The sequence below is a fragment of the Leptospira sarikeiensis genome (genome assembly GCF_004769615.1).
GTDB classification, from domain to species: Bacteria; Spirochaetota; Leptospiria; order Leptospirales; family Leptospiraceae; genus Leptospira_B; species Leptospira_B sarikeiensis.
This window is the reverse complement of the sequence record NZ_RQGF01000007.1, coordinates 57672-173014: the sequence shown is the minus strand read 5'-3', so window position 1 is coordinate 173014 and position 115343 is coordinate 57672. Positions and strand designations below refer to the sequence as shown.

General features: G+C 41.4%; 88 protein-coding genes and 2 pseudogenes (2 of these 90 cut by a window edge). 74 read left to right on the top strand and 16 right to left on the bottom strand.

Annotated features, from left to right (window positions below):
• Nucleotides 1-1224, top strand: partial view of a carbamoyl-phosphate synthase large subunit gene (gene carB, locus EHQ64_RS01840; protein ID WP_135647806.1) — the end only. It extends 2085 nt beyond the left edge of the window; 1224 of the gene's 3309 nt are visible here — the last part of the coding sequence; its start codon lies off the left edge, out of view; the stop codon is at nt 1222-1224.
• Nucleotides 1225-1241: 17 nt separating this feature from the next.
• Here the strand turns inward: carB and EHQ64_RS01835 are convergent, their stop codons facing one another.
• Both EHQ64_RS01835 and EHQ64_RS01830 read right to left on the bottom strand, forming a co-directional pair.
• On the bottom strand, nt 1242-1640 hold the full coding sequence (locus tag EHQ64_RS01835) for a hypothetical protein (RefSeq protein WP_135647805.1): 399 nt from the start codon (nt 1638-1640) through the stop codon (nt 1242-1244).
• 444 nt (nt 1641-2084) lie between these two features.
• Nucleotides 2085-2753, bottom strand: a complete 669-nt coding sequence (locus tag EHQ64_RS01830; protein WP_135647804.1) for a protein-S-isoprenylcysteine O-methyltransferase — start codon at nt 2751-2753, stop codon at nt 2085-2087.
• Between the two features lie 107 nt (nt 2754-2860).
• Between EHQ64_RS01830 and EHQ64_RS01825 the strand changes: the two genes are divergently transcribed.
• From EHQ64_RS01825 to EHQ64_RS01790, 8 genes are all read left to right on the top strand, one after another.
• A complete protein-coding gene (locus EHQ64_RS01825; RefSeq protein WP_135647803.1) occupies nt 2861-3058 on the top strand; it encodes a hypothetical protein in 198 nt (65 codons plus the stop codon).
• 337 nt (nt 3059-3395) lie between these two features.
• Entirely contained in the window at nt 3396-4949 is a 1554-nt protein-coding gene (locus EHQ64_RS01820; protein ID WP_135647802.1) for a catalase, read from the top strand.
• A gap of 57 nt (nt 4950-5006) precedes the next feature.
• Entirely contained in the window at nt 5007-5579 is a 573-nt protein-coding gene (locus EHQ64_RS01815) for an ankyrin repeat domain-containing protein (protein ID WP_135647801.1), read from the top strand.
• 133 nt (nt 5580-5712) lie between these two features.
• Nucleotides 5713-7191 carry a flagellar hook-length control protein FliK gene (locus EHQ64_RS01810; RefSeq protein ID WP_135647800.1) on the top strand — a complete coding sequence of 493 codons (1479 nt, stop codon included), beginning with the start codon at nt 5713-5715 and terminating at the stop codon, nt 7189-7191.
• Between the two features lie 10 nt (nt 7192-7201).
• A complete protein-coding gene (locus EHQ64_RS01805) occupies nt 7202-7900 on the top strand; it encodes a flagellar hook capping FlgD N-terminal domain-containing protein (protein ID WP_135647799.1) in 699 nt (232 codons plus the stop codon).
• A gap of 30 nt (nt 7901-7930) precedes the next feature.
• On the top strand, nt 7931-9325 hold the full coding sequence (flgE, locus tag EHQ64_RS01800) for a flagellar hook protein FlgE (protein ID WP_135647798.1): 1395 nt from the start codon (nt 7931-7933) through the stop codon (nt 9323-9325).
• 244 nt (nt 9326-9569) lie between these two features.
• Nucleotides 9570-11924, top strand: coding sequence for a patatin-like phospholipase family protein (locus EHQ64_RS01795; protein ID WP_135647797.1), 2355 nt, complete (start codon nt 9570-9572; stop codon nt 11922-11924).
• A gap of 217 nt (nt 11925-12141) precedes the next feature.
• Nucleotides 12142-14124 carry an HD family phosphohydrolase gene (locus tag EHQ64_RS01790; protein WP_135647796.1) on the top strand — a complete coding sequence of 661 codons (1983 nt, stop codon included), beginning with the start codon at nt 12142-12144 and terminating at the stop codon, nt 14122-14124.
• On the opposite strand, the gene murD is transcribed toward EHQ64_RS01790, so the two are convergent.
• Nucleotides 14125-15474, bottom strand: a complete 1350-nt coding sequence (murD, locus tag EHQ64_RS01785; RefSeq protein WP_135647795.1) for a UDP-N-acetylmuramoyl-L-alanine--D-glutamate ligase — start codon at nt 15472-15474, stop codon at nt 14125-14127. It lies immediately after the preceding gene.
• A 74-nt stretch (nt 15475-15548) separates the two neighbouring features.
• Between murD and EHQ64_RS01780 the strand changes: the two genes are divergently transcribed.
• From EHQ64_RS01780 to EHQ64_RS01740, 9 genes are all read left to right on the top strand, one after another.
• Nucleotides 15549-15887 carry an STAS domain-containing protein gene (locus EHQ64_RS01780; RefSeq protein ID WP_135647794.1) on the top strand — a complete coding sequence of 113 codons (339 nt, stop codon included), beginning with the start codon at nt 15549-15551 and terminating at the stop codon, nt 15885-15887.
• 3 nt (nt 15888-15890) lie between these two features.
• Nucleotides 15891-16640 (top strand): beta/alpha barrel domain-containing protein, encoded by a 750-nt coding sequence (locus EHQ64_RS01775; RefSeq protein WP_135647793.1) that lies wholly within the window; start codon nt 15891-15893, stop codon nt 16638-16640.
• A 1090-nt stretch (nt 16641-17730) separates the two neighbouring features.
• A complete protein-coding gene (locus tag EHQ64_RS01770; RefSeq protein ID WP_135647792.1) occupies nt 17731-18801 on the top strand; it encodes a TMEM43 family protein in 1071 nt (356 codons plus the stop codon).
• 411 nt (nt 18802-19212) lie between these two features.
• Nucleotides 19213-23709 (top strand): LIC12048 family lipoprotein, encoded by a 4497-nt coding sequence (locus EHQ64_RS01765; RefSeq protein ID WP_342775322.1) that lies wholly within the window; start codon nt 19213-19215, stop codon nt 23707-23709.
• A gap of 10 nt (nt 23710-23719) precedes the next feature.
• Complete coding sequence (locus EHQ64_RS01760) at nt 23720-28195, top strand: LIC12048 family lipoprotein (protein WP_135647790.1); 4476 nt, start codon at nt 23720-23722, stop codon at nt 28193-28195.
• Between the two features lie 36 nt (nt 28196-28231).
• On the top strand, nt 28232-35758 hold the full coding sequence (locus tag EHQ64_RS01755) for a SpvB/TcaC N-terminal domain-containing protein (protein WP_135647789.1): 7527 nt from the start codon (nt 28232-28234) through the stop codon (nt 35756-35758).
• A gap of 643 nt (nt 35759-36401) precedes the next feature.
• The gene (locus EHQ64_RS01750) at nt 36402-40004 is read left to right on the top strand and encodes a hypothetical protein (RefSeq protein WP_210410797.1); all 3603 of its coding nucleotides are present in this window, start codon (nt 36402-36404) and stop codon (nt 40002-40004) included.
• Nucleotides 40005-40036: 32 nt separating this feature from the next.
• A complete protein-coding gene (locus EHQ64_RS01745) occupies nt 40037-43135 on the top strand; it encodes an Ig-like domain-containing domain (protein ID WP_135647787.1) in 3099 nt (1032 codons plus the stop codon).
• 217 nt (nt 43136-43352) lie between these two features.
• The gene (locus tag EHQ64_RS01740; protein ID WP_135647786.1) at nt 43353-46496 is read left to right on the top strand and encodes an Ig-like domain-containing domain; all 3144 of its coding nucleotides are present in this window, start codon (nt 43353-43355) and stop codon (nt 46494-46496) included.
• A gap of 63 nt (nt 46497-46559) precedes the next feature.
• On the opposite strand, the gene EHQ64_RS01735 is transcribed toward EHQ64_RS01740, so the two are convergent.
• Nucleotides 46560-47294 (bottom strand): FecR family protein, encoded by a 735-nt coding sequence (locus tag EHQ64_RS01735; RefSeq protein WP_135647785.1) that lies wholly within the window; start codon nt 47292-47294, stop codon nt 46560-46562.
• A gap of 10 nt (nt 47295-47304) precedes the next feature.
• Nucleotides 47305-48699, bottom strand: a complete 1395-nt coding sequence (locus tag EHQ64_RS01730) for a hypothetical protein (RefSeq protein ID WP_210410801.1) — start codon at nt 48697-48699, stop codon at nt 47305-47307.
• Nucleotides 48700-49054: 355 nt separating this feature from the next.
• Here EHQ64_RS01730 and EHQ64_RS01720 point away from each other — a divergent pair, with 355 nt between their 5' ends.
• A complete protein-coding gene (locus tag EHQ64_RS01720; protein WP_135647907.1) occupies nt 49055-50026 on the top strand; it encodes a sensor histidine kinase in 972 nt (323 codons plus the stop codon).
• Complete coding sequence (locus tag EHQ64_RS01715; protein WP_135647783.1) at nt 50023-50763, top strand: LytR/AlgR family response regulator transcription factor; 741 nt, start codon at nt 50023-50025, stop codon at nt 50761-50763. Before EHQ64_RS01720 ends, EHQ64_RS01715 begins: the two co-directional genes overlap by 4 nt.
• 194 nt (nt 50764-50957) lie before the next feature.
• On the opposite strand, the gene EHQ64_RS01710 is transcribed toward EHQ64_RS01715, so the two are convergent.
• The 5 genes from EHQ64_RS01710 to EHQ64_RS01690 all read right to left on the bottom strand — a co-directional run bounded on the left by EHQ64_RS01710 (nt 50958) and on the right by EHQ64_RS01690 (nt 55348).
• Nucleotides 50958-51923: a lipin/Ned1/Smp2 family protein gene (locus EHQ64_RS01710; RefSeq protein WP_135647782.1), complete on the bottom strand. Its 966-nt coding sequence runs from the start codon at nt 51921-51923 to the stop codon at nt 50958-50960.
• A gap of 315 nt (nt 51924-52238) precedes the next feature.
• Nucleotides 52239-52934 carry an SDR family oxidoreductase gene (locus EHQ64_RS01705; RefSeq protein ID WP_135647781.1) on the bottom strand — a complete coding sequence of 232 codons (696 nt, stop codon included), beginning with the start codon at nt 52932-52934 and terminating at the stop codon, nt 52239-52241.
• A gap of 10 nt (nt 52935-52944) precedes the next feature.
• Nucleotides 52945-53940: a magnesium/cobalt transporter CorA gene (corA, locus tag EHQ64_RS01700; protein WP_135647780.1), complete on the bottom strand. Its 996-nt coding sequence runs from the start codon at nt 53938-53940 to the stop codon at nt 52945-52947.
• A gap of 49 nt (nt 53941-53989) precedes the next feature.
• Nucleotides 53990-54541, bottom strand: a complete 552-nt coding sequence (locus EHQ64_RS01695) for a TetR/AcrR family transcriptional regulator (RefSeq protein ID WP_135647779.1) — start codon at nt 54539-54541, stop codon at nt 53990-53992.
• A 3-nt stretch (nt 54542-54544) separates the two neighbouring features.
• A complete protein-coding gene (locus EHQ64_RS01690; protein WP_135647778.1) occupies nt 54545-55348 on the bottom strand; it encodes an aldolase/citrate lyase family protein in 804 nt (267 codons plus the stop codon).
• 276 nt (nt 55349-55624) lie between these two features.
• On the opposite strand from EHQ64_RS01690, the gene lepB reads away from it, so the two are divergent.
• The 12 genes from lepB (at nt 55625) to EHQ64_RS01625 (ending at nt 69174) form a co-directional block, all read left to right on the top strand.
• Nucleotides 55625-56620 (top strand): signal peptidase I, encoded by a 996-nt coding sequence (gene lepB, locus EHQ64_RS01685; RefSeq protein ID WP_246048507.1) that lies wholly within the window; start codon nt 55625-55627, stop codon nt 56618-56620.
• 2 nt (nt 56621-56622) lie between these two features.
• The gene (locus tag EHQ64_RS01680) at nt 56623-56856 is read left to right on the top strand and encodes an AtpZ/AtpI family protein (RefSeq protein ID WP_135647777.1); all 234 of its coding nucleotides are present in this window, start codon (nt 56623-56625) and stop codon (nt 56854-56856) included.
• A 474-nt stretch (nt 56857-57330) separates the two neighbouring features.
• Entirely contained in the window at nt 57331-58383 is a 1053-nt protein-coding gene (gene atpB, locus EHQ64_RS01670; protein ID WP_135647775.1) for a F0F1 ATP synthase subunit A, read from the top strand.
• Between the two features lie 46 nt (nt 58384-58429).
• Entirely contained in the window at nt 58430-58720 is a 291-nt protein-coding gene (atpE, locus tag EHQ64_RS01665) for an ATP synthase F0 subunit C (RefSeq protein WP_008595212.1), read from the top strand.
• A 2-nt stretch (nt 58721-58722) separates the two neighbouring features.
• Nucleotides 58723-59250, top strand: a complete 528-nt coding sequence (locus tag EHQ64_RS01660) for a F0F1 ATP synthase subunit B (protein WP_135647774.1) — start codon at nt 58723-58725, stop codon at nt 59248-59250.
• Between the two features lie 6 nt (nt 59251-59256).
• The gene (gene atpH / locus EHQ64_RS01655; RefSeq protein WP_135647773.1) at nt 59257-59817 is read left to right on the top strand and encodes an ATP synthase F1 subunit delta; all 561 of its coding nucleotides are present in this window, start codon (nt 59257-59259) and stop codon (nt 59815-59817) included.
• Nucleotides 59807-61321 (top strand): F0F1 ATP synthase subunit alpha, encoded by a 1515-nt coding sequence (gene atpA, locus EHQ64_RS01650; RefSeq protein WP_135647772.1) that lies wholly within the window; start codon nt 59807-59809, stop codon nt 61319-61321. Before atpH ends, atpA begins: the two co-directional genes overlap by 11 nt.
• Before the next feature lie 13 nt (nt 61322-61334).
• Complete coding sequence (atpG, locus tag EHQ64_RS01645) at nt 61335-62195, top strand: ATP synthase F1 subunit gamma (protein ID WP_135647771.1); 861 nt, start codon at nt 61335-61337, stop codon at nt 62193-62195.
• 22 nt (nt 62196-62217) lie between these two features.
• Entirely contained in the window at nt 62218-63621 is a 1404-nt protein-coding gene (atpD, locus tag EHQ64_RS01640) for a F0F1 ATP synthase subunit beta (RefSeq protein ID WP_100722948.1), read from the top strand.
• A gap of 3 nt (nt 63622-63624) precedes the next feature.
• Nucleotides 63625-64005 carry an ATP synthase F1 subunit epsilon gene (atpC, locus tag EHQ64_RS01635; protein WP_135647770.1) on the top strand — a complete coding sequence of 127 codons (381 nt, stop codon included), beginning with the start codon at nt 63625-63627 and terminating at the stop codon, nt 64003-64005.
• A gap of 193 nt (nt 64006-64198) precedes the next feature.
• Nucleotides 64199-66940: a hypothetical protein gene (locus tag EHQ64_RS01630; protein ID WP_135647769.1), complete on the top strand. Its 2742-nt coding sequence runs from the start codon at nt 64199-64201 to the stop codon at nt 66938-66940.
• Nucleotides 66941-66942: 2 nt separating this feature from the next.
• Nucleotides 66943-69174 (top strand): GAF domain-containing protein, encoded by a 2232-nt coding sequence (locus EHQ64_RS01625; protein WP_135647768.1) that lies wholly within the window; start codon nt 66943-66945, stop codon nt 69172-69174.
• 144 nt (nt 69175-69318) lie between these two features.
• On the opposite strand, the gene EHQ64_RS01620 is transcribed toward EHQ64_RS01625, so the two are convergent.
• Together EHQ64_RS01620 and carA are read right to left on the bottom strand one after the other, a co-directional pair.
• Nucleotides 69319-69894: a TFIIB-type zinc ribbon-containing protein gene (locus tag EHQ64_RS01620; protein ID WP_135647767.1), complete on the bottom strand. Its 576-nt coding sequence runs from the start codon at nt 69892-69894 to the stop codon at nt 69319-69321.
• A gap of 308 nt (nt 69895-70202) precedes the next feature.
• Nucleotides 70203-71291: a glutamine-hydrolyzing carbamoyl-phosphate synthase small subunit gene (gene carA, locus EHQ64_RS01615; protein ID WP_135647766.1), complete on the bottom strand. Its 1089-nt coding sequence runs from the start codon at nt 71289-71291 to the stop codon at nt 70203-70205.
• Between the two features lie 336 nt (nt 71292-71627).
• On the opposite strand from carA, the gene thrS reads away from it, so the two are divergent.
• The 30 genes and pseudogenes from thrS to EHQ64_RS01470 all read left to right on the top strand — a co-directional run bounded on the left by thrS (nt 71628) and on the right by EHQ64_RS01470 (nt 98028).
• Nucleotides 71628-73601, top strand: coding sequence for a threonine--tRNA ligase (thrS, locus tag EHQ64_RS01610; RefSeq protein WP_135647765.1), 1974 nt, complete (start codon nt 71628-71630; stop codon nt 73599-73601).
• A gap of 231 nt (nt 73602-73832) precedes the next feature.
• Nucleotides 73833-74378, top strand: a complete 546-nt coding sequence (gene infC, locus EHQ64_RS01605) for a translation initiation factor IF-3 (protein ID WP_135647764.1) — start codon at nt 73833-73835, stop codon at nt 74376-74378.
• A 42-nt stretch (nt 74379-74420) separates the two neighbouring features.
• Entirely contained in the window at nt 74421-74624 is a 204-nt protein-coding gene (gene rpmI, locus EHQ64_RS01600) for a 50S ribosomal protein L35 (RefSeq protein WP_010514334.1), read from the top strand.
• Complete coding sequence (rplT, locus tag EHQ64_RS01595) at nt 74624-74977, top strand: 50S ribosomal protein L20 (protein WP_008595819.1); 354 nt, start codon at nt 74624-74626, stop codon at nt 74975-74977. Before rpmI ends, rplT begins: the two co-directional genes overlap by 1 nt.
• 229 nt (nt 74978-75206) lie before the next feature.
• Entirely contained in the window at nt 75207-75887 is a 681-nt protein-coding gene (locus EHQ64_RS01590; RefSeq protein WP_135647763.1) for a hypothetical protein, read from the top strand.
• A gap of 3 nt (nt 75888-75890) precedes the next feature.
• Entirely contained in the window at nt 75891-76190 is a 300-nt protein-coding gene (locus EHQ64_RS01585; RefSeq protein WP_135647762.1) for a cell division protein ZapA, read from the top strand.
• Nucleotides 76162-76779: a 5-formyltetrahydrofolate cyclo-ligase gene (locus EHQ64_RS01580; protein ID WP_342775321.1), complete on the top strand. Its 618-nt coding sequence runs from the start codon at nt 76162-76164 to the stop codon at nt 76777-76779. Before EHQ64_RS01585 ends, EHQ64_RS01580 begins: the two co-directional genes overlap by 29 nt.
• A gap of 104 nt (nt 76780-76883) precedes the next feature.
• Nucleotides 76884-77378 (top strand): chemotaxis protein CheW, encoded by a 495-nt coding sequence (locus EHQ64_RS01575; RefSeq protein ID WP_135647760.1) that lies wholly within the window; start codon nt 76884-76886, stop codon nt 77376-77378.
• Nucleotides 77379-77769, top strand: a pseudogene (locus EHQ64_RS20505) (Hpt domain-containing protein); the annotation flags it as partial. It lies immediately after the preceding gene.
• Nucleotides 77770-77864: 95 nt separating this feature from the next.
• Nucleotides 77865-80540 (top strand): annotated as a pseudogene (locus EHQ64_RS01570) (chemotaxis protein CheW); the annotation flags it as partial.
• A gap of 25 nt (nt 80541-80565) precedes the next feature.
• Nucleotides 80566-81639: a protein-glutamate methylesterase/protein-glutamine glutaminase gene (locus EHQ64_RS01565; protein ID WP_425460383.1), complete on the top strand. Its 1074-nt coding sequence runs from the start codon at nt 80566-80568 to the stop codon at nt 81637-81639.
• Nucleotides 81640-81641: 2 nt separating this feature from the next.
• Nucleotides 81642-82004 carry a response regulator gene (locus tag EHQ64_RS01560; protein ID WP_008594408.1) on the top strand — a complete coding sequence of 121 codons (363 nt, stop codon included), beginning with the start codon at nt 81642-81644 and terminating at the stop codon, nt 82002-82004.
• A gap of 7 nt (nt 82005-82011) precedes the next feature.
• Complete coding sequence (locus EHQ64_RS01555; protein ID WP_135647757.1) at nt 82012-82788, top strand: segregation and condensation protein A; 777 nt, start codon at nt 82012-82014, stop codon at nt 82786-82788.
• Between the two features lie 5 nt (nt 82789-82793).
• The gene (gene scpB, locus EHQ64_RS01550) at nt 82794-83333 is read left to right on the top strand and encodes an SMC-Scp complex subunit ScpB (RefSeq protein ID WP_425460382.1); all 540 of its coding nucleotides are present in this window, start codon (nt 82794-82796) and stop codon (nt 83331-83333) included.
• The gene (gene pheA / locus EHQ64_RS01545; RefSeq protein ID WP_135647755.1) at nt 83320-84411 is read left to right on the top strand and encodes a prephenate dehydratase; all 1092 of its coding nucleotides are present in this window, start codon (nt 83320-83322) and stop codon (nt 84409-84411) included. The genes scpB and pheA overlap by 14 nt, the downstream gene beginning before the upstream one ends.
• The gene (locus EHQ64_RS01540) at nt 84408-85325 is read left to right on the top strand and encodes a prephenate dehydrogenase (RefSeq protein ID WP_135647754.1); all 918 of its coding nucleotides are present in this window, start codon (nt 84408-84410) and stop codon (nt 85323-85325) included. Before pheA ends, EHQ64_RS01540 begins: the two co-directional genes overlap by 4 nt.
• Nucleotides 85306-86622, top strand: a complete 1317-nt coding sequence (gene aroA / locus EHQ64_RS01535; protein WP_135647753.1) for a 3-phosphoshikimate 1-carboxyvinyltransferase — start codon at nt 85306-85308, stop codon at nt 86620-86622. The genes EHQ64_RS01540 and aroA overlap by 20 nt, the downstream gene beginning before the upstream one ends.
• A complete protein-coding gene (cmk, locus tag EHQ64_RS01530) occupies nt 86619-87332 on the top strand; it encodes a (d)CMP kinase (RefSeq protein WP_135647752.1) in 714 nt (237 codons plus the stop codon). The genes aroA and cmk overlap by 4 nt, the downstream gene beginning before the upstream one ends.
• Nucleotides 87333-87365: 33 nt before the next feature.
• On the top strand, nt 87366-89042 hold the full coding sequence (locus tag EHQ64_RS01525; RefSeq protein ID WP_135647751.1) for a 30S ribosomal protein S1: 1677 nt from the start codon (nt 87366-87368) through the stop codon (nt 89040-89042).
• Nucleotides 89043-89063: 21 nt separating this feature from the next.
• Nucleotides 89064-89801 carry a tetratricopeptide repeat protein gene (locus tag EHQ64_RS01520; RefSeq protein WP_135647750.1) on the top strand — a complete coding sequence of 246 codons (738 nt, stop codon included), beginning with the start codon at nt 89064-89066 and terminating at the stop codon, nt 89799-89801.
• Nucleotides 89801-90418 carry an ATP phosphoribosyltransferase gene (hisG, locus tag EHQ64_RS01515; protein ID WP_135647749.1) on the top strand — a complete coding sequence of 206 codons (618 nt, stop codon included), beginning with the start codon at nt 89801-89803 and terminating at the stop codon, nt 90416-90418. Before EHQ64_RS01520 ends, hisG begins: the two co-directional genes overlap by 1 nt.
• Nucleotides 90419-90487: 69 nt before the next feature.
• Entirely contained in the window at nt 90488-90688 is a 201-nt protein-coding gene (gene rpmF / locus EHQ64_RS01510) for a 50S ribosomal protein L32 (RefSeq protein WP_135647748.1), read from the top strand.
• Between the two features lie 5 nt (nt 90689-90693).
• Nucleotides 90694-91698 carry a phosphate acyltransferase PlsX gene (gene plsX, locus EHQ64_RS01505; RefSeq protein WP_135647747.1) on the top strand — a complete coding sequence of 335 codons (1005 nt, stop codon included), beginning with the start codon at nt 90694-90696 and terminating at the stop codon, nt 91696-91698.
• 176 nt (nt 91699-91874) lie between these two features.
• On the top strand, nt 91875-92639 hold the full coding sequence (fabG, locus tag EHQ64_RS01500; RefSeq protein WP_135647746.1) for a 3-oxoacyl-ACP reductase FabG: 765 nt from the start codon (nt 91875-91877) through the stop codon (nt 92637-92639).
• 605 nt (nt 92640-93244) lie between these two features.
• A complete protein-coding gene (acpP, locus tag EHQ64_RS01495) occupies nt 93245-93478 on the top strand; it encodes an acyl carrier protein (protein ID WP_008594933.1) in 234 nt (77 codons plus the stop codon).
• A 64-nt stretch (nt 93479-93542) separates the two neighbouring features.
• Nucleotides 93543-94277 carry a ribonuclease III gene (gene rnc, locus EHQ64_RS01490; protein ID WP_135647745.1) on the top strand — a complete coding sequence of 245 codons (735 nt, stop codon included), beginning with the start codon at nt 93543-93545 and terminating at the stop codon, nt 94275-94277.
• 9 nt (nt 94278-94286) lie between these two features.
• A complete protein-coding gene (locus EHQ64_RS01485; protein WP_135647744.1) occupies nt 94287-94748 on the top strand; it encodes an NUDIX domain-containing protein in 462 nt (153 codons plus the stop codon).
• On the top strand, nt 94745-95839 hold the full coding sequence (gene aroB, locus EHQ64_RS01480) for a 3-dehydroquinate synthase (protein WP_135647743.1): 1095 nt from the start codon (nt 94745-94747) through the stop codon (nt 95837-95839). Before EHQ64_RS01485 ends, aroB begins: the two co-directional genes overlap by 4 nt.
• A 182-nt stretch (nt 95840-96021) precedes the next feature.
• Nucleotides 96022-96891: a mechanosensitive ion channel family protein gene (locus tag EHQ64_RS01475; RefSeq protein ID WP_135647742.1), complete on the top strand. Its 870-nt coding sequence runs from the start codon at nt 96022-96024 to the stop codon at nt 96889-96891.
• A 48-nt stretch (nt 96892-96939) separates the two neighbouring features.
• On the top strand, nt 96940-98028 hold the full coding sequence (locus tag EHQ64_RS01470; RefSeq protein ID WP_167882333.1) for a tetratricopeptide repeat protein: 1089 nt from the start codon (nt 96940-96942) through the stop codon (nt 98026-98028).
• Nucleotides 98029-98032: 4 nt separating this feature from the next.
• Here EHQ64_RS01470 and pyk read toward each other — a convergent pair whose 3' ends face one another.
• Complete coding sequence (pyk, locus tag EHQ64_RS01465; RefSeq protein WP_135647740.1) at nt 98033-99457, bottom strand: pyruvate kinase; 1425 nt, start codon at nt 99455-99457, stop codon at nt 98033-98035.
• Between the two features lie 101 nt (nt 99458-99558).
• On the opposite strand from pyk, the gene EHQ64_RS01460 reads away from it, so the two are divergent.
• The 3 genes from EHQ64_RS01460 to EHQ64_RS01450 are packed head-to-tail and all read left to right on the top strand — an operon-like array spanning nt 99559 to nt 102391.
• Complete coding sequence (locus tag EHQ64_RS01460; protein WP_210410800.1) at nt 99559-100467, top strand: histone deacetylase family protein; 909 nt, start codon at nt 99559-99561, stop codon at nt 100465-100467.
• A gap of 4 nt (nt 100468-100471) precedes the next feature.
• Nucleotides 100472-101287 carry a hypothetical protein gene (locus EHQ64_RS01455; RefSeq protein WP_135647738.1) on the top strand — a complete coding sequence of 272 codons (816 nt, stop codon included), beginning with the start codon at nt 100472-100474 and terminating at the stop codon, nt 101285-101287.
• On the top strand, nt 101288-102391 hold the full coding sequence (locus EHQ64_RS01450) for a SpoIIE family protein phosphatase (RefSeq protein ID WP_135647737.1): 1104 nt from the start codon (nt 101288-101290) through the stop codon (nt 102389-102391).
• Here the strand turns inward: EHQ64_RS01450 and EHQ64_RS01445 are convergent.
• The 3 genes from EHQ64_RS01445 to EHQ64_RS01435 all read right to left on the bottom strand — a co-directional run bounded on the left by EHQ64_RS01445 (nt 102374) and on the right by EHQ64_RS01435 (nt 106716).
• Nucleotides 102374-104131, bottom strand: coding sequence for a hypothetical protein (locus tag EHQ64_RS01445; RefSeq protein WP_246048503.1), 1758 nt, complete (start codon nt 104129-104131; stop codon nt 102374-102376). The genes EHQ64_RS01450 and EHQ64_RS01445 overlap by 18 nt on opposite strands.
• Before the next feature lie 109 nt (nt 104132-104240).
• Entirely contained in the window at nt 104241-104705 is a 465-nt protein-coding gene (locus tag EHQ64_RS01440) for a putative lipoprotein (protein ID WP_135647735.1), read from the bottom strand.
• Between the two features lie 85 nt (nt 104706-104790).
• On the bottom strand, nt 104791-106716 hold the full coding sequence (locus tag EHQ64_RS01435; RefSeq protein WP_135647734.1) for a glycoside hydrolase family 36 protein: 1926 nt from the start codon (nt 106714-106716) through the stop codon (nt 104791-104793).
• A gap of 108 nt (nt 106717-106824) precedes the next feature.
• Between EHQ64_RS01435 and EHQ64_RS01430 the strand changes: the two genes are divergently transcribed.
• The 9 genes from EHQ64_RS01430 to greA form a co-directional block, all read left to right on the top strand.
• Nucleotides 106825-107463 carry a ribonuclease D gene (locus EHQ64_RS01430; RefSeq protein WP_135647733.1) on the top strand — a complete coding sequence of 213 codons (639 nt, stop codon included), beginning with the start codon at nt 106825-106827 and terminating at the stop codon, nt 107461-107463.
• Nucleotides 107460-108827 (top strand): DNA repair protein RadA, encoded by a 1368-nt coding sequence (radA, locus tag EHQ64_RS01425; RefSeq protein WP_135647732.1) that lies wholly within the window; start codon nt 107460-107462, stop codon nt 108825-108827. The genes EHQ64_RS01430 and radA overlap by 4 nt, the downstream gene beginning before the upstream one ends.
• Before the next feature lie 5 nt (nt 108828-108832).
• Nucleotides 108833-109930, top strand: a complete 1098-nt coding sequence (locus EHQ64_RS01420; protein WP_425460381.1) for an LIC10775 family protein — start codon at nt 108833-108835, stop codon at nt 109928-109930.
• A gap of 6 nt (nt 109931-109936) precedes the next feature.
• Entirely contained in the window at nt 109937-110740 is an 804-nt protein-coding gene (locus EHQ64_RS01415; RefSeq protein WP_135647730.1) for a hypothetical protein, read from the top strand.
• A gap of 88 nt (nt 110741-110828) precedes the next feature.
• Nucleotides 110829-111305: a DUF6790 family protein gene (locus EHQ64_RS01410; protein ID WP_135647729.1), complete on the top strand. Its 477-nt coding sequence runs from the start codon at nt 110829-110831 to the stop codon at nt 111303-111305.
• 765 nt (nt 111306-112070) lie between these two features.
• Nucleotides 112071-112307, top strand: coding sequence for a DNA-binding protein (locus EHQ64_RS01405; protein WP_135647728.1), 237 nt, complete (start codon nt 112071-112073; stop codon nt 112305-112307).
• 35 nt (nt 112308-112342) lie between these two features.
• Entirely contained in the window at nt 112343-113059 is a 717-nt protein-coding gene (gene flaA2, locus EHQ64_RS01400; protein WP_135647727.1) for a flagellar filament outer layer protein FlaA2, read from the top strand.
• A 21-nt stretch (nt 113060-113080) separates the two neighbouring features.
• Nucleotides 113081-114022 carry a flagellar filament outer layer protein FlaA1 gene (flaA1, locus tag EHQ64_RS01395; protein ID WP_135647726.1) on the top strand — a complete coding sequence of 314 codons (942 nt, stop codon included), beginning with the start codon at nt 113081-113083 and terminating at the stop codon, nt 114020-114022.
• 363 nt (nt 114023-114385) lie between these two features.
• On the top strand, nt 114386-115343 hold the 5' portion of the coding sequence (gene greA, locus EHQ64_RS01390; protein WP_135647725.1) for a transcription elongation factor GreA. The gene runs 1820 nt beyond the window's last position; 958 of the gene's 2778 nt are visible here — the first part of the coding sequence; it begins with the start codon at nt 114386-114388; its stop codon lies beyond the right edge, outside the window.

The window sequence follows — 115343 nt, the reverse complement described above, 5'->3', positions numbered from 1 at the left end:
TCAATAGACAGAGCGGAAGATAGAAAACGTTTCGCTGAAGTATTAGAAAAACTGAAATTAATTTCTCCTAAGAATGGGATCGCTACTTCTACGGAAGAAGCTCGTAAGATCGCAAATTCCATCACTTATCCGGTACTCGTTCGCCCGAGTTATGTTTTGGGTGGAAGAGCAATGCTTATCATCACCGAAGAAAAAGACCTTGATAAGTATATGGAGAAGGCGGAAGAAATCTCCGAGGACAGACCTCTTCTTATAGATTCATTCTTAGAAGACGCAGTAGAAGTGGATGTGGATGCACTTTGCGACGGTAAAGACGTATTCATCGCAGGGATCATGGAGCATATCGAAGAAGCAGGGATCCACTCAGGAGACTCTGCATGTGTTCTTCCTCCTCAATCCTTATCTAAGAACGTGTTGGAAGAGATCAGAAGAGCGACAAGAGCTCTAGCCCTGGAATTACAAGTCAAAGGGCTCATTAATATCCAATACGCTGTCAAAGACGAAGTAGTCTATGTGATCGAAGTAAATCCAAGAGCTTCCAGGACCGTTCCTTTCGTTTCTAAAGCGCTTGGACATCCGATTGTAAAATACGCAACTCGTATCATGATGGGAGAGACCTTGGGTCAACTTCCTCTTCCCAAAGAGATGGCGTTCCCAACTGTAAACGTAAAAGAAGCAGTATTACCTTTTAATAAATTTCCAGGTGTAGATACAATTCTAGGACCTGAGATGAGATCCACAGGTGAGGTGATGGGAATCGCCGACACTGCAGGAGAGGCTTTCTTAAAATCCCAGTACATGGCCGGAGAGGAACTTCCATCTCAAGGAACCGTGTTCGTATCCGTAAACGATAAGGATAAGAAAGATCTACTGAAGTATATCAAGGACCTTTCCGATCTGGGATTCATTTTGATCGCTACAGAAGGGACCCATAAGTTCTTATCCGAAAACGGAATACTTTCTTCTAAGATCAATAAGGTATATGACAATCAATTCCCTACTGCTTTAGATTATATTAGAGAGAACAAGATCCATCTTATACTGAATACTCCTCTTAGTAGAGTTACAAGAGACGATAGTTTTGCGATCCGCCAGGCAGCGATCCGTTATAAGATCCCTTGTTTGACTACTGCGAGTGCTGCCAAAGCGCTTATCAAAGGAATGATGGAGATGACCGACAAAGGATTTACGATCCGTTCTCTCCAAGAGATCCATTCTAAGTAAAAATTTTACTTAGATAATTACTGCAAACTTCCTCCAAGGCTCGAACAATCTGCGGATGCAGAGCTAAGATCCCATGGAGTGGTCCCTGTGTTTAGATAAATCTTTTTTATATCCGGTCCTTTCACGTAACAGGTCGCAACTCTTGTATTCGGGCATGAATTGATCGTATTAGAGTCCGGAAAATATAAAGGGCATAATTTATTTACCGAACCTTCAACAGAACCGTCTACTTGCAGTTCATTACAGATAGAAGAGTCCGGAGTATCGCAATAGGCGTATTCATAAGAAAAACTAAATAAAGATTGGTTCGTGCAACAACCAGGCGAGTCGTTCGGAAAAGGTGCCGATAAATAAATTCCGACGATCGATAGAAATCCTAAAGTGAAAGGTACACCTGGAAGAAGTTTTGTTTTCATAAATTAGAATAAACTCCTTTTAATTGATTCTGGCAATGATCCGTAGCGGAGGAGCCATTCCAGGAACTATCATAATAATATTTGGATCTAAAGATTCCGGTTTGTTGCAATAGAGAACATTTCGATTGTTTTCCAGTTAAATCGCATTGAATATTCGATTTATAAATTCCTCCCCGGTAATTACAAATATTTGCATGGACCGATTCGAATGTAGCATCTTTGAAATCTATACAATCGTTTTGTAATGTGCAAGATCCGGAGAATGGAGGCGTAGGAGGGAAGAGTAGAAAAAATACGGCTTGGGCATAAGCTCCGGGGAGAGTTCGACACGGATCTCCTTCACAACTGCATTGGTCGAGAGAAAACACGAGCGTTAAGAGTATTATAAATTTAGAAAATTTTTTATAAAATAAAATCATGGAGACTTAAAGACCTTATCCTGCATCAACCGAATTTCGGCCAAATTTTTCCGGTCCGATTTCTATATTCTTCGTATTCGGAGCCGAATTCGGTTTTCATCATCTCTTCTTCTTTTGGAACTCGCAAAAAATACATGAACGCGAATGCAAGTATAACGCTAACGCCGCCGATCCAATTTTGAATCAAAAGGGATTGAGAAATTACCCCCAACCAAATAGAAGAATACATTGGATGACGGATTTTAGAATAGATTCCGTTCGTTACAAGAGTATGTCCGTTTCGAATTTCTAAACCGGGAGACCAGTTTTTTCCAAGATCATAATGAGATCTCCAGAAAAGATAAAGATACAAAATCTGCAGAACGATTCCTAAATAAGTCGCCCATTCCGGCAGATTATAATTCGCGAAGTAAAAACAATTCGTGGCGAGATGCAACAAAGGCAAAACGCTCATGCTCAAAAACATCCCGATCAGTAATAATTTTTCAGAACCGTCATGTCTGCTTGTGGAGTTCGTATTCTCTTGGTTTCTTTTTGCATGAGGTGCACGGATAAAAAATGTAATTAAGAAACCGGTCAACCAAATCCAATTCGACCATGGTAAAGAGAACAATCTCCAAAGAGTTCCTATAAAAAGTAGAATGGTTAGAAATAAGAAGATGATTCCTGTTTTGTCTTGGTGAAGATTTTTCATGGCGATTCCTTCTGAAAGGGGTGAAATTTATTCGATTATATGATATTGAGACTTAAAATCATTTGACAATCAATATCCGAAACCAAATATATAAAAAGAGGAATTGTATGGAAGAATACTGCCGCCCGATTCGGATTTCGGAAAGAGAATATTTTATCGTGGATCTATGCGCCAATTGCGGGCATGTTCATTTGCATTTTGAAAACGGCTCTCTCAAAATGGATCTTCATAAATTAGAGGATCTATATAAGACAGTCCAAGACGCTCACTCTTGGATCCTGGAAGAATACGCCGGATATAATTGAGAGTAGGAACTCCTACATACTGGATTCGCTCCAGGCAGTGATAATCTATAAATGAATAAACGTTCCAAAATCACCCGGAATCTAAGTTCTACTTGCGTTGCCATTTTCCCTGTCTCCTTTCTGCCTAGTTCGCTCTACTAGGCGGAGTTTTTCCCTTTTTATTCTAGATAAAAACTTTCGTAAGTTGGGATGTAGTTCCTTCCATTCTAAAAAAAATATAAATAATCTGTCTATTTGTCATCTTTGTTTTAGAATCATTCTAAAATTTTCATATTTCTAAATTTTTTGAATTGCTCTAGATTTAGAACTATTCTAAAATAAAAGTAGAGGTATAAATATGAAAGTAGAGATCATCAGCGGACTTCTATTTCTCGGGCTTATTTTCTCCCATTCCATTCAGGGAGAAACTTTGACTAGAGAAAATGGAGCTCCTGTAGGGGATAATCAAAACTCGCAAACTGCAGGAGAGACTGGGCCAGTGTTACTCCAGGATTCTCATTTGATCGAAAAACTAGCTCGTTTCGATCGGGAAAGAATTCCGGAGAGAGTTGTGCATGCACGAGGAACTGGTGCTTACGGAACATTCACAAGTTATGGGGATCAGAATGAACTTACCAAGGCGGTCTTATTTTCTAAGAAAGGAAAACAAACCAAGGTATTCGTTCGCTTCTCATCCGTAGTTCATCCAAGCGGTTCTCCTGAAACCTTAAGAGATCCGAGAGGATTTGCTACTAAGTTTTATACTGAGCAAGGGAACTGGGATCTAGTTGGGAATAATCTTCCGGTATTCTTCATCAGAGACTCGATGAAATTCCCGGACATGGTGCATTCTCTAAAACCTTCTCCGGTTACTAACTTGCAGGATCCGAATCGATTCTTCGATTTTTTCTCACATGTTCCTGAAAGCACGAATATGCTAACTTACTTATATTCCGATTTGGGAACCCCTGCGACGTATAGAGAAATGGACGGGAACGGAGTTCATGCATTCAAATTCGTGAATTCTTCCGGAAAAGTTTCTTATGTGAAGTTCCATTGGAAAAGTTTGCAAGGGATCAAGACCTTAAACTTGGAAGAATCTGCGAAGATCCAATCACAAGAATTCAATCATATGACAAAAGATTTATATGATTCCATCAAAAAAGGAAGTTATCCTTCCTGGGAATTGGAAGCTCAGATCTTGGATCCAGAAAAATTGAACGATTTCGAGTTCAACCCTTTGGATCCGACTAAGGAATGGATCCGTATTCCGAATTTGAAAGTTATTACATTAGGAAAAATGACGCTAAACCAAGTACCGGAGAATTTTTTCGAACATACGGAACAATCCGGTTTCGCTCCTTCTAATCTGGTTCCAGGTATAGAACCATCCGAGGACAGACTTCTGCAAGGAAGACTATTCTCTTATGCGGATACCCAAAGATACAGATTGGGAGTCAACGGGATACAACTACCTGTGAATCGTCCGATCAGTACGGTTTCTTCCCATGGCCAAGACGGCGCCTTAAAATATTCGGAAGGAAAAGGAAATATCAACTACCAACCGAATTCCTACCAGGGAGGACAATCCAGGTCCGGAGGGATATACTCGGAAGAACCAAGTTATAAGTTTTCGAACTTTAAACTCAGCGGCGCTACTCAACAGGCGATGATCAGAAAAACATTAAACTTCAAACAAGCGGGAGAATTGTATAGAAGTTATAGTGAGAAGGAAAGATCCGCTTTGATCAGGAACTTCTCCGGAGATTTGAAAGCTGTTCAGAATCCTAAGATCAAAACTAAGATCCTGGCTCATACATACTCAGCTGATCCCGAATACGGAGAAAGGTTGGCTAAAGAAGTAGGGATCGATCTAAAAGAAGTGAGAAAAGTCGCAAGCGAATTGGAATAAATTTCACCGAAAAAACGAGAACAATGCGGCCCGGATAGGGCCGCAGGGAAGGGGATTATGAAATTATTTTATTTTTTTCTAATATATTTTGTATGCGGGATCTTTTATTTTTTATTGGCCCAGGAAGAAGGATATAAGGCGATCCAAGACGAAAATGGTAAGTTTTACGATTCCGCCAAAGTCGGGGATGTCATTTCTCTCGGAAAATTTTTGGACTCTGGGATCAATATAGAATCTAAGGACTCCAAGGGATATACCGCTTTGATTTATGCAGCATATTACGGCCAAGAAGATGCGGTGGAGTTCCTACTTTCTAAAGGCGCAGATCCTTGTTCCAAGGATAATCGAGGAAATACTGCGCTTATGGGTGCCGTTTTTAAAGGTCATCTTGGGATCGTAAAAAGACTGTTCCAGGCAAAATGTGTGGTGGATCAAAAGAATGTTTCAGGGCAGACGGCTCTTATGTATGCGGCCCTTTTTGGAAGAGTGGAAATTTTCAAAACTCTTATCGGTTACGGAGCAGACCCGAATTTAAGCGATGATTTGGGAAATACTGTGCTTTCTTTAGCGGAAGGGCAGGGCCATACCGAAATTTTGGATCTTCTTATGGCAGGAACTCCAGCCCATTGATCTAAAATTCATGCCGGATCCTCGGAGAGGCCAGTTCTAATGTGACATAGTCAAATAAAGGAAGAAGATAATCTTATAAATCGATCAAGGAATTTCCGGATCTTTCGATCCTTAATACTGCAAGGGGCGAACTATGCAGATCAGAACGGAAGGACCTACAAGAGAAGAAGGATATTCTATTTCGGCAGAACCGAAACTTTCCGTTCTTTCGGAAAAAACATCTGCGCCCTCTGTGAGCTTTATGGACCTGATGAAGTCCATCCAACTTCGATCCCAAAAAGTTTTAGAAGAAGGGCAAAGAGGATCCGAGGTTCGAGAAGAAAAACCGAGCGAAGTAGAAGAACCTAAAGAACCCGAATTATTTTCCAAATCAGAAGAGAGTGAAACAGAAGAGATCGGATCAGACGAAGAAGAGTCCGAGAAACTGGTTCGTCTATCCGAGAAAAAGATCCAAAAAGCGGATCTCTCAGAAATGGAATCGGAAGAGGATTTGGATTCTGAATTGGAACTGGAAACGGAAGAATTGGATTCTCCGTTTATTACTCAGATGAGTGCATTTTTAGCCGGTCTCGAGGCAAAAAAAGAAAAAGAAGTCATACACGCAGCAAATCAAGAAGAGTCTGTCTCTCTTAAAAAAGTCCAGAAACATACGAAGGAAGAAACTCCTAAAGCGGAACAAAAAGAAGAGAACGTATCTTCTTCTAAACCTTTGAAGGATGAAGAAAAACGTACTGTAAAAGACATTAAAAAATCCCAGGAAAAAGAAAGTCTGGACGAAGGTTTGAAAAATTTGGAAGAAGCGCGCAAATTCTCCAAACCGGCAAACGAAGAAAAAGTCCTTACAGTATTAAAAGAAGCTCATAAAGAAAATCTAATACCAGATTCAGAGAATTGGAAGATCACAAGAGAGAAAAAACAAGAAACTCTCTCTATGGTTACTAAAAGCCAAACTGCAAAGGTCGCTCAAGCGGAAGAGGCGAGTTCTAAGGATTCTTCCGGAAAAGGATCTCAAAACCAAGATTTCTCCCAAAGAAACGGAAATGAAACCACGTTTACCTTATTAAAAGCAGGTCTTGGTGTCGTAGAAAAGAACCAAGAAGTTTCCGGGCAAAATACAAAATCATCTAAAACGAATTCGACTGCTACGATGGATCGTTCTCAAATGAAAGAGAATTTTCAGAGACTTGTTCAATCTGCAAGATTGAATATAGTAGAGAACGGAAGATCGGAAGCTACACTCAGATTAAATCCGAGAGAGTTAGGAAGAGTATCCTTGCAGATCAGCGTGGAAGATAATAAAGTCCAAGGAAAGATCTTAGTAGAATCCGATCAGGTCCTCAAATTATTCACGGGTGATCTGGAACAATTACGCAAAGATTTTAAAGAACAAGGTTTGGATTTACAATCCTTGATCATAGAACTAGAAGATTCATTTCAGATGAGTTATGACGGACAGGACTCTTCTCGTTTTAAAGAAGAGGGAGATCTAGGATTCGAAACTTCAAATTTTTCGAATTCTTCCGATTTGGAAGAAGTTTCTGAAATGGACTCTATAGAAAATCCGGAATTCGCCGAAAAGAATACTGATAAACGCTTAAACATATTAGTTTAAGGAGACACTAATGCCAGACGTAAACGCAGTTTCTAACGAAGCTACCCGTAGCCGCTATCTCGAAGGAGACAGAAGTTACGATTTAAGGAAGCATTTCGACAAATTGGAGAAAGAAGAAAAAGGTGGACTCCAAGGGATCGAAGTACGCTCCACTGCGAAAGCATTAGGAAAAGATGATTTTCTGAAATTATTGATCACTCAACTTTCTTCTCAAGATCCTACAAATCCTGTAAAAGACCAGGACTTCATCGCTCAGATGGCGCAGTTCTCTTCCTTGGAACAGATGAACAATATCTCCCAAGGGATCGGAAAAATGAGTAACCGTCAAAGTTTCTCTCTTGTGGGTAAAATTGTATCCGGTCCTGATTTCGTGACCGGAGAGAACGTAGTAGGAACTGCAGGTGCATTGTTCTTTGATGGAGACGGAAAAACATTCGTAAGAGTGAACGGAAGAACTGTGGAAGTGGATGCGATCACTTTGATCACTGATCCGGCTCTTCTGAACCAACAAGAAGGACAGCCTGCACAAGCCCCTAAAGCCGCGGCTCCTATGGGAACTCCTACAAACCAAGTAGGACAACAACCAGCATTACAAAATCAGAATGTTTTGGGTTCTCAATCGAGTGCTCAAGATACAGGTTTCGAAGAAACCAATTCCGGAGCTCCAGGTTGGAGTTTTCCGGGAAAACCAAGCGACAGTAATTATTAATAAGATAGAAAATTTCGAGGTATAAGCGCCATGATGAGATCCCTTTATTCAGGAGTTTCCGGTCTAAAAAACCACCAAGTGCGGATGGATGTGATCGGTAACAATATTTCCAACGTTAACACTCACGGTTTTAAAACGGAACGTGTTACTTTTCAAGATATGATTTCCCAGGAATTAAGAGGCGCTTCTGAGCCTAAGGAAAACATAGGAGGGGTCAACCCTCAACAAGTCGGTCTGGGATCACTCATCGCAGCGATCGATAAGATCATGACCCAAGGTGCTTTACAAACTACCGGAAAGAACACAGACGTTGCGATTTCCGGAGAAGGTTTTTTCATCGTAAAAGACGGTGACAAACAATTCTACACCAGAGCAGGCGCGTTCAACCTGGATAAGAATGGTTATTATGTAAACCCTGCAAACGGATTAAAAGTGCAAGGTTGGAATTCCCGCTTAGACGAAAAGGGAAATAAATACATCAATTCTTCCGCTTCTATCGAAGACATTATCATTCCGGTATATTCTAAAGAGCCTGCGAAAGCGACTTCTAAAGTGGATTTCAGATCCAACTTGAATTCTTCCGTGCAAGCCGTTCCACCCGATGCAACTCAGGAAGAGATCACTGCTATGATCAATGATCCGGATCCGAAAGCAAGAAGAGGACATGTCACTACGATCAAAGTTTTTGATGATCAAGGTGCAGAAAGAGAATTCAAAATGGAATTCTATAAAGTTCGCGAAAACACCTGGAAAGCAAGAGTGTCTTTGACTGATTCTACTCAACTTTCCGTGGATGTGGCTGCTACCGGCGGACAAAACACTCAAATGCCTGGACTTACTGAGCTTGAGTTCGGATTCACTCCTGATGGAAAGATCGTATATGTTTCCGACGGAACAGACGTGATGAACACAGGGAAATTGAACGCGAAAGTTTCTTTCAAACTTCCTGGAAATCCTCAGACCCAAAGTTTTGATCTTTCTTTAGGCGAAACTGGAATGGTAGACGGGATCACTCAGTTCTCTTCCGACTTCACTACTAAGGCAGTGAAACAAGACGGATACACTATGGGATATCTGGAATCATTCTCTATCGATAATTCGGGAACGGTAACCGGAGTTTATTCCAACGGTATTAAACAACCTCTCGCAAGAATTGCAACTGCAGTCTTCAATAACCCTGCAGGTTTGGACAAGGCTGGAGATACGATGTTCGCATTCTCCAATAACTCCGGAGATCCTATGATCGGCGAGGCAGGAGTTGCGGGTAGAGGTAAGATCAACGCAGGTCTATTAGAAATGTCGAATGTGGATCTTTCCGATCAGTTTACGGATATGATCGTTACCCAAAGAGGTTTCCAAGCAAACTCAAGAACGATCACAACCACAGACCAAATGTTACAGGAAGTCCTGGGTCTAAAACGTTAATAGTTACTTAGATCTCCTATTCATTTTGTTTGCGCCCGTTGGATTTTCCACGGGCGTTTTTCTTTTATGTTTCACGCGGAGCTCACAGAGTTTTTTCTCCGTGCTCTCTGTGAGCTCAGTGCGAAATTATCTTGCGGTCTTTCAAACATTCTTAACGTTTTATGATAAAAATGGAAGTATTTCCGTATGCAGGCCTTATACTTTTCTCTAGTTTGTTTTTTAATTCATACCCGAGTCCAAAATAGTGAAAAAGAAAAAGAGAAGTAGTTCTGAAAAGATCGGATCCAAAGAAAGAGACGGATGGTTCGGATTCGTATTTTTATCCAACCGGGAAATGTTCCGAGATTGGAGCCAAGAAGAAACGGAATCGTTTACAAAACTTTTTGAATATAAATCGGTTTCTTCCGGGGCAGTCATTGTTCCGCCTGAAAAAAATTCGGATTGGTTTTACTTCCTTTTAGAAGGTAAATGTGAAGAGTTCACGGAAGCTTCCTCCGGTGAGGAACTTTTAATTCGAAGTTTGCAACCAGGAACACATTTCGGAGAAGCTGGTTTCTTTCGTTGGTCCGAAGGAAAGCTAGGAGTAAAAGCAGAAACAGACGCCAAGGTCTTACGAATTCATTCCAAAGATTGGAAACATTGGGAATCGGATCACCTCAAAACAGCGGAGATCCTGAGGGAAAAATTAGAGACTAAACGTTTCTTCAGAACCGCTTCTTATCAGCCGAATCATAAGGAAATTCTAGGGTTCATTTCCAATTTAGAATTATTGTTTCATGTAGACCGCAAGAAGATCGGCGATCTGACCCCTTATTTAAAATGGTTACATGTTCCGGGTGGAGAAAGATTGATGCTCCAAGGAGAACCTGGAAATTCACTTTTCGTAATATTATCCGGTCGTTTTAGATACTCAGTTTCGGATGATCATGGGAATATTACAGGAGAAGGTGAGTTCGGAAAAGGGGATATTATCGGAGAGATGTCCTTATTGACCGGTGAGCCTCGTTCAGCTTCCGTATATGCTGTCCGTTCCTCTCAAGTGATCCAAATTTCTAGAAACGGTTTTAGAAAATTTATCTCTGAATCTCCGGAAGCACTTTTTCATGTGACTGAAACGATTGCTCGTAGGCTTGGAGAAAGAAATAAAGAAGCCTATAGGATCGGAAGAAAAGTCCATACGATCGCCCTCGTTCCTGTTACGGAGGGATTTCCTGTCCGAGAATTTGCAAACGATCTTTCCAAATCTTTGAAGGCTTTCGGCTCCACTCTCGCGGTAAACGAGGATAAACTTTCTAAATTTCTAAAAGAGAAAAAAATACATAAGAAAAATGGAATTCGTTACGGGATCCCCGATCTTCTTTCCTGGTTTGCAGGTTTAGAAAAAGAATATGATAATGTAGTTTTCGAAGTGGAACCGGGAGGAGATTCACTTTGGATAGAGACTAGTTTAAGGCAGGCGGACCGGATCCTTCTTTTGGCGGAGACAGGGCGTCCTATTTTAGAAGATTCTTATTCATGGAATTTGATCCAGGGCGGAAGTCTTGCGGAAACCGCAAAAGAATCCGTGATCTATTTGGAAGATTCTTATTCTCGTTGGGATCAATTGGAGAATACTCTTCATGAACTTCCTGGCCAAAAATTTATACTTAGAAAGAATCGGCCGGGAGAATTCGATCGGATCGCAAGAAGATTAGAAAGTAAATCAGTCGGTATCGCTCTTTCCGGAGGAGGAGCAAAAGGTTTCGCTCATTTAGGATTATTACGATCCTTAACCGAAGCAGGTATTCCGATTGATCTCGTAGGAGGAACAAGCTCCGGTTCCATTATGGCGGGACTATTTGCGATGGGTTACGATTTCGAAGAAAGTTTAAGACTCATTAAAGAGGTTTGGATAGAAGCGAAACTTACCAGAGATTATACATTACCTTTCGTATCTATCTTAAATGGAGCTAGATATTCCAGAGCGATCAAAGAGTTTTTCGGAACTAGAAAAATAGAAACATTATGGGTCCCATTCCTTGCAGTAGCTTGCGATCTTACAAATTCTAAACCGAAAGTATTCGAACAAGGAGAAGTTTGGAAAGCGATCCGTGCTAGTACTTCTATTCCTGGGATCTTTCCTCCTTTTTTTAATGAAGGAGCATTGTATGTAGATGGAGGACTTTGGGATAATCTTCCCGGTTCTTTGGTAAGAAAAAAAGGCGCGGACGTTCTCATCTCCGTGGATCTAGGAGCAGGTTCTCAACCGAATAAGGATCAGACATATGGAGAACTAGTAGAGTCTAGATTTCCGGGAGAAGGCCCTTCTCCTTTATTACTTTTAGGAAATCAATTCATGAAAAAGGAGTATCGATATTCATTCCCTCATATAGGGGAGTTGTTTATGAGGTCCATGCTATTATCCAGTCGCAATAATCTTCTAAAAACAAAAGATACTTCGGATATATTTGTGGAACTTCCTGTTCGGGATTTTTCTACTTTTGATTGGGATGAATACAAACGTTTATATGAGATTGGATACGAACATTCCCAGAAACATGTGAAGGACTGGGTAAAGGTAGTTAAAGAAAAAGTATATTCGGAAAAGAAGAAAAATTAGGCGGACGGGGCTATTGCATAATTCGTAAATTAAGATAAATCCATATGATAAAATTCGAGTTTAGGATCGTCTTATGGAGGAAAATAGGATCCGAACCTAGTTCGGCAATATTTTAAGTGAAACCAAACGGTCGTTTTTCGGTCAAAGCCTAGGTTTTAGACCCGAAAAAACTCCTTTTCATGATTTGGAAAGGAGCTTAGTATGGATGATAATCAGAATGGAATCCAAGTTTAAGCAATATATCGTAACGGATTCCGTGGCTCTGGCGGGAAGGCTTTCGATCCTTCACAGTAAGATCCAATACGAACTCATAGACCTTCGGAGCTTTTTTGAGTCTTCCGAGATCATCGATACTCCTCAATTCGTAAATGTTCTTTTATATTTAACCTCTTCCAGTTTGGAATCGGAACATAGTAAGATCAGGGATCAGCTTAGAAATAATCCTCTCATATTAGCAAGGTTCATTCTGAATGCGGATCTTGGTTACGAAGGATATAAGAATACTGAAATAGAAGATGATCTGATCTTTGGGATCTTGCCTGAGATCACTTCGGACCTGCATCTATCTAAAACATTCGCAAATGCATTTTTGCATTTGCATATGATCACGGATCAATTCGATCTTCTTCATAAGATCAATACTGCAAAGTATGAGATCAACCGATTGACCCGTATAGGTATCAGTCTTGCAAATGAAAAAGACTTCGATAAACTATTAAGGGAGATCCTTTATAGCGCGAGAGAGATTTGTAATGCAGACTCAGGCTCCTTATATCTGGTGGAACAAGACGATATCGGTTTTGTTAGGAATTTAAGATTCAAAATTTCCGCGCTGAGTATAGATACGGAAGAATTCATTCTTCCGATCAATAAATCCAGTATCGCAGGTTACGTCGCAGAGACGGGAAAAGTACTGAATATACAGGATGTTTACGATCTTCCAGAAGATGCTGAATTCTCTTTTAATCGTAACTTCGATATATTATCGAATTATCATACAAAATCTATGCTCGTAGTCCCAATGAAAGGTCATAGGGGAGACGTAGTAGGGGTTTTACAGCTCATCAATCGTAAACGTAACTTCAGCCAAAAGCTTACGGTCGAACAAATGAAAGGAGAGGAGATCCAACCTTTCGACGATTATTCCGCGCAACTTGTTTTGGGAGTGGCCGGACAAGCAGCCGTCGCAATCCAAAATAATTATTTATTAAGAGAGATCGAAACATTATTCGAAGGATTTGTGACTGCCTCCGTAAACGCGATCGAAGCAAGGGACCCTACCACAAGCGGTCACTCTTTCCGAGTAGCTGTTCTGACAGTGGGACTTGCGGAAACTCTGGACAGAACCGATTTTGGAAAGTATAAGGATACTAAATTCTCCAAAGAGCAGATCAAAGAGATCCGATACGCTTCCTTACTTCATGACTTCGGAAAAGTAGGGGTACGAGAAAAGGTTTTGGTTAAGGCCAAAAAATTAGAAGATCTGGAGATCGGGCTTATCGATTGGAGATTCAGATATCTAAGAAAGGATTTCGAGTCTAAATTAAACTTAAGAAAAGTTGAATATTTAAAAAAACACGGACATACAGGATATTTAGACTTTGAAAAGTCGATCGATTTCGAATTTCAAGAAGAATGCAAACGTTTACATTCTATGTTCCAGATCATCGCTCAGAGTAACGAACCTTCCATTTTGGAAGAGGCGAATTCCCAATTCTTGGAAGAGATCGCAAAAATGCAGTATATAACCACGGAAGGGGAAAACGTGGATCTGATCTCCGCTTACGAGTTTGGCTTTCTAACCATAAGAAAAGGGTCTCTGGATTTTGAAGAAAGAAAAGAGATCGAATCCCATGTGGAGCATACATTCCAATTCCTAAGTAAAATTCCGTGGACAAGCGATCTAAAAATGGTGCCGACAATCGCTCATGCCCATCATGAAAAATTAAACGGAACAGGATATCCTAGAGGATTATCCGGAGAAGATATCCCTGTCCAATCCAGGATCATGACGATTGCGGATATATTCGACGCTCTTACGGATCAAGATCGACCTTATAAAAAAGCAGTACCTGTAGATAGGGCCTTGGACATTTTAGAAATGGAAGCCAAGGAAAATCATTTGGACGGAGACTTGCTGAAAGTATTCGTAGAGTCCAAGGTCTGGGAAAAATTAAATCACCAGGGACATCTGAAATAATTAAGGTTCTTCCTTAGACCAGTCGGAGACTAGTCTTAAAAAATGTTCTCCCCTTTCCTCGAAGTTCTTATATAGATCGAAGCTCGCGCATGCAGGAGAAAAAATCACGGAGGAAACTCTTGCTCTTCCGGATCGAACTGCGGTTTTGATCTCCGCAAATCCTTCTTCCAAATTATTCGCCGTGATTAAATGAGATCCTAATATAGGAGAGATTATCGATTCCCAGGTAGCTCTTGCTTCTCCGATCAATAATACCCAACCAATCCCTGAATTTAGGAAATCCCTTAGAGGCTCTAAAGGTTCTGCCTTAGGTCTTCCTCCTAAGATCAGGAAGGTTCCCTTCTTATCTTTCCAGGTGTTTAAACCTGCAAGCATACTATGTAGGTTTGTGGATTTAGAATCGTTGATGAATGAAATTCCTGCCGCCTTACCCGCATTTTGGAAGCGATGAGGAAGTCCTTTAAAAGTCCCAAGCAAGGTTTGGATATTCTCCGGTTTTGCGCCGATCGCTTCCGCAGCCAAAATGGAAGCGGCAAGATTATCCAAATTATGGCCTCCCGGAAGAGGAAAGTTTTTTGCGTCGTAAACTGATTTTGCAGTTTTGATCGTTCTATCTTCTTCCGAAATAAATGCGTCGTTCCCGACTTCTCTTCCGAAGACTAAAATTTTGCAGGACCATCCAAGTTTTTGGATCCTTTCCCGATACAATTTGGAACTGGTTACAAGAGTATGCTGAGAATTGGAACTGTCTACTATCCTGGTCTTCGCAGCAAAATAATTATCCAAATTCTTATGCCTTTCCAAATGGTCCGAGGCAAGATTTAATATTACAGATACATTAAGTTCTAATGGACCGGAGTCTTCCAACTGATAACTAGAAAGCTCTAGTACCGCTAATGGGATTGGCTTAAGACAAAAATCACTGAAGGCCAATCCGATATTTCCGCCAGCTGTCGCGCCTGGAAAATCGGAAGAAACCAAATGAGTGGAGAGAGAAGTTGTAGTGGATTTTCCGTCGGTTCCGGTGACTCCGATCAATTTTCCGGAATAGAACGCCCTTGCTAATTCTACTTCGGAAACTACTGGAATTGCAAGAGAAGAAGCTTGGGACAAAACGGAATGAGAAGGAGAAATTCCAGGACTTTTTACGATTAGAGCAATAGGAAGGAGATCTGCTAGAATTACGTCTTCGCCTACGAAAGGAACGTCGGAATCGGGAACTGGTTGTGAATTACAAAGAACAGCATTCGCTTGTCTTTCTTTTAAAAGTCGGAGAGCAGCCGTGCCGGAAACTCCCCCGCCGAGAACTACTACTCTTTGGCCTAATAAGGAGGTCGGAAAATTCTTCATCTTGGGGAACTTGGTTGACAGGCTATTTTTCGCACCGAGAATTGTCTCTAATTTATCGCTAAGGGTAGGTTCCTTTGCTGGATCACAAGGTACAGGACGCAGTTCTCATAGTTTACCTCAAGGGACGTTTGGACGTCTCGATCGCTAACGAGGTGGAAGAAAATTTGAACGATCTAATCGATAACCAAGGACATACTAAGGTTATTTTAAACATGCAGGATGTAGATTATATGTCTTCGTCCGGATTTAGAGCGTGCATTTCCACTCTCAGAAAATTGAACGCCAAAGAAGGCGGACTAAAGATCTGCGGGATCAAACCTGCAGTAAAAAGAATTTTCGATGTGATCGAACTTACCTCTCTCTTTGATATCCGAGAAACGGAAGAAGAGGCACTTCGAAGTTTCCGCGCCTGATCGATGGCATTACATCGGGTTCTTCAAGAAATCGTAGAGGAAAAAAAAAGGGAAATCGAAATCATTCCCGAATACAAACCCGCTCCTTACCAAGGAGTGGGTTTATGGCAATCTCTCCGCTCTCGCAAATTTTCCATTATTTCCGAATGTAAAAAAATGAGCCCTTCTTCCGGGATCATCCGGGAGAGTTACGATCCTTTAGTGATCGCAAAAACTTATTCAGAATGCGGCGCCTCGGCGATCTCCGTGCTCACGGATAAAAAATACTTCGGAGGATCTCTCGAAGATCTAAAAAATGTATCTTCTCAGGTGAATCTACCTATATTAAGAAAAGATTTTATACTCGAAACAAAACAAGTTGCTGAGGCGAGAGAATTCGGTGCCGCAGCGATCCTGCTCATCGTTCGTATTCTTACTCCCGAAAAACTCACCGAGCTGATCAAAGAAGCTAAAAAATATAATATGGATGTTCTGACAGAGATCCATACGGAAGAGGAAGCTTTGATCGCGAGTAAGGCGGGTGCGAATATTGTCGGGATCAATACAAGAGATCTGGATGATTTTACCATTCACCAGGATCTGGTTCCGAAGGTAGCAGGCAAACTTTCTCCGAATATAGTCAAAGTTGGAGAATCCGGGGTAAAGAGTAAGGCGGATCTGGACGATTTTCGTCCCCATGTGGATGCTGCTCTTATTGGGACCTACTTCATGAAAAAGACGGATATCCGCCAAGCCTGGCTGGAATTGTTTTAATAAAAGTTAATATGTTTGGGCGGCCCTCCCGTCAAGCGGGAGTCGCGCTGCTACGTGCTCCGCTATCGCTTCGGTCACTTTGTGACTTCCACTTCGCATCGCTGCCGCGTAAATCCAACCTAAGACAGGTCCCACGCTGAGACGCTAAGTCACAGAGAACCTATATATCCAAATTTTCTTTTCTCCGCGCCTTCGCGACTCTGCGTGAAAACTACTCAGAGTCTCTCGCAATCTCTGTTTCTCAATTTGAAACCAAATAGAATTTCGCACAGAGGCCACCGAGTTCACAGAGATAAGAATTTTAGCACGCTAAGACGCGAAGATTCATTCTTTAAAAGTAAGGATCCTTCTTTCCTTAGCGGCTTTGCGTGAGCTTTGAGCAGAATTTTTTGTATGTTGGAGCTCCTACTGAAGATGAAGATTGCCCCCGCCCCTTCGCAGTGACCCATAGGGAATGAGAAGACGACTGCATAGCAAGTCGGTGACCGCAAGGTCAAACGAGTCGGTTCCTTGAATTTACACACTAACCTTGAGCGAATGTATTTTTGTAAAATCGGTCCCCGTCCGATCTTGCGCCGCATAGGAAGCAAGATTCCCGAAGGGTACAGAGCAGAAGCCATAGTCTGCGCAAAATTTTTTGTATGTTGGAGCTCCTACTGAAGATGGAAATTGCCCCCGCCCGAGTTAGGGTGGAGGGGAGTGGCTTGTGGGAGAGCAAATTCTCTATATCAGAGAATCGGTTCCGTGACAAGGATGAATTTTGTATTCAGTTTTGTAGGAACTGCCATAATTCACAGGAACTTTACACCCAAGAAATTACTTGCATATCTTGGTTTTTGAATTTGTCGGGGCGGAGACATTGGATCTCAGGGAATTTATATATCATATTTCTTTTCTCCGCGCCTTTGCGACTCTGCGTGAAAATCACTTCGCGGTTTCTATTCCTTAGCGGCTTAGTCTGAATTTTCCAAAACGTTCGTTTGAGGAAAGAATCAACGATAATTTCTATTGGAAAAAAGATATTGCCTGCATGATTATGTGGAATGTAAAATGCCCTTTCGTCTTTTTTAAGGCCAGTCGGAGGTTTTACATGGCGTTTGAAGATTCAGGGGAAAGCACAAGCATATTCGGTTCGATCGGAGATTCGATCAAAGGAATGCTTACCGGAGTGGTATTATTCCCACTTTCCTTATTTTTTATATATCAAGTAGAGACTTGTGAGCAAGCGAGTGCGGCTTTAAAGGGAGCGCTACCTGCGGCTCAAGCAAAAGCCGGAGTTGCTTCCTATGTAACCGGGAAATTAAGCGCTGATCCTCTCGGAGGAGAATTCGTAAAATCTGGAAAATATATCTCTTACTCACAATCTTCGGAAGTATATGCTTGGGAAGAAACTAGTAAAGAGGATTCGAATACAAAGAAGAAAACGTATGATTGTAAGTTGGATTGGACCTCTTCTCCCAAAAGTCCAAGAAATTTCAAAGATCCAGCATGTAAGAACAAAACGTTTTACCAGGCTACAGTAGATGATCGCAAATTGGTTGCATCCGATGCAAAACTGAAAAGTGAGGAAGGGAAAACTTTCAGTGTAAACTTAAGTCAAGTAGACATCACTTCCGCAGTTCCATCCCATACTCCCGAGGCGGGAGATCTAACTAAGGGAATTGCAGAGGGGGATTATATCTATCTATCCGAAAAATGTGCAAAGGAAGAACTGGAAGGATGCGAACGGGTCAGTGTATCTGTAACTCCTATCCCTGATGAGAATATGACCTTTGTCGGATCAGTAAGTGGGAGTTCCATCGTTCAATTCACAAGCAAAGAAGGGAATAAATTCTTAAATGCTTCAGTAGGGGATTTTCAATCTACTATGAAGGATATAGAGAGTGACGATAATGTTGCAAAATGGCTTATGAGAGCAGGTTGCTTCATCGCGATGTGGGTAAGTTTTAATCTTCTCGCAGGACCATTACTTTCTCTATTAAGTTTTGTTCCACTTGTAGGGGATTTGGGAAAAACGGCACTTTCACTCGTTTTCGGGATCGTTGCTTTTTTGATTACCGGGGTTACCATTCTACTCGTAAAATTCTGGTATATCTGGCTGATCCTGGGACTTGCCGCGATCAGTTACGCGATCTACAAGAAGAAAGCAGCAACTGCTTAAGAATAAAATTAGATCAAATTAATGAAAAGGCCAAGAGAAATCTTGGCCTTTTTTGTATCCAGAAAAGGATATTCCTTCTTCATTCTCTTTTATCCTAATTATTTTTAGAATATATTTCTGATTATATATTATTTATATTAAATAATTATAATATAAATAATCATACAATTTATCCCAATTTGGATAGCTTCAATAATTAGTTTTGAAAAATTTTATAAATTATTAAAAATTAATAGACAGCAGTTGATATATTTCTTCATTCTCGGCATCGTCGGATTTTGTCTTTAGTTGGATTTGCAATGTTCTTTATTGAACATGAAGATGATAGCCAAAATATATAATGCGATAGATTGGTTTTAATATCATAAAAGTATAATTCGTTTTAGATCACGATATAGTTTGGAGATTTGGATGTTTGTTATGTGTTTTTTGAGAAGATTCTATATTTTTTTTATTATGACATTTTTGATCTCCACCTGTTCGAACCCTTTTGACTGGGAAAAACGAGCGAATGTCGATCTCAGTAAGGCAACTTGGCTAATGGCGCGGAATGTGCCGCTTATTACTGATAAAGGCGGCAGTCCTGGTGGAACTTCTCCTGTCGTCCAAGTCGATGAATTATTTAATTCTCCTCCTGGAGCAAAAGTGAAAATTTCCAGTCTAGGTGGAGCAATCGACCCCACCGGAACAAGTATCACCAACGATTTCGACGGAGACGGGATTCTTAATTCTGATGAGACTACTACAAACGTATGGGTGTCTGATTATCCAAAAGTTGAAACGATTATAGCGCCACCTATTACGATGAAGGTTACTGTAGAAAAAGAAAGCGGTACGGTTACTGAAGATTTAACGAACGAAATTAATTCGGATGATTTCGAATCAGGAAAAAGTCAGGGTTCGGAAAAAATTCACCAAAGCGAGATGAACCTTAAGACTGTACAATTCCAAGATCAGTATAGTTCATTCTCTCAAAATGCAGGTTCTTATGACACAACTACTTCTGTTGGATATAACGGAGGAATTGGGCCTGTCCAGGCTGGAATGAACTATAGCGCGAGTGTGAATTCTAGTTGGGATAATAAAAATTCTTTATCAACTGTTACGACAAAATGGGCTGACAAGCCGTTTAAAAATAATATCGATTCGGATGCCTTGAACTTAAAGGCAAACTCTTCTAGTCAGAAAGCAAGAAAATATAGATCGGATCGATCTCAGAAAACAGAGACAAATTTTACTACGAAACCGGATGGAGGATACGTCCGAGCAGCTTTGTATATCAAAAATGATTCCGTTAACATGCCAGTTAAGCTTAGTAATATTCTTTGCTCGTTAATGTTTGAGACATCAAATGGTGATCTTATTCCTGTCAGAAGTTTTGAACTTTTAAAAGCAGATGGGAGTAACTTCGAAATTGAAGTTTACGGAGGAACAGAGTTTGGTCCGTACGTAGTAGAGAATATCGGCCTAAATGCATACGAAGTAGAAAGGGCAATTGCCTTTGGCTACAATCCTAAAATCTTCATCGTAGATTATAAAATGACTCACGTTAAGGATTCTAATTATAAATCTACTTTATTGAACTTTACCGGAAATAATCTTAAAATTATCGAAGAGAACTCAAAAGGGAGAACCTCTTTGATAAAAGCCATCGGCCCGAATTTCAGAGAAATGTATAGGGTGGCTGCATTTGAAGCGGAAGGTGCTAACAATGAAAATGATATTTGTAAAGTTACGAATGCTACTTCTCTTTCTCCCGGAATTACTTTAGAGAAGGCGTTAAGGCGTCTTAAATGCTCGGGATTGGAAATTGAATTCGAAAATTATGTATTAGATTTTTCAGATATAGCTCCATCTCTGGGGGAATCGAAACTTCATTTACGAGGAATAAAATCTTTTGCAGGTATTTCATCTACTGTTCCTTGCGAAATGCAGACCAACGTAGTTGGTTCGGATGGGCAGTCTAGAACTGCATGTGTTCAGAAGCCGTATGAACAATGGTCAGAAAATGATAAAAATAATGCGGGTGTTTGGGTCGTTTACTCAAAAGGGAAATATTATTCTCCTACTGCATATTATATGGATGGAAGTGGTTCAAGCGCCGAACCTAGAAAATTTAACGGAAGTGAAACAAATCCAACCTTTATGGTTAAGGGGGTTGAATCTACGATATGGGCAGGGGATACTTATGACATCGTTTTCATTTCATTAAAAGACTTGATTCAAAAGCAAAAACAATTCGGTACAAATCCTTTGGAAACCGGAAGTCAGTATAGAGTAAATACTACTTGGGATCTTGATTCTCTTGGAGAAGATCTATATTATCCTAATAAAAAATCTTTGTTTTTAGGAGATGCAGGATTTGGAGAGAAAGTTCAATTACAGATTAAGTTAGACAGTACTAAATACCTAACCCCTAACTTCGGAATTCCGGATGGAGCGGGTTTATTTCAATACTTCACGAATTTTACTTATAATCAACAACAGATCCTGGATCAGAAATTCAAATGGTGGGAGGCAATGGATTTTGAGGTCAGTTTGGGTTTTGGTGGTACTAAAACTGAATGGTTGCATGTGATCCGAGATGTAGGTAATGGCACAAACGATCCAGGACAGGAATTTAAACTCCAAAATTGTGGTCGAACATTAGACTTCAATACTCAAAACTTTTTTCTTTGTTTAGTTTTGCCTAAAAAACATCCGTTTGTAGATGCTAGTGTTAGCCTTATTAAACTTTATATAAGGCCTTCTTTAAATAATGCTTATAGACGTACAATCTGGCCTTTACGTTTTTCTGAAGTTAGAAAAATACGCGGGGAATTGTATGCCCCTGCTTTAGAGGGAGCAACAACTTTACTCGTTGATAATTCTAGTATCGTTTCGGACGGAGGAACTGCATTTTTAGCGAACGATCAGCTTCGAATTTTTGGAAGTTCAGCCGTATATACAATTAATAATGTCGAAGATCATTCATGTGATCTTGCCCATCCTGAGAATCCATCTGTTTGCAAAATTATAACTTTAACAACTCCCATATCGACTACAATACCTAAGACTAGTACGGTTTTTGTTTATGCTGGTCTTACTGCTCCCGCAATGAGACTTACTGTCGAAAACGGATTCTTTGATGATTGGAATTTACAATATGCGAACATTCCGTATGGGCAATGGATAACTCCTCAACTAGTTCCTCTTGTTCCTACGAACGGGAATGCAAATTGCGCAAATGCGAGTTCTTATTTCTACCCGAGCTGCTTAGGTTTTAATGCTGATCCAATCGCAATGAATTGGATGGGAAGTTATAATTTGGGAGTGGCGCATTGGAATTCTTGGGCGGATGCGAATAAACTGAATACATTCATGTCGAATGGAGGTTTGAATCTTCAGACGAATACTGGTAGAATTTTTCAGTTAGACACTCCTAAGTCTGATTTTTCTTTTATGAAGAATTCACAGACGCTTATTCCTTCGGCAACATCCGAGCCTATGACCATTACGAATCAGGATGGGCAATCTCTTAATATTTGGAAAAGTGGAACATCATTGGTGGGTAGGGTCTATAATATGAAGACCAAAACCTTTGGTCCTTATACCACGATTACTTTGACCGCTCCATCTAAGAGCATATTGAAACAAACTTTGGATGGAAATATATTCTTAATTTACGATACAAGTACATCCGTTTCTTTAACTAAGTTTACAATCGCTCCTGATAATACATTTAGTTTTCAGTCTAACACAATCACGACAACGAGAGCCTTGGCTGCTGGTTCTACTTCATATTTCGATATTGCGGCTGCAGGAACATATTCTTTGGTAGTTTGGAATCATTCGACTACGACTTCCGGGAGTACTACTTATTTACTAAAGGGACGATTAATTAATTCCGCAGGAGCCCCTGTCAATGCCGCCGATATAACGATAGCAACTAACACTGGAATTACCGCTACATCGAATCCACAGATGATGGTAGTGGCGGAAGCGATTACAAATTCTAAGGTGCTGGTTTCTTATGCAGTGACTATCGCAACTGCGACTCCAACGTATGCAATCAGTAGTATTAATTGCGACGATATCGCTACACCTGGATCTACGAATTCTGCGCCAACTTTCAATACAGTGAGAGCAGTTGTTGCAAGTGGGACGTCCGGAACAGTCTCTGCTTTATCAGTAGTCGGTGCAAGTACAGCTACTAACTCTGTGTATCGTGGAATGGTTGTATGGCAGGATGGGGCAGGCGCAATTTCTGGCCGTAGTGTGAATTTAGATACAGGAAGTGCCGGAGCATTAATTGGTGCTAGTAATACCGTTTTGGTAGATACAACCGGGGGTGTTAATTCTAATTTAAAAACGGCTTTTTCTCCAATATATAATTCAGCTTTAATTACATATACCAAGTCAAATGGGGTCTTTGCGAGATCCGTAAGTATCGCAACGAGTTCGGTGAACGGAAATGCTATTGCATTAAGTCCATCTACAACTTCAGCTTCTTTGCGTAAACCGGTGAATGCATCTATAATTTATGCAGACACGGCGACTCCAAAATTTGCAGTTACTTGGGAGAATACGGATTCGATCTTAAATAAAAAATCCATTCGAGCAAGAGTTGGAACTCTCCAAAGCGGAATTGCGACCGCTGATGGTACTTCAGAAATATTTGTTAGTGCAATCAATGATGTCGATCAAACCGCGCCTTCAATAGCAGGGCTTCGCTGGACTGATGTGAATAGTGTAGCTCAAAATAAGATACTTTTTACGTGGTTATATAATAGTCCGAGTTTTGCAGAAGTGAAAGGATATCTATTGGATTTGAACTATAATCCTACAATTCCATACGGTTCGAATAATTTCTTCATCTCCCCTTTGATAGAACGTGAGTATCTTTTGAAAGCTCAGTTGGTTTTTTGAGGTATAGGTCATGAGAAATTATATTATAAATTTAAATAAATTAGAAGTATTGAATATGTTTTCACTTGTAACCTTCTTGCAAAAAAAACGCGGTTGTTATGTTAAAAAATTTAGATCAAATAGTTTAAATATAATAGTTATTTCAATTCTTTGCACAATCTCATCTATTTCCTGCTCAGGTGAATGGTTATGGGGAAAGGGTGATGTAAATTTATCAAAGGCGACTTGGCTAGCTGCAAGAGAAATCCCTTTAATAACGGATAAAGGAGGGATTCCAGGTGGAGGTCCGACCGTCACTCCGGTGGATAATCTTTTCAAGTTGGCTCCGGGTACTAAGGTAAATGTTGCCGCCTTAGGCGGTACTATAGATCCGACGGGAACGAATATTGTGAACGATTTCGACGGCGATGGTATTTTGAATGTAAACGAAACTACAACTAATGTTTGGGTCGCTGATTTTCCTCAGGTTGAGTCAGTAATTGCCACCCCAATCACTATGCAGGTCGCTGTTGAAATGACAGATCATTCTAGCGAATCTGAAATTAGTAGTGAAATCAATTCGAATGATATTAGCTCAGGAAAAACAGAAGGTTCTGAAAAGATCCATCAAAATGAATTGGCATTAAAAACTGTTCAGTTCCAAGACCAATACAGTGTGAGTACTGAGAATTCCGGATCCTTGGGAGTTTCATTCTCCATGGGGCAGAATGCAGGAGTATCTGATTCAAAAGAAGGGGATAGTCATGGAGGTTCAAATCCAAGTCTGGCTTCTGCCGGATTCAATTATGGGGTTAGTGTAAGTGGGAGTTGGGACAATAAACATTCCTTGTCCACAACGACTACAAAGTGGGCAGATCGACCATTTAAGAATAATATTGACTCTGCTGCTCAAAATTTGAAGGCAAACTCTGCGAGCCAAAAGGCTAGACAATTCCGCACTGAAAAGGCCACTAAGTCTGAACAAGGCCTAAAGACTAAATCGAATGGTGGATATGTCAGAGCTGCTCTGTATATAAAGAACAACTCGGTCAACATGCCGGTTAAATTAAGTCATATACTTTGCTCTTTAATGTTCGAGGCACCTAACGGAGATTTGATCCCCGTAAGAAGTTTCGAATTGTATAAAGCAGACGGAAGTAATTTCGAAGTCGAGGTATATGGAGGAACTGAATTTGGTCCTTATGTAGTTGAAAATATTGGCTTAAACGGTTTTGAAGTAGAGAGAGCGATTGCATCAGGATATAATCCAAAAATTTATATCGTGGATTATGTAATGACTCATGTTGCAGATTCTAACTATAAATCTTCTTTGCTTAATTTCTCGGGAGATAATCTCAAAATTATTGAAGAGAATTCGAAGGGAAGAACCGCACTCGTAAAAATTATTGGACCAAGCATTCGGGATATGCATAGGGTAGCTGCATTCGATGCAATCGGAGAAAATAATACAGATCCTTGCGATCTCAATATAGCAACCCAGATGTCTCCAGGGATATCCCTAGAGAATGCACTAAAAAGGATCGGCTGTTCTGGAACGGAGATTGAATTCGGTAATTATGTCCTCGATTTCTCTGAAATTGCCCCTACATTAAATGAACCTAAACTTTTTATGAGAGGAATTAAATCCATTGGGGGAATTAGGAATACTATTCCCTGTGTAGATACACCTAGTGTAGGATCAGATGGTCAGTTAAGAACTGCTTGCGTTCAAAAGCCGATCTCGCAGTGGACTGAGGCTGAGTTTAATACTGCAGGAGTTTGGGCAGTATATTCCAAAGGAAAATACTATTCTCCTTTATCTTTCTATATGGATGGGACTGGATCCACTGCGACTCAGAGAAAATTTAATTCTGATTCTAGCTTACCTGCATTTATGGTATTGGGGGTCGATGCGAATATTTGGGCGGGCGACATATATGATATCGTTTATATTTCCGCTAAGGATCTTCTTCTGAAGCAAAAACAATTTGGAACAAATCCTTTAGAAACTTTAGCAACATATAAGGTTAATACAAGTTGGGATAGTGAAACTACTGGGAAAAATCCGTATTATCCGGAAACCCAATCTTTATTCTTAGGTGATGCGGGATTTGGCGAAAAAATCCAACTTAAGATAAAGTTAGATAAAACAAGATACTTGAATCCGAATTTCGGAACTTCTCAAACTGTAGGCAATCAGCAGTATTTTACGAACTTCACATATAATAATCAATTAGTGAATAAGAAGTTTGAATACAATCAATTCCCTGATTTTGAAATAAGTCTCGGCTTTGGAGGTGAGAGGACCGACTGGTTGCATATAGTCAAAGATCTTGGTACTTCCGCAGAGGATATGAAGCCCAAAAATTGCGGAACCAGTATAGATTTTGACAATCAAGTCTATAATGCATGTATAGAATTACCTAAAACACATCCTTATGTGGATCCAAATGTGGGGATTATAAAAGTATATATTCGTCCTGCTTTAAACACTGCATATCGGCGAGTTGCTTGGCCGTTAAGAGCTTTGGATGTAAGAAAGGTCCAAGGTCCTTTATTTAGCCAGGCCGTAGAAGGAGATCAAAGTATTCTAATCTCTAAAGATTATACTGTTAAAGAAGGTTTTGCTGGATTTGATACAAACGATACGATCAAAATTTTTGGAGATCCTAATTCTTATGTAGTATCTTCCGCAGTAGAGCAGTTATGCGAACTTGGGACAGTAAATCTTTCAGTTTGTTATAAATTGAATTTAACTACTCCTATTAAGATTGTAAGTAATCGTTTTAATTATGTTTATTCGATGGTAGGGATAAATAATCCATCCATGAGATTTGTAGTAGAATCCGGCTTTTACACAGATTGGAATTCTCAGTATGGAACATATCCTTCTTATGCGGATTGGGATTTATCTAAGAAAGTATCTCTTTTAAATGGAAATGGAACAGTGAATTGTAGTTCCAATTTATTTCATCCAACCTGTTTAGGGATCAATACAGACTTTACTCCCGTGAATTGGATCGGTGCTTATAATCAAGGAGTAGCCAAATGGAATTCTTGGGCAGACGCAGGTTATTTTTCTAAATTTCTTGATAATGGGGTACCTAAACAAACAAGCCAATCTGGAAAGTCTTTTGGTTTAGAAGTTGCTAATACACCTTTTCAAATTTCTACTTTTTATTCGAGTAATGTCCCACAGGTTGTATCATATGGAGATGTAGCCCTTGCTGTTTGGAACCAAACTGAAGAAGGAGTATTTTATACCATATATGGACAATATTTTAATTTATCTACTGGACTACCCTTACAGAATAAATTCATTATAAATACCTCCCCAAACCCTGATATTCCGAAAGTGAAAATAAAGGGGAGTAAGGCCGTTATAGCTTGGACGAATGGAGATCGAAATACCGGCTATATAAGAGCTTACAATTTAATTACTAAAGCAGCAGAGACTTCGGAAATTTCATTTCCAATTCCTAGACCATTTCCTTGCGACCAGTTCTGCACTTTATTATTTGTGTCTACACATTTAGAAATTGTTGGAAATCGTATTTTATTCTTTTACGCCAGAAACTGGAATTTGTCAGGTGCCCCAACAAGTGATATGAAATACAGGATTACTGGTACTTCGGTGAGGCTCGACACTTGGCAAGTTGAATCGAATGATTTTCTAGTAATGCAATCATACTTCGGTACCGGTTCCGGGACGATTACTGCAACTGAAGGAAATCGGATCCTACTTTCTTCCGTGATCCAATATCCAGGCGGAGGTAGCACTGGAAAAGCAATCAATTACGGGCTTTTCTCTACTGATTCTTTGGGATTAGTTGCATCCGGAGATTTACAAGAAGGGAATGTATTACCAACCTACGTTGCATTTGCAAATGGTAAGGGGATCATAACGTATTCGGCTGGAATTGCAGGAAATAAGCTTCAAACTTTAAATGCAGAAACTGGCGCATTATTGTCGAATTCAAGTATTCCAAAACTTCCATATTATGCCAATTGTGCTCGTATCAATAACTCATTAGCTTGTACGGATTCTACGGACAATATTTCAAATGTGAAGCTGATCGACTTGGAAACCGGGCAATATTTAAATAAAAATTATATACTGCTCGATAATTCTGGTGCTTTTAGCGGAAGTTTTTCTCCTCCCGTTCTGTTGAATGATGGGGTCGTATTATTCATCTCGAACGAATACATTCCTGCCGCAGGTAAATATTTTATAACGGGAAGAAGAGTTAATATTCCTTTGGAAACAGTTATCGACAAAGTGTCCTTCAGACTATACGAAGGAACTATCTCGATCGATGCTCTCAATTCATACGTCACTTATGGACCAATGGGTTTTTGGGTTGGTGGCGATTTCGATAATCATTCTATCGTTGGTTTATATCTGAACATAAACACTCCGAATCGCCCTCGCTTTGGTTTAAACAACTTCTTTATCGCTCCCTTGATTGATAGGGACTACACAATACAGGCTCAGATCTCGTTTTAGTTTGGAGGAATTTATCGAGGAATAAGGGCAATACAGATGAGATTTAGTTTCTTTGGAAAATTTGCTATTTGCATCTTATTCCTTTTCTCTTCCTGTACTGGAGGAGGAAATTTTCTATCCAGATTGTTTCCGGGAGCGTTTGCACCTCATACAAGTTTATTATCTCCGGGATCAGCTCCTGCTCCGGAAGGAAGTGATCTTTTTTCGATCTCAACGAATTATAGTGAAGCGATTGATGATCCGGAAACTAAAGCGGACCCTTTATCCGGATCAATTCTAATTTCTCCACCTGAACCAAATCATTTTGGAGCGGTTAGTTTTAGTTATCCGTTCGATATTCCAGAGGGACGGGCAGGAATGAGCCCTACACTTGGGCTTTCTTATTCAAGTTCGGGTGGAGATGGATGGGTCGGTATAGGTTGGAGTCTGGGTCTAGGTGCCATCACTCGAACACCAGAGTTTGGGGCTATATTCTATGATTCCAGGGACACTTTCTCATGGAATGGACAGAAATTAATTAAAATTTCAGGACCAACTGGATCTGAAAACGGGACTTACAGGCCGGAGATTGCGGACTCGGATTTTTCTACATTAAAACTCACTAATGTAGAATCCGGAGGAGTTTGGGAAGTTTTAGACTCGTCGGGAAAGAAGTCCATTTATGGGGATAGTGCTTCCAATCGGGTTTACGATCCGAATAGGATAAATCGCACATACAGCTGGTATCTTTGCAAAGAAGAAGATTTGAACGGAAATTATCTACAGGTGATTTACGATACTTCGAATTATTCCGAAAATCGTTCTTTATATATCCAAGAGATAAGATATACAGGAAATACTCGAAGTGGAAGTAGTCCCAAACAATACATAAAATTTTTTACTAAAAATAGAACAAATCCTTATCTTTCTAAGGCTCCCGGATTTCTGACTAAAATGGATCGCCTTTTGGATTCGATGGAAATCGGATGGAATGGAGGAAAATTATGGAAGTATAATTTTGTATACGATACTTCCTTCGATTCCGGAAGGCCTATACTTAAAACGGTAGAATCTGACCGGCATACTACTAAACCCGAATTCAATTATACGAATTCCGAAAGAAAGCTAGTTTGGAAAAATATTCAAAACGGGGCCTCCAATGAGCCCGAACCTTCTCCAAATCAGACTGAATATTTTGAAGGTGATTTTAACGGTGATGGCCTTTCCGATATTGTTTTCTTTAATCCGGAAAATGGAAATTGGAAAGCTGCTGAAGGTAAAAAAGAAGGCGGTTATAGCTTTAAACTTTATGGAAATAAATACCAAGGTTATAAAGGCGCTTCGAAAATACTTTTTTTTAAGGGAAATGTAAGCGGGGACTATAACGGGGACGGTAGATCTGATATAGCTTTTTATCTTCCTGAAACCGGAGATTTTATTGTAGCCGAACATACGGGGCAAGTATTCCAATTTCGTAATTATGGAAAATTAACTAACGGCATTCCGGACATTTTTAGAATGGAATGGTTTCCCGGAGATTATGATGGAAATGGTCTATCGGATTCTGTTCTTTTTGACGAGCCGACTGGACAGTGGATACTGATGTTGAATAAAGGAGGTCGATTTGAGTTCCTAAAGTTCGCAAAGAAGTTCCAAAACTTATTTAAAAACGATTATAATCCGAATTCGAATTTGGACAGTGCATCGACTTCCGATGAGTCAATAGAAGGAAAAGACAGAAGTAAAATTTTCTTTCTAAATGGCGATTACAATGGAGATGGAAGGACAGATATTTCCTTTTACGATTCCAGAAATGGTAAATGGTTTGTAGGAGAAAATCATAGGACCGAAGATAAATCAGATCCTATTTATTTCAAGATCCAATGGAAATTATATAAAACTTTCTCTGCTCCTGAACAGGCTCTTTTCACAAATGATAAATTTTCCGGAGATTTTAACGGGGACGGATTTTCGGATTTTCTAATATTCGATCGAGCCTCTGGTGATTGGATTTTAGGGGAGACAGGGGACGGAACGATCAGCTTTCGTGTTTGGTCAAAAGCTCCTCAATTCAAAGAAATTACTCGATGGGTACAAGGAGATTTTAATGGAGATGGCAAATCTGATATAGGATTTTTTTCCGTAACGGACGGAAAGTTTTGGATTGGTGAATCCACTTTGAATGGATTTCGTTATAAGGCCTATAGTGATATGCAATATGGTCCGGATCAGGAAAGGGTAATGAAAACACCTCTTCCGAAAGACGAGGTAAAAATTTCTAACCAATCCGTATCTGTTTCATTTTTAAATAATACTAAAACTCTTTTGCTCGATTATCAATATGATGCAAATCCGAATACAAATAGGGGAGAGTTAGTATTTCCCGGTTGCTTTACTGCGAATGATTGTAGCTCTTCTCCTGAACTTTTGATCTATGATCGTAAATCCGCCGCTTTTGATTTTAAACAAGGAAGCAATTTTACAGAAAGAGTGTTGTTGGATTTTAATCCTGAATCTTCTGAAATTACTCTTCCATTCGGTGGTAAAGCGGATCGTTATTCTCAAAATGCAAAGGATGAGATACTTTATTATCAAAAATCGGGAAATGTAAATAAATTCAGGATTATAAAACAAACCGGAACAAACGTATTCGATTTGGCTGATTTTATAAATGTAACAGACTCACAGGTTACGAATTTTCATCCGAAGGAAAGTGCATATGTAGCCGATCATTTTGAATCAACTACATATAGATCTATTTTGATTTTAGATGATCAGAATGGAGCGGATATGGGAAGATTCGTTCTTGCTGGTCCAGGGGGAGTCAAGTTTTTAACTCCAGACGGGACCGCTGTTACTTCAAACTATCTCGGAAATCTTTTCCAAAACGGGACTTCAAAAAATAGGCAAGACCGAAAAAGTTTCAGTTTCTTCTCCGGGAACTTTACTTCTTCCAATTCACTTGCTCAAATTCTTTTAGTAGATAGAAGTAATCCTACGCACAAATGGTATTTAGGTACAATAGATATATCTAATTCGAAGATTACTTTTATCGCATTAAATGGAAATGTAAATTTATCTTTTAATGCTTCTGAATTTGATTCAGCGTCTCCTGCTGGGATTTTGTATTCATTGAGGTCAGAAGGAGTTGGGCAAGGCGCTTCTATTGTATTTGGAGATAAAAGTGATTCTGGATACGTATTTTATAAAATAAAAATCGCAGGTAATACAGTATCTTACGTAACTTATTCTCTGAATCAGATCTCATTTAACAATTTATTCGATACGAATGGGAATCCGATCGTATCGATCGGAGAAGATACGAAATTATACGATTTATCTCAAGGAAAAATGATTTCGTTGCCAGCAAACGTGATACCTAAAACTATTACTCGCCCAGATTTGATCGCTCAGGTCTATGTATTCCAATGGATCCAAGGGGATTATAACGGGGACGGGTTGACTGATATAGGGATCATACATCTTAAAGAGCCAAATTGGTATTTTGCTCTATCTTCTGGGACAGTTCCGGATATCATTGAAAGTGTAAAGAATGGAATAGGAGGGATTTATAAATTTGAATATGAAGATTCTGTAAAATTCGATAATACCGGAGGGGATGGAATACCGGATTTACCGAATTCATATCGGGTTTGTACGAAAATTAGCTTAGATGACGGATTAGGAAATATTATCCCAAAAACATATGATTATGAAGGCGGAGTATATTTTTCTTCCTTTATAAATGATAAATTGGAAACGGACTATTTCGGCTTTGGTAAGTTTACTGTTCAGGACGCTTACGGTTCTCGAACGGTTCATACTTACAACATCCAGCCTTTTGTAAATTTTTTAGATAATAGAGCATTGGCCGGTGCAGAAAAGGAAATGCATATAATCGGTGCCGATAATCAAGATTATGGTTCGGTGCAATACTCGTATGAAATCAAACATATCGAAACTTTGCCTGGAATTATAAGTTATCTCAGAAATATAACTAAATCAGAAAAAAGTCAAAAAGGGACGCCTACTCAAACAATCGCAAATTCAATCATTTTGGACGGATATTCGATTACAAAAAGAATCGAGACTATTACGGATAAATATTCGGATTCTGCACATCCTGTTCAAATTACGATCCAGGCTACAGATTTTGAGACCAATTCGACTACGAATCAAACCAGACCGAAAAAAGTTGTAATGTATCAAGGGGCTGCAAATGAACTTACGAATACATTCACTTACGATACTTGGGGAAATTTAACTCGCGCAGTAACCAGCTATACTGGGAGTGGATTACCTTCAGTATCTGCAAAGATAACGGAAAACGAATATGATACGTATGGAAATAAGATCCAAGTAAAAGATTCGAGTTCAAGTCCGAATAGAGGAACGAATTTCGAATTCGATAATGAACTTCATCAATTCATAACTAAAAGGACGGATTTTGGAGGATCAGTTCAGCTCATAAATCGTTTTAGCATAAATTATGAGAAAGCCTTTGGACTTCCGGATGATTCTACAGATCCGAATGGTAACAAAAGTTATTTCGAATATGATAATTTCGGAAGATTAATCGAATCCAGCGCGGACACAGAGAATGGAGTCAAAACCTTAGCTAATTATGAGTATAACTCGAATTTTCCTTTAAGATCAAAAACTACTTTTCCATCCGGAACAGGAGATCCGGATTTTATCCTGAGTTCTTATAAGGATGGAATGGGTAGAATCATTCATACTATTAAAACAGGATCGAGCGGACAATATGTAAGGTCCGGAAAAATCATTTACGACGGAAATGGACAAGTTTCCCGATTGGGGCAACCTGATTGGGCTAGTGCAAGCGAATTGGATTCTTTTGCTTTGAATGCAAACGAAAAAAATCCTAGCAAATTCCAGTATGATCCGGTTGGTAGGATCAAGAAAACAATTCTTCCTGTTGCAGCAGGAGAAACGGAAGAAACAACCATAACTATTACCTATAATGATCCTTTCGAAGTTGTCGAAACCCATAGTGGAGGTACTAGTAAAAGAACAATAAAAGATTCAAGCGGCAGGATTCTTTATATAGAAGATTTTGGTTCGGATGGGACTCAGGCTAAGATCGGCTTCTGCTTTGATCTTGCGGGAAAAATGCTCAAGAAGTCGGACCTGAATGATGGCGGGGCCTTATCCTGTGATACAAACGGGATCAATATAAAAGATACGTCAGGGAAAAACCAAGCATATTGGTTGTATGATGCATTTGGGAGATTGAAGAAGAATAGTGATCCCGATTTTGGGGTAAGCACGGCTGTCTATAACGCATTCGGTGATCGAACCCAAATTGTAGACGCTAGAGGTATTCTTACAAATCTCACTTATGATTCTATCGGGAGAATGAGCACAAAAGATACTCCGGAAGGAACCACTTATTTCGATTATGATAGCGGCTCCGGATCAGAGAACACAGTTGGAAAATTAGTAAAAGTAGAAGACTCGATTCAAAAGAAAACGTTTAGTTACGATAAATTAGGTCGTACTAAGAAAGAGACCAGAAATATTAAAAATCTGACAATCGATCTTGCAGACGGACCTTACATTACGGAATACAAATATGATTTACTAGGTCGAGTCTCGTCTATCGATTATCCTGAACATCCAGTAAGTCATACTCGAATGAAAGCCTGTTATACCTATGGAACTGCAGGCTATATTTCCGGGATTTCGGTTCAGGTCAATACGAACGGTGTGCTTCCAGGCTACTGTAGCAAGGCGATAGTTGAAAATATAACCTATAATGAATTCGGGCAGACTGCCGGATTTGGTCTTGGAAATGGAGTTCAAACGAATTATACATACGATACAAAACAGAGATTAGTACGGATCAATTCGACTGGTGAAGTAGGAGGAAATACAAAGACCCTGCAAGACGCAGTTTATGCATTTAATAGCCGAAATAATATTACATCTATTACTAATTCATCTTCGGAATATACGACTTCATACAACTATGACTACGACGGATTGAATCGACTTGTAACCGCAAATGGCCAGTACCAAGAATCTGCAGATAATTATACCAAAACGTTCCGCCAAAGTTTTTCTTATGCAAAAAACGGGAATCTTCTCTCGAAACGAAATCATAATTTTAACGATAATACCCTTGTAGATGAATGGAATTACCAATATTCCAACCACCAAGTCACTCATATAGATTCTACTCAAAGTGGAAATGATCGCTTGGTCATGAGCTACGATGCCTCCGGAAATATGACCTATCAAAGGGATAATTTCAAGGATCTGACCAAGACGATTACAGTAGATTCCCAAAATAGAATTACTCAAGTCCAAGACGCACTGAATACGGCGATCGGAAATTATTGGTATGACGAAGGTGGGTTTAGAGTTAGAAAGAAGGGAGTTATTCCAAACGGAGCCACAGTTAAGAATCAGGAAATTCTATATCCAAGTAAATTCTACGGACTCGAATATTCAGAAGAAACGAATATTCTAAGTTCGATCAATAACGTTTATCTAAATGGAGTTCGGATTGCAGCACTGAATGAAGATGGGATTACAGCTTACTTCCTAACGGATCAAGTGGATTCTGTGTCACATGTTTTGGATGAAGCAGGACAGACTCTCAGTCGTATTCAATACGAGCCATATGGGGAGACCTTAGTTCAGAGAGGAACATTAGATTTTTCTCCTAAGTATAATTCTCAGGAATTAGACCAGGAGACTAATTTCTATTTTTATAATGCACGCTATTATGATCCTCAGATTGCTAGGTTTACAAGTGCAGACATTGTGATTGATGGAGCTCGCAATACACAAGGTTGGAATAGATTCTCTTACGTTGCTGGAAATCCAATTAGATATCGGGATCCGACTGGGCATTGGTCGACTATGGATATTGGCTATACTAGATTTAGCCGTTCGGAAGTTAAATTCGTTCGCAATGTCTTATTCGAACCAGTACATCAAATGGCAGTAGAAAATGTTCTAAGTTCAGAATTTTCTAAAGAGGAAATTAAACTATTGCAGGAAAGACAAGTTGAAATGGACAAGAAGCAAGGAGCTAACGTTCAACACACACATGCTCTGTCTGACTCGGGAGCAGGAAGTTATTCGTATTTTTCATATAATGGGTATACTTTACCTTTCCTGAATTTCGAAAGTTGGCAAAACAAAAAAGAAATACACATTGATTTGGCGGAAAAATTCATGAAAGACCGGATGACTTCTGCTTTAAAATTGAAGAAAAATCATCGCGGAAAGTCCATTGAGGCATTGGGGGATGCGATTCATACTGCTCAAGATGCCACTTCTCCGTCACACAAACCATTCCAAGATTGGAAGAAACAGCTTCCAGGTATAAAACACGTTCTCGGAGAAAATTGGTATCCAAGAGCAGGTACTATTGAGAGAAGCATGCTTGAGGGAGTTACCAGATGGTTGGCCGACATTTACTTAGGAAAAGCCAAAATGCCGGAGAAATTTTTCAATCAAGATGGTACTATTAATTTACCAAAACAATATTATACCATTGGTCCACAACAAGCACAGCCTCCAGTCGCTACTAAACCTAAGGTAAAGTAAGCGATTGAACTTTTTATTCTTCAAAGAGAGTAAGGATGAAATTCTGAGATTTATTCAGGCTTTTATTCGTAAATTTCAAAAGTTTGTAAATCCAGGGTGTAACTTTGTATCGTATTTTGGCTCATTCTATGGATAATTTTAAATAATCTAAATATTAATTAAGTGAAAACATAAAAGGTTATTATTAAAAATTTTTCTCTTCAAGTATATCCAGGCTTTAAGAAGCATATCATTATGCTTGTTCATTTATTGAGTTTAAATTACTAATTGAATTTAGAATATAATTAACTTCCTATCCTCCCACTCAATAAAAACTTTCCAAATCGAACTATCGTTCAGTCGGATTTCTTCCCTAAATCACGCTTTAGAACGCGATTTTAAGTGATATTCTGAAAAAATAAGGGACGTATAAGAGCATTAAAAATAACGTACGTTATCTCAAAAACTGACAATTATAGTGAAAAAAGTCCTTGTCTATACCGTTATAATATGTACCAGTATAGCGATCGATACACGATTCGAACAGTTGATATAAAAAAAGATTGAAGGTTTTTCAGAACTGCGGTATAAATAGAATCCGCTCTGGTTTTGAAAGATAACGATTGTTCAAAAAAGCGAACACGGACCCAGAGAGGTTTAAGGGATGAAGATGCGGCCAATAGGGGAATTCACTGGGGTACTTCTGCGACTCCAAGTTTTTAAGAAAAATATAATTTTCTTTTCTCTTATATTATCATTATCTGGAGCCTGTTCTCACGCCGGAACCGACACCAACGGGATTTCACAATTTTACGATAATACCGACGATTACAAAGGTGTTTCTCTCTTCTCCTTCTTAAATCCTTACCCAGTTGTTAAGAGTTTTTTTACCGGTTTAGACCCTGTTGGGTTCAATGAGACCCTGGGGGATGCGCTCTCTCAAGCTCCAAGAACTGATAATTTAGGCACAATTCGGGCACTTGAATCCGCCATGCTCCAGAGTAGAACGAGCGTCCAAACGCTTTCTTTGGGGCTTGCTGATATGATCGAGAAGATGCAAACTTCTAATCCTGCTGCATATTCTTCAATCCAACCTGTTTTTGAAAAGATCCGTCATTATAAAAAGCCAGTGGTCCGTAACCTGATGCCGATTGGTGCAGGCCAACTTTTGATAGAATATAATACTAAATCTGCAAATGAGATCACCACATCCATTCACGATACTGCGGATCTTTTAATAGATCCGGATACTGTGGATACAATGCATGATATAGAGGATTTTCTCTACAAAGGACTTCGTAAAAATACAACTTTCCGTACAGGTTTGGAAGATTTACTCGGAGGATTTTTCGCTCCTTCTCTTTTAACGGATCGTTCTTTGAAAGAAGGTTTTATTTCTCTAATATACGATTTCGGCGAGATGATGTATAAGGCCGCAGGGTTTGAGGATCAAATGACTCCTCAAACTTCCTTTAAACAATTCATCATTCATGCGGAGAATTTTTTTACCGCAAATACCGCTTCTCCAGCTGAACTTGCTTCTAGTCTTAATGAATATTCTACGAATTCAGCTTATAATTCTCCGGGTGGTTCTTTAAAACCTGCAGAATTGCGCACGATGTTAAGAGATCTTTTCGTTGTGATAAAGGCTCTTATTTTTCCATCAGGAGATGTTACGGTAAATCTTCTGAAAGAATCTGCGAAGAACGCATATACTTTAGATTTTATGCGAAATTCTTCCGGCTCTAGTCAGACTTTTAAAGATCTTTTGCAGTTAGATGGTGACGGTAGAAACCGCCAAACCGATATCGAAAGCCGCCCGAATTCTTCTTTAGAGACCTTATTTATAATTATCACTCTCGCAAATAATTACGGATATAGATGGAATCCTACAGGAACTCAGACCCAAAACAATGCTTTGACTGATACCGGCTCCATTACGACCGGAGGAGAATTAACTCTGGGAGATTCCATGTTCAGTATGGGATCGATCATAGGTTCTGCGGATAATTTCAATTTTAAGAATATTACGGAATTGAGTAGGACCAGCTCTAAAGTTTTTAGAGACGGTGCAATTTATAAGATCGGGTTTAATTCAAGGGTTTTATCTATTTTAGAAGCCGCTTCTAGAGGAGAAGCTCAGCCGGTTACGGATACTGCATCCGAAGCTTCTTTCGATAAATTGTATAATAAAACAATTCCATGGATGATGGATTGGATCGTTAAAGCTACTTTAGAGGGATACGGACCTTATTATAGCAAAAAGGACGGGAGCGGGAATCCGATCGCGCCTAACGGGAATGTTCTTCAATACAATCCTTCTTGGAATACTTCTCAATACTATGTGCAAATTGATCCGGGGACCGGTGGAGAAAGAAGGATTTATTTGGGTGGAGTGGATCAAACTGCTGCTTCTGCCGTATTACCTGATAAAGGTTTTTATTCTCTAACAGAAACAGTTCCTGCACCTGTTCAGGTTTCCAGTGACGAAGAAGCATTTTATAAAAACTTACAATGGCTTCTTTACGAAAAAAGATTCGTAGCAGTTCTTCCGGTTAGAGCTCGCCTCGCTTCTACGGTTACATATGCAGAAGCATTGTTTATTACTGCGATCGGAAACGGGCTTCTCGGAATGATGAACCTGGTGCCGAATTGTGGACCTCTGAAAAATGATTGTACTAATTATAATGGTTACTGGGCGAAAAAGGGAACGAAGGTAAAAGATTATTCCGTTCCTGCTACCGGTCTTCAGGATATTTCGAACGAGCCTGGAGATTCAGTTTTCTTAATGGAAGGCTGGGGTTACGGATTGGCTGGAGATGAAAGTTTCCAAGTTACTGCAGTATATTCCGCTTTATTCCCATTATTAATTCCAAATCCGGATACTACCTATGGGATGATCCCTCCTGTTATTTCTCAAAATGCAGGAACGATCAAACAACTAGGTTTCTTGGGAACTACAGATACTCCTCCTTCTCAAGTTACCACAAATTGGGACAAACGAAATCGATTAACTCCTTTTATAGTGGCATTAGCAAAGGCGATGGGAGATGACGCAAAAACTCCTGCGAACCGTGCTGCAGGAAGAAATCCGTATAAGGTACTTACCGATTTAGCGGAGATCTTTACTCGTCCGTATTTGTTCTATGGACAGGACACAACTGCAGTGACTGGGAATAATTTACCTGCCACTCCTTCTTTTAATCAGATCAGAACTGTTGGTATAGGCTCCGGAATACGTAACCCTGCTGCGACTGTTGTGGAATACAAACCTTCTAAAAATTATAGGACACTTTTAAGTGTTCTAATCGAAGGGAACAAACTGGACGGAAGTAATAACGAGACTATCGAAAGAAACCGTATGACCGACGGTCCTTTGGATCTATTAAGTAAAACTGATATTCTTTCCGGTTTGATTAAGTTTACCACAAACCTTGGAGATCCTGCTAAAACCGACGCAAGGGACAAGATTATGAACGGTCTGTCCGGTGTTTTGGGCCAAACGAAACTTTGGTCCGAATGCGGAGGAGAGGCGAACTTCCAAACGAATTGTCCGAACCAATTCGCGATCGATGAACCGATTGATTGGTTAGTATATCGTATCGCAGATAAATATGACGATAGGCCTCGCGCGAATTTATACGATCCTACTTGGATTAAGATCGATGACTTAGTTAGAAGGATCCGCGATTATATTTCTAGATCATCCGGATGGTCCTTAGTGAAATCCTTGGACTTCCTATTGGATCTCTTGTTGGATATCCAACTCACTGCTGCAGAAGTTACGGATACTTTGGATCTGATCTCTTCCTTGTTCTATGTAGGAGATATAAGCGATCCGAATAACTCTGCGCTCGATACTAGGACTTATACAGTTTCGGACATTCTGACTACAAGTCTTCCTCCTGTATTGGATTCAATGGCTCCTTATGGAAGGAACTTATACGCAACCGGTTATCAATTGGGTAAACCTGGCAGCTTCTTCAGTTTCTTGGAAAAGAACGCGAACATGTCAGGCCAATATACCGTAGAAGATCTATTTCAAAATACGAAAGTGCTTCTGAGATCGGATATGATCCAAACTTCTCTTATGGACAACCGTGCCTTCTTGTATTCCGCAGGAACATTGATCGGTTTGTTTGGAGATATTTATGAAAGAGGGCGTCGTTTCTCCGGATCCGATTCCTTCTTCTATGACAATTGGAATAATGGACAGCCCACGTCGACATACTGGGACGATTTGAATGCGATATTCTCACTAAGATGAAAAAAAGATATAAAACGGGATTACCGACCAAAATGAAGATGCAGACATTTACTAGATTTTTTCTTATCAGTTTAATATTCATTTTCGCATTGATCAGATGCGGTGGAGAAAAACAAGGAAGTCTATCCGACGCTATTTTTTCCACCTTAGGGATCGCTACCGATTCAGGAGGAAGTCTACCTCCTAGCGCTTCATTAACTCCTTATAAAGATACGGACGAGCCTGCAGTACTCCCTGTGGATTTCGGAACTGCAGGTCCTCAGGCATTATTAAATCTTTCTGCTACGGACCAAGTGGATCGTTACAAAAGTTTAGAGATCGTATTTTCAGAACCGATGCAACAGTCGACCGTAAATGGTGACTTCGTATTGACCGAAAAAACCGGAACTCTTTTACCGGGCCCTGCTTCTCAAAAAGGTGGAAGTTTTTATTGGAAATCGGGTGGCCGTTTGATCTTCGATCCGTATAAAGAATTAAAACCTAATACTACATACAAACTGACTCTTACCGGAGCTTCTAAAGGTTTGGAAGGCGGAGACTTACAGGCTTATGCCATCGAGTTTACCACAGAGCCTGATTATTTGATCAGTGCAACTTTGAACGGAACTTCAGTTGGGCCTGCGAATTCATCTAAAGATTTAACTTATGTAGATGCGGCGCCGGGAACGATCGCAATGAACTTGAATGCAAGTTTTACTTCTCCCGTTACCGGAACTAACTCAATTCAAACGATTAAGTTAAAACACTTGAGTTCCACTGCAGAACATGTGATTTGCGCGGCTCCTCCTTGTGATATGACTGCTGCTTTAGCTTCTTCCCTGAATCTCAACTCCTTCTCAGGAGGAAAAGCTACTTTAAAACCTTTTCAAGGTGGGAACTCCTACATTTTCGAGATCACTACTGCGAACGGTAAGGTTTTTAGAAGATCCTTCGGATTCAATTACGGAAAAGTAAATACTACTCCGTATGCTCTTATCACGAATGGGGCTGCTGCGATCGTAGATGAAACTCAGGCTTTAAAATTGTTCGGACAGATCTTAGAAAGATTTACTAAGAACGACTATAAGATCACCGGAAAAAGTTTCTCAGATTTTTCAAACAATCCTAAGAGCACCGCTAAAAGAACAAGTTATTGTATCGATTATCATTCGGAGATTAGTTTTATTCGTAGTTTTGGAGACTCTACTGATCCGGATAATGGGGACGGTTATTGCGGTGGCGCAGGGGTGAATCCAGGCGCTTTCGTAGGGAACGGTTGTTTCCTTGGATGTTCCGATTTCGATATGGATGTTTATATTACTGGGGTGAATATTCCAGCGATGACCGGAACCGATCCTACAATTACTGCTGGCCTCACTGTTCCTGCGAATAATAACCTTAAGGTTAGTATTAACGGCCGTAAGGCGATCATCAATCTTGCGATCATCGCGAGAAACCGTAGTTCTATTGGTTTGGGCCTTGTAGGTTCCGGAAGTAAATTCTATTTCACTACTATTGCGGAAGTGAACTTAAATGAAACAACAAGTCCCCGTGCAGCAGTGGCAAATACGAATACTTTAGTAGATTCGAATGGAGAATTTAATATCGCGATTAAAACTCCTTTAACTGCAGCAGCTCTTCCTACAAATGTGGCCACAGACAATTTTTATACGAAGGAATGGTCGGACCATTTGCGTGTAAAAAATAACGCAGGCACTTTGGATTCCGTGGACTATGTGGATTCCACTTCTTGGGCAGCGGATCTTCTTTCTTCCGTAACCGCTTCGATCGCGAATGATATGGTTCCCGCTTTGAAACCTGCGATCACTCAGTCCATGTTGAAAGACGTGATCCAGAAAGTTGCACCGAATGCTTTAAATGCAGTCGTAACTTCTTTGGCTAATCCTGGATTGGATGTGGTATTGCCTGATTATCTTCCGACTCCTCTTCAAAGTTTCCCTCTTTCTTTGAAATTAAAATTTCAAACAGACGTAGTTCCGACTGTTTCGGGAGCGAATAAAGGATTAGTTGGATCCGCGTCAGTCGCTCTTGTAGCTAAAACTCCTTTGGGAACTTCCGATCCGAACTATCATGGTCATCAATTGGCTACAGGATTTGTAAGCACACGTCCGGTTCCAACTGCGGACGCTTTAACAAAAACGTTTCCTTTCTCTAAAAGTTCCACAAATCCAGGACTTCTTCTTACTCTAACTGCAGACACTGTTACTCAAGCTGCGTATAGCCTCTGGCAGAACGGAGCCTTGAATTTAAGGATCAATAAACCGTTTATAGATTCTATCACTGCATATGCGGGGACTGATCCTTTGTTCCAATTGACTCAAGAATTGGTGAAAGTGGGAACATTGCTGAACATTCTCGCTCCAGGTAGATCGACTCTTGTAGGTTTGAATCCTTCCGATTCTTCTAAATTGGTCCAGAATGTGAATTCAAACGATGATGTGGACATTGATGTTTACGCGATCCATGCTCCGAACGGAGAGTTTAAATTCGGAGGAGCGAATTCCATTCCTGCTCTAACCGTAAACTTTACGGATTTGGAATTGAGAATTTATGGAAGAAGGCCCAACGGAACTCAGATAGGATATCCAACATTAAGTTCAATTACTTGTTCATCTGCTGCGGCCGACAATGCTGCTAACTCTTGCCGTTATCTTTTGAATACGGTAAGGGTAAGTTTAAAAGGAGATGGTTCATTCAATTTTATTCCATTCGTGAACCCTGATCCTGTAAATAAGCCTCAGTATAATAATCTGAATGCGATGAGCCTTGTGATCAAAAAAGACGAAAACAGTATGGCATATACTCTGGATATTTTGGAAGGGGGTTCTGTGAATCCATTTGGATTGGATCCTAAGGGAATTTTCCAAGTGGTTGATCCTCTAATCCGTTCTTTGATCATTCCTTTGGTGAATAATGTTCTCCGCCAAGTGCCGTTGCCTAAGTCATTGAATGTTTCTGCGATTACCAATTATTCGAGTGGTGCAGTATGTAATCTTCAATCTACGACGGATAAGTTGAAGTTGATCACTATTCCGATCCCGAATACGGAACCTTATCCATATCTATTCGGAGGGTTGCAGTTCCAAGGAGCGGCCGCTACGAATCCTGGATCTGTGGTGCAGTGTCCTTAAGTTATTTTAAATTTAGGAATTTGATGTAAGAGAGGTAAATCGGTTAATACATTAGAAGAAGATAAATAAAATCCTAAACCAAAGTTTTCTCCATAAATTGAAAACAAAACCTTAAGGATCGGAAAAGTTTTCTGATCCGAGGTTGGATAGGCACTGACGAGTGCCGATTCCGGCCGAACGCGAATGAAATTATGCGATTAGAATGTGGAGAAAAAAAATGGTTACCGGATTGGGTGAAAGAGAACATAAAAATTTAAAACGGACGATTGTTATAATTTGTCTGCCGGCCCTTCTATTACTTTCAGGATGTAAAGGTTCCGAAAAGGGAGGAGGAATGCTGGATTCTTTCCTAAGTTCCATTGGAATTCCCATAGACGATGGCGGCTCAATCCCGGGCGCTTCTAATAATATCAATTATACTGAAACCGATACTCCTGCTCAATTGCCTGTAGATTTCGGGACTGTCGGCCCTCAGGCTTTACTGAACCTGGCGACTTTAACACAGGTGGACCGTTATAAGAGTTTGGAGATAGTTTTTTCCGAACCGATGCAACAGAATACGGTGAAGACTGATTTTGTTTTTACGGAAGATAACGGTACTTTATTGCCAGGACCTCCTACCGAGAAGGGCGGTTCATTCTATTGGAAATCGGGTGGGCGTTTGATCTTCGATCCGTATCGTGAATTAAAAGCAAATACCACGTATAAACTTACCTTAACCTCCGTTTCCAAAGGATTGGAAGGGGGAGATCTTCAACCTTATACGATTAGTTTCACAACCGAGCCGGATTATTATATTACGATGTCCTTAAATGGTACCGGCGTTGGACCGGCTAATTCCCAAAAAGATCTAACATATCTAGATGCAACTCCTGGGACTTTGGCGATGAATTTAAACGCAAGTTTTACGAATCCTAGTAATCCGAATCAAATCCAGTCCATCAAATTAAAACATATGAGTTCGAGTGCCGAGCATGTGATTTGTGCGGCTTCTCCTTGCGACATGACAGCTCCGCTCGCTTCTTCTCTTAATTTAAATTCTTTCTCCGGAGCGAAAGCAGGACTAAAACCTTTCCAGGGTGGAAACGCATACGAATTCCAAATTACTACCGCTGATGGAAAAACTTTCAGAAGATCTTTCGGATTCAATTACGGAAAAGTAAATGCTACTCCGTATGCTTTGATCGCCAACGCTGCAGCGGCTGTTTTTGATCAGGCCCAAACTCTAAAACTATTCTCGAATATTTTAGCGAAGTTTGCTCATGCAGATTTTAAGATCACAAATAAAACGTTTAACGATTTTTCCGGATCTCCTAAAACCACGGACGTAGGTCCTTTGAGAGATCCAGATGGAAACGGGAATTTTTCGGATAGAAGATGTATCGATTTCTGGTCCATTACCGCGAATGATTTTCCGATTTCGGTGAATTATGTGAAAACATACGGAGATATGGCCGGACAATATGGTAACGGATATTGTGGGATCGCAGGAAATACCGGAGCATTCAATATTACCGCAAGTTTCGCCGGAAATCTCCCGATGTGGTTGGATGTTTATATTAATAATGTGGTGGTTCCTCCATTGGCTCCGGATGGAACTACGAATATTACGGATTCCATATATGTACAAGCGGATGGTGTTTTAGGGATCGATCTGTATGGGAAAAGGTCTGTGATAGATATTACCACTATAGGTTATTCCCATGACTGTACGGTCCTCGCTTGTTTATTAGGAAATGATGATACTTATGCATTTTCTACTTCCGCTACTCTGAATAATAGCGCACCGTATAATTCACGTCTGGCGAGAGCAAAGGCTACTTCTACTTTCGATTCTTCTGGAAATATTTCCGTGGTAATCAAAACTCCTTATACTCCTACGGATCCGATCACTGGCAATTTTTACGTATCGGAATGGACGAATAATCTTTCTGTTGCTGGTGTAAATTTACTTGCGGCTACGGATACTCTGGGTTCCTGGCTATCTCCGATCACTGAAAGTGTAGCGAATGGCGCGGTTCCTCAAGCGACTCCATATATCACTCAGTCTATGTTAAGGGATATTGTAGAAAGAGTTTCCGTTGCAGCGATGAATGCAGTTCTTGTTTCTTTAAATAATCCTGGATTAGATGTTACTCTTCCTGATTATCTTCCTGCTCCTCTAAATAATTTCCCACTTTCTTTGAGGTTAATGGCCCAGAATGATGCTGTCGTAAAATCGGATGGAACGAATAAAGGGATCTTAACTTCCGCAAGTGTGTCTTTGGTAGCTAAGAATCCATTGGCAAATACGGATCCGAATTATCACGGCCATCAGTTGGCGACCGGATTTGTGAGCACTCGTCCGATTGCACCAACTGCTGCTATGACTAAAGATTTTGCTTTTAGTAGAAGTAATGCAAACCCTGGATTACTTTTAACCTTGAATGCAGATACAGTGACTCAGGCAGCTTATAGTCTTTGGCAAAATGGTGCTTTAAATTTAAGAATTAATAAACAGTTCATAGATCAGATCAAGGCCTACGCAGGTTCTGATCCTCTATTCGAACTTACTCAGGAGTTAGTCAAAGTAGGAACTCTTCTGAATATTCTATCTCCAGGAAGACCTCTTGTAGGTTTAAAACCGGGAGATCCTACAAAGTTTGTTCCGAAGGTAAGTGCTACCGACGATGTGGATATCGATGTATACGCGATCCATGCTCCGAACGGGGAGTTTAAATTCGGGGGAGCAAGTGCTCTTCCTACATTGGTCGTGAACTTTACGGATCTTGAATTAAGGATTTTTGGAAGAAGACCTCCCGGAACGGATGTGAGCACTGGTGGTGCAGCTGTTCCTTGTAGCGCTGCCGTTGCGGATTCTGCCGCGAATAGTTGTCGTTACCTTTTGAATACAGTTCGTGTAAGTATTAAAGGGGATGGATCTTTTAATTTTATTCCCTTTGTGAATCCGGATCCTACCGGAAAACCTCAATACAATAATCTGAATGCGTTGAGCTTGGTGATCCGAAAAGACGAAGCGAGTATGTCTTATACGATGGATATTTTAGAAGGACCGAATTTTAACCCATTCGGTTTGGACCCTAAGGGGATCTTCCAAGTAGTGGACCCTCTCATCCGTTCCTTGATCATTCCTTTGGTGAATAATGTTTTAAGACAAGTACCTTTACCTAGCTCATTGGCTTTGGATGCGATCACGAATACAAGTAGCGGAAATAAATGTGCATTACGGTCGACTACTGATAAGTTGAAATTGATCACTATCCCAATCCCGAATAGCCAACCGTATCCGTATCTATTCGGAGGTTTGCAGTTCCAAGGAGCATTTGGAACAAATCCAGGAGATGCGATTGTCTGCCCTTAAACCTTAAAAAAAAAGAGGCCCGAATTTGGGCCTCTTTTACTTTTCAAAAATTGAATATACGGTTTAGATCTTTCCGCCACCGTACGTTTCGTCAGTCGGAACTGCATCCTCAGGAGTCCAACCTTGTGGAGTGTGACAGGAAAGGCAGTTTTTTAGGGAAATATTCTTCTTCATCAAATCCTTGAATGGTGGAAATGATTTGAATTTTACTATGATCCCGTCGTAGGAACTTCTCTTAGGCTCTGCTCCATCTCCAGGATAGTATCCTCCATTTCCCTTTTCCTGCATAGTTCCGTCTTTTGGATCACCGCTTCCGTTCATTAGGACCTTACCTTCACAAGTACAGAAGGAGGAATCTTTGGACTTTACGTCGTGGAATGCGGAGAACGCAGTTCCTCTGACTCCTGCAGTAGTAGTCGGAGTGGTTACTTCGAATTTTTTACCTTTCAAGTTAACAAGCTGGAACCAGGCAAATCCACTTTGCACTTCCAGTTTTCCATCTTTGGATTCGTTATATAGGCTCGAAATTTTTAGTTTGGTATTCGGTAATACTTTAAACTCGGATCCTTTATAAAGTAGGGTAGTCTTAGAAGCGTTCCCTGTTGAAACGATATCTCCTTCAGAAACCAAGTCTCCTTGCTTCAATACGCTCCAATTTCCCTTTCCTGCCTTCTGCAGTTGGACCTTTCCGATTAGGAAAGAAACTCTTGCATCCTTCTCTTTAGTTTCTTGGCTTATCAGGACCAAGGAACCTATCGAGAGGGTTAAGCTTAAGATCATCCACACTCTTAGTTTCATATAGTTCTCCTTAAAATTCGATGGTAGTCCAAAGGGTTAGCTCTTTGGTCAGGCGACCGTATGAAACGATCCCATTGTTCGGTCCGCCTTGGAACTGTTGTAAATATTCCGCCTTCGTTCTTTCGATTCCGGATCCATCCACATAAGATTGTTCTCTGTCCCCGTCCTTATCCCTATTCCTGGATTCGGTATAGCCGAGTGAAACACGTAAAGAATCCGTAATATTCCATTCAAAGAATACTGATCCTCTTCTGAAAGAAGATCTGACAGCATAACCGGAAGAGTTTACTAAGGGACCGAGAGTATTGGTTTGTACATTCCAATAATCCGATTCGGGAGTTCCTGGCATGACTTGATTGATCTGAGCGCGATTTGCAGCCAAAACTCCGTCTCTTCCGGTCCCTCCTTCCATTCTTCCCACGATCCTAAAATCTCCCCATCCCAAAGACAACCAGGCATACGCAGCATTCCCTACGGAATCCAAGCCGGGAGATAGGATCGTTCCAGGTTGAGAAAGATCTCTAATATCTCCGCCTCTTTGTTTTCGGAATAGATATCCTAATCCGAAGTTAAGAATTTTTTTACGATCAAAATTAGCTTCTACCGCATAAGAGTCACTTTCTAAGGAACGAACATCTTTTCTGAGGTTAGTAGCAGGGTTATTGTCGGAGGCAAGACAGGAAGTTCCTTCCCTACAATCTGTTGGAGAAGCTCCCGTTGAGTTTGCGGATCTATAAAAAAAATGTAAACCGATCCGATTCTCTTCTCCTATTTTAGGTTCATAGGAAAGTCTGGAGGAAATATCAAACCCGGTTGAGTCAGTATTCTGAGTTTGTCTGTAACCTTCTCCGTTTGATAAAACAACTTGAGCGGATAAGGTATCCCATTTGGCGGTTCCGCCTAGACCGATATCTGCAGGAGCAGGTGCAAATCCTAAACTTTCCAATGGCCCCTTATCCACATATCTCCATCTCCAATAATTTTTCCATTGGGTGTAAGTGTGTGGGAGTTCCTGCATTCCGAATGCGAGTGAGTATTCTCCAATACCTGTTTCCCAGGTTTTTCGGATCAAAGCCCTTCTGATACCGAGAGTATATGGATTTGATTTTGTTCCCCCATCCATTCTCGTGTCTGCGCTGATCTGCGCGGAACGAATTAATTCTCCCCATAATTCCAGGTTGATCCCTGTTTCTTTAAATTCTTTGTTTATAGTTAAAAGTGTCCATGGAGTGGAGAACCCAGGCTCTTCGTTCGGGTAAGTGCTAGTGAGTCCGGAGGCCCCATCCTTTATTCTTTGGTTATAAGAAGGGGAAACGATCCCTCCTATTTTCAAACCGTAGAAACCGTCAGGTTCGTCCTTCTTAGTTGTAACAATCTCTTCCGCAGATAGATGTACGGAACCCATAATAAAACATGCGGTGGTGATCAGTTTTCGAAACGCGATCCTTTTCAAGGAAGCCCCCTCCGATTGCCCAACGACCTATAACGTCGTGAAGAAAAAATTTCGTTTAGATAAACCTATCCTTTCTCTTCTGTCTACCAGACTTTCTTTTTAATAGGCAGGTCGATCCGATTTCCGTAGTTTTCGTTCGACTGGAATAAACGATACTTTGCTTGGAATAAGATTGTAAAAAGGGAATCGACGGGTTAAAAGAATAGAGGATCAGTGGAATCGAAAGGGAAAAAAATTTTCGACTAATTATTCTATGCGCACTTTTAAGATACTTTTTTGGCTAACCATCAATACGGTCATCGGGACCATGAATTCCCTGTTAGTCGCTCATAATTCCAAGGCTCCTTTTTGGAAGGTGTTCTTGGCAACTCAGGTAACCACACATTGTGTATGTTCTATTGTAGAATTTTCCGTAGAGTTCTTGAATCGGATCAATCGAGGCGCATTCTTTACGGGTGCATTCTTAGTTGTGGCCTCCGTATTTGCATCCGTTTTGGGTGTGGCATCCGGAGGAATTATACATGTTCTATTATTAGTGGGGGAAGGTGGGGGAGTAGAAAGGCCTCATGGAGGATCCTATAATATTCTTTTAAGCAGCCTGATACTCGCATTATTCATTTCTTTCTTGGAAAAATCCATGCAGATCCTGATCGAAAGAAGGAAGAAGATGGAGATGGAACTGAAGGACATCCAATACAGGACCTTTCAGAATCGGATGGATCCCCATTATCTATTCAATACTTTGAATACCATACATTCTTTATTGGTTACGGACCCTGGGAAAGCGGATAATGCGCTTATTTTGTTATCCGAAACATATCGATTTCTGTCGGATAGGATTTTCGAGAAGACCATTCCTTTCTCTGAAGAATGGGATTTTACTGTAAATTATCTGGAATTACAAAGGATCCGCTTTTCGGATTCGCTTACTATAAAGATCCGTAAAACCGGGGATTTTTCCAGGTTGAGAATACCTCCTCTCACATTACAGCCATTAGTCGAAAATAGTTTTAAACACGGATTGGAAAACAGGTCCGAAGCCGGGATCTTGGAGATCAGTGCATTCGAGAATTTTGGAAGAATAAAGATCGAAATTAGAAATAACGGAAGCGAAAAACAGGAACATCAACTGTTACCGGAGAATAAGAAGTCCGAATTTTCCAGAACCCTAAACAATATAAAATCCAGGCTGGAATACAATTTTGGAGAAGCTGAGCTAAAATTAGAGAAGGATAAATCCGGAATTACCACATTAAAACTGGAATTCGCATCAAGATGAGCAACGTAATTTACAAAGTTTTAGTAATCGAAGACGAGGTCCCAGCCAGGGATCTACTCAGAAAATTTTTAGAAGATTGGCCTCAGTTCGAAGTTTGTGGGATCGCAAGAACAGGTTCCCAGGCAATCGATCTATTGAAAAAGGAAAAGTTCGATCTTGTTTTTTTGGATATCAACTTGCCCGAAAAAACTGGTCTACAGGTTTTGGACGAGATAGGAGAAGAATGGCCTGTTTTAGTATTTACCACCGCGTATCGTGAACATACTTTAAAGGCATTCGAAGTAGGTGCCTGCGATTATTTACTCAAACCTTATACGAAAGAAAGATTTTCTTCCTGTATGGAAAGAGCTCTTCATCATCTTCAACTCAAATCGATCTCTAACTCAAGAGGCTCCGGTGAACCGGATCCTGTTTTTGTTTTTCGCGACGGCGGTCTGATCCATAGAGTTCTTTATGCTGACCTATACTATCTGACCGCAAACGGAAAACGTTCCGTTCTTCATACCAAAGATGGGGATTATGAAACTGCAAAATTGCTTGGAGACCTGGAGAAGGAACTTCCTAAATCCGATTTTTTACGGATCCATAGAAAACATATGGTGAACCGAAATTTGGTTTCTGCAGCAAAATCCCAAGCGGGCGGTGCATATACTCTTTATCTAAAAGATGAGGACGAGACAAATCTTCCAGTAGGAAGAGAATTTGTAGACGGGGTCAAAAATCTCTTCGGTAAATAAGACGCAGAGATGTTTCGCACAGAGGACACGGAGCTCACGGAGTTTTGAATTTTCCTCTGTGCTCTCAGTGAACTCCGTGCGAAATTTGCCTTTACGAAAGTTCGCAAAGCCCGAAGGTGTTTCACACAGAGAGCACGGAGTTTTGTTTTTTATCCCTGTGTTCTCAGTGAACTCTGTGCGAAAATTCTAAATTCTTAGTAACAAGAAGCGGATTGTGGAGTGCTCGCTACTACTGTGTTGTAGTGGAGAGAGTAGTTTCCTGTGATCGCTTGGGTCCCTTCTTTTCCGGCATGTTCTCCGATGATCCAGGTATCCGCTTTCGGAATTCCGCCCGCAGCATACGCACCAATATCCGTAGTCGCATTTCCATAAGCACGGATAATATCTAACCCAACAGTGTTTCTTAGATAGCTAATATAGTCTGTTTTGTAACCTTGCACATTCGCGCCCAATGCGTCCGAATGAGGATGATAATGCCAAGACTTCATTCCTTTTAAAGGGAACCATTCTCTTGTATCTTTTGTATTCCAGTAAGGACGGCCGGTTAGATACACGATCTGATATCCTTTATTACGATATGCATTCACGGTTTCCGGAGCGTAATAATATGCGTCCGCGATTTTAATCCCTGTATAATCTGCAATAGCTTCGAAATCGTTTGTTGTCAAAGTTCCGTCCACATCGAATAAAACAGTCTGTCTTCCCGGATCCGCAACAGTCAGATATCCATCTGTAGAACTCAAATCTCCTTCTACCACCATTCGGACGATATAATCTCCTGTGGCGCGAACTCCAAGATTAGCTGTGATCTTACCGTCTCCGTTGGTTGTGTATCTTCCTACGTAGTTCCAACCGCTTAATCCGGTTCCGTAAATATAAACATGAATGTATTCACCTTCCAAATCCTTATGTAATACTGCATCGTAATCGAATTTTCCTACGATTGTTGCAGAAGATCCGGATCTTACGATGGAATCGAATACCATATGATAAGGTACAAATAAACCGGATAAGATCGTATTTCCGAAATTCCGGAAATTTCTTTTTGCAGGTTTTGTAAACGCAGGTGGGTTAGAAGGGGTATTGTAATCTGGACAATCCGCTGAGAGTCCGTTTAATCCGAATGACACTAACCAAAGGGTCAGCAATAAATAACGCATAAAATTTCTCCAATTCATTCTTTTCAAAAATCTTTTTGCTTCTTTAGCAGCGCCGAATATAAGAGAAGGAATTGGTAGTGCAAGTAGAAAGCGAATTGAGTCACAAACGCGACCGTTACAAAATAATTTATTTTATAACGGTTACGAAAAGAATTCGTAACTTTGTGAAAGACTTATTAAGAAATACTTATATTTGAATTATATGCGATGGATGTTGAGTTTGTTTCGCACGAAGAACACTGAGTTCACGGAGTTTCATTTTTTTTTATCTCTGTGTCCTCTGTGAGCTCAGTGCGAAATATCTCTTTGTATCTTCTACCAAGGGATTTCTTTTTTATCTCGCAAGAAAACTCCGGAGGGGCCTGACTTATCTAGTAGGGATGCCCATACAATGGTTTCAGCTCCATGTTCCACAGAACGAGTTGCTGATTTTCCTCCCATATCCGTGCGAACCCAGCCAGGACAGACAGAATTCACTTTGATATCATCTCCAGCCTCTGCATGAAGGATCCTAGTAAGAGCGTTTATTGCAGTTTTGGAGATCCTATAAGCGGCGTATCCTGAGCCCATATCATAGAGTTGGCCCATTCCGGAACTCACGTTTACGATCCTGCCGTAACCGTTCTTCTTCATAATTGGTAGAATTCTTTGAGAGAGCAAAAATGGACCGATCAGGTTTGTATCCAAGGTTCCTTGCAATTGTTCTAGGCTCGTATTTTCAATAGAACCGTTATCCAAATAGATTCCAGCATTGTTCACAAGGATATCGATCTTAGGATGTTTTTTCAAAACCTCGTCCAAGAATTTTTGGACAGACGTTGGATTGGAAACATCTAAAGAAAATGCTTCTGCTGAGCCGCCATCTTTAGTGATCGAGGCTACAGTCTTTTCAGAATCTTCTTTTTTACGGGAAGCGCATAAAACATGAATGCCTGCTTTAGAAAGTTGTTTGGAAACTTCTGCACCGATCCCTCTACTGGCTCCGGTGACGATTGCGATTTTTTTGTCCATACGAGTTGGACTAATCTTTGAACCAATTTTTGTATTTAAAATAAAAAATCATGACCGCAGGGATCGTTAGAATGGTGACCAAGGAACCTGTTAAAACGAGCCTGCTTTCATAAGGAAGGTAAGTAAAATTCATCCCGAAAAAACCGGTCAAGAAGGTGAGGGGCATAAATATCATAGAAACCAAGGTGAGTCGTTTGATGATATCGTTCGTTCTCTGGGAAAGAAGAGAAAAATACGCATCCATCGAGTTCCCGATCAGATCCCTGTCCATATCGATGGTTTCCACAAGCCTACTTAAATGATCATACACATCCCTAAAATAAAAACGGACCCTTTCAGAAAGGAATTTGTCCTCATGTCTCATGATCAGATTCAGGACTTCTCTTTGAGGAGAAAGAACCCTTCTCATACGGACCAGATTTCTTTTAATATATAAGATATCCGTAATGAAGTCGGGTTGAACGTCGCTGACTAAGATCTGATTTTCCAGATCGGTGATCTGTTCCGAGATCTGGTCCAAGATCGGGAAATTGGAATCCACTAAAAGATCGAAAAGTAAATATAGGACATGATCCGTACCTTTAGAAGTAAGGTTCGGTTCGTTCAAACATCGACTCCAGAGAGAATCTATCAAAGGTTCCTTGTATTCATGGACCGAAACGATAAATTTCTGATTGAAGAACACATGAGTTTCACCTGCGGAAAAGGTTTGTTCTCCTTCCGATTTAAAACTATGCAAAACGATAAATGCGTGGTCTTCGTAATCTTCGAATTTGGGTCTTTGGTTCCTGTTGATACAATCTTCTATCGCGAGATCATGGAATCCGCAGTTTTTAGATAAAAAAAGAAGATCTTCCGGGCTCGCGTCTTCCACATCGATCCAGATCCTTTCCTTTTTCAGGGTCGCTCTTAATGAAAAATTTTTTAAAAAGGAAGGATCTACCTTCTTGGAGATAGCCTTGGAATTTTTGTCCCGATGAACGGGAAAGGAAAGAAAACGTATCATTGGTCTAACCGTAGGCCCTCTCGGACGATCCTTTCCTTAAGTAAGAATTTTAAGTATTCTCCAAAGCATAAACGATATATGCGCGGAAATCTTCCAGAGTGAATTCTCTCTTATTAGTCAAATGATTGATCATATAACCGATGATCGCAGAGGTAAGATTTTTCACTTCAAATTCTGTATAGTTCGGCTTTAATACAAGAATGATCTTTTTGGAATTCTCATAAAAGATCAGATTCACCAAATGAATATTTCGTTTTTTTAATCTATGGATCTTTGGTTGGAGCATGAGACTCCAATAGAGGCGAAGATATTCTTCATTCTCTTTCACCAATTTGACGATCTGTCCGCCTAAGAACTGAATAAGCTCAGTCCTATTCTCAGAAGGATTCAATTTTTCAGGAAGATATTTTTTTAGGATCGTATCATGGGATTCGATGATCCCTTCCAAAATGGATTCCTTGGATTCGAAATAACGATAGGCTAAACCTAGAGAAAGACCCGCTCTTTGGGCGATCTGTCTCATCGTGGAGCCATGATACCCTTGTTCGGAAAATAATTTGAGGGAGGTTTTAAGAATAAGATCTCTAGTGTCTTTGGCCATTTTTTACCGAATGGAGTAGAGGACCTTTCTGGATCCGATTCTCTCCCGGTTTGTTTCCATTCGGTTCTTATAACCGTAGGCTTTTTCCGGTTTTAAAACGGAGAATAGATCGTACAACTCGATCTCGAATTGCAACATAGCTTCCGCTACTTCCTCCGCAACTTTTTCAGCCGATTGAGCCGCGTCCACACAAACATGTCTAGAATTGATCTTATCAGGGCGGATTTCTTCGGCGATCCTTCTGAAATTCTGTTTCGTAATAGTTCCGCCAACGGAGGTTTTTTTACCTCTATCTCTTGCGATCGCAATGATGGTTCTTGTCACCTTCATCACTTCTTTATCATCCGGGATCATTCCCATGGAAGCGGAAAGATCGGATCTCGCAGCAGTGACCTGGTCCAAATCATCAAACGCACTCGAGTCTGCGATCTCCAATAAATTCTTATAACCTGTGATCGTCTCCAGGTTGATCGCCTTAGTGATCTTAGAAAAAGTCACTGGGCTTAGCATACTTTTTAAAGTGGAGATGAAATTTTTAAGAGCGTATGCAGATTCAATCATCGGGGCGGAGATCCCTTCGATCTCTTCTTTCACAAGCATACGGATATCCGTTCTTGCCTCAGGCCCACCGATCTTTACGGTCACAGGAACCAGGTCTTTTGCCACGATATGGAGGGCTCGGATCTCATCTGAGTCCATATCCTCAGTTTCAGTGCCTCCCTTCAATCCAACGATAGGATAGCTCTGTTTGAGAGAAATCAGGTGGCGACGAAGTTCTATGATTTTACGGTCTATCTGCTCTTTCACGTTTCTAGTATCGTCCGTTTCCTAAAAACAGTAAGGATTTTTGAAAAATTAGCTGAGGAGGACCTATTTTTTGTCCCCCCTCCGTGAACTCTGTGCACTCCGTGCGAACCTGAAAAATAACAAGTTTCGCACAGAGGTCACGGAGCATACAGAGTTAAAGACCCTCTGCACCTCTCTCGTGAGAAAAAAAATCGCCGTGAACTCTATGCTCTCTGTGTGAACCCAAAGTAAGTCTTCCGAATTGACGGGAAATGCGGACCTAGTATCAATAGACCTATGAACCAGCCGAAGGGCAGTACCTTTCTGAAAAAACTACCCACTTGGGTCCAAGAGATCATAGGAGAAGAATCCGTAGATTCCACTCTTTCTTTTCTATTCATCGTTTTATTAGTTTTAGCATTTAAATCATCCGTCTTGGACGCGAATAATATTCCATCCGGATCCATGCTCCCTACTCTGAAGATCGGGGATTTTTTATTCGTAAACAAAATGAGATATTCTCTCAGACTTCCGTTTACGGATCACGAACTCAAAAGATACGATGATCCTAAAAGAGGGGATATCGTTACTTTCATCCCTCCCGACGGAGCCGTTGTTCAGGAAGAGAAAGAAGGTTGGTTCCCTAAAAGATTTGTGAAACGAGTGATCGGACTTCCTGGAGATAGGATCCGGATCGTAAAAGAGGTCCATGAAAGGGACGGCTTTCCTGTCGTATATGGAAAGATAGAGTATATGGAAAGAGGAAGTACGAACTTTTCTTCTTACGATTATAAAGATACGGAGAAGGGAAATCAATTCGACGATCTGGATGATGATGCTGCGGTCCAATATTATCTATTCAAAGAGAAAAAGCCCGAGTTCGAACATTACGTGATCGAAGGATACACGAGGCCTTATACTCATGAATTCAAAGACGCGGAATGTTTTCAAGTCACAGGTTGTGTGATCCCGGAAGATCATTATATGATGATGGGAGATAACCGCACCAATTCTTCCGATTCTAGATTCTGGGGATTTGTTCCGAGAGAGAATATATTAGGTAAAGCGGCAATGGTATACTTCTCCATCAATTGGAAGGACCATGTATGCGCATACAAAAGTGCAGAAGACCTAGGAGCCAACGGGGACTTAGCTCAGAAATACGATCCGGAAGAATTTAAAGCAAGATGCGGAGATATCGGTTCCAATATGAATTGGTTCAAGAGTACGATCTTATATAGGATCCCTAGAATGCAGGTGCGTTGGTATCGGATCGGGACTATACTAGAATAAATATGGGTTCTCCCGAAGATAAACCTCCTGGAAAAAAGGACACTTCTCCTTGGCAACTTGCAAGTGTAGGAACTGAATTCGCTTTTATCATCATAGCTTCCGTCTTTATCGGAAATTATTTAGATGGGCATTTCGGTTGGTCTCCATTTGGGATCTTATTCGGGGCAATCTTCGGATTTGGTTACGGATTCTATTATCTACTGACTCGAGTGAACTCGTTCGATAAAAAGGACTGATCAAAGTTGGGGAACTCCGACGGCCTATTGGATCCCAAAAAATACTATATAGGGTTTCTAATATTAGTTCTAATCTTCGGGGTTTTGTTCTATTTCCTTCCGACAGCGCCAATTGGCTTTTGGAAAGGCCTTTGTTTATCTCTTCTTCTATCTTTATTCATTTATAATTTTAGATTTTATCTACTTTGGAAACATTCCAAAGAAGGTTTTCTATTACAATTTGGAACGACTGTTCTGTCTTTTTTCATTCATTCAGCCGTTTTAGTACTGTTTATCTGGAGAGGGGAAAGGGAAGGTTTCGTGATTGGTTTTTTTATTGCCCATTTCGCCAACCTTTTAATATTGGTATTCGCAAGGTAGCCGCTTTAAGCGCAATAAACAACGTTTTGAACGGTCTTTGCGGGAAATAGAACCCTGGGATGGTGCTCCCAAAACTCTTCTTTCCTGTCGTTTACGAGAGGATCCTTTACATTTATGTTGAAACAAATCTTCGCAACCGCATTATTATTGTTCTCACTTCCATTATTTGCCTCCGAGGGAGAAGCCTCCAAACCTTTCGACCTGAACGAAGTTTTGGTTCACCACTTGATGGACCATGCAGAGTTTCCGTTCAATATCGGTGGGACTAAAGTTTACGAAGGTCACGAAGGATTCGATCCTCATGCTGAAAATATCTTCGTAGATCATACAAGCGGTCATAGATTTCATTTCGTAGGCGGTACCGATTTACATATTACTCGTCGTGTTACGATGATGTGGATCGTTTCCTTTTTACTTTTAGTCATTTTCATTCCGGCTGCACGCATCATCGCAAGAAACCCGCTTAAAGTTCAGGGAAGATTCGCAAACGCTGTAGAAGCATTTATCAACTTCCTGAAAAAAGATGTAGTGGATGCGAACACTGATGGACACGGACATTCTTATTATCATTATATCTTCACTTTATTCTTCTTCATTCTATTTTGTAACTTGATGGGACTCATTCCTCCGGTAGGAGAGGTGATCCAACTCGGAATAGAATCCGTTAACGCAGGAGAAGAAGTTCCGGTTACCGCTCATGCAGAAGCTTCCGCTCATCATGAACCGATCTGGATCGCAAAAGTTTGGAACGGTATCACAGTCACAGGTGATGTTTCCGTTACCGTTAGTTTGGCACTTATCACATTACTTTTAATTTATGGAACAGGTTTCGTTTATCAGGGGCCTAAGTTCATTCTTCATTCGGTTCCAAACGGAGTTCCTGCCCCTCTATACATTTTGATGTGGCCTTTGGAATTCATCATCTCTCCGCTTGCTAAATCATTCGCACTTACGGTGCGTCTTTTAGCGAACATGACCGCGGGGCACGTAATCATATTGGCCTTACTTGGCTTTATCTTTCAGTTCCAAACTTTGTGGGTTTCTCTCGCGTCCGTTCCTGGAGCGATTGCGATCTATTTCTTAGAATTGTTCGTAGCCTTCTTACAGGCTTACGTGTTTGCGTTATTAACATCGCTCTTCATCGGATCGAGCATGCATAGGCACTAATTTTTATTATTAAGCGTTTTGATTTCAAATAGGAGAAAATAGTACAATGGAATTCGGACTAGGATACATCGGAGTGGGAATCGCAGCTGGACTCGCTATTTTAGGCGCAGGTCTCGGAATCGGAAGAATCGGTGGCTCTGCTGCTGAAGGAATCAGCCGTCAACCCGATGCAGCTGGTAAAATCCAAACTGCAATGATCATCTCTGCGGCACTTATCGAAGGTGCGGCTCTGTTCGCAATCGTGATTGCGTTCCTCGCAGGTGGAACTCTGAACACAGCAGTGAGCAAAGCATCTGCTGCTAAAACTGAAGTTTCCGCACCAGCAGAAGGTAAATAATCTTGTTTCTCTTGGCAGCTGGCAGGGGATTAGACGCACTATTAGACGTTAATCCGGGTCTGATCATTTGGACCCTGTTTACCTTCACAATAGTCGTCATTATCCTTAAAGTTTTCGCTTGGGATGTGATCCTCAAAGCACTCGATGAGAGAGCTGAGACCATCCAAAACGATATTCGTAAGGCTGCTGACGTACGTTCCGAAGCGGAAGCTCTGCTGAAAGATTATGAAACAAAAATCGCCGCAGCAAAGGACCAAGCAAACGGAATCGTAGCGGAAGCGAAATCGGACGCTACTAATCTGAAAAACAAAATGTTGGATGATGCCGCGAAAGAAGTGAAGGCGTTGAAAGACACCGCACTGAAAGATATCGAACTCGCAAAATCCAAAGCATTAGCGGAACTCCAAGGACAGATCGTAGACATGACAGTTCAAGTCGCTGGATTGGTCCTGGAGAAACAGTTAAAAGCGGACGATTATAAGTCCTTTATCGAGAACGAGTTAGGCAAGATCAAGAAACTGAGCGCGTAACAACAAATGAGCTATTCTGCGATCCCAAAAACATACGCGGCCGCTTTTGCGGACGCTAGTTCTTCTCCGGAAGAAGCCGAACAGGAATTGGATTCTATCGTAAGTATTTTCAGGATAGAACCGCAGTTCCGTGATTTTTTCGATACCCCTTCCGTAAAGCGCGAAGATAAGGAAGCAGTTTTGTTAAAGACCTTCCAGGGTAAAATTTCGGAAATCACTCTGAATTTTTTACAGGTGCTTCTTCGTAGGGGAAGATTTTCATTTCTTTCCGAAATTCACGAAGCTTTAAAAGAAGAATTGGATCGTAAAGCAGGAAGAGTTCGCGCGAAAGTTAGAAGTTATCCCGCTTTGGATGAGGCTTCTCTCTCCAAACTAAGGGAAGTATTAAAAGAAAGATTTAAATCAGAGTTTATCTTGGAAGCAAGCGAAGACCCAAGCCTCATCGGTGGTTTTGTGGTCCGATTCCAAGACTTGGCGCTCGACTCTTCTATGAAAAGCCAGCTGAAGAAAGTAAGGCAAACCTTGCTGGAAAGCAAATTACCGGTCGGAGTTGTTTATGAAAATTAAAACAGACGAAATTACGTCGGTCCTCAAACAGGAAATTTTAAATTATAAAAAAGACCTGGGTGTCGAAGAAGTTGGAACCGTTCTGGAAGTAGGGGACGGTATCGCTCGTGTTTTCGGCCTCAGAAACGTAATGGCCGGAGAACTTGTAGAATTCCAAAACGGAGTTCGCGGTCAGGCATTCAACTTGGAAGACAATTCCGTGGGTGTGATCATTTACGGGGAATACAAAAATATCCGTGAAGGATACTCCGTAAAAAGACTCGGAAAAATTTTAGAAGTTCCGGTTGGACCTGAAATGCTCGGTCGTGTGGTAAACCCACTTGGTGAGCCTCTCGACGGAAAAGGACCTATCAATACCAAACATACTCGTGCGGTAGAGAGTCCTGCTCCTGGTATTTCTAAAAGACAGCCGGTAGAAGAGCCTCTTCAAACTGGTATCAAAAGTATCGACGCAATGATCCCGATAGGCCGTGGACAGCGGGAGTTGATCATCGGAGACCGTGGAACTGGAAAAACTTCCATCGCTCTGGATACGATCATCAACCAAAAAGGTTCCGGAGTTATCTGCGTTTACGTAGCGATCGGACAAAAGGCTTCCACTGTTGCAACCATCGTGGAAAAACTAAAAGCGGTCGGAGCTCTCGAATACACAATCGTAGTTTCCGCAACTGCTGCTGATCCTGCTCCTTTGCAATACATCGCTCCTTATTCTGGATGTTCCTTCGCGGAATACTTCATGTATAACGAGAAAAAAGCGACTCTGGTTGTTTATGATGACTTATCAAAACAAGCGGTTGCTTATCGCCAAATGTGTCTTCTTCTTCGTAGACCTCCGGGCCGCGAAGCTTATCCTGGAGACGTATTCTATCTTCACTCTCGCTTATTAGAGCGTGCGGCTAAATTGGATGAGAAATACGGTGCTGGATCTTTGACCGCTCTTCCGATCATCGAGACCCAAGAGGGTGAGGTTTCCGCTTATATTCCGACTAACGTGATTTCCATCACTGACGGTCAGATCTACTTACAGTCCAACTTATTCGCATCCGGGGTTCGTCCTGCAGTCGATGTGGGTATTTCGGTTTCTCGTGTGGGTTCTGCCGCACAGATCAAAGCGATGAAACAAGTCGCTGGAAAAATGAAACTGGAATTAGCTCAGTTCAGAGAGTTGGAAGCATTCGCTCAATTAGGAACAGACTTGGATCCAGTGACCCAAGCTCAGTTGGACAGAGGATACCGCATCGTTGAGATGTTGAAACAACCTGTTTCCAGCCCTTATCCTGTAGAAGAGCAAGTAGTGGAAATTTTCGCAGTTACTAGAGGACATATGGACAAGGTCCCTGTTCCTAAGGTAAGAGAGTTTGGAGCACATTTATTAAATGTTCTTCGCACTCAACAACCTGAAGTATTAAATGCGATCCGTACCGAAAAGAAAATCTCAGACGAAGGAAAACTCGGAGAGGTTGTTGCCTCTATCGCAGCTGACTTTGTTAGGAACCTGAAGTAAGCGGAGAAAAATCTTGGCTACACCCCGGGAAATAAAGAAACGGATCAGTTCCGTTAAGAACACTCGGAAGATCACTCGAACTATGGAAATGGTCGCTACGGCTAAATCCAAAAAGTTGAGTGATCGGGTGAACGCGTCCCATCCATTCTCCAACAAAATTAAGGAATTGGTGGGAGCGCTCGCATCCCTTGCTTCCGTAGTAAAAAGTCCTTATTTAAGAAAACCGAATACAGTTCGCTCTGTCGCCCTTCTTGTGATCACTGCAAACAGAGGTCTTTGCGGAGGATATAACTCCAAAACGATCCGTTTGGCAAAAAATCGTATCCAAGAATGGAAAGACCAGGGAGCGAACGTTCGACTCTTCGTTGTGGGCAAAAAAGGAATTTCCTATTTCCAATTCGCAAAAGAGAAAATAGAAAAATCCTACACTCATATAGACGATAAGTCCGGTTATAAAGAAGCGGAAGAGTTCGCTGACTTCTTCCTAAACTTATTCGCAAAAGAAGAAGTAGATTCAGTGGAAATTATCTCCACAGTTTATCATTCTTCCGCGAATCAAGAAGCTGAAGTGACTAAGGTTCTTCCTTTCGAAGCAGAGGGAGAAACAAACGTAGGTTCTAACGTATTATACGAACCGAGCCCTGCGGATATTTTAGAATCACTTCTTCCTTTAGTGGTAAAAACAGCATTTTTAAAGGCGATCTTGGAAGCGAATTGTTCCGAGCAGATCGCAAAGCGCGTGGCCATGAAATCCGCAACGGACGCGGCCTCCGAAATGATCAAATTACTGACCCGCGGTTACAACCGTATTCGTCAGGCAAAGATCACTCAGGAGATCTCGGAGATCGTAGCGGGCGCGGACTCGCTAAACTAGTTCTGGTATTGGAGTTACTCGGATGAGCAAAGGTAAAGTAAAACAAATCATTGGATCCGTTTTGGATATCGAATTCGAATCCGGACATCTGCCTGAAATTTTTAACGCGCTTGAAATTGACGCGGTCGTGGAAGGCAAAAAAGAAAAAATTATCGCAGAAGTGCAACAGCATATCGGCGGTAGCGCAGTAAGAGCGATCGCTCTTTCTTCCACCGACGGACTTGTGAGAGGACAAGAAGTTTCCGACACAGGAGCACCAATCTCTGTTCCAGTCGGAGACGTTACTCTCGGAAGGATTTTTAACGTTCTTGGAGATCCAGTCGATGAAGGAGCTCCGATCCAAGTTAAAGAACGTAAGCCGATCCACAGAGCCGCACCAAGTTACGAAGATCTTTCTCCTAAAACGGAAGTATTCGAAACAGGGATCAAGGTAATCGACCTTCTCGCTCCTTATATCAAAGGAGGAAAGACTGGTCTATTCGGTGGAGCCGGAGTAGGTAAGACGGTTCTTATTCAGGAATTAATCAATAATATCGCAAAACAACACGGTGGATTCTCAGTATTCGCTGGTGTTGGAGAAAGAACCAGAGAAGGAAACGACCTCTGGAGAGAGATGAAAGAATCGGGAGTTATCAACAAGACCGTTCTTTGTTACGGCCAGATGAATGAGCCTCCTGGCGCACGTCTTCGTGTTGCTCTTTCTGCTCTTACTATGGCGGAACATTTCCGTGATTCCATCGGAACAGACGTATTACTATTCGTAGATAATATCTTCCGTTTCTCTCAAGCTGGATCAGAAGTATCTGCGCTTCTCGGACGTATGCCTTCTGCAGTGGGATATCAGCCGACTCTTTCCACAGAGATGGGTGCTCTTCAAGAGCGTATTACTTCTACCCGTAAGGGATCCATTACTTCCGTTCAGGCGATTTACGTTCCTGCGGACGACTTGACTGACCCTGCTCCAGCAAACGCGTTTGCTCACTTGGATGCGACTACGGTTCTTTCTCGTGCGATCTCGGATAAAGGAATTTATCCTGCGGTTGACCCGTTGGATTCTACTTCTCGCGTGATGAATGCAGAAGTTCTCGGAGCGGAACATTACGGTGTTGCTCGTGAGGTTCAAAGGATCCTTCAGAGATATAAAGATCTTCAAGATATCATCGCGATCTTAGGAATGGACGAACTTTCTGAGGACGATAAGGTCCTTGTTGCGAGAGCAAGAAAGATCGAGAAATTCCTTTCTCAACCTTTCCACGTTGCGGAAGTATTCACAGGATCTCCTGGAAAATACGTAAAACTTGCGGATACAGTTCGTTCATTCAAAGAATTGATCGCAGGAAATTGCGACCATCTTCCAGAGCAAGCCTTCTACATGGTAGGAACCATAGAAGACGCGATCGAGAAGTCCAAAAACCTGAGAGCATAATCGATGGCAGCCAAGCTAGACGTATCGGTAATCTCTCCTGAAAAACTACTCTTCCACGGCGATGCGGATAGCATCGTCGTACCTGGAAGTGAGGGATTTTTCGGAGTGTATCCGGGCCACACTTCTCTTGTATCCCTACTCGGGATAGGCGTGTTGGAAGTCCGACAAGGAAATAAGACCAAAATTGCCGCGATCGAAGGCGGGTTTTTCGAAGTAAGAGACAATAAAGTCACTATTTTGACCGACCATGGTAGCTTGAAGGAAGATATCGACCTTGCAGCTGCCCAAAAAGCCCTAGAAGAAGCGGAAGCTCTTCCTGCCTCAACCGAGAAAAATACTCTCGTCCTAAAAGCAAAAACCCGAATTTTAGCGGCTTCCCGCTAATATTTAGGGGTTCTAGAATCCGAAAATTAATAAGAGCCCATTCTATCGGTAGATCCGAAGAAGGGCTCACAAATATTAAAAAGAAAGTCTTCGAATATGAGGAGACTTGTCTTTGAATTTTCGGATTGTATTTCCCAAACCATAGGAGATCCTCCGAAATAGAGACACGGATTTTTAGCATACTGTAGGAAGCATGGCTGACGATTTTACGATAGACGAGGGAGAGGGGTTTCCGGTGGGAAACGGAGAGGATTTTGATCCGAGTGAAATGAGCTTGGATGAAATAGATTCTCTTTTGTCTAATGATGCGGACACTTCCGATTTTAATTTTGAATCCGATCCTATTGATTCACCGGATGCAAATGGTTTCGAGGAATTACTCGCATCTTCCGGGGACGATTATCCGGATGAAATTCCTAGTTTCGAACCTGAAGAAACAGATTTTGGCGCAGACTTAAGCCAATTAGACGAATCTGTTCATCTGGACGAAGACTTTGATTTCGAACTCACAGATCCTATGATCGATGCTGAGATCGATAGATTACTCGATATCGACGACGATCTAAATTCTCCTCCTACAAGTTCTTCTTCTGCTCCTTCTTGGAGGGAATCCGCACCTTCTTCTCCTTCAACTCTGGAGGATGATCATGAGGAAGCATTCGGCGATCTTGGTTCCTTGGATCTGGGAGATTTTTCACAGCCAAAAGAGATTCCTTCCACTGCATTCCATTCAGACGATCAGCCATTTGAATGGGGTGGGGATCCTTCAGAACATGAAGAAGTCGCGGGACTTTCGGACATGGATCTGGATGACGAGGCTCCGATCTCACTTTCGGACGACGAATTACATAATATTGATATAGGTTCTAATCTTGCTGACTTCTCCATGGATGAAGAAGAAGTCTCAGCTCCTGAAGAGACTGGAGCCAAAAATTACGACGACGATTTTATTTCAGACGATGATGAAGGTCCTATCTCTCTCTCTGAACATGAGTTAGACGATATCATGACCGAGGATTTTAATCCCGGATTGGAAGAAGAAGGATTCGGAGATTTGGGCGGGGATGATATTTCCACACCTTCTTCCGAGTTGACCGAAGACATCAATTTCGATGGGGAAGAAGAGGAGAATATCGCTCTTTCCACGGATGAGTTGGATCATTTGCTCGAAGGGGACGATGATCCTTCTTCTATAGAAAGCAAAAGTTCTTTTGATGAGTTGGGTGATTTCGGAGATCTGGATCTAGGTTCCGTATCCGAGGAACATAAAGATTCTGCAGATTTTGATCCAGAAGACGGTGGCGACGAGCCGATCGCTCTTTCGGATGATGAATTGGGCAATTTATTATCTTCTGGAGATGAAGAAGAGCCAGAAAGTATCCAATTGGATGATCTGGATTCAGTCGGAACTCCTACAGTAGGATCCGACTTTGGAATGGAAGATCCTGATGAAACTTCTTCCGACTTAGATCTAAGTGATTTTAATTTTGATTCAGAGCCCGGTTCCGATACGGAATTAAAAGACGATTTCAGTTCGGAAGAAGAAGAGGATTCTATTTCTCTTCCTGTTTCCGATTTCGAGAATTTCGGCGTAGATGAGGCGGAAGAAAATCCTTTGGACGGAGGATTGGATCTGGGAGATTTTGAAGATCTCGGAACAAGATCCGAAGACAAAACATTCGAAGAATCCTTGGGAGACTTCACTTCTGCGAGCGACGAAGATATTTTAGGATCTTCTTCCGATCTGGATTTCTCTCCAACTGAAACTTCAGAAGAGGATTTCTTCTCCGAAACTACTGAAGCAGATGATCCAATCGCATTGTCAGACGATGAGTTAGGCAATTTATTATCTTCCGGAACGGAAGAAGAGGCTGAGTCCTCCGATGATTTCGCGGCGGCTAGCGATATGTTCTCGGAAAGCGAGGAAGACAATGAGCCGATCGCACTTTCGGATGACGAGCTTGGAAATCTTCTTTCTGGAGAAGAGGAAGCCGAAGTTGAAAGTTTGGACTCGGATGCAGATGAACCGATTGCACTTTCAGACGATGAATTGGGAGATCTATTATCTTCCGGAACGGAAGAAGAGGCAGACTCGGATATTTTTGCGGAAGCTCCAGGGCCTGAGCATGATGATCTCTCTCCTGTAGAATTCGGTGATTTTAATATTGATACTGAAAGCGACGAACCGATCGCTCTTTCCGAGGACGAACTCGGACATTTATTGGAAGATGATCCTGAAGTAGAAACTTCTTCTTCCGACCTTTTAGATGATAGTTCTGACGAACCAATCTCTCTTCCGATCAATGAATTGGATGATATCGGAACTCCGGATGTTTCTTCAGACTATGATATTGATTGGGACGGACCTGTTGCCGATCTGAATGAACTTGCCGCTGCGGAAGATGAGTCCGCGGTAGCATCTCCTTCCGATTGGGATTTGGGAGAAGAAGCGGACGAGCCGATCACACTTTCGAATGACGAGTTGGGCAATTTATTATCCGATGAGTCTCCTCAGGAAGTTGATTCTGAAGATTTAGATTCCTTACTCTCTTCTTCTCCGGAAGCGAACGATTTGGATGCGATCGGATCTTTCGGGGACGATATGGAAATTTCCGGTTTGGATTTTACCGGAAACATAGGCGGAGAAATTGTTCCAACTGTAGAAAGATTAGCTCCAGAACCTGAGCTCAATTTTATTTTGGACGAGTATGCGGATGAGAACGAACTTTCTCCAATAGAAGAAGTTCGCCAGACTGCTGGAGGAGCTGCCGCAGAAGGTTCCGATGAATCCACTCCTACCCAGGATGAGATGAAACGGATCCTACTCTATTTGGATGAGTTGCTCGGAAATCTTCCGGATGATATGATCCGTGATTTCTCCCGTTCAGACTATTTCGAACTTTATAAGAAATTAATGAAACAAATCGGCGTTTGACGATGGGCTTACTAGATAAGGTCACTCGTTTAATACGCTCCGGAACAGTCGAGTCCGGACCAAAAAACTCTTCTGCAATTGCTATAGGAGAGGAAAGACCTTCTCTTTTAAAAAAATCCATGGCCCTAAGAGCCAAGGGCCTCTTGGAAAAGGCAATGGATTTTGGCGGAAAAAAAGAGCCTAAGATCCAATCCGCTTATGAGGATCCTACTGATTTCGAACCCGCGACTGCCGCTTCCTCTTCCGCCGAAGACGATTTTTCATTCGATTCTCCTTCTGCAGACTTCGGTGATTTTGATCTAGGATCAGAAACTTCTTCAGATGCTTTCGGTTCAGATGATTCCGATGCAGAGATAAGTTTTCCTGATTCTGCATTTGGAGAAGATACCTCTGACGATTTAGATCGATCCTCTGTAGACTTTGGTTCTCCTGAAGATATTGCTTCGGATGATTTTGGAGTGGATCCTGATTTAGGTTTAGGATTGGAAGACTCTGATCTGGGAGCGGATTTCGGAGAAATAGAAGAACCTACTCCAAGTAAAGGTTTATTATCAAAAGCGGAAGAAGCAAAAGAAGAGGAAGATTTTCCTCCAGGCCTTTCCAAACCGGATGATATAAAAGATCCTTTCGATGATTGGGTAAAGGACGCGGAAAATCAGGCGAACAAAGAAGCAAGTCGTCCTTTCAGTCAGGAACAGAACGAGGCGGAAAAAGCAGAGTTCTTATTCGATGACGATTCTGATTACTCCACATTACCGATCGATTTGCAGATCGCTTCCCGTAAAAAATTAGAGAATTATTTATCAGTATTCGAAATCTCTAAAGAGATTTCAGCATCCAAAGATTTTACGAACTTTTTCGAGAACTTGAGTTTCTCCATACAAGGACAGATCGGTGCGGAATCCATCGTAGTCTTTTCTTCCACGAACGGAGAGTTCGATGTGCTTAGGGTAGTAGAAGCACAAGGCATAGGCGCCGACCCGGATTGGGTATTGGAAGTGGGGGACGAAAGTTACCAGGCAGTATTAAAAACCCCTTCCGTGGTATACGCAAAAGAAGTCCTAAAACATTCTCCTCCTAAAAAAGAAAAGGAGATCTTGGAGAAAACCGAAGCAGAAATGCTTGTCCCGATCCGTAGTTATGATGAATTTTATGGAATTATAATATTAAGTAAGACAGTTGATGGCGAAGATTATACGATCGAGGATCTTGAATTCTTAAAGATCGTAGGCGAAATGGCCGGTTCCGTCCTAAGAAGGATCATGGACCTGGAAACTCTTCATCAGGAGAACGATCAGCTCAAACAAGTCCTAAAAAGTAACGAAAGAATTCTTGCGACCGCCAGAGATTTGGCCGGAGTCCGAGATATGGACGAGGCATACGATTATCTAGTCGAAATCCTAAAAAAAGAATTGGGGCTTCGTCGTTGGAGTTTCCTGCTCTTAGATAGAACTACTAGAAAAGAATACAAGGTATTCGGAACAAACTTACTTACACCTGACACTACGGGAAAATTCAGATTAGGACTCGATTCAAATCTGGTCGGGATCGTTGCGAATGTTCCTGGAGTTTTCCGTATTGCGAATTTCAGAAAGAACCCGGAATTATTATCCCAACTATCCAACGACGAGATCGGCCTAATGCATGATTTCGATATTCTCCCGTTCCTGAACCTAAACTGGCTTGTAGGAATGTTATTCATTCACGAAACGGAAAGACCTTGGACGGATACGGATAGAGAAACCGCAGTCGGGATCTCCGAGATCGCATCTCCCGTACTTTCCAATTTATTAATGTTGGAAGAAAGAGATGCAGTCTTCAGAGATCCTTTTAGTCCTGTCGAATCCAGGATAGACGAGGCAATCACTCGCGCATCGAAGATAGGAACACCTTTTAGTCTAACGGTATTCAAAGTGCAGAACGCAACAAGAATGGTCCGGATGAAAGGTGCGGGTTTCTTTGCACATTATTGTGAAGAACTTAGAGCATCTATCCAGGAAAATCTGGGAGAAACGGATTACTGCTATCGAGTCGGCCAAGGAAAATATGTGGTCGTTCTGGATGGAAAAGATAGGGAAGAGACCCAGATCGTAGTTCGTAAGATCAGGAATCGTATCGTAGAATTAGATCGTAAAAACAAAGACTTCCAAACTTCCACAGCTAACCAAACTCTTTGTTATCCTGCAGACACCCGCGAAAAAGAAAGGATGTTGGAACTCATAGAAGAATCCTAAGTCTTATTTTTAATCTATTTCGCACAGAGGCCACTGAGGTTTACTGGCTTGAATTTCTCTGTGAGCTCCGTGCTCTCCGTGTGAAACCAAAGCTATTGAAAATTTTAAGTTCACGCTAAGCCGCGGAGAGGTGAAGAGTCGAAATCAAGGATAAATATCATATAAATAATCATATAACCAATAATTCCGTTTTATTCTTTTATTAACTTTGGCTAATGTTTTATCGATCAGTTTTGCCCGAAAACGATTCTCCTTTGCTTCTTCCATAAATTGAAGCTCGCTCAAGATTGCTTTCGATTTTTCTTCTTCAGAAACGTCTTCTCTATATTTTACCTTTCGATTGATTGTAGATTTTTTCTCTGAAGGGTTGTGTTCCGGCTGAGCGGATTTTTGTTTTAAAGAAAGATCTTCGATTTCGTTCTTATCGAACCAAATAAGCTCGCATTTTTCACATCGATCTATTTCGATCAGTATATTTTTTCTCGGGATCTGGAACGTTTCCATTTCCGTTTTACAATCTGGACAATGTAGTATTCTGGATCTATGTTTTGGATTACTTTTTGATTCTTCAATAAATCGGATCCAGGCTGACTTGTTGATGTACTTAAAAAGAGAAGGTTCGTTATATAAATGTCCGAAACATTTTTCACAGATCAAGATCGGTCCATATTCAGTTTTGAATTTAGAAAGTTCAGAGTCTTTACAAACAAGGCAGTTCACGAAATCGATCCTATCCTGAAAAATAAAACCAAGTAAAGTCTAAAAATGCTTTTCCACGGAGAGGCGCAAAGCCGCAGGGAAGGATGTGCGCATGTTCGTAAAACCGGTGCTTTTACTGTTAACAAGTAGGAATTCCAACAAGTCGTTGTTTCACGCTAAGCCGCAAAGATTTAGAAGATATTTATAGTATTAGGTTTGAGGCCATCTTGTCTTCGCGTGCAAATCTTAAAGATTTCTATTTCGCACAGAGGCCACTGAGTTCACGGAGGTTTACTGACTTGAATTTCCCGTGTGAAATTATAGCTCTACTATTTCTTCTTAGTAGAATCCACTAAATCGTAGAATTTTTGGAATAAGTAGCGGCTATCGTTCGGACCAGGAGAACTTTCTGGGTGATACTGAACGGAAAGAAGAGGATAACCTGATTTTAAGATCCCTTCTACTGTATCATCATTCAAGTTGATAAAAGAGATAGGTTCTTTTTCGGAGGATTCGGCAACGACGGCAAAACCATGGTTCTGGGAAGTGATCTCGACTTTACCGGTTTCCAAACTTTTGACAGGTTGGTTCCCTCCTCTATGGCCAAACTTCATTTTTTCGGTCTTTTTGCCTAAGGTCAGGCCGATGATCTGATGCCCTAAACAAATCCCGAAAAGAGGATAATTATTTTCTAATATAGCTTTGGTGGAATCGATCGCGTAAGTGCAGGCCGCAGGATCACCAGGCCCATTAGATAAGAAGAACGCATCCACGCCGTCTTTCATAATTTCGGAGGCTGGAGTTTGTGCAGGATAAACTGAAACAGCAAAACCCGCAGAGTCCAATAAACGAAGAATATTCGTCTTCACACCGTAATCATAAACTGCCAGTTTATATTTTTTACCAGCCTTAGAACCGAACTCGTATTTTTTATCCGTAGTAACAACTTTCGCGAGATCCGCATCTGCGATCCCTGGAAATTTTTTAACAACATTTAAGAAATCATTCGAGTATTCGTTCGCTACGAAAATCCCGCCGTTTGGGGCTCCATTCGTTCTGATGAAACGAGTCAGCTTACGAGTATCGATCCCTTGGATCCCTGGGATCTTATAATCTTTTAAAAATTGAGATAATGTCTTCTCTGCCTTAAAGTTGGAAGGACGATCCACATATTCCTTCACGATCATTCCCGCGGCCTGTATTTTTCCGGACTCCATATTTTCAGGATGGATCCCGTAGTTTCCGATCATCGGGTAGGTAAGAGTTACGATTTGGTTGGCGTAGGAAGGGTCAGTCAGAATTTCCTGGTAACCCGCCATGGAAGTATTAAAAACAATTTCCCCGACGGACTGGGTTTCGTAGCCGAAGGATTCACCCTCGTATACGTCCCCGTTTTCTAAAACCAAGAACGCTTTCATTAAGGACAGGCTTTCGGACTGAAGGCAAGGGTCAAGTGGAATCAATTCGAATTTTGTAGGAACTCCAACGGAAAGCTTTGGGCGGCTCCACTCGCTTCGCTCGGGCCGCGCTGCTTCGGGTTCGCGCATCGCGCTCATCCGGGCAAGCCCGGACTAAAGCCCTTCGCATCGCTGCCGCGGTTTTTATTCACGCAAAGCCGCGAAGTCTCAGAGTTTTTAAGGGCAAAAATTGGCCCTTTGCGGCTTCGCGACTCTGCGTGAAATATCTCTGCGACTCCCATAAACTCTGTGTCTTTTTTTTCAACAGGCTTGCGGAAAAAACCTCCCATAGACGGAATGGAAGTAGGGGTAGCTGTGGCAGTTCAAAATCAGTCAGTCAAATTTATTCTACCGGATGGAAGTTCCAAAGAGGTTCCCGCCGGTTCTACTTATAAGGATTTTATAGAATCCCAACTTCCGTTTTTAAAGAACAAGGCTCTCGCCGTCCGTTTGGACGGAACGACCGTACTCGATTTGAGCCGGACCGTAGATTCTACAATCACCCCTGACACGACGCCAAAATTAGAAGTATTGACCTTTCAAGACAAAGAAGGTTGGGAAACCTTCCAACATTCTGCTGCTCACTTGCTTGGAATGGCGGTCCAGAATTTATACAAAGACGCAAAACTAACCGTGGGACCTGTGATCGAAAATGGGCCGGGGTTCTTCTATTACGATATCGATTTCACCGAGGCAGTGATCACTCCGGAAGATTTTCCGAAAATCGAAGCAGAGATGAAAAAGATCGTGGATAGCGACTTTGAAGTTTTCCGCAAGGTATGGGATAAAAAAGAAGCGATCTCCACTTTCGAAAAACTCGGAGAGAACTACAAGATAGAGATCGTAGGACAAATTCCTGACAACCAAGTCTCCATCTATGGAATGGGAGAATGGTTCGACCTTTGTAGAGGACCTCATATTCCTAGATCCGGATTTTTGAAGGCATTCAAGCTGACCGCACTTTCCGGAGCCTATTGGAAAGCGGATAAAAATAATCGTATGCTCACTCGTATTTACGGGATCGCATTTCCTAGTAAGAAGGAATTGGACGAGTATATTCTCCAACAGGAAGAAGCCAAAAAAAGAGATCATAGAAAGATCGGAAAAGAAATGGATCTATTCTCTTTCCAAGCGGAAGCCCCTGGATTTCCATTCTGGCATCCTAAAGGAACCATTCTATGGAATGGGTTAGCTGATTATATCCGCAAAGAATGTGCAAGAAGAGGATACCAAGAGATCAAAACTCCTGCTGTACTTTCTTCCGAACTATGGAGAAGAAGCGGCCACTGGGATAACTTCAACGAGAACATGTATTTCGTTTCGATCGACGAGGAAGAGTTCGCGATCAAACCCATGAACTGTCCCGGCTGTAGTTTGATCTATAAACATCATCTACATTCTTATAGAGAACTTCCTCTGAGATTCGCAGAATTAGGAAGTGTACACCGTCACGAGTTACATGGAGTTCTTCATGGACTATTCAGAGTAAGAGCATTCACACAGGACGATGCACATATTTATGCGCCGTTAGAATATCTGGAAGCGGAAGTTTTGGATATCATTGACTTCACTTTCCATGTGTATAAAAAGTTTGGATTCCAAGAATTTAAAACCTATATCGCGACCCGTCCTGAAAAATCCCAAGGGAAAGATGAGGACTGGGAATTTGCAACCAACGCTTTGAAACAGGCATTGGAAAAAAGAGGAATTCCTTACGCGATCAAAGAAGGAGAAGGTGCATTCTACGGACCGAAGATAGAATTTAATATCAAAGATTCTATAGGAAGGATGTGGCAATGTGGGACAGTGCAGATAGACTTCTCCATGCCGGATCGATTCGAATTGGATTATACGGATTCTGACGGAGCGAAAAAAAGACCGGTCATGGTTCACAGAGCCATCTATGGTTCTTTGGAAAGATTTATCGGGATCCTAATCGAACATTTCGAAGGAAAATTCCCGCTTTGGATCTCTCCGAATCAGGTACGTGTTCTAACCGTAACCGAAAATGTGCAGGACTTCGGATCCGAACTTCTGAAAAAACTGATCGATTTGGGCATCAGGGCAGAAGGGGATTTCCGGAATGAGAAGATAGGCGCTAAGATCCGGGATTCAATCCTGAAAAAGGCAAACTATCTTTTGGTCATAGGGCAAAAGGAAAAAGATTCTGGAACAGTAGCGGTCCGTAAACGAGGCTCGGAAGAAACGATTTCTATGTCGTATCCGGACTTCCAAGCCCTACTCGAAAAGGAAATCTCAGAAGGATTATAATAAGAAGAAGGGTTCGCACAGAGCCCACGGAGAGCACAGAGGTTTTTTACAAGAAAGTTGGATGCAGAGTAATTTCCAGCTACTTCTCTGCGATCTCTGTGAACTCCGTGCGAAATTGTTCTATTGGCTTTGGGTTGAACCAAATTCTACTTGATGTACTTGGCCGATAGCGGAGAAAATCGCTTGAAACCTAGCCTTATGGCCAAAAAATTGGAAAAAACCGGAGATTGAATGCAGAAGAGGCCTCAACCGAAAAACACCGATAAACTATTTACTCATAGAATTAATGAGAAAATTACCGGGGTATCCCAGGTAAGATTGGTGATGGACGACGGAGTACAGATCGTCGCTTTTGACGAGGCTTTGCGGCGTGCAAAGGAAGAGAACTTGGATCTGGTAGAAGTATCAGGCGACCAGGAAATTCATGTCTGCAAGATCATTGACTACGGTAAATACAAGTTCGAATTACTTAAAAAAAGTAAAGAAGCGAAGAAGAAACAACACGTAATCAACGTAAAAGAAGTGAAGATCCGTCCTCGGATCGAACAACATGATTACGAGATCAAAAAACGTCACGCTGTTGAGTTCCTTCAAAAAGGGGACAAAGTAAAAGTCAGTCTTCGTTTTCGCGGTAGAGAAATGATGCATTCCGAACTTGGAATGAACGTTGTAAACCGCATGGTAGAGGATCTGAAGTCAGTCGGAACTCCTGAAAGGGACCCAATTCTGGACGGACGTCAGATCGTAGTAGTTATATCACCTCTTTCTGCAAAATAAGAAAGAGTTAGCTAGAGAGTCAGGAGTTATCGAGGTAAGGAAATGCCTAAGCTTAAAACAAATAGAGCCGCAGCAAAACGGTTCAAGTTTTCCAAAAATAATAAAATTAAACGGAAGAGTATGAACACCCGTCACATTCTTACCAAAAAAGGACCTAAAAGACGTCGTCGTCTTAGAGGAATGACTTTGGTAGTGGATGCGGATTGGAAAGCAATCGTTAGACTCATGCCTTACGGAGTTCGATAATGCCACGCGCAACAAACGGAACCATTCACAAGAATCGTCGTAAAAAAATCCTAAAAACCGCAAAAGGTTTCAGGGGAGCGAGATCCAAACTTTACAGAACTGCGAAATCCGCAGTGATGAAAGCTGGCCAGTGGGCGTATAGAGACAGAAGAGCGAAAAAACGTGATTTCCGCAAATTGTGGATCATCCGTATTAACGCAGCTGCTCGTGAAGCTGGACTTTCTTATTCTCAGTTCATGTATGGTTTGAAAAAAGCCAATATTTCTTTGGATAGAAAGGCTTTGGCCGAACTCGCGTTTAGCGACAAAGAAACTTTCAACGCGCTTGTTGAAAAGATCAAGGTAGCGGCATAATCATATTGCCCTAATGAAGGTCCGGTTTTCGGACCTTCTTTGCCTGAAAAAGCCCGTAATTCTACGGGCTTTCTTCGTTTTTAGAAAAAAAGGTTTTTCTCTTTTTTAGAAAGATGAAAAATGGGATGGATTTTGCCGAATGGCAAGGTCTGAAATATTTGGGCGGAATTTCGCTCTAAGTGTAATAATATAAAAAAACCACTCCGAAAGGGAGAACGAGGTTCGCAATATGTTAACTATGGAGACAATCGAAGAGCTCGAGAGTAAGGTATTAAAAGCACTCGAACTCATTAGCGACCTGCGAGCGGAAAACGGTCGCCTGGAAACAGAAAACGAATCTCTTCGTGCGGAAAACGACCAGATGAAACTGGCGATGGAAGAGAAGGAAAAAGAACTCTCTTCTCTCCGCGAACAACTCCAAAAAGCAAATGCAGAGCTGGAAGGAATTAAAGAAAGAGAACGTGCACTCGAAGCTAAGATCAATCAGCTTCTTGGACGTTTGGATGGTCTTCCTGCATCCGGCGGGGCTTCTTCATCCTCTTCTTCTTCACCTAAACCTAGTTCTGCGACTTCTTTCGCAACAGGTGCGGCCGCTGGCGCAGTTGCCGGAGCGGCTGCTGCTTCCGCAGCTCCATCCGTAGTTCGTGATTCTTCGGACGAAGATTTTAACGAAGACGATGAGATCATTCTTCTAGACGACGAAGATGATGATATCTCCGTTCTGACTGAACCTTCCGATTCTTCCGGAGGAGACGACGAGATTATCATCACTGACGAACCGATCGACGATTTTAGTCCAGTTTCTGCAGACGATGATGATATCATCATAGAAGACGATGACGATGCGATCAGCGTTTTTGATGCGGATGAAGACGACGATTTCTTAGTGATCGAAGACGATCCGAAATAATTTATGAGTGAACGAGTCAAAGCTCGCATCCAGGGCGACGACTATACGATCGTAGGCGATACCGATCCGGAATATATCCATAGGCTCGCCGAGATCGTAGACCGAAAGATCCGAGAACTTCAATTAGGAATGCCAAGTGCTTCCAAGCTAAAACTTGCAGTTTTGGCTGCTTTGAATTTCGCGGATGAGCTGGAACAATCGAAAAATCAGGAACAAGGCTCAGGCCCTTCTTCTCCAGAAGCGGAAGAAAAAACAAAAAAGCTGATCACTCTTATTGAAGAAGGCCTTATCGGAGATCTTTGATTTGGTTCCTAAATCGGAAGCCAGAAAAAAAATGAAATCTCTTTTCCTGGAGATTTCTTCCAAGAACGAAAAAGTAAAACAAGTACAAGAGAATCTTTTGGATTTTCTGGGACATAGATCTTCTTCCGAAAACTTAAAAGTAATCTCTTATGTTTCGGACGAGTATGAAATTTCACCATTTTCGTCTCTAAACTTCTCCCTTAAAATAGGGAGTTTGGATTTAGACATATTTTTTCCAAAGGTAACAAATTTGGGTCTGGAATTTCGAAACGGTTCCGGATTTTCCAAGGGTGAGTTCGGGATATTGGAGCCTAACGGAGAAAATTCCATTTCTCCATATGATGCGGATTGGATTTTAGTCCCGGCCTTGGGGTGGAATAGGGAAGGTGCAAGGCTAGGTAGAGGTAAGGGTTTTTACGATCGGGTCTTACAGGACATACTTTCGGAAAAAATGATTGGCCTTTCTTTCGAGGACCTATACCCTTGCGATTTTTCCGCGGAACCCCATGACCTGAGAGTTGGTACTCTGATTACAGAGAAAAAAAACCATTGCTTTCCGGGTAAAATGGGGGAAAAATCAGTCGGATAATTTGATAGGGAGTTTCTTTTTTGGGGGGCTCCGTGTCGACAATGTACTAAACCGGAAACCTGGCCCAAAGTTTCCGATTTTAAAGAGTAAGTGGCGGAGAAACGGTGAAAACCATAGATAAAAACAACCCCGCAGAACAAAACCAAGAGGGAAAAGAACTGGAGTCCATCCGGGAATTCCTTACCTTCGAAGTTGATAAAGAAATTTTCGGTATAGATATTCTTTATATTCATGAGATCCTAAAGCCGGTACCTATTACAAGAATTCCTAATGTAGAAGGTTTCATCTTAGGCGTGATCAACTTAAGAGGGGAAATCATCCCGATCATGGATCTGAAGGAACTTTTCGGTTTAGGTTTTTGTGATATTCTACCTTCCACCAGAATTATTGTCGTAGTGAACGGAGAAAAAAGAGCAGGGCTTCTCGTAGACTCCGTAAAACAAGTGGTCAAGATCCGCAAAGATAAAGTAAGCGAGGCGGACGAAGACCTGAGCGTAAATTATAGCGAACTTATAGAATCTGTCAGCCAGTTCGAAGAATCTCTCATCCTAAACCTGAATCTTTCCAAGGTAATGGATTATGCAGGGGAGGAAGCGTAAATGGCAGGAGTACTTGGCGAATACACAGAACTCTTTTTGGAAGAATCCGAAGACCAGATAGAAGAGCTGAATGCAAACCTTCTTAAGCTCGAAAAAGATCAATCCGATCCACAGACAATCAATGATATCTTTCGTGCGGCTCACTCTCTCAAAAGTTCCGCTGCATTCGTTGGATTATACAATCTTTCAGACCTAGCTCATAAAATGGAGAATCTTCTCCAGAGCATACGCGATGGAAAACTCGCAGTTAATCTTTCTCTAGTAAACTTACTCTTCCAGTGTTTCGACCAGATCAAGAACGTGATCGTAAACGTTGCTGCTGGAAAAAAAGTAGATACTCCGTATACGGACATGATCCAAAGATTGGAAGCCTACGAAAAAAATCCTGACGTTGCCGCGTCTCCTTCTGCTGGGGGAAGATCGGTTTCTCAACCTGCGACTGCGGCTAGTCCTAAACACGAAGAAATCCAAGGAAATGGGATCGATCTGGATTCGGACGACCAAAAAGAGTTGGAAGAAATTATTCGTAACGGTTCCGGAAGCAAAGCATGGCTCTTAAAAGTCGGACTTAAAAAAGATTCTCCGATGAAAGGCCTACGTTATACTCTCATTGTTCAGAACTTAAAAAACTTAGGGCAAGTCTTTAGGACCAAGCCTAGCTCGGAAGAATTGGAGAACGGAACAGAGGCTCCGTATCTTTCCATACTGATCGTAAGTTCCGAATCTCAGGAAGAACTGACCAAGGCTGCGAATGTGGACATGGTTGAAAACCTGATGATCCAAGAATTCAAATTGGCAGGATATTCCGACTCCGGAGTTTCTACTTCTTATCAATTAGATGAAGAAGAGAAGAGTAGCGAAGCAAAAATTACTTTAAAAAGTATTAAAGTATCTTCCGACAAATTGGATCAACTCATGAATAATGTCGGAGAGCTCGTGATCACGAACTCAGGCTTTCAGAAAATTTATGACGATCTTCTCCGCACATTCGGGGACGATCAGTTATTCAACGACCTAAAAGGTCGTATCGATCTAATCAATCGTATCTCTAAAGAACTTCAGTCCGGGATCATGAATATCCGGATGGTGCCAATTTCTACGGTATTCAGACGTTTCTCTCGTTTGGTCCGTGACCTTTCTCTTGAAACCGGAAAAACCGTGGATCTGGTATTAAACGGAGAATCGACTGAGCTTGATAAAAAAGTCATCGATGCTTTGGGAGAACCTCTTCTTCACCTGATCCGAAATTCCGTGGATCACGGAATAGAAACCCCTGAAGAAAGAAGAAGGCTTGGTAAACCTGAAACTGGTATCGTAGAGTTGAATGCTTACCAAGGTGGAAGTAATATTATGGTAGAGATCCGTGACGATGGTCGCGGATTAGATCTAGATAAGATCAAAAGGAAGGCGATCGAGAAGGGACTCGTTTCCGAAACGGACGCGGTCAATTTGGAAGAGAACGATATCTATCAGTTCATTTTTGCTCCAGGATTTTCTACCGCGGATCGGATCACTGATATTTCCGGAAGGGGAGTCGGGATGAATGTGGTAAATAGCCTCATTCAGGAATTTAAAGGTAAGATCCTGATCCAATCCCAGAAAGGTTCCGGAACTTCTTTCGTTCTATCTTTCCCTCAGGCGCTTGCAATTATTCCTTCTATCCTGATCGTAATGGAAGAAGAAGTGTATGCATTCCCTCTTTCAGAAGTGAACGAGACGATCAAGGTAAACAACGAACAGATTACCACACTCGAAGGAAACGAGATCATCAATCTAAGAGGAGAAGTTCTCCCTATTTACAGATTGAACAGGATTTTAGGACTCCAAGACAAAACCGACAGAGAAGAATTCCCTGTTGTTATCGTTCAATACAAGGGGCGTAAGTTAGGCTTCATGGTGGACGAGCTTGTCGGAAAACACGAGACTGTGATCAAGTCTTTGGAGAAAAACTTCAAAAACATCAAGGGTCTAACAGGAGCCTCCATCATGGGAGACGGAACTATTATCATGGTTTTGGATATTCCTGGACTTGTGGAGTTTGCGGCCGAGCTGGAAGAAAACGCAAGATACGTAAACTTCCATTTAGAAACGATGAAGCGTATCAGCACGATCCGCACGATCGAAACGGAAGAAGAGAAATACATCCAAAAAACTTCCAATCCTACGAACGTATACAATCATAAACTTCACGAGATTACCACTCAGGAAAGAGAACGTCGTAAGAAGAGCGAACGTAAAAAAGCAGAGGATTCCAGAAAGGTAATCGTAGCGAAGGAAGAACTCGAAAGAGAAGTTTCCAATGTTACTCCAATCAAGACCACAATGGAGATTCGACCTTCCGAGGATAAATTGATCGCTCCTCCGGAAACCACTCCTGATCTTTCTTCCAACACTGCGGTTCTGGAAAGACCTGCGGCAAAAAAAGAAGGGATGGAAGAAGCTTACAGATCCCATATCAACGAATTGATTTCCGACGAACCTGTTTCGGATGAAGAAAGAAAAAGAGCGGACCATATCATAGAAGGTTTCTTGGAGCAAAAGAAACAGAGAATGATGGCTGTTTCTCATTCTAAGGAATTTACCGGAAATCTAAGCAAGGAACAGATCAAGAAAATTGAATCCGTGGTTAATACCGGAATGATGAATGCCGGTATGGTGCTTTCTCAGATCTTGAATAGAAACGTAGATTTGTTTATTCCTGAAATTATCATGAATGATAAGGAAGGATTGGCTTCCGAGATCCGTTTCTCTGACGATAAATTCTACGGAATGAAAGTTAGAATGACCGGAGATCTAAACGGAAATATGCTCATGATGTTCTCACGAGAAAACGCCAAAAATTTAGCGAGAGAACTCTTGGATTCCAATGCAACCGGAGACGTTCTGGACGACGATACTAAGAGTGTTCTTTCAGAGATCTCGAATATCGTTTGTGCTTCCGTATTAAATTCGATCTCAAATAAAGCAAAAGTGGGTGTAATGCCGGATGTTCCGGAGTTGGTAGAAGGGACTTTTTTGGAAGTTCTGGACGTTGTTAAACCGGAAAGAACTAAGTTCTTGAGCATGCTCACCGAATTCAATCATGAGGGAAATAATTTGTTAGGAGTGCTTCTATTCCTTCCGGATTTTGACGAACTCATGAGTTTGCTTCCGAAATTTTAAACACTAGGATTTTGTCGTGGTAGGAATTCACGCGGATCAGCCGATTCGAGTTGTTATTGTGGACGACTCGTTACTCGTTCGAAATATTATTTCGGACCAGATCAAAAAGGAAAACAAGATCCAAGTTATAGCCACCGGAAAGACCGGAGTGGATTGTATTGAACTCGCGACAAAATTAAGACCGGATATTGTCATTTTAGACGTAGAGATGCCTGTTATGGATGGGCTCACCGCTCTACAAGAACTTCAGAAACGAAAATTGGGCATTCCGGTAATGATGCTTTCCGTTCTGACTCAGCACGGAGCGGAAGCAACGTTTAAGGCTTTGGAGTACGGAGCGATAGATTTTATTCCGAAACCTTCCTCTAGTAATCAATTTAATCCGGAAGAGATCGGGACAGTTTTACGTAACAGAATACTCGCGTATTTCGATAGTGTTCGCCCGGTAATCACTGGGCTTGATCCTAAAAAAATCGTAGAAGCGGTTAAGAGTAAAATTTTCAAAGATGAAAAAAAAACCGTCGAAGCGGTTTGTATCGGGACTTCTACAGGTGGTCCGAAAGCTTTGCAGACAGTTTTTTCTGATTTTCCGGAGAATTTTAATCTACCAATTTTCGTCGTACAGCATATGCCAGTGGGCTTTACGAAAGCATTTGCTTCTCGTCTAAACGATCATTCAAAAATCAGAGTCAAGGAAGCCGAGGACGGAGAAGAAGTTCGTCCGGGAACAGGTTACGTGGCTCCGGGTGACGCACATTTGAAGATCGAAACTAAGGCGGGAAGGAAATGGATTGCATTAGGCAAGGAATCGCTGGTAAATGGACACAGGCCCTCAGTCGAAGTTCTATTCGACAGCGCAATCCGGGAATACGGGAGCGCCTTAGTCGGTGTGATTATGACCGGCATGGGTAAGGATGGAGCTGCGGCGACTCTTAGAATGAGAGAGACCGGATCTTCTACCATAGCTCAAGACGAGGACAGCTCTGTGATCTTCGGAATGAATCGCCAAGCCATTGAAATGGGTGGAGTTCAATTCGTAGAGCCTGTAAGCGCAATAACATCAAGGATACTTTCCATTCTTAAAGAAAGGGGAAACTAATTATGGCCAGAATTCTCGTAGTAGACGATGCAAAATTCATGAGGACAATGGTGAAGGACGCACTAGTAGCCGGAGGGCATGAGATCGTCGGCGAGGCTGAGAACGGAAATATTGCCGTGGATCAGTACAAGGCGATCAAGCCAGATCTAGTCACTATGGACATCACCATGAGAGAAAAAGACGGGATCGAAGCAGCCCAGGAAATTTTCAAATTGGATCCGAAAGCGCGTATCATCATGGTAACCGCACTCGGTCAGGAAGAACTTCTCGCGAAAGCGATCAAGATGGGAGTAAAGGATTTTGTTGTTAAACCTTTCTCTCCGGAAAGATTGCAACAAGCAGCGGAAAAAGCACTGAATTCCTAAAAGAGATATGGAGAGGGAAAACGGCGGGCAGACCTTTGTTGTTCAATGGAACAATTCCGAAGGTGGTATAACGGAGGGACCTTTGAGTCTCCTCTGGTCTCTGATTGAAAGTTATAAAGTGGATATTTTCGAAGTATCCCTTTCTCAAATTACCCAAGACTTTTTAAACTTCATTAAGATTTCTGCAAGTATCCATTTAGACATGGGAGCGGAATACGCTCTTATGGCCGCCAATCTTGTTTATCTTAAATCCAAAGCATTATTACCTGATCCGGGCTTCGAAGAAGAAGATTATGATCCTCCTCTTCCGCCCGAATTGGTTGAAAAACTTTTAGAGCATAAAAAATTCCAGTTAACCGCCCAAAAAATGGGGGATGTAGACAAGGTCCAAGCCGGCGTATTCTCCAGAGATACCAACCAGGTGATAGAAGAGTCCGAATCTTGGTTGGATCTGAGCTTGCTCGACCTGATCTCCGCATTTAACGAGATCTTAGAAAAACGGGAAGACGAAGCCGAGATTCCGGCTTTACTTACCGCGCCCCACCGGTATTCTGTCGAGGAAAAGATGGGTACCATTTCCGAACTTCTCGCCGAGCGTTCGGATATCTCCTTTGAAGAATTGTTTTCTACGGTCAAGCCGGAGAAAGCCGAGATAGTAGCCGTCTTTTTGGCAATGTTGGAACTCTGTAAACAGAGGATTGTTTCCATCCGCCAGCATAAAACTTTCGGCGAAATCCGTATATTCTTGGTGGGAGAACCGTGGAACGCGATAAAGCCGGCTTAAAAGGACTGATTGAAGCGCTGCTTTTCCTTTCCGGGGAGCCGCTCAAACTCGCAAGCATTGCTAAATCCATAGACTGTGAAAAACAGGAAGCTCGAGATATCTTGGACGAGCTGATCTTGGATTACCAAGAGAAGGACGGAGGTTTCGTTCTTCGTGAAATCGCAGGCGCTTATCAATTTTCCACCAACGAAAAGTATTCTGAAATTTTAGCAAGGCTCTTCAAAGAGAAGAAGAGAGAGCAATTATCCCGTTCTAGCTTGGATACTCTCGCAATCATCGCATACAAACAACCGATCACATTATCAGAGATAGACGATATCAGAGGAGTTTCCTCCCGTGCTATGGTGACTTCTCTTATTTCTAAAAAACTGGTAAAACCTGTGGGGAATAAAGAAGTTCCGGGAAGACCAGCGTTATATGGAACTACCAAAGAATTTTTAATACATTTTGGATTAAATAAACTGACCGATTTACCGGCTCCTGTGGAAGTGAAAGAATTAAAATTCGAAAACCTGGATGATTTAATAGAGAATGGCCAAGAATGACGACAAACTAAAAGAGTTCAGGGACAAGATAGATTCCCTGGATAAAGAAATCGTAAAGGCTATCCAGGCCAGGGCGGAGATTGCGTCCGAGATCGGAGATATCAAAAGAGAAAATAATGAGCCGATCTATCGTCCGGACAGAGAGAAGGATGTTTACGAAAAGATCCTTGGCCTGAACGGTGGCCCACTTCCTGACAAAGTACTTATTGCAATTTATAGAGAGATCATGTCCGGTTCCTTCTCCGTTGAGAAAGGTTTAAGGATCGGTTATCTTGGCCCTGAAGGTTCTTTTTCCCACCAAGCGGTTCGTGCAAGATTCGGAACCTCCGTCGAAGCGAGCGAGTTCCCTTCTATCCCCGAAGTTTTCCGCGCGGTAGAAACTGATAAGGTGGATTACGGAGTTGTTCCTGTGGAAAATTCTTCCGAAGGACTCGTGAACTCTACTCTTGATCAGTTCTTAGTATCCGATCTAAATATTTATTCTGAAATTTATTTAAAGATACATTTGAATCTTTTAGGATTCGAACATGATCTTTCTAAGATCAAAACTTTATACGGGATCAAGATCGCAAATTCCCAATGTAGAAATTGGATCGCAGCGAACCTTCCCCATGTAGAAGTTTCCGAGACTCCGTCTACTTCCAGAGCGGCAAGTATTGTTGCGGAGAAGAAGGAAGCATGCGCAGCAGTTGCTTCTTCCATTGCTGCAGAAATTTACGGTTTGGATCTAGTTCGTGAGTCTATCGAAGACATGTCGGATAATACGACTCGGTTTTTGATCATCGGAAAAAACCAATGTCCTCCTACAGGAAATGACAAAACCTCAGTGGTCTTTTCTATTCCGGATAAACCAGGATCTTTATATAATGTTTTAAAACCGATCTTCGATAAGGGGATCAATATGACCAAGGTGGAGTCCAGGCCGACTCGTAGGACTTCTTGGGAGTATAACTTCTTCATAGATTTTTTAGGTCATAAAAAAGATCCTCAGATCGAAGAAGTTCTAAATATCTTAAAAGAAAATACAATCTATCTTAGGATTTTGGGATCTTACCCGATCTCTCCACCAAACCCGTGAAATCCGAATTTTCCAGAATTCTAATTTACGGTTTAGGAATGATGGGAGCTTCCCTGTCCTTGGCCTTACGTAAAAAAAACTCCTCCGCAGAAATTGTGGGAGTTGTAGGATCTCCAACAAGTAAAGAGAAAGGAATTCGTTTAAAGTCTGCGGATCAACTTTTTACCGCAGAGGAATTTTTAAGATCTCCCGATTGGGAATCCTATGACTTAATTGTTTTTGGAGTTCCAGTCAATACTACTGTAGAGGTCATCCAAAAATTGCCTTCAGGGTTCAAAGGTCTTCTGACGGATATGGGCTCCACAAAACTGGAGATCGTCCAAGCGGTAGAATCGGTTCTTACCGGAGAACATCGTTATATTTCTTCTCATCCTATGTGCGGTTCCGAAGAATCCGGATTAGAATTCGGGAACGCAGATCTATATGAAAATCGTCTTTGTATCCTAACTAAGCCGAAGGGTGCGACTAACGAGGCTTATGCGCAGATAGAAGGTTTCTGGAAATTTTTAGGAATGTCAACGACTGAAATTCCTGCCCAGGATCATGATCGGATTTTGTCTTATGTTTCTCATGTTCCTCATTTGATCTCTTCTCTTATGACAAATTGGGTTTGGGAAAACGGATGTGTGAGAGAATTTACCGAAAAATCTCCTCTGCCTTTGACCGGGGGAGGGTTTAGGGACATGACCCGGATTGCTGGATCCAATCCTAAGATGTGGTCTCCGATTTTCGGCTCCAACCAAGAAGAGATCTATAAGGCCTTAATCGATTATAAGGAAAGATTAGATCTTCTGATCGCTGAATTAAAACCTGAAAAGCCGCTGGACCTCGGACAATGGGAGTCCTTCATGGAAAAATCTCGTAAAGATAGGGACGCAATTTTAAAGAAACAAAATGATTCCAAGAATCCTTAAATCTTCCGGTAGAGAGATCACAGTTCCGGGAGACAAATCTCTTTCTCATAGAAGTGTATTATTCTCTGTTCTTTCCAAGGGAAAATCCCATGTGTCCGGATTTTTGGAAGCGGAAGATCCTTTAAATACAATGAAGGCATTCACGCTACTCGGTTTGGGTGTGGAGAAAATTTCCAAGGGCGAATATGTTTTTACTAGCCCGGGGAAAAACGCACTTCAATCTCCTAAATCAGAATTGGATTTTGGAAATGCCGGAACTGGGATCCGATTGTCTGCAGGACTTCTATGTGGATTGTCTGGAATTAATGCAAAACTTACGGGAGACCATTCTTTGCAAAAAAGACCAATGTCCCGTATTATAAAACCTTTAATATCTATGGGAGCTTCTATCTCCGGAAAAGAAGACAAGGCTCCTCTTGAGATCCAAGGCAAAAAACTTTCGGACTTCTCCTACAAAAGCCCGATCGCTTCCGCTCAAGTGAAATCTTGTCTCATGCTCGCAGCAATGGCCTCCGAAACTTCTTTAGAATATGAAGAAGATATTCTTTCCAGGGATCACACAGAGAATATGTTCCGGTTCTTGGGAAATAAACTCACCTTTTATTCTCCGGTTCATTTTAAGATGGAACCTCCTTATACTTTTGAGGCGAAAGAATTCAAGGTGCCTGGAGATATTTCTTCCGCTGCATTTTTTTTAGTGCTTGGTGTCTTATTAAAAGAAGGTTCCGTTCTTGTGAAGAATGTGGGCCTCAATCCTTCCAGGGTAGGGATCTTAAGAGCTCTCGAAGCAATGGGCGGAAAGATCATCGTTCATAACCAAAGGATAGAATGTGGAGAACCTGTAGGAGATCTGGAAGCGGTTTCTTCTAATTTACGTTTTTCTGAAATACCTGAAGAATGGATCCCTTCTCTAATCGATGAAATTCCGATATTAACCATTGCAGGTCTTTTTGCAAAAGGTGGATTTGCGATCCGTCACGCAGAAGAATTGAGAGCAAAGGAATCGGATCGGATCATTGCCATGGTAGAAAATTTAAGAAACCTCGGAATTTTAGTCCATGAATACAAAGATGGTTACGAAATTCCGGAGATAGGTTCAAGTGCGAATTCTTCCGAACTATCCGCTTGGCTTTCCGGAAAAGGCGCGAATATTTCTACCAAAATGGATCATAGGATCGCGATGAGTTTTATGGTCCTTCGTGCGGTCAGCGGTATTCCTTTGACTCCGGACGAAACTTCTTGGATTGAAACTTCCTTTCCCGGTTTTGAGTCTTTATTGGAAGGTTTTCTTAAATGACTGAAAATGTGATCGCATTAGATGGTCCTGCAGGAACAGGCAAAAGTACTGTAGCTCGGGAAATTTCAAAAAAGTTGGGATTCGAATACTTGGATTCCGGAGCATTCTATAGAGCATTAACTCTTCATATTTATAGGATCTACCAATCCAAAAATTTATCTATTTCATTCTCAGATTGGTTGAGCGGGAAGGAGTTCCTTCCACTTACCGAAGGTGTAGAGATCTTCTGCGAATTTTCTAAAACCGGAGAGAATCATATTTTTTTGAATGGCCAGGATGTTTCCGTCGAAATTAGAACACCGGAGATCACAAGAGAGATCAAATACATCGCTGATAAATTGGTATTTAGGGAATTCGTGAATTCTCAATTGAGAAAACTTTCTCTGACACATCGACTGGTAATGGACGGTAGAGACATAGGTACCCATGTATTTCCGGACGCTCGTTACAAATTCTTTTTAACTGCCTCTTCCAGAGTGAGGGCAGAGAGAAGATATAAACAATTATTGGAGCAGGGGATCCAGTCGGACCTGGACGAAATTGAGAAAGAGATCATAGTCCGTGACAAATCCGATACGGAAAGAGAAATCGCCCCCTTGCGAAAAGCTGAGGACGCAATCCTCATTGACACAGATAACCTGCCAAAAAATAGTGTAATTAGTAAGATCCTAGGGTGCCTAGAGCCTGGCATTTATAACGATTCGCACTAATCCCAATCTAATAAACCGAGTATTCCAGTCCGTATGAGTAGCCAACAAGACAAGTCCACTTTTGCAGAAGTTTTCAAACAGTGGGAAGAAAAGAAAAACGACGAAGCCGAGATCCGCAAAGACCAAGTGGTCGAAGGTAAAGTCGTATCCGTAGACAACGATAACGTCTATGTGGCGATCGAAGGACTAAAACAAGAGGGACGAATCCCTCGCTCCGAGTTTGATGAAAAACCGGAACTCGGATCCATAGTTACTGCACTCGTAAAAAGAAAAGAATCTACCGATTCAGGTTGTATTCTTTCTAAAAAAGAAGCCGACCAAAGAAAAGGTTGGGAAGTAGTTAAAGACGCTTTCAAAAATAATTACCAAGTCAGTGGACGTTTGGTAAACGAGATCAAAGGAAAAGGATACATCGTGAACGTAGAAGGTTCCGAACTTTTCCTTCCAGCTTCTCAACTTAGTTATAAATTCTCCGATGGAGAAAATTACAAAGGTGTAGAGCTCGATTTCAAAATTATCGAGATTAACGAACGCACCCGTTCCGGAGTTGTTTCCAGAAAAAAACTTCTAGATGAAGTCAATAATGAGAAATGGGACGCACTCGCTCTAAAAGTAAATGTGGGCGATAAGGTAAAAGCGACTGTTTCCAAGATCGCAAGCTTCGGAGTTTTCTGCGATTTAGAAGGAGTTGTAGGACTTCTTAGACAAAGAGATATCTCTTACAAAAAATTCGCACCTTTCAAACAATACTTCACCATCGGTCAAGAGATCGAACTCCAAGTTTTGGAAATGGAGAAGGAAAACAATAAACTGGCTCTCGGATTAAAACAATTATACGAAGATCCTTGGGTTTGGGCAAAACGTTCTTTGGAAAAAGAAATGGTGATTCGTGGAACTGTAACTTCACTCACTAATTTCGGAGCATTCGTAGAATTGAAAGAAGGTTTGGAAGGTTTGATCCATACTTCCGAATTGACTTGGGCGAAAAAACCTCCTCATCCAAAAGAACTTCTTAAAAAAGGCCAAGAAGTAGAAGCACTTATCTTAGATATCGATTTCGAAAGCAGAAGACTTTCACTAGGTTTAAAACAACTTCAACCGAATCCTTGGGACGCTTTAGGTCCTGAAGTAAGAGTTGGAAATGTTCTTACCGGAAAAATTACCGGCATCACTAAATACGGCGCGTTCGTAGAAGTGGAGAATGGGATCGAAGGTTTGATCCATATCAGCGATATCACTTGGGACGAAAAACAAAAGAACCCAACTTCTCTTTTGAAAAAAGGCGAAGAAGTAAAATACATTATCCTAGACATCAATTTTGATGCACAAAGGATCTCTTGCGGATTAAAACAACTGCAAGAACATCCTTACGAGGCTCTTAGAAATCGTTATCCGATCGGCTCTGTCGTTCAAGGTAAGATCAAGAGTATCGTTGATTTCGGTATGTTCGTAGAGATCGAGCCTGGTTTTGAAGGTCTCGTTCATATCTCCGAAATTCCTGGCGGAAAAGATACCAATCTTGCTGAGTCTTACAAGCCTGGCGATATCGTAAAATGTGCTGTTGTCAAAATCGATTCTAAGAACAAAAAGATCTCCTTGTCTATCAAGGACTTCGACAAAGCCTTAGAAAGAGAAGAGATGGCGAAGTATTTAAAAACTTCCGACACCCCTTCTAGAGAAAGTTTAGGCAGCTTTATCAATCTAAAATAAGAGCGACTCCTGGAGCTTTGAATGAAACGATTCGAACCTAAAACTGGAGCCTCTATTCAGGATATCGATCCTTACGCAGGCTTATCCGGAGCAGAAAGGATTTTTGCGATCTTCTTCTCCAAGATCGGAGAGAATAAAAAGCAGGTCCTTTTTGGAATTGGAGTTTTATTCCTTACCGTAGTAGCGGTCGTTAGCTGGAACGAATATAGAGCTGAACAATTTCGCAAAGGTACTCTTGCTATCGAAAAATTGGAGAAAGAACTTTCTCTTTCTCCAATGACAGATATCAACGATAAGATCAAAAAATACGAAAGTATCCTATCCTCTTACAACTCTTCTTCTTTAGAGATCAGACTTGCAAAAACTCTTGGTGATCTTTACGCGAAGAATGGGGACTATACAAAAGCGGCAGAGAAGTTAGAATTTGCGGGTAAAAAAATAGACGAGCTTCCGGAAGTGAAGGCATACTATTTTTATATCGCAGGGAACTATAGAGAGAGTGGAAACCAACTCGCGGAAGCAGAATCCGATTACGCGGTTTCCGTTTCTCTTTTAAGTAACCGCAAAAATGTTGCTGGGTTTTACGCTTGGAGCCTTTATCAAGCTGGGCGTTTAAAACTCGCAAACGGTAAAAAAGAAGAAGCGATCGAGCTATTAAAGAAGGTTTTAGACCAAGAAATCCCTTCTCCATCGGAAGACTTTAAAGCGGTTCGTGAACTTGCTGCATATCTTCTGTTAAAAAGTAGCCAGGCGAACTAATGCTTACCATAGCCCTTCCGAAAGGACGGCTTGCAGAGGAGAGCATAGAGCTTATGCTCCAAAGAGGATGGCTGAGCGGCCGTCCTGATCCGGATTCCAAAGAACTTATATTTAAAGACCAAAAAGGAAAGATCCGTATCCTTCTTGTTCGTTCCCAAGATGTTGCGACTTACGTGGAGCAAAATTCTGCGGATGCAGGGATCGTGGGATGGGACGTATTATTGGAAGGTGGATATGATCTTCTTCTTCCTTTGGACCTAAAGATCGGAAAATGTAGATTATCCGTAGCTGCCCCAAAAGGCTGGAGCCTGAGTTCCGGGGAAAGAAAGGTCCGTGTAGCGACAAAATATCCGAATATTGCTAAGGAATTTTTCCTGAAGAAGGGGATCAATTGCGAGGTAATCAAACTTTACGGAAGTATTGAACTCGCTCCTTTGGTAGGACTTTCCGATTGTATCGTTGATCTGGTTTCTACAGGCGGGACCTTAAAGGCGAATAATCTGGAAGAAATTGAAGTTATTATGGAATCCACCGCAAGGTTGGTATTCAATCGGTCTTCCCTTTATACAAAACGGGCTGAAACCGGGGAATTCCTCAGTTCGTTTGCCAGTTTATGAAAAACAGTTGTGAAATCCGCCTTTAAAAAAAACATAGTCGTAAATCGACATTATCTATAGAGAAAAACAATGGCAGTTCCTAAGAGACGAAAATCTAAATCAAAAGTGAGGATGAAACGGGCCCATCACGCGATCGGCAAACCGAATCTAGTTCCTTGCCCGAACTGTAATTCATTCAGACCTCCTCATAGAATCTGCCCAGTTTGCGGTTTTTACAAAGACCGTGTTGTGGTAGAACCGAAAGTTAGGAAAGCTAGCGAAGAGAATTAATCAATATGTGGGTCGCCGTCGATGCAATGAGCGGCGACTACGGTCCTGACAGGATCGTAGAAGGCGCTGTTAACGCGGTCAATCTAGACGGCAGAAATGTCATTCTCGTTGGTAAAGAAGAAGATATCAGCGAGATCCTCCTCAAATACGAATACGATACAAACAAGATCCGGATCGTTCACGCTAGCGAAATTATTGGCATGAATGATTCTCCTTCTATTGCGGTTCGTGCAATGGAAGATTCTTCGGTAGTTCAAGCGGCTCAATTGGTCGCGGATAAGACCTGTGTTGGAATGTTCTCTCCCGGAAATACAGGCGCTACTATGGCGGCGTCATTATTGTATCTGGGGAGAATTCCAGGTGTTCTAAGACCTCCGATTGCAGCTCCGATCCCAAGAGAGAAAGGAGCTCCTACATTATTATTGGATGCGGGAGCAAACGTGGATTGTAAGCCTGAATACTTGGCTCAATTCGCGATCATGGGAGAAATTTACTCCAGATTTATATTCAATATCTCTAAACCTAAGGTTGGGATCCTTTCCAATGGAGAAGAGGATAAAAAGGGAAATTCGGTTACCTTAAAGGCCTTCGACTATATTCGAAAGTTGCCTATCGACTTTGTCGGAAATGTGGAAGGCCGGGATCTGTACGGAGGCGGAAGGGATGTGGACGTTGTTGTCTGCGACGGTTTTGTCGGGAACATAGTTCTTAAGGCGACAGAAGGGCTTTCAAAATCTATCTTCAGTGTTCTGAGAGAAAGTATAGCACAGTCCAGTCTTGCTCAAACAGGTGCTCTTCTTCTGAAACCTACTTTTACAGCGATCAAGAAACGATTGGATTATGCTGAATACGGCGGCGCACTTCTTTTAGGAGTGGATGGGACCTGTCTCATCGGGCATGGTTCTTCTAACGCGCATGCTGTCCGAAATGCGATCCGAGTCGTGGTGGAATGTGCCGAAAGGGATGTGAACCGCCATATCAAAGAAGATATCGAAAAAGCTAAGTTCTAATCCAATAATAAGATTCATTTCACACTGAGACCACAGAGGGTTTTATTGGTTCTTATCTCCGTGATCTCTGTGCGAAACTATTTCCAGTCTTCCCAGATGAACGCTACACTCAGAATCACTTGACCCCATAGGACGCGAAAATACGCTAACCGCAGAATCTGGTAAGGAACAAACCAATGATCGATTTGAAAGGCAAAAACGCCATTATAACCGGGGCTGCCCGTGGAATCGGTAAAGCAACCGCACTTAAATTAGCGCAAGCAGGAGCAAACGTTGTCATCGCCGACTTAAACGAAGAGGCAAGTAAGGCTACTGCGGCAGAAATCGCAAAAGCGACTGGCGTAAAAGCAATCGGAGTCTCCGTAAACGTAGCAAATGCTGAATCTGCTCAAGCAGGTATCCAAGCAGTAGTAGATAATTTCGGTTCAATCGAAATTTTAGTGAATAACGCAGGTATTACAAAAGATACTTTAATGCTCAGAATGAAACAAGAGCAATGGGATGCTGTGATCGCAGTAAACCTGACTGGTACTTTCAATTGTATCCAGTCTGCTATAAAATTTATGGCAAAAAATCCGAACGGTGGATCCATCATCAACCTTTCCTCCATCGCAGGAGTGAACGGAAATATCGGACAAACCAACTACTCCGCTTCTAAAGCTGGTGTGATCGGTTTGACTAAAGCAGTCGCTTTGGAAATGGCGGGACGTAAGATCCGTTGCAACGCGATCGCTCCGGGATTTATCGCAACTGAAATGACTGACGCGATCCCAGAAAAGATCCGTACCGCTATGGTTGCTGCGATCCCATTAAAAAGAGCAGGACAACCTGATGATATCGCGAATACAATCGCCTTCCTCGCTTCCGACATATCCTCTTTTATTACGGGACAAGTGATCGAAGTAAACGGAGGAGGATTCCTACCGGGAGTCCAAGCCTAATCTTTTCGATCCGAAACGAATTAGAAAAAGCCCGGAATTATCCGGGCTTTTTGTTTTTTGGAGGAACCAATCATTCGAATTTTCGGAACGAATATCCGTACTTGCGAAAATATTTGAACATAGAATCCATCTAATCCAATGATCCGAACGGCGTTCGAACAAAGGATAACTTCCTCTCTTAGGAATAGATAATCGATAGAAAGGTTGTGGTTTTATACTTCAGAGAACAAAACCAATTTCCAAGTCTCATAAAATCGATAGAAACGCGGATTTGGAAGCATAATTAAAACGTGCGAACTCTTGTTCATGATCAACTTACAACCTGAATATTAGAAATGTGACTTTTTGATTATTTGAATATGGGGACTGGGATCCGATTTTCGATTTGTTGCGTCGAACAAAATCAGAATTTATAGAACGACTTCTTTCCGAAAAAAACTTAAAAAGAAGGTCATAGAAATATTCTGTTTTTTTCCCGTTTCCAATCCGTTAAGGCTTGCCAAAACTTTTGAGATAAAAATGTTTAAAAATCGGTGGATGAATTCATCCCCAATTCTAAACCTAACTAAAACTTACATACCACTCCGGTGGTACGGAGGAAACAAATGGCAGATTTCGAAAAGATTAAGTCTATTATCGTTGAGCAACTTGGAGTGGATGAGTCAGAAGTGACTCCTGAAGCACACTTCATTGATGACCTTGGTGCAGACTCTCTTGACACAGTTGAACTCGTTATGGCTCTTGAAGAAGAGTTTGGCGTTGAAATTTCCGATGAGGATGCTGAAAAGATCCAAACCGTCGGAGACGTAATTAAGTTCATCGACACTCTAAAGTCCTAATTGACTAGACCTCCGGGTTCTTACGGGAACTCGGAAGTCTTTCCTTCCCTTTTATCAAAATCCTTTGATAAAAAAAAAACACAATCAGAACCAAAGCAAGTCAGGATCTAAAACAAGAGATCTATACTCTCTTGCGTCCGAGCTCGGTCTTAAGTTTAACAAAACTTCTTATCTAGAAACCGCATTCATCCATAGCTCATTTCGGAACGAAAATCCGGAATATAAAGAAGACAACGAAAGATTGGAATTTTTAGGTGATTCCGTTTTAGGTCTCGTGGTCGCAAAATATTTATATAGAACAAATCCATCCGCAAGCGAGGGAGAACTTTCCAGACAAAAAGCAACCTTGGTTTCTACTGCGGTGTTGAATGGCCTGAGTGAAAAACTAGGATTATCACCTTTTGTTCTTCTTGGAAAAGGAGAAGGTCAGGGAGGAGCTCAGAAAAAACTGGGCGCGAATCTTTTCGAATCACTCGTAGGTGCAATTTATCTGGACCAAGGAATGGAAGCTGCTGAGAAGTTTATACTCAAGCACCTCATAGATTACATAAAAACTTCCGATAAGATAAAAGAGGCGACGGATTATAAGTCCACTCTTCAGGAAATTTGCCAGAAAAAATTCAAACTTCTCCCTACATATAGATTGTTAAAAGAAACTGGCCCGGATCATGAAAAAACCTTCTATGTAAGCGTTTCGATCCGGGATAAATATACTGCGGAAGGGAAGGGCAAAAACAAAAAATTTGCGGAACAAGACGCCGCTAAACAACTTCTGAAAGTCTTAAAGATAAAGGTTTAACAATATCTAATGGAATTCTTCTTTAAAAAAAAGGGGTTAAGGGTCCGGGTCGCGGCTCTTATTCGGAACCGTAAGGGTGAGATCCTACTTTTACAGCAGAAAAAGAAGGATTCCTATTATTGGCTTCTTCCTGGCGGCGGGATAGAATTCGGAGAAAATGCCGAGCACGCTCTTAAAAGGGAACTTAAAGAAGAACTTTCTTTGGAAGTTACGAGTGCGAATTTTCTTTTTCTGAATGAGTCTATTGATCCGAAGGGGAATCGGCATCTTCTACAATTGGTATTTTTGACGACCGTCAAAAAACAGGACCCGGAAGTGAACTTAAAAGAGAAGGCGATCACAGGATTCGGCTATTTTCCTTTGGGTGCGGTTTTAGAAATGGATATAAGGCCGGATATTAAGGATTATCTTTCTTCCGGAAAATATAAACCTTCACCTTTTATACGAAGCCAGTGGGTATACGATAAATGAATCCTTTACGGGAAGTACAGATCAGAGCGTTTTCCAAAGAGTATAAAGTACAGATCCACTCAGACTTCAGAGGTTTGGGAGAAACTATAAAACGTTTTTATCCTGTTTCTTCGATCTTCATCTTAACAGAAAGAAAACTTTCCGGATTATTTTCTAAGTTTTACGAGACCGAGATCGCGAGTCTTGGAATTCCTTATCATGAGATCTATATCAAGGGCGGAGAGAAGAACAAACATATCACTCAAACTGCAGAAACTTATAATCGCCTCATCGAACTTGGAGCGGATCGTAAAAGTTTGATCCTCGCTTTGGGTGGAGGAGTCGTAGGCGATTATGCAGGCTTTATCGCTTCTACTTTCCAAAGAGGAGTTCGTTTCGCTCAAATTCCTACAACCTTACTTGCTTCCGTGGATTCTTCCGTAGGAGGAAAGGTTGCTGTGAATGCCGATCTAGGAAAAAATATGATCGGTTCCTTCTACCAACCTGAATTCGTTTATTTACCTTTAATCGCTCTTTCTACTCTTCCAAAAAGAGAGTGGAGATGTGGAATGGCAGAGATCGTAAAACATGGTCTCTTATCCGGCGGAGAATATCTGGAGAAGGTTCGCTCGAACGATAAAAACGTATATGATCATACTTCTTCCGAACTTCTGGAATTGATCATAGGTTCTATTTTATATAAGGCAAGTATAGTATCTCAAGATGAGAGAGAGACAGGGCTTAGAAAAGTTTTAAATCTCGGACATACTACTGCTCATGCGATAGAATCACTTACGAATTATAGAAAGTATTCTCATGGAGAGGCGGTTGCGATCGGACTTTTAACTGCGATTATTCTTTCTACTGAAAAACAAGGATTGGATCCTGCTTGGATAGAAGATCTCAAAAAAATCCTAAACGCTTATGATCTTCCTTATAAAGATAAAAGTAAATCAGGCCAAGTTGCAAAACATACTCTTCATGATAAAAAGAACGTAGGCAATTCCGTAAGATTCGTATTATTGCAGTCACCTGGAAATCCTATCTGGGATATCCCTATCGAATTGGACGAGATCGCTTCAGCTTTTAAAAAACAGAAAAAAGATTTATAGAATTTTTCGCACGGAGAACACGGAGATCACTGAGGTGTTTGCGCTTAGGAAGACTATTCGCTATCAAGTAATAGATAACTCCGTGAACTCTGTGTTCTCCGTGCGAACCCTTAAACTCTTTGTCTTCTCCTTAAAAACACCTTGATTTCATCCAGCGATTGCCTAGTGTAGGCCTCTCGATCATGGAAGAAATACTCCGACTCATAAATCCAATTTATCTTTTGAATAAGGGTGAAAGGACTATTACTGAAGAATTCGTATTGGTCGCTTATTTCATTTTGGCCTTGGTGGTCGTATATAAAACTTTCGTTTTGATCTTCGATCGGATTAGTCCTCCGGCGGATAATTCAGTCAGATATAATCGAAGGAGAGTGACGCGGATCCTCTTCGTAGTTGTAGGAGCAGTTTCCCTTTTGCCGGTGATCTTTTCCGGTCTATCTTATCTTCCTACAGTTATGGGACTTGCGGGAGCGGGTATTGTAATCTCTCTTAAAGATATCACTTTAAATTACGTGGGTTGGCTTTTGATCCATGGAAGTAACGGATTCGAAGTAGGGGACAGGATAGAGATAGAAGGGATCAAAGGGGACGTGGTCAATATAGGGATCAATCGATTCACATTGATGGAACTGAGCCCTGATCCAAAATCGGAACAGTCTACCAATCGTTTAGTACATCTCCCGAATCATACGATCATTCTTCATAAAGTGTATGTGGTAAAAGAAAAAATGGGATTTGTTTGGGACGAGTTCCGGATCAAGGTCCCTCATAGCGCGGATTGGGAAGCGGCAGAAAAACTACTGAACGGGATACTGAAAAACGGCTCTATCATAGACCAACATAAAATAGATTATTCTGTTAGAGAACTTTCCAAAAATTATCTCGTTCGACTTGGAAAAACTACTCCGATCGTTTATATGAATGTAGAGGAGGGAGGAGTATTATTTTCCCTTCGTTATTTAACTCATATCAAGGAAAAGCGGAACCAAAGGGCCAGGATCTCTAAAGAGGTCTTAAAAGAATTTGGGGATTCCGGAATTCAATTATTATAATTGTCCGCAAATTTTAGAAAATCGATATATGGGATAGGCAGGTATACTTTGAAACGATTTCTCTCCAGAGCTCGAGCAACTTATTCGGTCAAGATCATCGCAATTATTATCTTTTGTTTAAGTATATCGGTGGGAGAAATTTTTTCCCAAGATACAACTAGACCTGAATACGAAAAAGCGGATCAACTGATCGAAAATCAGGATTATAAATCCGCTTTAAAGATACTTTTAGAATACGAAAAGAAAAAGCCGGAAGATGATATTTTACTTTTTAAGATCGGTTTCAGTTATTTCCGGTTAGAAGAGGACAAGAAGGCGTTAAGTTATTTCGAAAAAGCCATTAAATCCAACTCTAAGGTCTCGAAATACTACGACTATTACGGAGCCTCTTTATACTTTTCAGGGAATATCGACGAGGCGGAGAAACAATTTTTAAAATGTGTGGAATTGGATCCAAAAGCGCAAAAAGCAATGAGTATGCTCGGAGCAGTCTATGCGGAAAAAAGACAATCCTCCAAGGCGAAGAGTTATTTTTTAAAAGCATTGGAGATCGATCCGGATGATCTAAGGGCAAATTATAGTCTTGGAGGCCTTTACTTTAATGAAGGAGATCTGATCAAAGCCCAAAAATACTTCGAGATCTGCTATAAATTAGATCCGGAAAATTACGCGACCGTAAGTTATTTAATCGAAAACTTATATAGACAAGGCAAGATCGAGGAGGGCGAGAAATATAAGAAAAACCTAATCCAGATCAAGAATTCTTCGAAAGACCCTCGTATTTCTAACCTAAGATATTTTCGTTTCGATTCTTTTCCGATCAAAGACTTTATGATCGTGGCTCAGGAAGGTTTCACTAAAACCGGAGATCTATATTATTATTATGTTTTTTCGGTATTCGATAAAAATGGTAAACATGTAAAAAATATAAATGTCGAATCGTCGGTAGTATTAAAAGAACACGGATTTAAGTATATCATCGGAATGGATACTATCGAAGAAGGGAATCCTAAACATTCTACTTCGAACATAGCGTATCCAGAATTGCCTTCCTATTCCGAATTAAAATCGGTATTGACTGAAATTTTAGAAGGAAAGGTAAATTTTCCGTCTAGTTCTTCTCCGAACTCGAAATAAAGAATTATCTAATCTTATAAATTTGTAAAAAGTCTACCGACTTAGCTTCTCCTCCCGGAGCGCCGGAAAGAATGACCACTATATCTCCAGCGGTCAACATTCCGTCTTCAGGGAGTTTTGTTTCCATATAACGGATCATATCGAAAAAAGTTTCCATAAAAGGCATCACATAAGGTTGGACACCTCGATATAATTTCATCTTTCTTGCTGTCGCCAAATACGGAGTAAAAGAAAGAATAGGGACCTTTGGCCTCATTTCAGAAGTGATAAGAGCGGAATAACCGCTTCGAGTAAAATTCACGATCGCTTTTGCGTTGATACTATGCGCGATCTCTCTCGCCGCAGAACCGAGGGCCGCTCTTTCTATTTCTAATTCTGATTTTTTTAAATTCCAATGTATCTCATAAATACGATCTAAGTTTTCAGTTTCCCTTAAGATCTTTGCCATCATCTCTGCGGATTCAACAGGATATTTTCCGCTCGCAGATTCTCCGGATAACATGACCGCATCCGTTCCGTCCATTACCGCATTTGCGACGTCGCTCGCTTCTGCTCTTGTAGGCCTTGGATTATCAACCATAGACTCGAGCATCTGGGTTGCAGTGATCACAGGTTTACCTGCACGATTTGCTTTATAGATGAGTTCTTTTTGTAGAACCGGAACTCTTTCCGTTTCCACCTCTACTCCCAGGTCCCCTCTTGCGATCATGATCCCGTCGGCTGCTTCTAAAATTTCGTCTATATTACGGATTGCTTCCGGCCTTTCTATTTTTGCGATGAGTCCGGTTTGGGTCCCTCTCATCATTTCTCTTGCAAGTTCCAGATCGGATGCTCTTCTTACGAAACTTAATGCGACGTAATCTACTCCCAAATTGAGTGCGAACTTCAGGTCCAATAGATCTTTTTCGGAGAGGGCAGGGGCCGAGATCGGAGTTCCCGGCAAATTAATTCCTTTGTTGCTTTTTAAAATTCCTCCGATTATAACTTTTAAAACGGCTTCTTTGCTTGATTTGGATTCAACCTCTAGTACGAGTTTACCGTCATCGACTAATAGTTTGTCTCCCGAACGAAGATCTTCTATCATGGCAGGGTAGGTAGTACCGACCGCTTCGGAATCTCCTAAATATTCCGCATCGGGTAAAAGTCTGATCTTGTTTCCCTTTTCTAATTCGACTTGGGGAACCCGGAGTTTTCCGGTTCTGATTTTCGGTCCCTGTAGATCCGCCATGATCCCAAGAGGAACGCCGGATTCGGATTCACATTTGCGAAGTGTCTCAAAAACTTTTTTGTGAACTTCGTGAGTGCCGTGGGAGAAATTCATTCTCGCGATATCCATTCCGGCTCGGAGAAGTGCGGTGATAGTATTTTCATCTGAGGAAGAAGGACCGATGGTGCAGACCATTTTGGTTTTTTTTTCCGGGCTAAACATGAATGGGAACCTCCGAAAATTTGGACGTATTTAAGAATGCTATTTCGTTCTTTACGGGGCGAAACGGAAGGGTAAGCTTGGGAAAAAAAAGGCACACCCAATTGCGCCAACAGTTAGAACGCCTCGCTCTAGTTTATCATCCGGAATACAATATGGACCTCGGTCCTCATGTATTCCCAGCACGTAAATACGCAATGATATACAATCAAGTCAAGGAAGATCCGAAACTTTCTTCTTTGCCCGCCCTTCAACCGGCTCCGGTCGGAGAGGAGGAATTGAGCTTGGTCCACACTCCTGAATTTATTTCAGACTTTATGAATCTGAGATATACGGATCGGACTATGTATTCCGAACTTCCTCTTAACCAAACCATGGTCAGGAGTTTTTGTTTGGGAGTAGGCGGGACCATTCTCGCTACTGAAATGACCGAAAATTATAAATATGTATATCATATCGGAGGCGGATTCCACCATAGCATGCCTGATCGTGCGGAGGGATTCTGTTATTTGAACGACGCCGCAATCGCGACGAAACTTTATCTCCAAAAATATCCGGATAAAAAAGTTTTATTTATAGATCTAGACCTTCATCAAGGGAATGGGAACGCGAAAATTTTTCAGGGAGAAGAGTCTGTTTGGACTTTTTCCGTACATCAGGAAGAATTATATCCTAAAAAAGAAAGGTCCAATCTGGATATCGGCTTGGATAACGGCACCGGAGATAAGGCGTATCTCGCGAAATTGGAAGAAGGTTTGGAGAAGATCAAAAAAGAATTCAAACCGGATCTGATCTATTATTTCGCAGGAGCGGATCCTTTTGAGGATGATTCTCTCGGAGATCTGAAGCTTACTTTCGACGGGTTGAAGGCTAGAGATAAAATGGTAAAATCGTTCGCGGATTCTTTGGATGTTCCTGTGGTGATCATGCCTGCCGGAGGATACGCCAGAAATTTTCATGATACGGTTCGGATCCATTTTAATACGATACGGGCATTTGCCGGCTTAATCTAAATTCATGAGTATATTTTCGGGTTCAGACAAATCCAGTACGGGGCAGAGTTATATCGACCCGGAAGCACTAGGTCTTATAGACGTAAATAGGGAATTTAAGACTCATTTAGGGATCGAAGACACCTTATTCAATCGATTCTCCACGAAGGAAGTCCATGAACTTCTAACCCAATCCGGAATGTTCGAGATGTTACAATTCAGAGGTTTCCAAAAAACAAAATTGGAAATCCACGGAATTTCGGAAGTAGACAATCGTATCTATATCAAAACGGAAGAGAACGAGATCTTGGTGCATATGCGTCTGAAATTTTCCGACTTCTTGTTCAAAAAGATCGGAGAATCTTTTCCGATGATCTATATCGATTGGCTCTTGAGCCAGAATGTTCGTTTGGGAAAACTCGGAGAAAAAAAGAAATTATTCGAAGGCCAGGAATATCCTGGCCTAAATATTATGAATGAGATCACTTCCTTCATTCGTTTGCTTTCCGGAAAAATAGGAGCCGCGGGCGCGTTTAATATTCCGGAATATTTTCACGACGCGGTTTTATTTCATAAAAATTTCAGATTTTTATCTCCGGAAAAAGAAGGCGAATTTCGAGCCTTGCTCCGCTGTTTTAAGAAAGAAAATTTAAGATCTTTGTCCGGACTTATCCATTCCGGAAAAATTTTGGACCGACAAGACTCTACAGTATACTCTTGGAGTTACGGAGAAATGGTTTCCGCCATCAATCCGTACCTCGAAAAATCCTTGTTTGACGAACAGTATGATTCTATGGTTGCCAGAATTTCCGAGACCAGGGAATTTTCTAGGATCGAGTAGATGACATCAATTACGATTAAGCCGGAAATTTTAATCATAGACGACGATCGGGATGTGGGGGAGGCCCTGGAAATTCTTCTCTCCAAATTGGGTTACAATTCTACTTTTTTCGATTCAGTGGAAAAGGGTAAGGAATACTTCGAAAAAGAATCCAATCCGATCGTATTCTTGGACATCCATATGCCTAAAACCAGCGGGTTGGACGTCCTACCGTATTTTAAAAATCTAAATCCTGCGACTCAGGTCATTATGATGACCGGAGAGAGAGATATTAATAATGTGGTGACCTCTCTTACGCATAAGGCTTCGGATTTTTTATTAAAACCTTTCTCATTACAAACCGTTCGTATCGCAGTTCAAAGAGCACTGGATTATTATACTTTATTAAAAGAGAAGGAAGCGAGAGACGAAAATATACTTCGAGATCTCAGGCTTGCTTCTAAGATCCAGAAAAAGATCCTATCCGTTCCGGTGGTTTCTCCTTTGGAAGTAGTCGTAGAAAATACTCCTGCGTCTTTTGTAAGCGGGGACTTTTACGTTTTATCCAAATTAGGAAATCAAGTTTTAGTTTTACTTGGGGACATAGAGGATCATGGAGTCACTTCCGGTTTGATCGGATTGCTCATGACAAGTGTCGCTAGAGAAGCATACAAGGAAAATCAGGATCCTTCCCATGTTCTGAAAAAGATGAACTCGGAACTTTCTCAAGAGATCGGAACACATAGTCTCACTGCGGCCGCTGCAATTATCAATTTAGAAAAAAAGACGATCACATATGCGAGGGGAGGTCATCCTTTCCCGGTCTTGTATCAGGCCAACGGGCAAAAACTTCTAAATGAAAAATCCGGACAGTTACTCGGGATCATGGACTCTCTCGAATTCGAATCACATGAGATCCCTTACGAATCCGGAGACGTTCTGTTCTTATACAGCGACGGGCTTTTGAATAGTCTTTCTAGTCCTTTGTTCTCAGAGTTAGAAGAGGTTCGCAAAAAAAATCTGGGCATCAATGCATATGAAGAAGCGATTCGGACTTATAGTAAGGTAAGTCTACCTACTAGAGAATTCAGGGACGATTCTAGCTATTTACTCTTGAAACTCTGATCTTTTTTCTTCGAGTTGTTTGGGTTTTGCGCTCGGAAAGCTGCCTTTTCGAATATTGAAGAATATAAGTTCGGGTAATGAGAAGAAGGCAGTCTGTAATCCGTCTTTTACACGTTTCCCCCGATCGAATGGACTTGTAAAAATCCCTGCTGCGAAGTTTCCCAAACCCCAACCTAAATTTACGATCCCATAGATCGGTCTGAGTAAAATCACATCGTCCGTAAAAAATACGAAAGAAGGATCTTCCGGATTCGGTTTATAGATACTAGAACTGAAAACATTAGATTCTTTTAGATAAGTTTTCCATTCGGATCCTTTATTGGATTTATACAATTTTTCTAATTCCGATTTACGGTGGGATAATTCCACAGTTTCATTTTCTACCTTCCACCGGGACACAACGGAATTGTATGCGATGAATGGGATAAAACTCGCAGAAGTATGCGGATTGATCTTTTCTCCTAAAATTTCTGCGTATTCTTTTTCTTCTAAAATGAGATTAATTGAATCGAAAATTTCGGAAGTACAGTTTTTTGTGATTAACTTGAAATCATAAAAACGTTTTAAATTATCATAATACTTTTCTTCTTCATTTTCCGATCTTTTTAGATATTCCTCATGTTTGTCGATATTCGGAGTGGGGAAGGAAAACAAAAAATCCCCCAAAAGGTCCGGAGAAAGTCTGTCGAAAGTATTTCTAATGGAGATCCCTCTGGTTAAGCCGGTCCTTAATTCCCAGTCCCTGTTTTCCAGATCTTCCCAGCTTATATAATTTTCTTCGCTTAAATTTTCCCGAGCCAATCTTTCTTCTCTGAAAGTTTTAGCCGCTTCTAAAAGCAGTTCAGAACTGGATTGTATAATTTTTTTGTCCTCAGACCAAGTCGTCTTGGAAATCTGCAAAACCGAATCCGGAAAGGTTATTAAAAAGTAAGGAACTCCATCTTCTAAACTTTTTTCTAAAACCAGAAATCTCGCTAGGTCCACTAAGGTATTATGACCCCAATCCGAGTTTTCTTCTTTAAGAAGTTCTAAAATGGAATTTTTAAGGGAGTTTTTGAATGAAAGGAGTTTATCTTTTTCAGCTTCCGAAAGTTTATTTCCGGAGGATTGGAAGATGGTTTCCGGATCCAATTCGTAACCAGAATCCAGAATTTCTAACACGGCCAATTTTTCTAGTCTCGGAATAAACCAAGATGAAACTCCTTCCTTATAAAAAGGATATTGCCCGTTTTCTATTTCCGGAGAATGCGAGAATAGATCGAACTTTCCTTTTTCCAATGCGAGGCTCATTTCTTCTTTGAGCCTAGATCTGAGCTCACCAAGCCATCCGGGTTTATTGGTAAAATCTAATTCCTTTCTTAAGGAAAGGGTATGTTTGGATCCTTCTCCTTTTTTAAAATATCCAAAACTCTTGATCCGGACTTTTTTACTCGGATCTTTGGTTTCTTTTAAAAAAGAAATATCTCTTCGGATCGATTCCAGATTTTTCAAATGTTTGAATTGGATCAGTGCGAGTTTTTCAAAACCGGTCCGGATCTTGTCCAAGTTTTTTTCTGATATTTTGATACGAGCGATCTTGCCGGTCCTATTCGAATACGTATTATAAGAATACGAAAATCTTTCGTATGATTCCCGGACTACTCTAAAGATCTCATCCGGGTAATATTGGAAATGAATTACAGTATCATCGAATCGGATTGCAGAATGTCCACCGCTGGATTGTCCCGTATTTGCATCCACATAGATAAAATCCAGATAGGATCCATGGGGAAAAAGAGAGAAAAAGGGGAAGAGGAGAAGAAGAAAAAAACGGCCTAAGTAAAAAGGCCGTTTGTAGGAAGATCTCAAATTAAAGCGAGAGATAGCCGGCTTCTAAAGCTTTAGCGATTTGAGGTTTTGAATTTGTGAATGAACTTGCAAAACTTTTAAATCCTTCCTGACCCACTCCTGCTTTTTTTAGGCCTCTCCCTATGGAAATATAGGTGGATTCGGAACTTCTCCAATTCACTACTCCGTTTTTGGAGGCGAGCTCTGAGAGATCCGAAATGAACTCGGAAGAACGAGTGGATCCGGTTTGCAAATAGATCGCAGTTAAATTTTCCACGTCCCTTCTATATGCTTTTTTTTCTGCTTCCTCGTCTTTAGAAGAAGAGGAAACGGAAGATACTACGGAAACTACTCCTTTAGAAAGGCTTTGTAAAGAATTCGAAGATTTGGAAAGCGAATCAGATATCGAATCCAAAAAACAATTTTGAGAGACTAGGACCCCAAGTAGAACCAAACTTGTTCCCAGGATTTTTTGAAAAAATTTCATTTATGCACCTCGTTATTGTCTTCCGAAATTTGGAAGAAAGTTACTGACACAATCGCGCCAATTGTCTTCCCGATTTAGAGAAGAGTCAACTTTGTTTTCCCGAATGTAACACCACAGTCGACCAAGGATCCATACTGATCTTAAGAGTTTTTTTCCTTGTATCAATTTCTAGAGACTCCGGTTTTTTCCCTGTCCAATAATCGACAGAGTTCTTCTTGTCCCATGGAAAAGAAAGAGAGAGTTGGACTTCCTTCTTTTCGTCCGAAGGATTCCAAATCCCTAAATAACCTGCAGGATTATAAAGTGCATTCGGGAAAAACTCGGATCCGAATCCGATCGGGAGTGGAGTTTTGTTCTTACATTTGGATTGCAGGTTCAAACTCTTTTGTAATAATTCCAAACGATCCTCATTTACGAGAGCCAGGTCGTCGGAGACGAATAACATTCCTCCGGAGACGGACATGATACTCGCCATAATTTTCGTTTGAGCCTCGTTCATATGGTTTTTCTTTTTACGAACGAGTAAACAATCCGGATCATTTAGCCAGAGTGTGCGGTGCATGGAAGCCCTTGTGATATCGTTGATCAGAGCTCTTTCTGTACAAAGACCGTTCCGATCTTTTATTAGGATCCTGGATTTTTCTCTGAACCAGAAAGGTGCTACGTCGCAGGAGATCCTCATCGCATCGAATAAGCCAATGGAAGGAAGCATTGGCGCCCCGCAACCTAGGATGAAAATATCTTTTCCGACTACTTTACGGATGAGTTTGATCGCTTCCACATAACGAGAATGAGGTGATAAATTCCTATCGTATGTCCAACCGGGTAATAAGGCTGAATACAAGAAATCTAATTTTAAATATTTGTATCCGTAGTCTTTTACGATAGTTTTAAATACGGTCGCTAAAAACTCTTTGGAAGCTGGATGAGTTACATCCAAACTATAAGTATGATCTAGTCCCCAATTAGGATTCCAAAGTGCCGGGACTGGATTTCCGTCCCTATCTTTTAAAACGGCTTCCGGGAATTTTTGGAAGAACTTGGATTTTTTGCGCACTAAAAAAGGAGCAAGCCAGATTCCAGGGGTCAATTTTTCGGAACGGATCGCGTCTGCGAGAAGTCCCATTCCTCCAGGAAATCTATCATTTGTTTCCAGCCAATCTCCAATTTCCGGTTGGTATCCATCGTCGATCTGGAAAACTTTCAGCCCTAAATTTTTGGATCTGAGTTCCTTTAAATTTTGTAGGATGATCTTTTCCGAAATTTTTGTGAAGTAATGATACCAGGAACACCATCCGGTCGGGACCTGTGTTTCAGGGAGTTTGACCTTTAGATTTTTTGCAAGTTCGGAATAGTAGTTTTTAATGAAGAGGGATTCGTCCCCAGAAAATTTAGAAACTCGAATTTGAGTTAAAGGAAGTTTGTTCCCTTTGAAATCTTCGAATCTATAAAAATCGTAAACTACTCGAATGTCACCGTTTAAGAATGGTTCCGAGGATTTTTTGGAAGAAGGGGAGGTAATGATCTTAAATTTAACTCCTTCTTCTCCTTTTGAGATCGCTCCTGCAAAAATTTTGGAATCTTCTCCTTTAGGAAAAAGGATCACATAGGATTCGGAGATCCAGTTTCCAGGTTCTCCTGCATGTTCAGAGTAACCATTCTCTTGGGCGTAATGTAAAAAATCTAGTTTAGGTGAAATATCCGCATCTTGCAGATTTTCAGAAGTGGATAGGCTCCAAGATTGGTATCCATGTCTGAATATTCTTCCTTCCTTGATCCCATGAGATGGAAGTTCCCATTCTAATGTGAGAAGTTCTAACCCGGCGGGAGGTCTTCTTTCCGCGATCCATTCTAATACCGGGGCGTAAGTGGATTTGCCAGCGGATTTGGTTAATTTAAAGGAAAACTTATAGTTCCCGCAATCGCTTCCCGTTTCGGTCCTACCCGGAGGGAACTCGAAATGGGATTTTTGTTCTTCTTCATAGATACGAGTTCGCAAAACTGCTTTCATTCTGGGACGATGGTTTCCTCATTCGAAAGATAGAAAAGGAAAAAAACAAAAGAAAGAGGCCGGACTTTTCTTGCGGACCTGAGATAGGTTACGGATAATTTTGGCTTTATGGCATCTAACCGCGCAAACACAAAGCCGGATCTATTTCCGGGAGATCTTTCCGAAGAAAGACTGAAAGAATATTTAGAAGACGATCATTTGGCTGTAGATTGCGAAATGATGGGTTTAAATCCAAGAAGGGATCGTCTTTGTGTAGTCCAGATCTGCGATTCCAAAAACAGAGTGAGTCTAGTGCAAATTTTGCCGGACCAAACTGAGGCTCCTAAACTTAAAAAATTATTCGAAAATCCTGAGATCATCAAGGTCTTTCATTTCGCTAGGATGGATACCTTATTCCTGAGATATAGACTCGGAATTTTAACCAAGGGAGTTTTCTGTACTAAGATAGGCTCCAAGTTAGCAAGGACTTATACGGATCGTCACGGTTTAAAAGATATCATTCGAGAGTTTTTCGATGAGACTCTTGATAAAAAAAATCAGTCTTCTGATTGGGGGGCTAAAACTCTCACCAAGGACCAGATTGAATACGCATCCGGAGACGTTCTTTTTTTGATCGCTCTTTCTCAAAAATTAACTCAGATACTTATACGAGAAGGTAGATACGAACTCGCTCAGGAAGCTTTCCAATGCCTTCCTGTTTTTAATCAGATTGATTGGCTCCAGATGGAGAATTTATTCGAACATTGAAAAAGAAAATTTCCAAAATCTTTCTCTGCCAATCCTGCGGACAGGAATACGCTCGTTGGGCGGGCAAATGCGAGTCTTGCGGTAAATGGAATACGATCGTAGAAGAATCGGGAGGAGATCGTTTCTCTTCTACCCCGAGTTATAAAAAATCTGCGACGTATAAAGAACCCGTACCTATCGATTCTATTTCTTCGGACAATACAAAACGTCTGAGTTCTGGACTTGCAGAATTGGATTTGGTCTTGGGAGGAGGATTTGTTCCGGGAAGTTTGATCTTAGTCGGAGGAGAGCCCGGAGTAGGTAAGTCCACTTTGATCCTAGAGATCAGTAGAAGTATGATCTCCCAGGGAAAAAAGATCTTGTATATTTCGGGAGAAGAATCTTCCGCTCAAGTGGGGCTCAGGGCCGCTCGGATGAATGTTCTCTCTAAAGATCTTCTTCTTTCTTCCGAAACATATGCTGAGAATATTTCGGCGATGGTGGAAGATGTTTCTCCGGATCTAGTCTTTGTGGATTCCATCCAAACATTAACGAGAGAAGCTCTTCCCAATCAAGCGGGGACGGTAACTCAATTGAGAGAATGTACCCAAGTTCTTCTGGAAACTTCTAAACGTACAGGTATCCCGATCTTAATGACAGGTCATATCACTAAGGATGGGGCGATCGCAGGACCAAAGGTGTTGGAACATTTGGTGGATACGGTTCTCTATTTCGAAGGAGATAAGCTGAATTATTTCAGACTTCTTCGTGCCGTAAAAAACAGATTCGGAGCAGTTGGCGACCTAGCGGTTTTTGAAATGTTGGAGTCCGGGTTAAAAGAAGTAACGGACAGACAAAGAGTATTTATCAGTTCATTAACAGAAGGCAAAAGTGGATCCGTGATCAGTTCAGTGATGGAAGGAAGTCGCGCATTAAGCGTAGAGGTCCAGGCCTTGGTGAGTCGCACCAATTATTCTCAAGCAAGGAGAATGGCAGAAGGTCCCGATACTCGCAGGTTGATCCTCCTCGCCGCGGTGATCGAAAAATATCTGGGCCATACATTATCTGAATGTGATATATTCGGAAATCTTGCAGGAGGACTTCAGATTGACGAGCCCGCTCTGGATCTTGCGATCTGTGCTTCTATTCTATCCAGTTATACGGAAAGGCCGGTCCAATCAGGTTACGCTGTAATTGGAGAAGTAGGACTTTCGGGAGAAGTTCGATCCGTGGGACAGGCTACACTTCGTTTAAAAGAATTGAAAGGAGTAGGGATAGAAACTGTCTATCTCCCTAAGGGAAATCTTGCAGAGATCGAAAAAATCCCGGGATTGGAACTTGTAGGGATCAATTCTTTACGTGAATTGGAAGGTCTTTTTCGGTGAAAAAAATTCCGGATCAACTCTGGGATCCGTATTATGTTAAAAAAATATTATATTCTATTCTTTTGACATTCACTTTTTTTCTTCCACTTTTCGGGATATTTACCCAGGAAGTGGATCCGCTTCTTAGGCAACCTTGGTTTGGCGACCAAGAAAAAAAAGAAGAACTTCTATACAATCGCCTGCAGACGGCATTTCGTTTAAGTGCACATTATGTTTGGAAGACTGACTCCAGATCCAGGAATTATCGTTTTTACAAAGACGGTTCCGTAGAAATGATCTTGGATCGGAACTACAAAGAAGTTTTTCCGAGCAGATCCGAATTGGATCTACATTATAGCGAGGCAGTAAGTCTACAAAAACATGCAAACCCATATTCTGCCATTCGACTCCTAAAGGGTTCAATGTATTGTTATCGACTGCGTTATGGTAAACTTGTTCCGGAAGGATATGAAAAAACTGCAAAACTTCTCGGGAAATTTTCGGATCAATATGGTCATAAAGAGAAAGAGTTACAAAGGTTAACGGATCCATTCGGTTGTTGGAGTCCTGACGTATTAAAAATAAGAAGTTTCGACTTTGCTTACTCATTCGATCTTCCTTCCGATTCTACTTATTTGTTTCCCGACGAAGATCGGGAATTTTCTGGAGAAGATGCGGATTATCTATGGCAGGTCCATCGATTCTATCAAAACTTTCCGATAGAAGGAGGTCCTTCGACTTGGGAGAAAGAATATAGAAAGAGTAGCGAGGGGATCTTATTTTTTAGGCCGGATCGGATCGTATTTACCGTAGGAACAACATTACATTTTCATCCTACAATTTTCGATTCCCAAAACTATTATTTAGTTTGGGATTCCTTGCGCGGGATCAATCCAAGAACGATGAGAGAATGGAATTATCTACGTAAAAAAGATGGTGATCTTTATAGAACGAGTTTCGATTTTGTAGGAGAAGACGGTCGTAAGAGCCAAATCATCGTTTTGGAGAAGTTTTATTTACGAAAAACTAGAGGGATCCTTTTCACATTGGCTTATCCGGCCAGATTAGAAGCGGAGGGGGCAAAAATCTGGAGTAGATTTTCTTCTTCTGTCATCGTAGAATAGGGGTGTATGTTTGCCTTAGTTAAGAACTGGGAAAGCCAAAGGCCTAAAAAGCCGGAACCTCCTTGGAGATTATTAGGCTTAGGCCTTTTATTCGTTAATGGGATGGCGGCACTTTTTCTGCCCATAGGGCTTTTCGGGACTATTATTTCAACGATAGCATGTCTAGGCTTTTTGTTCCTGCCTTTATTCTTCCTCACATTAAGGCTTACTAAATTTTACGGAAACAGCATATTCTTTGCATTGTTCTTGGGTTTTATTTCCGCTCCTGTGTCAGCATTGTATTTAAGCCATGCATTCGGATTTTTTCTGGGATTAAGATCTCCGGAGCAAACGATCTTTCAAAAAGACAACGGCCTTTCCAATTCGCATATTTATAGATTTACCGATTCTAAGTTTTTATACGAATACCAGCTTACTAAAACTATTCCAGGTTCCATTCGAAAAACATTATATTTCCATGTTGCACCTTGGGTTTCTGCCGATTGGAAAGAAGGAGATGAGGTTCTGACCTGGGCGATTTGCCCTCAGTTCTCTGAAAAAGTTTGCGACTGGGACAAACAAAATTCTAAGGTGGGTCAGTCTTTGGCTCATTCGAATATCGCCGGATTGAATCCTTATTACCTGGAAGCAGTTCAGGAAGCTTGCAAAAAATTCGATTTTAACCTTCCTAAAAATCCGAGGATCCTACTTCCGATCTCTAATCCGGAAGAAGTCCTATTCAATATGGGTGTGCTTGGGCTTGCAGGGCTTATTGCTCTGAATTATATTTGGATCATTGGGATCCTGGTTTGGAACAAGAGAAAAAGGTAATCTGCTTTTCTGTAGCAACGTTTGCTGCATGTAACACGGGATTTAGAAATCACTTTACATAACTGTCTATAAGACCCAAGTTTGGGGAATGGGTTATGTTATCTATATTGTGGCTACTATGTTTGTAGTTCCGCTTCTTTCTGTTATTGGCGAATTTTATTTTCGATCCCCTCAGGCGCGATTTTTCGATCTTACTTGGAAATGGTTTATTTTTTGGGCGATCGGTATAAGGTTGATTACTGCTGCCTTAAGCCAGATCGCAAATCCTGCATTTACTGCGAGCATCTTACAGCTAAACGATTCTGCATATGTTATCATTAGGGAATTAGGTTTTGCTAATTTACTAATGGGAGGACTTGCGGGTCTATCTCTCTTTTTTCCTTCATTGCGTCCTGCGGCGACGATTGGAGGTTTATATTTGGGGTTGGCGGGATTACTGCATGTTGTTCGAGGCATTGAACACGTGAATTTGAAAGAGGCGACTGCGCTTATCTCGGATTTATGGGGCCTTCTGATCGTTAGCAGTTACTATATAGATTCTTTTGTTTTTCGCAATAAAGTGTAGAGATCGAGTAGGCGACTGCTTAGTAAGTTGGTGATCTCTTAGATCAACCGAGTCGGTCCCTTAAATTTATACACTTACTTTAATCGAACGCTCCGGCTCCTGCCCAATCTTGCGACCCGTAAGGAGCAAGATTCCCGGAGGGTAACTGAGCGAAAGCGAAGTTAAAATTTAAATCAAACAAACTGCAATAAACCGGCCCCCGCCCAAGTTCGGGTGGAGGAGGCGGGCTTGTGGGAGAAGCTTGCATCCCTCTACCACAAAAAGATCAATTTTACGACTACTATCCAATTTCCATCCGGAATATTGATTCAAAGTGCATTATAGAGATCTAAAATAAATTTAATATGAATACTGCATTCGTTTGCTCTGAGCTTTGGTATTCAGATCGTGGACCTACTTTCGCCCAAGGGATCCGTTGAAAGTTCGGATCGAATAATTTTTCAATAAAAGGGCCCTTTGACTAAATTCCATTTTAATCTCCGGCAAAGCTTGAAAAAGATGAGGCTATCCTTTGACCAGGCTTTGATCGTAGGTTTTGGCCATATAAAGGTCGATTTATGTCTCATATCTCCCTTGGAGAGCCGTTTTATAGGCACTTTATGCAGGAGTTCCTTCCAAAAGCTCATCTTTGGCCTTCGAGTTTGTCGGCCCATTTTCCGAATTTTCGCGATTTTTTATATAAGATCGCAAAAAACTTTTTACTTGGCTAATTTTGGAACCTGGGCTACCGATATTTATTCACAGAGACGGGAAGGAGAAATCTATTTGGACCCCGAAATCCTTACGGAGAAGGTCGCAACACAGAACAAAAAGTTTCTGGTAGATCTAAAACGGAACGAAAACGGATACTACTTAAAAGTTTCCGAATGGTCCAATAGTAAAAAATCCTCCATATTCATTCCGGCAGAAGGTGTCGGAAAGATGATCGAGGTATTGCGTAAGTTCCAGGACCTGATACAGGACGGGGAAATTACGGAAGAGATCCCTCCCTCTCGGAATTAGATTGGATTTGCACTAAATCTTTAGGAGATATTCTCATGGGGAAAAAGACGTACTTATTAGCTAGCGTTCTCTTTTTCTTGGCGATTACCGGAACTTCCGGACAGCAGCCTGCGGGAGGGAACCAAGGCGGCCAAGCGGGCGGCCAGACTCAGGATCCCCTCGAGAAAATTATACTCGAAAACTTCGAAGAATCCGAAGACTGGAGAGCTAAGTCTACTACTCCCCTGGGAGAGACTAAAACTCTTAAGATGGTCCAAAGAGGACTGATCCGTGACGTATTCGACGAGAATACAGTTCCGGATAATGGCGGAGATCAATTAGAGAAAAATCATATTCTCGGGATCAAAACCTATTATAACGACAGAGGATTCGATAGAGTGGAAGTTTTCCCTCCTCACGAGTACGTGATCAAAGGAAAAGCTCGCCAAGTTTCTATCTGGGCACTCGGAAGAAAATTCCGTCACACTCTTTTCGTAAAACTGAGAGATTACAGAGGTAAAACCCATAATATCAGAATGGGTCGTCTGGACTATTTCGGTTGGAGAAAATTGACTGCGACAGTTCCGGGATTCGTTCCTCAAAGTACTCGATTCGCATTATTAGATAAGAACCTAAGATTCGTATCCTTATTTGTGACCAGCGATGTTCACGAAGTCGGCGGAAGTTTCTACTTTTATGTAGATGATTTAGAAGTTCGTGCCGATAAATCTGATACGAAGTATCCTGGTTCTGAAATTAAGGACAACTGGTGATCTTACGGTAGGGATTTACTTATGAAAAACCTCAGCAAAAAAACTAAAATCACCGCGGCAGTAGTAGTAGGGATCTCTTCTCTCCTTCTACTCGGAACCGTGAGCGCGCAATTTATCAAAAAGAAAAAAGGTGGGATCGAATCTCCTACCGGTATCGACGTAAGCGGTATGGAATTACGTTCCATCACTGTAGAGTCTTGGGACAATCCTTCTGGAGCAGCTCCTTACGGTTGGGAAGTATCCACCGATAAGGATACACTTCCTCCACCGGGACAACAGGCTCAATACCAACCGACTGCTGCCAATGCTCAGGCTTTAAGAGAAGTAAAACTACTTCCTGGAAAACCTGGAGACATTAAGAACGTGGATGCAGGAACGGGAAAAGTTCTGGGTGTTAAATTCGGATTCACTTTCCCTGGAGACAACACTGTAAGTATTCGTCCTCCTCGTACTCCTGAATACGAAATCGTTCGTAAGATGGCATACTTAGATGCGAACAACAAGAGAAAAGAATTCAAGATCTACGGAGTAGAATTCCCAGGGATCGTAAAAGCGGTTTCTGTTTGGGTTTGCGGACGTGGAAACGAATACAATCTTGAAGGTTGGTTAGAAGATTGGAGAGGTGATTCTCATATCTTCCAATTCGGAGATCTTGACTTTATCGGCTGGAGACCTCTAACTTTCGAAGTTCCTCCTGGAGTTCCTCAGGACGTAAACTCTTATCCTCAGGTAAAAACTCTTGTGTTCAAACAATTCAAGATTCGTTCTCGTAACGATACCAGCGGTGAAACTGTTTATCTTTTCTTTGATGAGCTAAGAGTTCTTTCAGACGTATTCGAAGTTCACTTCGACGGAGCTTCTATCGATTTCGATGCAGAAGATTGCCGTTCTAAACGTAAACTTGATAAGATGTTGAAAGTAAAAGCAGAGAAAGAATGTGAGGGCGGTGGAAACGGCAAATAAGCCTTTTCATCCAATCTAACTCTTTCGAAAACGCGGGGACTCTCCCGCGTTTTTTGTTTTTAAAGGATCAAAATAGTTTCGCACGGAGAACACGGAGCTCACAGAGTTTTTCGAGTTTAGACCTCCCGAGTTCTCTGTGAACTCAGTGCGAAAATCTTCGCGGCTTTGCGTGAAAATTGCTGCTTTTTCTGCCGATTTCCTCCCTAAGTGACAGGAAATAGGCCTTGTAGCTCCATTCCCCAAATTCTAGTTTACGGATAAGCCTAAGCTGCTATAATTGATCTAGAAAGGGCTCCTTAGAGACAAAAAACCGCCCATCCGAACCTATTTTTGAATGCCGACCCCGTCGGCGGAGTAATTCCTATGTCTAACGAAACTGCGACAACCGCGGAAACAAAGCCTGCCAGCGATTTGGACAAGCTGACTTCTCTTTTTAACGAGGAGATTTATGTACGCTCAGACGCAAATTCCATCCCTGCATCTAAATTTAAAATATACGACGATCTACTAGAATCCTTTCAATCTTCAGGTCTTTCCGATTCTGCCAAAACTAAATTGGAAGAACATTTGACCGATCATCCGGAAAGTATTTCGGCTCGTTACATGCTTGGACTACTCGGACTCCAAAAAGGAAGCATTGATGCTTCTTCTTATTTTAAAACTCTATTGGAGTCTTTCAAACAAGCAAGTAAATGGGTGATCATTGAGCATATCACTGATAATATCTTAAAATTCGGAGAGGACCGTTACGCTCTTCGTTACAAAGCGGAAGCTTTGGAAAAACTCAAAAAAAATAAAGAGTTAAAGCCGATCCTTGAGAAACTTGCTAAACAAGATCGTAAAAACCCTGAGATCGCAAAAAAATACGGATTAGCAATTCTTGATGAAAACAAAGAGAAGGCGGTTGCTTACTTAAAACAAGCGATCGAGACTTTTGCAAAGACAAAAGAATACGAGCAGTTCGAAGAGATATGGCCGATTTTCGTAACCAACAGTTACGATGATATCCAGTTCGTAGAAAAAATCGAACGTATCCTCTTAGGACATCGTGAAAAAACCCGTCTTGCAGGTTACTTATACCCATTAGTAGATCCATTCAAGATCACGGAAGATTGGGACAAGGTCATTTATCTTCTCAAAAAGATTTTGGATCACGAACCTGTTTCCAATAAGGCTCGTAACGAGCTTATCCGCGTTTACAAACTGAAATACGCAAATCATAGCTTACTTGAGGACTTCCTCAAGATGTCCGAGCTTGGAAATAACAGAAAGCCTGTTAAGGTTTGTATTTCCAACTTCGAAAGAAACATCGTATTCGATA

Coding starts and splice junctions, on each gene's coding strand:
- aroB (WP_135647743.1), top strand. CDS start 94,745: ATGAATCCTTTACGGGAAGTACAGATCAGAGCGTTTTCCAAAGAGTAT.
- EHQ64_RS01735 (WP_135647785.1), bottom strand. CDS start 47,294: ATGAAACTAAGAGTGTGGATGATCTTAAGCTTAACCCTCTCGATAGGT.
- EHQ64_RS01415 (WP_135647730.1), top strand. CDS start 109,937: ATGTTTGCCTTAGTTAAGAACTGGGAAAGCCAAAGGCCTAAAAAGCCG.
- EHQ64_RS01705 (WP_135647781.1), bottom strand. CDS start 52,934: ATGGACAAAAAAATCGCAATCGTCACCGGAGCCAGTAGAGGGATCGGT.
- flgE (WP_135647798.1), top strand. CDS start 7,931: ATGATGAGATCCCTTTATTCAGGAGTTTCCGGTCTAAAAAACCACCAA.
- rplT (WP_008595819.1), top strand. CDS start 74,624: ATGCCACGCGCAACAAACGGAACCATTCACAAGAATCGTCGTAAAAAA.
- aroA (WP_135647753.1), top strand. CDS start 85,306: ATGATTCCAAGAATCCTTAAATCTTCCGGTAGAGAGATCACAGTTCCG.
- EHQ64_RS01560 (WP_008594408.1), top strand. CDS start 81,642: ATGGCCAGAATTCTCGTAGTAGACGATGCAAAATTCATGAGGACAATG.
- EHQ64_RS01680 (WP_135647777.1), top strand. CDS start 56,623: ATGGGTTCTCCCGAAGATAAACCTCCTGGAAAAAAGGACACTTCTCCT.
- EHQ64_RS01745 (WP_135647787.1), top strand. CDS start 40,037: ATGAAGATGCAGACATTTACTAGATTTTTTCTTATCAGTTTAATATTC.
- EHQ64_RS01755 (WP_135647789.1), top strand. CDS start 28,232: ATGAGATTTAGTTTCTTTGGAAAATTTGCTATTTGCATCTTATTCCTT.
- EHQ64_RS01630 (WP_135647769.1), top strand. CDS start 64,199: ATGGCTGACGATTTTACGATAGACGAGGGAGAGGGGTTTCCGGTGGGA.
- EHQ64_RS01585 (WP_135647762.1), top strand. CDS start 75,891: ATGAGTGAACGAGTCAAAGCTCGCATCCAGGGCGACGACTATACGATC.
- hisG (WP_135647749.1), top strand. CDS start 89,801: ATGCTTACCATAGCCCTTCCGAAAGGACGGCTTGCAGAGGAGAGCATA.
- atpD (WP_100722948.1), top strand. CDS start 62,218: ATGAGCAAAGGTAAAGTAAAACAAATCATTGGATCCGTTTTGGATATC.
- EHQ64_RS01525 (WP_135647751.1), top strand. CDS start 87,366: ATGAGTAGCCAACAAGACAAGTCCACTTTTGCAGAAGTTTTCAAACAG.
- atpB (WP_135647775.1), top strand. CDS start 57,331: ATGTTGAAACAAATCTTCGCAACCGCATTATTATTGTTCTCACTTCCA.
- EHQ64_RS01590 (WP_135647763.1), top strand. CDS start 75,207: ATGTTAACTATGGAGACAATCGAAGAGCTCGAGAGTAAGGTATTAAAA.
- EHQ64_RS01765 (WP_342775322.1), top strand. CDS start 19,213: ATGTTTGTTATGTGTTTTTTGAGAAGATTCTATATTTTTTTTATTATG.
- EHQ64_RS01820 (WP_135647802.1), top strand. CDS start 3,396: ATGAAAGTAGAGATCATCAGCGGACTTCTATTTCTCGGGCTTATTTTC.
- thrS (WP_135647765.1), top strand. CDS start 71,628: ATGGAAGTAGGGGTAGCTGTGGCAGTTCAAAATCAGTCAGTCAAATTT.
- EHQ64_RS01520 (WP_135647750.1), top strand. CDS start 89,064: ATGAAACGATTCGAACCTAAAACTGGAGCCTCTATTCAGGATATCGAT.
- pyk (WP_135647740.1), bottom strand. CDS start 99,457: ATGTTTAGCCCGGAAAAAAAAACCAAAATGGTCTGCACCATCGGTCCT.
- EHQ64_RS01455 (WP_135647738.1), top strand. CDS start 100,472: ATGAGTATATTTTCGGGTTCAGACAAATCCAGTACGGGGCAGAGTTAT.
- EHQ64_RS01695 (WP_135647779.1), bottom strand. CDS start 54,541: ATGGCCAAAGACACTAGAGATCTTATTCTTAAAACCTCCCTCAAATTA.
- rpmI (WP_010514334.1), top strand. CDS start 74,421: ATGCCTAAGCTTAAAACAAATAGAGCCGCAGCAAAACGGTTCAAGTTT.
- flaA1 (WP_135647726.1), top strand. CDS start 113,081: ATGAAAAACCTCAGCAAAAAAACTAAAATCACCGCGGCAGTAGTAGTA.
- atpA (WP_135647772.1), top strand. CDS start 59,807: ATGAAAATTAAAACAGACGAAATTACGTCGGTCCTCAAACAGGAAATT.
- plsX (WP_135647747.1), top strand. CDS start 90,694: ATGTGGGTCGCCGTCGATGCAATGAGCGGCGACTACGGTCCTGACAGG.
- infC (WP_135647764.1), top strand. CDS start 73,833: ATGCAGAAGAGGCCTCAACCGAAAAACACCGATAAACTATTTACTCAT.
- EHQ64_RS01720 (WP_135647907.1), top strand. CDS start 49,055: ATGAATTCCCTGTTAGTCGCTCATAATTCCAAGGCTCCTTTTTGGAAG.
- EHQ64_RS01625 (WP_135647768.1), top strand. CDS start 66,943: ATGGGCTTACTAGATAAGGTCACTCGTTTAATACGCTCCGGAACAGTC.
- EHQ64_RS01825 (WP_135647803.1), top strand. CDS start 2,861: ATGGAAGAATACTGCCGCCCGATTCGGATTTCGGAAAGAGAATATTTT.
- pheA (WP_135647755.1), top strand. CDS start 83,320: ATGGCCAAGAATGACGACAAACTAAAAGAGTTCAGGGACAAGATAGAT.
- EHQ64_RS01835 (WP_135647805.1), bottom strand. CDS start 1,640: ATGAAAACAAAACTTCTTCCAGGTGTACCTTTCACTTTAGGATTTCTA.
- EHQ64_RS01760 (WP_135647790.1), top strand. CDS start 23,720: ATGAGAAATTATATTATAAATTTAAATAAATTAGAAGTATTGAATATG.
- EHQ64_RS01440 (WP_135647735.1), bottom strand. CDS start 104,705: ATGAAATTTTTTCAAAAAATCCTGGGAACAAGTTTGGTTCTACTTGGG.
- atpH (WP_135647773.1), top strand. CDS start 59,257: ATGAGCTATTCTGCGATCCCAAAAACATACGCGGCCGCTTTTGCGGAC.
- EHQ64_RS01815 (WP_135647801.1), top strand. CDS start 5,007: ATGAAATTATTTTATTTTTTTCTAATATATTTTGTATGCGGGATCTTT.
- flaA2 (WP_135647727.1), top strand. CDS start 112,343: ATGGGGAAAAAGACGTACTTATTAGCTAGCGTTCTCTTTTTCTTGGCG.
- lepB (WP_246048507.1), top strand. CDS start 55,625: ATGAACCAGCCGAAGGGCAGTACCTTTCTGAAAAAACTACCCACTTGG.
- acpP (WP_008594933.1), top strand. CDS start 93,245: ATGGCAGATTTCGAAAAGATTAAGTCTATTATCGTTGAGCAACTTGGA.
- EHQ64_RS01790 (WP_135647796.1), top strand. CDS start 12,142: ATGGAATCCAAGTTTAAGCAATATATCGTAACGGATTCCGTGGCTCTG.
- fabG (WP_135647746.1), top strand. CDS start 91,875: ATGATCGATTTGAAAGGCAAAAACGCCATTATAACCGGGGCTGCCCGT.
- EHQ64_RS01715 (WP_135647783.1), top strand. CDS start 50,023: ATGAGCAACGTAATTTACAAAGTTTTAGTAATCGAAGACGAGGTCCCA.
- EHQ64_RS01810 (WP_135647800.1), top strand. CDS start 5,713: ATGCAGATCAGAACGGAAGGACCTACAAGAGAAGAAGGATATTCTATT.
- cmk (WP_135647752.1), top strand. CDS start 86,619: ATGACTGAAAATGTGATCGCATTAGATGGTCCTGCAGGAACAGGCAAA.
- murD (WP_135647795.1), bottom strand. CDS start 15,474: ATGAAGAATTTTCCGACCTCCTTATTAGGCCAAAGAGTAGTAGTTCTC.
- EHQ64_RS01450 (WP_135647737.1), top strand. CDS start 101,288: ATGACATCAATTACGATTAAGCCGGAAATTTTAATCATAGACGACGAT.
- rpmF (WP_135647748.1), top strand. CDS start 90,488: ATGGCAGTTCCTAAGAGACGAAAATCTAAATCAAAAGTGAGGATGAAA.
- EHQ64_RS01830 (WP_135647804.1), bottom strand. CDS start 2,753: ATGAAAAATCTTCACCAAGACAAAACAGGAATCATCTTCTTATTTCTA.
- carA (WP_135647766.1), bottom strand. CDS start 71,291: ATGAAAGCGTTCTTGGTTTTAGAAAACGGGGACGTATACGAGGGTGAA.
- EHQ64_RS01475 (WP_135647742.1), top strand. CDS start 96,022: ATGGAAGAAATACTCCGACTCATAAATCCAATTTATCTTTTGAATAAG.
- EHQ64_RS01555 (WP_135647757.1), top strand. CDS start 82,012: ATGGAGAGGGAAAACGGCGGGCAGACCTTTGTTGTTCAATGGAACAAT.
- EHQ64_RS01710 (WP_135647782.1), bottom strand. CDS start 51,923: ATGCGTTATTTATTGCTGACCCTTTGGTTAGTGTCATTCGGATTAAAC.
- EHQ64_RS01430 (WP_135647733.1), top strand. CDS start 106,825: ATGGCATCTAACCGCGCAAACACAAAGCCGGATCTATTTCCGGGAGAT.
- EHQ64_RS01410 (WP_135647729.1), top strand. CDS start 110,829: ATGGGTTATGTTATCTATATTGTGGCTACTATGTTTGTAGTTCCGCTT.
- EHQ64_RS01740 (WP_135647786.1), top strand. CDS start 43,353: ATGGTTACCGGATTGGGTGAAAGAGAACATAAAAATTTAAAACGGACG.
- EHQ64_RS01485 (WP_135647744.1), top strand. CDS start 94,287: ATGGAATTCTTCTTTAAAAAAAAGGGGTTAAGGGTCCGGGTCGCGGCT.
- EHQ64_RS01775 (WP_135647793.1), top strand. CDS start 15,891: ATGGCATTACATCGGGTTCTTCAAGAAATCGTAGAGGAAAAAAAAAGG.
- EHQ64_RS01435 (WP_135647734.1), bottom strand. CDS start 106,716: ATGAAAGCAGTTTTGCGAACTCGTATCTATGAAGAAGAACAAAAATCC.
- atpC (WP_135647770.1), top strand. CDS start 63,625: ATGGCAGCCAAGCTAGACGTATCGGTAATCTCTCCTGAAAAACTACTC.
- corA (WP_135647780.1), bottom strand. CDS start 53,940: ATGATACGTTTTCTTTCCTTTCCCGTTCATCGGGACAAAAATTCCAAG.
- EHQ64_RS01730 (WP_210410801.1), bottom strand. CDS start 48,699: ATGGGTTCCGTACATCTATCTGCGGAAGAGATTGTTACAACTAAGAAG.
- EHQ64_RS01770 (WP_135647792.1), top strand. CDS start 17,731: ATGGCGTTTGAAGATTCAGGGGAAAGCACAAGCATATTCGGTTCGATC.
- EHQ64_RS01805 (WP_135647799.1), top strand. CDS start 7,202: ATGCCAGACGTAAACGCAGTTTCTAACGAAGCTACCCGTAGCCGCTAT.
- EHQ64_RS01750 (WP_210410797.1), top strand. CDS start 36,402: ATGAAGATGCGGCCAATAGGGGAATTCACTGGGGTACTTCTGCGACTC.
- atpE (WP_008595212.1), top strand. CDS start 58,430: ATGGAATTCGGACTAGGATACATCGGAGTGGGAATCGCAGCTGGACTC.